The organism is Desulfuromonas svalbardensis (assembly GCF_055389415.1).
The window spans coordinates 3,111,945-3,227,287 of the sequence record NZ_AP042416.1 but is presented as its reverse complement, the minus strand read 5'-3'; the positions used below and the strand labels follow the sequence as shown (position 1 = coordinate 3,227,287).

Genomic DNA, 115,343 nt, shown 5'->3' with positions numbered 1-115,343 from the left:
GAGAGGCGGTGTATTTCATCAATAAACAGCACGTCTCCCTCTTCAAGGTTCGTTAAAATCGCAGCAAGGTCGCCCGGTTTTTCGATCACTGGACCCGATGTACTTTTGATGCTGACGCCCATTTCGTTGGCGATAATGTTCGCGAGTGTGGTTTTCCCCAGGCCAGGAGGGCCATAGAAAAGCACATGGTCAAGGGCTTCACCGCGGTTGAGGGCGGCCTGAATAAAGATACTCAGGTTTTCCTTAGCCTTCTGTTGACCAATGTATTCTGCAAGGGTGCGTGGTCGCAGGGGGTTGTCAAAGTGGCTATCGTCGTCGCTGATTTCGGGGGTGATAAGGCGTTCTGACATGGTCGTTATCTCGTCTCGGTTTAGCGAATAAGAAGTTTAAGGGCCGCTTTAAGAACGGTTTCCATTGTGTCGTCAGTGCCAATAGTAATTTTAGAAATCGCTGCGCAAGCCTGTTTCTCTTTGTAGCCGAGGTTCATCAGAGCCGAGAGGGTGTCGTCATTGATGTCGATGGGGGCGGAGTTTCTTCGGCTGTCATCAGCTTGAGCAGGATCAATCGCTGACAGTTTGCGAATTTTTTCCCGCAATTCAAGGATTAACCGTTCCGCCGTTTTTTTGCCAATGCCGGGTAACGTCGCCAAACGTTTTGCATCTTCGTTAACGAGCGCATCGCGTAGGTCGAGACACGACATGTGAGATAAAATATTGAGTGCCACCTTTGGCCCGATTCCCGAAATAGTGAGCAGCAGAATAAACATCTCCTTCTCAATTGGAGTCAGAAAACCAAATAATAGCAGCGCATCTTCACGAACATGAGTGTGGATATGTAAGGTAGCGACACCCTCGTCAGGGAGGCTATAAAAACTCGACAATGGAACCGCTACCTGATAACCAACGCCATTGACATCGACAATGATCTGTTCCGTTGTTTTGCTGGCAATCTTTCCCGTGAGCAGTGCAATCATTTTTGCATCCTTTTTTCCTGTTTCTTTTGGGCTGAGATCGCTTTTTCTAGGCGGTTGGTAAGGTGAAAACTGTTGGCGTGGCAGATGGCAACGGCCAAGGCATCTGATGCATCCTCCTGAGCAATTTCAGGGAGCTTCATCAGTGCCTTCACCATTTGTTGAACTTGGTTTTTTGCCGCCTTGCCGTAGCCAACCACGGCACTTTTAACCTGTAGCGCTGTGTATTCAGAAACATCTAGGTCGGCACTCACGCAGGCTACAATCGCTGCACCACGCGCTTGGCCCAGCTTAAGTGCCGATTGGGCATTCTTAGCCATAAAAACCTGCTCAATGGCCACCACATCAGGTTGATAACGCTCAATCACCTCAACCAGTCCAGCGTGGATAATTTTCAAGCGCTGCGGCAGCTCATCCTTGCTGTTGGTGTGTATGGCACCATTGTCAACGTGCAACAAACGGTTGCCATTCTTATCAATCAGGCCGTAACCAGTCGTTCGGCTGCCTGGGTCAATACCAAGAATTCGCATTATATGGGGTTAACCCATGAGCTCAGCCATAACCTCATCACTGAAATCGGCATTGGTGTAAACGTTTTGCACGTCGTCGTTGTCTTCGAGTTTCTCCATCAATTTAAGCATTTGATCCGCTTTTGTGATGTCAAGATCAACTTGATTTTGTGGCAGCATAGTGATTTCAGCACTGGTGAACTCTAGTTTGTTTTCAGTCAACGCATCACGCACGGCGATAAAGTCGCCTAGTTCGGTGATCACTTCGTAGCTATCGCCCTCGTCCTTCACATCTTCAGCACCATTTTCGAGAGCAATTTCAAAAATCGTATCAAAGTCCACCTCGTTACCAAAGGAGATAACCCCTTTACGGTCGAATAGGAATGCTACCGAGCCGTCAACGCCGAGGCTACCATTTTGCTTGGTGAAGCAATGGCGAACGTCAGCAACGGTACGGGTACGATTGTCAGTCAAAATTTCGACCAATACCGCAACGCCACCGGGACCGTAGCCCTCCATGGTTCCCTCTTCATAGTTCACGCCATCAAGATCGCCAGTACCTTTTTTGATCGCGCGTTCAATGGTGTCCTTAGGCATGTTGCCGGCCTTAGCCTTGTCAACTGCAGTGCGTAAACGAGGGTTCATGTCAAGGTCGCCGCCGCCAATTTTTGCGGCCACGGTGATCTCTTTAATCATTTTGGTGAAGACTTTGCCCCGTTTTGCATCCTGAGCACCTTTACGGTGTTTGATGTTCGCCCACTTACTATGTCCCGCCATCTGGTTATGCCTCCTTGGTAAAGTAAATATGAGATCAAATTGTACGAACTGTATTGTAGTGAAGTGTTCATTGCTGGGCGCAGTGTTTACTCGGTTACGACCCGCACGAAAAACCCACGAATTGTAACATGAAGGCAAAACCTGCGGCAAGGTCAATGTCTGATTGGGGGCGATGGGGTGTGTTTGGGTCGGGTGGTTTGGTGCCGAGATGGATAAACTTACTGAAAATGGATAAAAAAACGCCGCACTGAGGAGAGAGTCCTGTGCGGCGGATAAATTAGGGAGTTAATTTCTTGAAAGGGGGGTAAGAATGATTGTCTCCCGTGTCATTGTGTAGTGGTATCTCTAGTTAGCATTGTATGTGCCAACTTTGAGTGATATGGGATATTTGAGGTATCGAATACCCTATCTGTTTGAATTTACTGTCCTAATGACGGAAGAATAATTATTTCTCTGTTGCGTTGTTACTCATGTTTTCTCTTTTTCGTGTGTCAGGCTTGGCACAGTAGCACCTTGCTTGTGTCAAAAGTGGCACATCCTCGCGAGCGAATCAGTCCGTGCGGGGGGTCGGCTTAAAGTTTTCCCCTTTAAGGTTGTGCCGTTCTAGTAAGCGGTACAAGCTGCGCCGTGGTAATTGTGCGGCGCGAGCAGCTTCTGAAACATTGCCACCCGCATCGCACAGATAGCTTTTAAGTAGTCCTTTTTCAACTAAGGTGATCTGTTTCTCCAGGGTGTGGCGGAACGACGCTTTAGCGCTATTAGGTTCATCTTGATGCTTGCCAATCAGTTCGGTAAACACCACAGGTAGGTTTTCAAGGTGGATGCAGTTATCCTGTGTCAGAACTGCCGCACGTTCAATAATGTTCTGTAACTCACGAATGTTTCCAGGCCAGCGGTATTGGCGCATGGCTTGAATTGCGCGACTGTCTATCGTGTCGATATTTTTATTCACCCTTTTGCTGGTGCTGCGCAAAAACTGTTCTACCAGCTCATCTAGCGAATCGAGGCGGCTACGTAGCGGAGGCATGGTAATAGAGAACACATTGAGGCGGTAAAATAGGTCCTCGCGAAACCAGCCCTCTTGAACACCTTGCTCAAGGTTTTTATTGGTGGCTGCAATCAGGCGTACGTCAACCTGTTTGGTGCTGTTGCCACCGACAGGGCGAATCTCACCGCTGTCGAGAACTCGCAGTAGCTCTGCCTGTAGTTTTGGGGTGATGTCGCCAATTTCGTCTAAAAAGATGGTGCCGCCATTCGCAGCCTCGAACAGGCCCTTTTTGTCGGTCAGAGCGCCCGTAAATGAACCCTTGGTATGGCCGAACAGTTCACTCTCCATCAAGCTGTCAGTGAGGGTGGTGCAGTTGAGCGTTACCAGTGTTTTATCGGTGCGTTGACTCATTTTGTGAATTCCGCGGGCAGTAAGTTCCTTGCCTGTGCCACTCTCGCCACGGATTAAAACCGTCGTCGGTGTTGGGCCAACTTGGCGAATCAGGTTGAGAACCTCGATGGTGTGGACATCCTTACCAACAATAGCCAGTTCGCCAAACTCGTGAGATAAAGCATGTTTGGCCAGCTCGTATTTTTGTGACAAAATTACGCGGTCCTCTTCATGTCTTTTGAGCGCATAGGGTAAACACATTTCGGTGTCAGCAAGGCCTTGATGCACCGCAATCGCGAGTTCGCGGCAGGTGTCGTAACCGCAGGCACCACAGTCCAGCTCATTCTCTTGGGCATCTTTATTGATGTGGTGCAGAATCTTTCGAATGCTGTCACCGCTTGGCAGGTCTAAGCGCTTGTGTTTGTTGCGAAATGTGCGTTCAAAACTAATTTCAGGAAATTCATCTGTATAGCAGTCGGCGGTATTGTATTGAATGTCGTCATTCTCGTAATGTTTGTGGATCAATGTGCGCTTAGCAAACGTGGTCAGGCGATTATTACGTCCAGGGCCACCGATGCAGCCACCGTTACAAAAACGGATGTCCACCAAGCGGGCAGTGATTCGTCCCGCAGCAAGGTCACGAATAATCTCCAGAGAGTTCTCCTCCCCTTCGGCGGAAACAAAACGCGGCTGGAAAAAACTGTCTTGAATATTAAATACTTGGAATGGCCCACCTGTCACAGGGAACAAGCTTCCCTTGGTGGGCTTGAGTCCGTCAAAAGGGGTGTTTCCTAAACGGGTGAGATCAATGCGCTGCTGGTGAAACATTTGGCTCAGCTCTTTGTAGGTTAGGACGGCATCAATGACTCCGCTAACCTGTTCGGCAGCAATCTCAAACTTGCCCGCAATGCATGAACTGATATAGACCACCCTCGCCGAATCGCCATGAATTTTCTTCAAATAACGACCAATCGCCACCATTGGTGACACTGTTGGCATTAGGTTTTTTAACATCTGCGGGTAGTGGCGCTCAATCAGGTCAACAATGGTGGGGCAGTGGGTGGTGATCAGCGGTTTATCCGAAGGCTGTGAAACGAGATTGTTGTAGGCGGGGGCGATCATCTCCACCCCTATAGAGCCTTCGTGGACCTCGTTAAAGCCCAGCCGTTTGAGGCCGCTAACCAGCTGACCAGAGGTGATATCGTGGAAAAAAGCGGGAAACGAACAGCCCAGCACGGCAATGGTTTTTTGTGGCGCCGCGAGCAGTTGGCGGGTTTCCTCGCTACTGTCCTCAATCACTTTGGCTTTTTGGGTACACACCGCAATGCACTTGCCGCAACCAATGCAGCGTGTGTGGATCACCTCTGCATAGTGTTTCTTAACTTTAATCGCCTTAACGGGGCAATTTCGCACACAGGCGTAACACTTACGGCATCGTTCTTTTACGGTCTTAATTGGCCCCATCAACAGCTCTCCTTCAAATGTTTTTTTGCAGTGTGCCATTGTTGGCACAGGGTGTCAAGGGGCACTGCCTTTCGTGTTTTTATGGCAAAAATAGCCAACGCTCAAGAGGCGGAAAATCGTCTTGCAAGTCTCATGATCAAGGCTTATTTGTGCAAAGTTTATTCGCTAGAGATGTGTCTGGAAGAGTAGTTTAAAAAATGACGCAGTTTCAGACACTTAAGGAATTAATTTTAATGTATTACACCGGTGTCCAGTCGCGAAAAAAACGCCATATGACCCTATTCGGTCAGCTATATTGCGTGCTGCAATTAGGCATTCTTGGCAGCCAAAAGGTTATCTGGCGCCAATACTCATAACCAAGTTGTTGTAATGATTATGGGATAAACAGTCCCACTGTTCCGGTCAATCAAGATGGTATATCCCTTGCCATATACTCTCTGAGTCTTGAGATGTCACTATTCACAGGTAGGTGTAATTATCCCGATGACTAACATGGATGACAGCGTGGAATTACGATAGGAAAGGAGCGTATTTATTCTCAGTTCGTATCCAGCCGTCCATTTTTATGCAGAATAGACTCACTCTGCTTCCTAGCAGCATGTCGGACTTGACGGGCCGTAGCGAGGAATAGACTGTTTGAGTTCAGATTTTCGAGAATTTGAGAGCGAATAGCTGGTCTATTTGTCGAAAGTTGTCGGGAATATGGGCCAAATCAGGCTATTTCGCAGTAGGTCCATGTGAAGTCCGATAGGCTGCTAACAATGAATTTTTGGTCAATATCCTGAAACAGCATTGCTAACTGAGAAACAATGCTTTGTGGAGAAAACATGAATCGAACGATAAAGTTATGCATATCAACAGCAGTACTCATTGCCCTATGTGGTTCACCATCGTTACTGTTGGCTGGTCGCAGTCGGGTTAAGGTAAGCTTCAACCCTGATCCCGTCACCCTCGGTAGCCACGTTGACGTTACGGCAACTGGCATCGGTTTTTCAGATGAGTTGAGTTTCGCCACCATTATCATCAAAAATGCCAGCGGCGAAACTCTGGTCGACAGTGACACCATGTTTCAGCAAGGTGACACAACGTTTACCTATCGCTATGATGTTCCCAGTGATGAGATGGCGGGGCGCTGGCAGCTAAAATGTAAGCTCTACACCAGTGATAGCGATACCACGAAAAAGATTAATATGGTCGTCGAACAGAGTGACGATCCAACTTCGCCGCCAACGGAATGCCCAGATAACGACAACGATGGTTACACCGATGCTGCCTGTGGCGGTAGCGATTGCAACGACAATAATTTCTTTATCAATCCCGGCGCCTCTGATGTCTGTGGCGATGGCATAGATCAAGATTGTTCTGGTGCCGATCTCAGTTGTCCAACTGAACCACCGAACCCAACCGGAACCCATCAAGACATCAGCTCTTATGATGGCCCTGCAACCTGTGTCGCCTGCCATGCCGATGCGGCAAATTCAATGCTCAATAGCCTGCATATGAAGTGGTCTGGACCAACACCTGATCTGAGTAATACCAACGGTGAAGAATTAGGCAAGGCGGTCGCTGGCATCAATACCTTCTGTACTTACGCCATGTCTTCTGGTGGTGCCTGCTTTGGCTGTCATGTACGTGCCGATGGTAACGCTCCGCATGCCCCTGATGTTAACGATGTCGACTGTTTGATGTGCCATAGCGACACCTATCAACGTAAAACCGTTGCCGACCCGAGCAACACCGAAACCGTGGTTGATATTCTTGGTCAACAAAAGACCTATCAATTTGGTGCTCAGGATGCAGAGGGCAATTACCTCAACGAGCCTAACTTTGCCGCCATGCCCGAAGGCACGACGATGGTCGAGTTAGCTCGCAATGTTCACCTGCCAACTAAAAAATCGTGTTTGCGTTGTCACGCTAAAGCCGGTGGTGGCGATTGGACCAAACGTGGTGATATCGGTCTCAGTACTGCCAATCCTGCCTATGACGAAGACATTCATATGTCGAATCAGGGGGCGGATCTCGCCTGCGCCGACTGCCACTTCAGGGACGGCGACCATCTTGTCGGTGGCCGTGGTATCGATCTGCGTACCACTGAAGGGTCAACGCCCAATTGCCAAGATTGTCACGATGCCGCGCCGCACAGCGATGCTACCATTAATCGCCATGCGCTAGGCCAACTGAGCTGTCAGGTTTGCCATGTCCGTACCTTCGCTAAAGGCGGAGCAACAGAGATGTCGCGCGACTGGTTGGCTCCACACTGGAATCCCGCCTTCTGTAACGGTCAAGGTGGTTGGGTCGGTCACGAAGTTAAGCGTGCCAATGTTAGCCCCGACTACACATGGTTCGATGGCACCTCGTATGTCTACAATCTAGGTGAGCAGATCAGCCCTGAAGCCAATGGCTTCTATGCTATGGCTAAGGCCAAAGGTAGTGCTTTTGATGGCTTGTCGCAGATTGTGCCGATCAAGCGCCATTTTACCAATACCGCGCTGCATGAAAGTGGTCAGATTGTTGGGCCAAAAATTATGCGTATGTTTATGACGGGTGATTTTGATCAGGCGGTTCAGGCCGGGATGCAGGATCAAGGACTTGTCGGCAACTACGTGATGGTTGATGCCTATGCTGAAATGCTGATCACCCACGGCGTTGATCCGAAGGAAAACGCTCCGAGTTGTAGTGAATGCCACGACGGTAGTGGCCAGACGGCTGATGGCACCAAGATGTTGCCGTTTACAGAGCTGGGTTACCATCAGTTCCCGAGCACCAACCTCTGCTCCCTCTGTCACAGCAGTAAAAACATGAACTGGCAGTCGATGCATGGTAAGCATGTCGACGATAAGCAAATCGATTGTGCTTCGTGCCATGGCACGCCACCAACAGGGCTTACTGCCAGTCGCACGGTACTCTGTTCCAGTTGTCATGAATACGAATCGGAGTCTGACCTTCAAGTTGTGCATAAAAAGCACCTAGAGAAAAAGGTCGATTGCTCAACGTGTCACACCTACTCGTTATAGCGTGTGAGCTTTAAAAAGGCCCCGCAGAGGATCACTTCTGCGGGGCCTTTTTCTTAATCGGCAACCTGTGCATTCTGTTGAACCACCTGATCCTGTTGCTGAATGGGGGTTGAAATGCATAAATGCTCTGAAATCGTCCGATACCAATACTCTGGGTGATTTTCCAGCTCCTGATCACACCCACAGCTTTGCCTGATTATACCTATATTCTCCCTCTCAACCCTTTTCTCGCTACCATCTTAGGGTTTTCGCCAATCAAATTCAGGGAATCCCCGATATTCATAATCCTGAACCAGTGCAAAGATATCGCCGTTATTAATTTATTGTGGAGGCAATATGAGAACACGGCATGGAATGTGGTTTTGTGTAGCAGCGTTGCTACTCACTTGGATGAACGTCCCGGCACACGCACTTTCAGTATCAGGACGCTCAAGTACAGAAATTGAATGGTTTGACAACGCCGACGAGGAGACGGCGGTGCCTTTTTACCAATACTTGCTCCTCAATGTGAACAACATCGATGACAACGGTCTCACGTTTCGTGGTTATGGCCGCGCTGCCGATGATCTTGCCAGCGAAGAAGATGTCGACAGTCGCCTGTATTACGCCTTTTTAGAGAAAAAAGGGCTATGGGATGCTGTGGATGTGCGCTTAGGACGACAGTTTATATCAACTAGCGCTGGAGCCTCGATTATGGATGGCCTCCATCTGACCTATCACGGTCTCGGTCCCTTTGATGTCACCCTGTTCGGTGGTGGCGATGTGGCCTACTACGAAGGCTACAATGCTGAAGACTTGATCGATGGCATCGAGTTAAGCGGCACCTTTTTCGATGGGCTGCAACTGGGCGTCTCCTACCTGCAAAAATGGGACGAAAGCGAACTGGCCAACGAACTGATCGGTCTCGATCTTGACTATGACCTGAACCAGATGCTGCACCTGTACAGCGAAACCCAGTTCGACTACCTGTCTAACTCGGTCAGTTATTTCCTTGGTGGCATGCGCTATCACCAAAATGCCAACTGGTCGTTACGAGGCGAATATCTCTACTCGCTGCCGGTATTTTCATCGACGTCGATCTACTCGGTCTTTGCCGTCAACGAATATCAAGAGATCTTCGTCGAAGCGGATTACCGTCTTGGCCATGGCCTGCGTAGTTTTATCAACTATACCCGTGAGATCTATCAAGAAGATACTGATGCCGATGTCATTGAGGCGGGAATTGAAAAGATTCGCACCGGTCGCTATTCCGGCTATCTATCCGGTATCTGGCGTAGTGATCCCGATGGTCAGGATCTGGCAGGCTTTAAGATCTACGGCTCTGCCGTCATCTGCCGCTACTTCCAATGTGGCGCCGGTCTCAATCTCGATGTTTTAGAGCGCTACATCGATGACAATGAAGATGATACCACCAGTTCCCGGGCTTGGGTCGATGGTACTGTCACCATCAGTCGCACCATTAATGTTCAAGCGAAGCTTGAGCGTGTAGAAAGCGATCTGTGGGATGAATATTACCGTGGCCGCGTTCGCCTCAACGTCCGCTTCTAGGAGGGAATTACACTATGAATCGATTGACCCTATTATTACTTGTCGGCTTGACATTCTTTACCTTCTCCACCGTCAATGCCGAGCAGTTTAACCACGGCGAGCATCTTAGCTATCTCGATGGCGAACCGTGCCTGACCTGTCATGTCGCCGATGCCGAGAGCATCCGCCCTGACACCGCCATCTGCCTTGAATGTCATGAATCAGATCTGATTGACGATGTTACCTTTGCCGGCCTGACCAGTCACGATACCAACTGGGCACTAAGTCACCGCACTGCAGCCAAAGGCTCCGCCGTGAATTGCGCTGCCTGCCATCAGCAGAGCGACTGTCTTGAATGCCACAGCGCCGGTTTTGCCGACGAAATGGGCTCACCAAGCAACAGTCTCACCAATGTTCACCGCAGTGACTTCTCTGTCACTCACCCCATTGAGGCGCGCACCAATCCACAACGTTGTGCCAGTTGTCACGAAAACCGCTTCTGTGTTGAATGTCATGACTCGTTCAACTCAGCGGATCTTGCTCTTAAATCGCACCGGCGCACCTTTAGTGATCTTTCTGGCAACACCATTGCTCACGAAAATTTCGATGACAGCCAGTGTCAGACCTGCCATACTGATTCGGTGCTGCCGAGTCATGAATGGTCGAACAGCCATGCTCGCGAGGCGCGTAAAAATTTAGCTACTTGCCAAGCCTGTCATCCCGAAGGACAGAACTGCCTCAAGTGTCACAGTGCCATCAGTGGGCTCGGCATCAATCCCCATCCGAAAGATTGGAACGATATGGATGGTCGTTACTATCGTGCCAGCAACGGTCGCACCTGTCGCCAGTGCCATTAGTTTAACGACACTCAACACCTGATTCCCAAAGCCCACCCGTAACGGTGGGCTTTTTTTGTTAATGGGGTGATCCTTATCTGTCAGACGTCGAACACGATCAATAAACGTTTGCCTTCTCGGCAGAATAGCGCCTTGAACAGGTTTTCAATTCTGCCTAGACCTCTCATCTCACCGCTTCAAATACGGAGCTATTTGTTCCATTTAATTACTTTAGGTCACACCGAAAATCTCTTTGTTTATTAAAGGTTTATGTGCCTAATTGGCGCATATTCATTCTGGTTAAAAATAAGGTTTTACCGCAACCAATATCGGGATATCCCCGATATCTCTTTTTTTCACACGGAGTAAATTGGTTGTTCGTGACCAATTTAGGTACCAAACTATTTGCCGACCCGCAGAACGACCACCGGAGAGAATTTCCTCATCCGACACGGAGTTTCTGCTCCTCTCATACAAGAGAGACTTTGCACCATCCACGTAAGAAGGAGGTAACATGCGTAGTTCAATTGTCCGGACACTCCAGCTCGCACTGATTGTCCTGCTGACCCTGGCCCTTGTCGCCTGTGGTTCAAGTAAAGGTTCTAGTGGTACCGATTCAAGCGGTGCCATTGAACAACCGACCGATAGTGCTGAAGAAAACAAAACCTGTCTGGCCTGCCACGCCAGCCAAACCGCTCTAGATTCAAAATTAGGCGTCGACCGTGATGATCCTGTTGATCGTGACATCCTAACCTCGCTCAGAGATCTTGCCACAGCCATTGAGTGGGGCGAAGCAGAAGAAAGTGCCATGACGGCTGATGATCATGCATTGCTCGAAAGCCTCAATGCTTTGGCTGCTATTGAAAACACCGCCAACGGTCTACTCGTTGAAGCAGAAGTGATGGGCACCCACGGCAAACTCGCCTGTGTTGAATGTCACACCGACAGCGACGAAACAATCAACGATTGGCACCAAGCTATCGTGACCAACCCCACTGCTGACGGTGGTGATGTCTGCGCCAGCTGCCACGGCACTAAGATGGTTGAAAATTTTAAGGCATCCATTCACTTTACCCTCAGCGGTATTGCTAACGGGGCTTGTAAGCGTCTGAAACCACTGACTGATGTTGATCCAAAATCAGCACAGCTGGCGTTTGACGCCTATTTCACTGCGCCAGATACCGGTTGTATGGCCTGCCATGCTACCTGTGGTTCTTGCCACGTCTCTAGTCCACTGATTCAAGATAGTGATGCTGGCGGGCTGATGGAAAATCACCGCTTCGTTGCTGAGCCGTCCTCAGAAGAGACCTGTATGAAGTGTCACTGGGAAAATGGCGAAGGCTGGGAGATGAGCGATGCCCATCCTGTAAAGTTCGGCATGGAGTGTACCAATTGCCACACCGCAATTGAAGAAGTTCACGGCCGTAATACTGAGGACATGACAATCGGTCCCCTCTACTACAAGGGCCCCACCACCACCGAGAGGGGTCCAGTTGAGGCATCGTTAACGACAGTACTTCAGACTTCTTGTGAGGATTGCCATACAACGCCACATGCTGGTGTTACAGGTGGTGCTGTGCTCGACCTCAACCATATGGATTCACTTGACTGTTTTGCTTGTCACACTCAGCCATACTACAACTGCGTTGGCTGCCATGCTGTTTCAGGTGAGCCCGAAGACATGATCGAATATGTCAAGCTTGGTTTGACCGTTAAAGGCAAAACTGACAGCAAGCTTGGTCTGTTGACCCATATTGGTACCGCAACTGTGCTTGAAGGTTATGCAATCCCTGTTGATAATTCTGATCCCGACTGGAAATCAGCTTGGGCTGCTTCTTCAGCGATGCACCTCATCGCCAGAAAACCTTTGATCAACGAAACCGCTAAAGAGAGCAAATCTATGTGTGACAACTGTCACAGTGTTGAAGGTGCTGATACCTTCCTCAAGGAAGCTGACGTTGTTAATCCCGGTGTTGATAATCCTATTGACGACCTGAACTGGGTTGTTCCTGCAGATCGGTTGCCAGCAGTACATTAAGTCGCAACGTACTTGTACCAATTCCCCCCTTCCATTACTGGAAGGGGGGATTTTTTTTAAGCGGTTCACCGACAACGGTTGATAAAGATTAAGAAAACAGAGATTTACTCTCAAAATCTTATGGTAAATAATGCTCAAATACAGATAATTGCCTGAATTTCAATGAAAGAGATGACTATGGACGTTTTTCAGTGGGATAAGAGCTTCGAAACGGGCTTGAACGAAGTAGATAAGCAACACTATCACTTGTTTAGCATCATAAATGATTTTGGTGCCTTAATTGCTCAAGATAAAGTGGTTTTTGCCGATCTCGAAACAATATTCAATGAACTCGTTTCTTATACCCAATACCATTTTTCTGAAGAAGAAAACCTCATGGCAACCACGGGGGTAGATAAACGGCATATCAAATATCATGTGGCAGAACATCATGGCTTTTTACACGATGTGTTAGATCTTCATCAAGAGATGGCATCGGGTGATCAGGACGCCTCAGAACATTTGTTGAATTTTTTGATGAGCTGGCTTGTTTACCATATTCTCGGTTCCGATATGAGCTTGGCGCGGCAAAGTAATGCAGTAGCTAGCGGTAAGTCGGGCGCTGAAGCGTATGATTCTGAAGGGCAAGAGGGGAATCTGGGGACCAATTTATTACTGAAATCGTTGAATAATCTTTTTCATCAGGTGTCAGAGCGAAATAATGATCTGCGAGATTTAAATCGCCACTTGGAGGATAAAGTGGCGGCGAGAACTCAGGAATTAGTGGCGGCGAATTGTCGTTTGCAAGAACTGGCATTAACCGATGCTCTGACAGGATTAGCCAATCGGCGCCAAGCGATACACTTCTTGGGGAAATTGTGGCAGGAGTCAGAAAATAACGCAACACCACTGTCTTGCGCGATGATTGATGCCGATGGGTTTAAGCAGATCAATGATAACTATGGTCACGATGCCGGTGACTTAATGTTGCAGCTATTAGCAAAAGAATTGAGCAATACGGTGAGAACTGATGATCTGGTCTGTCGTCTCGGCGGCGATGAATTTTTGATTATCTGCCCCGCAACGGATCAACAGGGGGTGTTGTGTATTGCCAACCAGATTCATGCAAAGATCGCAGCTCTTACCGTCAAATCTGGTGATGGCGAATGGTGCGGTAGCATCAGTGTCGGCGTTGCCACAAAAAACGGTGCCATGAAACAGCCCGAAGAGTTGATTAAACTGGCTGACCGTGGTGTCTATGCCGCCAAGGAGGCGGGGCGCAACTGCGTGAAAAGGGTCGATTGATTTAAACAGTGAGCCAATATCACACGGTTGTTCTTCCCGTTTGTTCTGAGAGAGATTGTAAATGGAAAACATGATTCAGGTTGCTGGAATATCCAGCTTGGCAGAAGCGGAGATGATTATATCGTGTGGGGCAACCCATATTGGCTTTCCGTTGAGGTTGGATTACCATAAAGAAGATGTGTCAGAGTTCGAGGCGGCAAAAATAATAAATTGTGTCGCTGGGCGGTGTCAAAACGTGTTGATCACTTATTTGAATCAGGCTGACGAAATTGTTGAACTGTCACAACAATTAAATGTGGGGGTCGTTCAACTTCACGCTGCAATCGACATTGCTGAACTTAAGGCACTCAAACAAAAACTCCCCAATTTGAAAATCATTAAGAGCTTAATTGTTGGAATGGGTAGTGAAGAGCTTCTGCTGAACACTGTTACTGAGTATTCAGCTTACGTTGATTATTTTATCACCGATACTTTTGACCCTAATACTGGAGCCACTGGGGCAACGGGAAAAGTTCATGATTGGCAGGTTAGTAAGAGAATTGTTGAGTTGTCTCCGAAACCTGTAATTTTAGCGGGTGGCTTAAATGCTGACAATGTGCGCGAAGCTATTATGGTCGTCAAGCCAGCTGGGGTTGATACACATACTGGAGTTGAACTTGCTGATGGCAGTAAGGATCAAAGATTAGTGCAACGGTTTATCGACGAAGCACTGGTCGGTTTCTCAGCGCTAATCCATTAAATGGTCACGTTAAACCGTGAGCCAGTAGTTTGCCCACAGTTGATTGCCTACCTCACGGCTTGATTCAGCCGGTGTTTGACACTGGCAACCCTGCTGCTGTTCAAGGGTGCTTTGGTTCGGAATCAACGCTAAGCATTGGCACGGCCGCTCGCTAACGGTTAAGCGGCAACCGTCAACGGTAAGAAACCCACAGCCTGACATCAATGACAACGGTGCTGGGATGGGTACCCCTGACAGCCCCCACATCACCATCCCCATTTGTGGTAATTGTTTGCTTAATTGCTCAACATTTAAATGATCCCCTGAAAAAAATAGATCAAAAAAACGTTGTGGGTCAATCCAAATCCCGGGGCTACCCTGACAGCAGCGCCCGCCACACCTCTTGCACAGTAATAAGTTCAGCTCCGTACTTTGTTCATAAACCATAAATATAAAAACTCGCAATCGGCGTTCTGGGCTAAATTCGTATGTGACCCCTTTGGATACGGTCAGTATGGATAAGCTCGCCACCATGGCACACTTTGTTTAGTTTTGTTGGAATGATTACTGGTTTGAGAGGGAAATAACGGTTTTGAGTGGCACTTCGACATCGGATGTAGGGTGATGCCGAGCAAGTTTGAACGGTCAGCCTAGCTGTTATGATCTAGTGTGAGGCGGAACAATTGCACGGTGATTGAAAAGAGGGGAGGTTGTTGATGAATGCAACAACCTCCCTTCGGAGTATGGTGTGGGAAGGGGGGGGGCGGTTATTGTGCGGCGAGGTAACGGTGGATCGCCGCCGCCGATTGCTTGCCATCGCCCATAGCCAGTATCACTGTCGAACCGCCGCGGGTAATATCCCCACCCGCGTAGACGCCGGAAATACTTGTCGCGCCAACGGCATCGGCAACGATATTACCCCAGTCGTTGAGCTGTAAATCGGGGGCGGTGGCGGTTAACAACGGGTTGGCGCGGGTACCCAAGGCGTTGACAACGATGTCGGCTTCCAGCAGCTCTTCAGCGCCTTCAATGGCGATTGGACGCTGACGTCCCGAGGCATCGGCTTCACCTAGTTTCATCTTTTGGCAGCGCAATCCAGTCACCCAACCATCTTCGCTCCCTTGCACCGCTAGCGGTGAAGTCAACATCACAAACTCAACTCCTTCGTCTTTGGCGTGATGAACTTCTTCGATCCGAGCCGGCATCTGCTCCTCTTTGCGGCGATAGACAATCATCGCCCGTTCGGCACCTAGGCGACGGGCAGTACGAACACAGTCCATGGCCGTGTTGCCCGCGCCAACCACCGCAACCCGTTTGCCTTTCAGTACCGGAGTGGAGCAATGTTCGCTCTGTCCTGCACCCATTAAGTTGATACGGGTTAAATATTCGTTGGCGGCATACACCCCTTTAAGGCTTTCACCGGGGATGTTCATCATCGCTGGTAGGCCCGCGCCATTACTGATAAATACCGCATCAAATTGCTCCTTGAGCTGGGCGATGGTCAGGGTTTTGCCGATGATGACATTGCACTCGATCTCCACCCCCATCTGTTGTAGCCGTGCCACTTCGATATCGATAATCTCTTTCGGCAGACGGAACTGAGGAATACCGTAGCGCAATACGCCACCAGTATCATGTAACGCCTCGAAGATGGTCACTGCGTGACCCGCTTTAGCCAGCTCTCCCGCTGCCGTCAGACCACAGGGCCCACAACCGACCACCGCCACTTTTTTACCGCTAGCAGGGGCCAATACCACTGGATTGAGCTGGTCGGCATGGCTCATCGCCCAATCGGCAACAAAGCGTTCCAAATAGCCGATAGCTACCGACTGACCCTTGACGCCGTGAACACACTTGGCTTCGCATTGGCTCTCCTGTGGGCACACGCGACCACAGACGGCGGGCAATGCATTATCGTGCTGGAGAATCTGCGCTGAACGCACCAGATTCCCCTCGGCCAGAGCGGTAATAAACTCAGGGATCGATACCTGCACCGGGCAGCCCTGAACACAGATCCGATTCTTACAGTTGAGACATCGCTGTGCCTCTTGCATCGCCTGCTCTTCGCTCAACCCTAGGTTAACTTCAGAAAAATTACGACTGCGCTGCTCAGCATCTTGCTCTGGCATTAGCACCCGATGAATCGCCAATCGTTCTTTATTGGACATGGCTTTGGTCATCGTCCGTTCTCCTTAACACACAGCGCGTCATTGAGTTGTTCATCGAGTCGGCAAATTTTCTCTTGCTCGCGGTACATGGTCAAGCGATCCATCAGGCTGGTGAAATCCACCTGATGAGCATCAAATTCGGGGCCATCAACGCAAGCGAACTTGACCTCACCGCCTACCTGAACTCGGCAACCACCACACATGCCCGTGCCATCGATCATAATCGGATTGAGACTCACCAGAGTTTTAATGCCATACGGGCGAGTCAGCTCGCTAATAGCGCGCATCATCGGCACAGGGCCAACAGCAAACACCGCTTCGGGGCAACGCTCTGGGTTATCTAGTAAGGTTTGTAGAGCGGTAGTGACAAAGCCTTTTTGGCCAAAACTGCCATCATCAGTGGTGATTTGAACCTCAGTGGAAAACTCGGCCAATTCATCCGCCAAAATAATATACGGCTTCGAGCGGCCACCGATAATTGTGGTGACCTCGTTACCAAGGTCGGCCAACGCCTTGGCCATTGGGAACAATACCGCCGTACCAACTCCGCCGCCAATACACGCCACACGACCCCATTTTTCAATATCAGTGGCCATCCCGAGCGGGCCAGCCACATCGCGCAAAAACTCCCCCGGTTGGCGGCTGACGATTTTTTGAGTGCCCGCACCCATAGCCTGAATAAACAGGGTAATCGTTCCCGCCTCGTTATCGGCATCACCGATGGTCAACGGAATTCGTTCCTCCCCTTGTTCACTGCGGATCATCACAAATTGACCCGCCTTACGCGCTGCGGCAATACGCGGTGCACGCACCGTCATGCGGTGTAAATTAGGGGCCAGTGTCTCGTTACTTAGAACCTCAAACATCGTCACTCCTACCCGTATACGGGACAGTTAAAGTGTATACAAAACAGTTACTTATAGATTTTACCAACGGCGGGAATAAAGGTCAAACGTATACGTTGCCGAGTTGGTTGTTAGAACTATTTTTTATCTTTAACTTAAGTAGAATCATTCTGATTCTTAGGTCATGTAGGCAGGTTGGGGGCTAAAAAAGGAATTTGGTTGTCTGTCAGCGCATTTGGCGAGTTTTCAAAACCACGCTTGAATGATCAATTCTTTCGCATGAGGTGTAGTGCTTTTATGTGTACCAATCAACGACTCAAAATTATTGATATCCTCTTGGCATGAGCGTAATCTGGTGTGCTGCGGTGTCGATGACATGATGGCACCTTAAGATACGAATAGAGGGTACACACATGGTTGCCCTAGGAGGATTAAGAGGTGGAAAAAATGATTAAAACTGCACAGGAATTGGATGGTATGCGTCGCGCTGGTGGATTTAATGGTGAATTGATGGACTATCTGCGCCCCTATGTCAAGCCAGGGATCAGTACCGAAGAGCTTAACACTCTGGCCCACGATTATACCATCCAAAATGGCCACATTCCAGCCTGTCTTGGCTATCATGGTTTTCCAAAATCACTCTGTACATCGATCAATAATGTTGTTTGTCATGGTATTCCGTCGGCGACCGAAGTTCTTAAGGATGGCGATATCGTTAACGTCGACTTGACCACTATTGTCGATGGCTTTTACGGCGATTCATCGGAGACATTTCTGATCGGTTCCGTCAGCAGTCAGGCACGTAAATTGGTGGCGGTGACAGCACGGGCACTGGTGATGGCGATTGAAGGAGTGATGCCGGGAATGCTGTTGTCGACGATTGGTGATATCATCCAGCCTTTTGTCCAATCCTATGGTTATTCAGTGGTGCGAGAATATACTGGCCACGGTATTGGCAAGGGATTTCACGAACACTTTTCTGTGCTTCATCACCGTACCAGTGAGTGCGCTCAGGTGGTTCTCCGTCCGGGGATGACGTTTACGATTGAGCCGATGATCAACATGGGCAAATATGCTGTGGTGACGGACAAGAAGGACAAATGGACCGTGCGTACAAAAGATAAATCCCTTTCGGCCCAGTTTGAACATACGATTGCGGTGACTGAAACGGGGCTTGAAGTCCTGACTCTAACTCCATCGCAGAGGTTGTCTGGTCAGATTCTCAATGTGGTTGGTATGGAGAAATATTAGCGTTATATCTCGCCCCTGAACTCAATGACAACGGTGTTGAGTTTTGTATTTACTGCGCCTCAGTTGGACTCTGCTGTTTAACCGTTACTTTTTCAAATACAGCACATAAGCCGTCAACGCTTTGAGTTGTTGCTCGGTGAATATTGCAGCAAAAGAGGGCATGCCACCTGAGCGTCCGTTACGCAGTGTTGTCAAAATATCCGCTTTTCTGTGGCCGTAGGTGAACTCTGTTCGTTGTAGAGATGGCCCGCTGCGTGTGCCAAGACCATTGCCTTGACGACCATGACACGAAATACAGCGTGAGTTGAAGAGTTCACGACCTTGGCGCGTTAATTCCTGCTGTGCTAGTGCTTCGGCAGTGACTGCTTGACGTGGTGTGCCTTGATCTTGATTGCAGCTAGTGAGCAAGCACAGGGCGAGGAGGGCGGCTGAAGTGGTCAGAATGATAGTCTGAGTGCAGTTTCTTCGTTGTCGTGGTGTCGTTCGCATCACTTAGTCTCCACAATAGAGCGCCTGTATTGCAGGCGCCGTAGGTTGATAATTAAGTATGCTGTCAAGTGTAACAGAGTTAACGAATCATGTAAGAAATCAGCGGATCAATAATCAATGGTTATCCGATGAATTTTAGTAGTAAAAATGTGACAATACAAGTTTTGCCACTGTGTCGGCAGTATCCCGTTGGGTTTTCCCATAGCGGGAGCTATTCGATGTGTTCTTTAGCCGTTTGCAGTGCAAGTTGCTTGTTTCGAGTAAACAGCCGCCACTTCATTTGGTTAGAATGGATACCCGCCTTTTTATCCTGACCTCGACAGTAATACCAACGGGCAAAGCGCTCAACGGTTGAGTACTGATGGTTTTTGTCACACAATATTCCGCATGGATCAATCTCAATAAAATGAACGATTTCGTCCGGGTCTTCATCGTAGGTCATTTCCGATGATATTTCGAGCTGCGAAAAGTCTACCTTGTCGGCCTCCATGATATCTAACCACGCTGAAATATACATAGTTTCCTTTCTCTTCGGCATCTACATAATCGGGTTAGCCGATCATTGTCTAGCACAGTATTTGATACTGAACAGGGTTGATTAATAGCTACCTTGACTTTTTCGGACGTCCAGATATGATAATCAAATCTTTATTATATTCTTACTAGAATATGGCTTAAGTGTGTATTTTCGCATTGAGTAAATTGTACGATCAGGGGGGGGGATGATGTCAGCTGATTTAAGCCCACAACGTGTCATTGTTGAATGGCGAGAAGAGTACAATACTGGTATTGATGAAATTGATCGCCAACACCAGCATCTTTTTTCTCTCGTGAAATATCTGGGAATTGAAACTATTGACGAAACGTTGGATGAGTTAACAGATTTTGTGTTTACTCACATTGCGACCGAGCAAAAACTGATGGTAGAAAGCAATTATCCGGAATTAGATCACCATCGTCAGGTCCATGATCGCTTTGTTCTAACCGTAGCTGAAGGTTTATCTAGTGATCAAGCCTGGGATGATGACCGTATTAACAAGCTACGCAAATTTCTTAACGTATGGCTGAGCGAACATATTTTGGTCGACGATCAAACCTTTGCTTGCTGGTATGAAAATTATAAGAAAAGCCTCAAAGGGCAAAAAAATACAGCTCAAAGCGTTCGCCGACAAGGTTGGGTTTCGCGCATTGTTAAAAACTGTTGGTTCGTCCGTTATTTTGGTAATGACTGAAATTTGTCTGCTAGAGCGATAGTGGATTATACCTTGTCAATAGTGTCCCTTTTTTGCCCAAATTGCATTGCAAAAAATATAAAAAGGTGATTGATAAGAAAGGACGCCAGAACAACAGTCGTAGAAAATTTCTGATTCAAACTCCGCTTGTTACTCTTGGTTTGCTCGCATACGCGAATGGGTGTTCCTCCGCACTCGCGCCGCAAACAGGAGGTTTCCGTTACGTAATTGATTCTGATGTCTGTATTGTCTGTGGTTCTTGTGCCGATAGCTGCCCAATGGAAGCTATTGTCGAGAGCTGAGCGATTGGGTTGACAAAAATAGTGTACTGACGCAACAGCGTCATGACCTTTTTTGCCAGCTTTTTGCTGTGCAGAGTAATCGCTTTGCCCTGTGTCGTAGCGGTGCTTTTTTTGCGTGGGTTAAACATCCGTGGTCATCATTGACGGGGCGGCAAGCAGCGCGTAGACTAACAGATGAGTCAAATCTTATTTGTCTACAGGGGGACGGTTATGGTTGGTGTTGTGCAAAACCGCAGTGTTTATCTTGTTGTGGTCGTACTTGCTTTGGCTAGTACCTTGCTCTTTGTTGGCCATTCTGCCGCCGGCTCCCTTCCATTTATCCCCCCCGATGAAAATACGATTCCCCAAGACCAATCAGGCGATCTTATCCGTCTTGGTCGTCAATTTGTCACCCATACTCCACAACAACTTCCACAATATGCTGGTAATTCATTGCGATGCAGCAATTGTCACCTAAAAGCCGGTACTGTGGCCTTTTCTGGCCCTTGGGTTGGTGTAACGACCCGTTACCCGCGCTTTAGTCGTCGATCAAGTAGTGAGGTTGATTTAGCTCAAAGGATTCAAGGTTGTTTTATGCGCAGCCTGAATGGTAAGGCTCCAGCCACAGATAGCCCTGAAATGGTTGCGATACTCGCTTATATGGAGTGGTTGTCGGTTGGGGTAAAAGATGGCAAGCAGCTTTATGGGATTGGGATGCCACGCTTGGCACAAACCCCGCAGCCGAATCGGCAGCAGGGGGCGAAAATTTTTCAACAACGTTGTTCTGTGTGTCATGGAGAAAAAGGGCAGGGGCGCTTAACCCAGTTGCCGCAGCGCTATCCTTATGGTTTTCCTCCCTTGTGGGGCGAAGGTAGTTTTAACGTTGCCGCTGGTATGGCGCGCCTGCATAAGGCTGCCGCTTTCATTCAGCGCAATATGCCATTTTCTGCGGGGGGAACGTTGTCAATTCAGCAGGCGTACGATGTTGCGGACTTTATCATCCATCAACCTCGACCAGACTTTACTGCTAAGCAGTATGATTGGGAACAAGGAGGCAAGCCAGATGATGCACGCTACTAAATGTATATTTGCCCTAGTGACCATGTTGTTGGCCTTTAGTCTGAGCGCAAGCGCTGAACCGGTTGAACAGACCTTGATGGCAAGAGCGCAGCAAGTTTTTGATCCGATCCCTGAAAGTGTCCCGCCGCCCGAGGGTGATTTTTATTTTGAAGAGAAGGTCGAACTAGGGTTGCGATTATTCTTTGATCCTCGCTTGTCGCAAGACCGTAACGTCAGCTGCCATAGTTGTCACAATATCTCTCTTGGTGGAGCTGATGGTCTGCCTGCATCCATTGGCCATGGCGGCCGCACTGGCTTGCGTAATTCGCCGACGGTTTTCAATAGTGTCTTTCAGATCGCTCAATTTTGGGATGGCCGCGCACGGACGCTCTTTGAACAGGCTGCAGGGCCAATGACGGGCGAGCTTGAAATGGCAACGAGTGACCCTCTTGTATGTCATTTGTTATCGACAGTTCCGGGCTATGTCGAGTTGTTTGAAAATGCTTTTCCTGATCGTGACAATCCTTTGTGCTTTACTACCATACGAGAAGCCATCGCAGCATTTGAATCAACGTTAATTACTCCAAATGCCCCCTTTGATCTGTTCTTAAAGGGTAATTCTGTAAGTATCACCGCCGATCAAAAGAAAGGTCTAGGCTTGTTTTTTGACACCGGTTGTTCAAGTTGTCATATGGGACTTACTGTTGGTGGTAATGGTTATTACAAATTTGGTGTAAAGAAGGCTCCTGCTGCAAAGCATCGTCCCTCAAATGATCATGGCCGGCGGGCGATCATCAATACCGTTCAAGAAGATTATGTTTTTAAGTCGGCATCATTACGCAATGTTGTCTTGACGGCTCCTTATTTCCACTCTGGTTCGGCATGGTTACTGACCGAGGCCATTACGGTTATGGCCGATACTCAACTCGATAAAGCGCTTACGCCTGAGCAGCAGCGTCTCATCGCAGACTTTCTGCAAAGCCTGACAGGGCAACAGCCGCAGATTATTCTGCCACCGTTGCCAGTTCTTGGCCCTATCTCACCACAACTGAATGAAAAATAGCGGTATTTTACTCTTGTTTAGATGGGAGTGGTTATTGTTACTGTTAAACAAATCAACCATTTAGCAAATATGACAAAATTGGTAGTAATTTGATTGACAAATTTTACTTTACTTGTAAGATAGGGCAAGTTTTATCGTAATCGAGTGGCTAAATGTCACTTCATTACTCATGTTTACGGCACGTTTGATCAATTCCCCGTATCGGAGAATGAAGAATGGTTTCAGCTCAGTCTATATTTCGCTTTTATGTCGATGGTTTTCGTTCGATGCGTTTAGGTAAGACGCTGTGGAAAATCATCATTTTAAAGTTGATGGTATTTTTCCTTTTGCTAAATATCTTCTTCCCTAATTATCTTGAAACTCATTTTGAAACCGACCAGCAGCGTGCTGATCATGTTTTGAATAACATTGCTACTCTCCCGGCTACGGGACGATAACGCTCAAAGGAGGTTGTCTGTGCTAGAACAACTTGATCTGTCACAAGTGAACTGGGCGAGGGCACAATTTGCTCTCACTGCCATGTACCATTGGATTTTTGTCCCTCTGACTCTTGGGCTCTCTTTCCTGTTGGCATTTTTTGAAACCATCTATTACAAAACTGGTAACGAAAAATGGAAAACAATTACAAAATTTTGGATGAAACTCTTTGGTATTAACTTTGCCATCGGTGTCGCAACAGGCATCATTCTTGAGTTTCAGTTCGGCACCAACTGGTCAAACTACTCATGGATGGTTGGCGATATCTTCGGAGCACCGTTGGCCGCCGAAGGACTCTTTGCTTTTTTCCTCGAGACGACCTTTTTTGCGGTGATGTTCTTTGGCTGGAACCGTGTGTCAAAGCGTTTTCACCTTCTGTCCACGTGGTTGGTTGCTATAGGTTCAAGCTTCTCAGCGTTATGGATCTTGGTTGCCAATGGTTGGATGCAGCACCCTGTTGGTATGGCGTTTAATCCCGATAGTGCCCGTTTTGAGATGGAAAACTTCTGGGAGATTTTGTTCTCACCAGTCGGTATTAGTCATTTTGTTCATACGACGAGTTCTTCATTTTTGGTTGGCTGCTTATTTATTGTTACGATTAGTAGCTGGTATCTACTTAAAAATCGCCATGTTGATATGGCGAAAAAAAGTCTTGCTGTGGCGGCAACATTTGGCATCATTGCTTCAGCTTTTGTTGGCTTCACTGGTGATGAGTCTGCTTACACTGCGGCTCAAGTTCAACCAATGAAATTGGCGGCAATGGAAGGTCTATGGGACGGTGAAGTCAATGCCGACCTTGTTATGCTTGGCATTGTTAATCCAGCTAAAAAAGCGGGCGACGATAAAGATGCCTTCCAACTTGAGATCAAAGTTCCTTATCTGCTGTCATTATTGGCTAACCGTGAGTTGAATAGTTTCGTTCCGGGGGTCAATGATTTGGTTTACGGTAACGCAGAGCACGGTATTGTTGGTGCCGATGAAAAAATGGTGATAGGCAAGAAGGCTATACACCAGCTCGCCCTCTACAAGAAAGCAAAAGAACAAGGGGACCAAGCTGCGGCAGATATTGCTTTGGTTGAATTCAATAAGAATCAGCAATATCTAGGCTATGGTTACTTAAGTAAACCAGAAGATATTGTACCAACAGTTCCTTTGGTATTCTATAGCTTCCACATTATGGTTGTTATGGGATCGTTGTTTCCTGTGCTGTTTCTGGCCATTTTATTCTTCTTATATAAAGATAATTTACAACAACAAAAATGGTTTTTACGTCTGAGCTGTTTCGGTTTCCTATTTTCTTGGATCGCTTCTGAAGCGGGTTGGGTTGTGGCAGAAGTAGGCCGACAACCGTGGGCTATTCAAGGATTGTTGCCTGTTTCGATTGCACGAACAAACTTAACTACCACGACGGTTCAAATGACATTTTTCATGTTTTTGGCTGTCTTTACACTGTTGCTTATTGCTGAAATCCGGATCATGCTCAAACAGATCCAAATTGGGCCGGAGGGAGAATAAAAATGGGAAGCTTAGATCTTTCACAACTACAACATCTGTGGTGGTTAATTGTTTCTATTGTTGGTGCATTGTTTATCTTTTTAACCTTTGTACAAGGTGGGCAGGGGTTGTTATTTACTGTTGCCCGTACCGAGATAGAAAAGTCGCTAATTATTAATTCCCTTGGTAAAAAATGGGAAGTCACCTTTACCACACTGGTTTTATTCGGTGGTGCTTTTTTCGCGGCATTCCCATTGTTTTACTCCACAAGCTTTGGTGGCGCATACTGGGTCTGGATGTTGATCCTGTTCACTTTTATTTTGCAAGCGGTAAGTTATGAGTACCGCCGCAAGCCCGATAATTTTCTCGGTGCAAAAGTGTACGAAGTGTTTTTGTTGATTAACGGTACTGTGGGCGTACTGCTTATTGGTATTGCCGTGGGTACGTTTTTCACCGGGTCAAATTTCGTGCTGAGTGACTATAACTTTGTTACCTGGCAACACCCCGGTCGCGGTATTGAAGCAGCATTTAGTCTGTTTAACCTTTGCTTTGGCTTGTTTCTTGTCTTTTTGGCACGTTTACTTGGTGCGTTGTATCTCAATAATAATATTGAGCACCCGTCATTGGTTGAACGTACCCGTGCAGCATCATTTACCAATCTACTCTGGGCGCTGCCGTTCCTGCTTTACGTGCTCGTTAGTCTATTGGTCATGGATGGCTTCGCCGTTGATCCAGCGACAGGGATCGTCTCGATGCAAGAAGGTAAGTACCTTGAGAACTTGTTAGCAATGCCGATCAATGGTCTTGGATTTCTACTTGTTGGTTTGGTGTTGGTTGTTTGGGGCGTTGTATCTACACGCTTTATGGGTAGTCGTAAAGGGATTTGGCCTGCGGGTCTTGGTACTGTCCTCGTTGTATTATCAGTGTTCTCTATTGCCGGATACAACAACACGGCGTTTTATCCCTCTAAGTTTGATTTGCAAAGCAGTTTGACTATCTTTAACGCATCAAGTAGTCATTACACTTTGACAGCCATGAGTTATATTGCACTGTCAATCCCTGTTGTCTTGGGTTATGTCGCCTACGTTTGGCGTTTACTGGATGCAAAAAAATTGACTGAGGCGGATATTCTGGTTGAAGGTTCCGACGAAAAATATTAAGGAGAATAACATGGTATTTTTAATGATAGCAGGTTGGTTTGGCGTGATAATTAGTTCCCTCATTGCATCACAGATTGTTTTGAAAAAGCTAAATCTTTTAGATTAATTCAGCATGTTGCGGTGCAATCTATGATCAATAGGTTGCACCGTAAATTTAAATTATTTTTAATCCACAGTGCACCCCCCTCCCTAACTACCGCTTCACTTTGAGTTTCACACCTGCCAGAATTATAACCCTGTTTGTTTTTTTCCGTTTTAGTGCCATTTTTATTGATTTACGTTTGACAGTTGTTGGTGAGTGACGTATACAAAGCCACAATATTTATTTGTACGTTGGATCAAGCGTTTGTTGCAGTGTCCGAACGCTGACAGCATTCCCTTAATTACGAAAGAGACTTCTTATATGAATTTGAAACCTGAAATGATTGCTCAACTAGAGCGCGTCTTGAGTTCTGTAGAACAGTTGCTCCCCAAACCAGCTAAGGCCGTAGATTGGTCTTGTTGCTCTGCTGCCAACTGGCGTCGTCACTCTTTTTCAGGTTTTTTGGAGCCAGTAAAAGTTACTGATGATACGCGACTAGACGAGTTGCTTGGTGTCGATGAGCAAAAAGAGATTATGCTCAACAATACCCACCAGTTTCTCGCTGGTTTACCCGCAAACAACTCGTTATTGTGGGGATCTCGTGGTACGGGCAAGTCTTCAATTGTTAAAGCTCTTTTGAATGAGTTTGCACCACAGGGGTTGCGCGTTATTCAGGTCGAAAAAGAAGATTTAATTTATCTGGCTGAAATTTTTACCGCTGTTGAAAATGAGCCGTATCGGTTTATCCTTTTGTGCGACGATTTAACTTTTGAGGTAGGTGAGCTGAGTTACAAGATGCTCAAAAGTGCATTGGATGGTTCCGTTTATTCCGCGCCTGAAAATGTGCTGATCTATGTCACTTCGAATCGGCGTTATCTGTTGCCGGAGTACGAAGGGGATCACATTGGCGGTAAATATGTCAAAGGTGAATTGCAGCAGAGCGAAGCGATGGAAGAGAAGGTTTCTTTGTCTGACCGCTTTGGGTTGTGGGTTCCGTTTCATGTTTTCTCACAGGATCGTTACCTTGATGCGGTGAAATTGTGCGTTGAGCGTTTTGCTCGTGAGCGGAGCATTGAGATCCCTTGGTCAAAAGAGCTTGAGCGTGAAGCCATTGAGTGGTCACACGATAAGAGTAAGCGCTGTGGACGAACAGCCTTCCAGTTTGCTAAAAATTGGGTTGGCCGTTATCTGCTCAAAAAACAAAGGCAATAATATTGAATATTCTTGGTGAATAAAAAAAGCCAGTTGCAGATGCAACTGGCTTTTTTTATGGTTGTTTTGACACGGATTAATTGATCATGTGAACATCGCGTTGGGGATATGGAATGCTGATGTTCTCTTCATCAAAACGCACCTTGATGGTTTCTGTTAGATGAAAATACATATCCCAATAGTCTGCTGTTTTCACCCATGGCCTAACAACGAGGTTGACGCTGTTATCGCCCAGCTCAGATACCGCAATCGTTACTTGAGGTGATTTTAATACCCGTTGTTCGGCATCCATTACGTGCTGTAGAACCTGTTTGACTTTACTTAAATCGTCGCCATAACCAACACCAATAACAAGGTCAACTCGCCGAGTTCCTTTGGCTGAATAGTTAGTTATATTGCTCCCCATCATATTTGCATTTGGTACGATTACCAGTTTGTTGTCAGGGGTGAGGAGTTCGGTTGTGAAAATCTGAATTTGACCAACGACTCCTGAAACGCCACCACCTTCAATGTAGTCCCCACTTTTGAATGGGCGGAAGATAATCATCAGCACGCCTGCGGCAAAGTTCGACAAAGCGCCCTGTAGTGCTAAACCGATGGCCAAACCCGCTGCACCAATAATTGCTACAAATGAGGTGGTCTGTACCCCTAATTGGTTGAGAGCGGCAATGATGACAAAGACCAGTAGTCCCATATAGGTGATACTGCCGACAAACGAGATGAGCAACTCATCAACCTGACTCTTTTTGAGCACACGTTTGACCGTATTGCGGATGATTTTGCATGCCCAGCGACCGAGGATGAAAATGGCCAGTGCTGAAATTACTTTAGGACCATAAATGGCCATTTGATCAATGAGGTATGGGATAATCTTTTCGACCTCGAAGAGTTGAGATAAATCCATGGTTTCTCCTTTGAATTGCACCAGCGCTTGAATGTAAATAATTTTATGTTTATATCATGTTTTTCTGTTTAGCCACATTGTAAACTTTTATAATAGTGGTGGTTTTGTCAGTATGGTTACGTTGTTGTAAACTATCCATTGCTATCTATAAGGAGGGGTGATGTCAGCAGTACGCGCAGAGAGTTGGTGTGATCTTCAAGAATTATTATTTGCTGATTCGTGGGATGATCAGATTGGCCGATTTCGGTCACGTTTAACATTTCGTGGTCTTTCAGACGTTGAATATCCTTTGGCGACTACTTTGATGCGTCTAGGTGGTGACTATGCACCGCTAGAGCGCCATTTGATGCGTAATTTTAAAAAATATGCGCATCGCAGTATGGTTGAACGTGATTCGATTTGGCATTGGCTGTCGCTAGCACAACATCATGGTTTACCGACTCGGTTGCTTGACTGGACCTATTCCCCTTATATTGCATTGCATTTTGCAACAGCAAATATTGAGCACTATGACTGTGATGGGGTGATTTGGGCAGTGAATTACATGTTAGCTCATCAGCAATTACCACAGCAACTTCGCAGCAAACTTGACGATGAGGGTGCTAACGTCTTTACGATGGAGATGTTGAGCGAGAGTGTGAGCACTCTTGATCAATTAATGGCCTTAGATCCTGAAAACTTTGCCGTGTTTGTTGAGCCGCCCTCAATTGATGATCGAATTGTGAATCAATATGGCATGTTCTCTCTCATGCCTGATCCAACCTGCCTATTTGACCAATGGTTAACTCGGCACCCTAAATTGTGGCACAAAATCATTATTCCCGCTGAACTGAAATGGGAAATTAGAGATAAGCTTGATCAGGCCAATATTACCGAACGAGTGTTGTTTCCGGGGTTGGATGGTTTGAGTGGTTGGCTGAAACGCCACTATAGCCCGAAGGAGATATGACAGAGAAAAGCCACCCTAGCAAGAACTCATAGGGTGGCTTTTTTATTACCAAGGAAATGTTAGAACGACACGTGGAATCGGTGGAAATGGAACAATGATTCGTTCAACCTGTCTGTGCTGCCGTGCCGACCTGATTTGGTACGTGTTGTGCTGGCGACAATCATCACGGTAGCGATCATTGTAGTGGTGACGCTTTGAGTACTGTTGCCAATGGGGCTGGCGATGGTTTTCGTGCTGGACGACATAGTCGCGACGACGCTCTTGGCGTTGTTTTTTCGCCCAACGACGTTCTTGACGTTGTTTTTTTGCCAAACGACGGTTTGGGTGTTGTTCCTGCTGGTAAGTAGTTTTATACTGCCGTGTTGTCGCTGTAACCGTACTGGCTCGCTCGACTTGTTGCTCACCCCGTTTTTTACGATCAGCACGGTGACTGTCCGCGAGCACGGTTCCAGAGGTGAAACAAATGATTAATGCAGCCATTAGCAGAGTTGTTGTTTTCATTTTTTTCTCCATGGTTGAAGTAAATTAAGTGTCTTTCGTTGCTGGTGATAAAAGACTATCGGTTTAACGGTGGTTTTTCATTCGACATCGGCGCTAATACCACTCGATGTCGGGTCTGATTGTAATGTTTTCAGTAGGTTGTTTGTTTCCTGTGCAATGATTTAATTTGTTGAATTATTGTTGAATTGATTTATAAAGAGGACTGCTGTGATTAAAATTTCAAACAATGTCACAATTTCTGAGCATGAGGTTGTGGTGAAAGCTGTCCGTTCACAGGGGGCTGGTGGGCAAAATGTGAATAAGGTCTCCACAGCGATCATTCTTTTTTTTGATATTCAAAACTCCTCGCTGCCGCAGGTGTATAAATCCCGATTATTGCAGCTATCGGATCGGCGAATTACCAAACAGGGTGTCGTGGTGATTAAGTCGCAGCAGCATCGGAGCCAAGAGATGAATCGTGCTGAAGCGTGTTGTCGATTAAAGGAGTTGGTAGAACGGGTGATGGTGGTTGCAAAAAATCGAACATCGACCAAACCAAGTCGCTCAGCTCGTAGAAAAAGGATGGATGGTAAAACGTTACGCGGGCGGACAAAATCGTTACGTGGTAAGGTGAAAGATTTTTAGTAACACTTGAACCTTCATCTATTCGTTTTGACCCACCGATACAGGTTAAATTTAAATTGGATAAATTATGTTGCAACTGAAAAATATTGAGGTCGACTTCTCGGGACGTAAAATTTTTACCGATGTCAATTGGCATATTCGCCCCGGTTCTCGAATTGGTTTATGTGGTGAAAATGGAGCAGGGAAATCAACACTGCTGAAACTGTTGTGCGGTCTTACTGTCTCTGATAAAGGCGATGTTATTGTTGCCAAAGGGACAACCTTTGGTTATCTGCCACAGGATGGCTTGCACTATGAAGGTACGAGCTTGTTTCAGGAGGTGCGCAGTGCGTGTTCCGACCTGCTGGCTATGGCAACTGAAATTGAGAAACTTGAGGTGAAAATAAGTCAGGAAGCCGATGAAAAGGCCCTAGACCGCTACGCTCATTTGCAAGATCTCTACAGTCAACGTGGTGGATTTACTCTTGAAGCTGATATTGCGCGCGTTTTGCACGGACTTGGCTTTAGCGAGCAAGATTGGAATAAGCCTTGTGAACAATTTTCGGGTGGTTGGCAAATGCGGATTGCTTTGGCGCGCTTACTTCTGCAACGGCCAAACTTGTTACTCCTTGATGAGCCAACGAACCATCTTGATCTCCCTGCGCGAGACTGGCTTGAGAGCTATCTCAGCAACTACCCCTTTGCCGTTGTTTTGGTATCTCATGATCGTTATTTTATGGATCAGGTGGTGCAGCGTATTGTCGAGGTTTGGAACGGTGATCTAACGGAATATCCGGGGAACTATACTCTTTATCTTAAAGAGAGAGATCGTCGTGTTGCCGCCTTGCGCGCTGCTAAGCAGCGTCAAGATGAAGAGATAGAACGGGTTGAAGCGTTTATCAACCGCTTTCGCTATCAAGCAAATAAAGCCAGCCAAGTTCAAAGCCGGATTCGCCAAGTTGAAAAAATTGTCCGGATTAAAATTCCACCACAGCGGAAAAAGATCGCCTTTAAGTTCCCTCAACCCTCGCGCGGCGGCAAAGAGTTGCTAGAGTTAGTGGACGCTGGGCAACGTTATGGCGACCATCAAGTCCTGCACGGTGTCAACTTAACGGTCACGCGCGAAGAACGCCTTGCACTGGTGGGCGCCAATGGTGCGGGTAAATCAACCCTGATGAGGATGCTGGCTGGGATTGAACAACCGAATGAAGGGCAGCGTAACGAGGGCCATAACCTTGAACTGGCTTATTTTGCTCAGGATCAAGCCGCGACTCTCAAAAAAACCAATACGGTTCTCGAAGAGATCACGGCGAAATCACCTGTTGATATGGTGCCACGGTTGCGAGATGTTCTTGGTACTTTCCTGTTTAGTGGTGATGATGTTCATAAGCGGGTTTCGGTACTTTCGGGTGGTGAGCGCAACCGTTTAGCTTTGGCTATACTCTTGCTCCGTCCCGCGAATCTCATGCTTCTTGATGAGCCAACTAACCACCTTGATCTGCAATCGAAAGATGTATTGTTGCAAGCGTTACATAGCTATGCCGGCACCTTAGTGTTTGTTTCTCATGACCGCTATTTTGTTGATCAACTCGCGACGCGAGTCATTGACGTTGAGGGGGGGCATATCACTTCCCACTATGGAAATTACGCCGATTTTTTACAGACTAAACAGGCTGAAGGGGTGAATCAGCACGGCGAAAATCGCGTTGAGCATACCGCACAAACAAATTCATCTGCTGATAGTCCCGATAAAGATCAGCGTAAAAAAGATCATACAAAGCGTAAAGAAGATCAACGCCAGTGTCGCAAGTTACAAAAACAACTCAAGCAGCTTGAAGCGGACATCGAAGGGCACGAACAAAAAAATGGTGATCTTGAGACGCAACTTGCTGAGCCAGACTTATATCAAGATCATGAGCAGTTTAGTTTGAAGTCGAAGCAGCATTCTGAATTAGCGAGTGTGCTTGAAAACTTGTATCAACAATGGGAGCAATTGCAGCTTGAAATTGCTGAACTTGAGGAGTAGATCCATGCGTTTGTTACCTCGCGGTAAAACCATTAAAGAGCATCTAGACACTTCAAAGTTGAAAATGCCCGATGCGTTACAAAAAATGTGTTCAAACCATTTTAGCGGTTATCTCTCTTTTGAGGTTGCACAAGGGAGCGGTATTATTGGTTATGTAAAAGGGCAGATTGTTGCCGCCTTGTGGAAGCGCTACGTCGGCGAAGAACGACGTGAGCGATTGTGTGGTGAATTAGCATTGCAGATGATTTTTCGTGAAGTTCAGTGCGAGACATGTTTGATGGGAGTCTATCGGCTAGAGGATGATTTCCTCCCCTATGTGCGTCAGTTCTGTCAGGCAAAAGTGGAAGCGCGAGATCAGCTTGTCGAGCTGTTAGATATTCATCGCTTAATGGCTCGGCTAAAAAAAGAACAATTTAGTGGCTGCTTGCGCTTACACAGTGGTGATCGCATTGTCATGATTTTCTATTCTGAAGGAACGTCGCATGGCTTCTTTTGCGATGGCTCGATGGGACTGTCTACTGAAATTGACATTGCGACATCCATTACCCTTGATGAGCGTTGCATGGTTGATATCCTTCGCGCCAATCCCACTGGTGAGCAGGATTGTCGGGTTCGCGGTGTTAATCTCGAAAAAGTGTGGTTGCAGGTGTGGCGTGACCTAAATCCTTAGTCTGCCCTTGTTGCGACCAGTTAAGATTCTTTTGGCACGAGGATGATTTGGATGCGACGGTTTTGAGCACGGCCCTCTTCCGTTGCGTTATCAGCTATTGGCCGATAGGGGCCATAAGCGCCAATGGAGAGTTTCTCGCCGGCAATACCAACTGGGGTTTGTAAGTAGCGCACAACGCTTGCCGCACGTGCCGCTGAAAGTTCCCAGTTGCTGGGAAACTTTTGTTGTAGTGTTGGGCTAATTTTAAAATTATCGCTGTGTCCCTCAACCAGAATCGTTTTATCCGCAATATCTTTGAGCACTTCACCCACTTGAGCAATAACCGCTTGCCCTTCGCCGGACAACTCGGCTGAGCCCGATGGGAACAAGATTTTTTGCGCCAGATTGACTGTTAAACGATTTTTGAGTTTACTAATGGTCACTTCACCTCGATGAATTTCATCTTCAAGGCTGCTTACGAGGGTGTCATAGGTTTGCGAGAGTTCTGCAATTCGCGCTTCACGAGCGATGCGTTCAAGCTCAAGGTTGTTCTGCAACTCAGAGATGGTGCCTGTTTTCTCTTCGTTGATCACTTGAAGTTCCTGAAAACGCTCCTCGGTACGTTGCCGCTCTTGTTCTAACGCTTGCTGTTGCTGGTTTAGTTGATCAATCTTTTGCTGCGAAGCAACAGTACGGGCACCGTAAATACTTGACTGCCTCTCAAGTTCTGCCATCGCTTCGATGTTTTGTTGTTGCAGCGCTTCAATCTCAGTTTTTTTGTTCTCAATATGCTGAGTTAGGTTCTGCTCAGTCGCTTGAAGTTGGGCAAACTTTTGACGCTGAACTGCCATCTCATTATTTAAGGTTGCATTTTTATTGACGGCTTGTTGAAAGGCCCCTTTGCTTACGCAACCACTCATCATCACGAGGGTACACATCAGTAAAATCGCAGATCGTTTGGGTGAAAAAAAAGATGAAGTTAGGTGAAATGTCGTTTTTTTTATGAACACAATAGGCCTCCCTTAGAAGTTTTACTTATCAATCATCGATTTTTATCATATTCTGACGTAATGTCCATGGTTTTCTGTTGAGTGGTAGCGCCTCGTTTTCAGTTGTCGGCGCTGAATCTCTTATGATATCAACTTAGTATTATCAACACGTTATGGAGAGAAATTGTGTTTGAAATTGATCGTATTATTCAGACGGCACTGCAAGAAGATATTGGCTCTGGTGACATTACCACCTTGTCAACGGTACCAAAAGAGACGCCTGCACAGGCCGAACTGGTTGCTAAAGAGGATTTTTATCTCTCAGGGATAGAGGTCGCACAGCGTGTTTTTACACTTCTTGATGCCAATGTGGCTTTTGACGCCTTACGTGAAGATGGCGGCTTCGTTAAGCGCGGTGAAGTGATCGCTTGGATTAAGGGCGATGCTCACACTTTGTTGCAAGGGGAACGGGTTGCCTTAAATTTGTTGCAACGTATGAGCGGTATTGCGACTCATACTGCGGCATTCGTTGCAGCGGTTGCTGAGTCCGATGCGATTATCGTTGATACGCGTAAAACCATGCCGGGCCTGCGTGTTCTCGATAAATATTCAGTACGGATGGGGGGCGGTCAGAATCATCGCACCTCGTTGTACGATGGCGTGTTGATTAAAGAGAATCATATTACTGCTGCTGGTGGTATTACCGCTGCTGTTGCGGGAGCGAAAAAACGTGCTCCTCATACCCTTAAAATTGAAGTTGAAACAGAGAATATGGCCGATGTGCGTGAAGCATTGGAGGCTGGTGCCGATATTATCATGTTAGATAATATGGATTTGGAGACCATGCGCGAAGCGGTTGAACTGATTGATGGTCGAGCTATTGCAGAAGCGTCAGGTGGTGTTAACCTTGAGACGGTGACTGATATTGCTAACACTGGGGTCAACTTGATCTCGGTTGGCGCGTTGACCCACTCAAGTCCAGCGGTTGATATTTCTATGTTGTTTCAATAAATCTATTTAGTAAAGAAAAGATACCCTATGGCTGAAACTGGATTACGCGATCAAATTTTAAGTTTATTTCTCAGCGCAGGAGATGTGTTTCTCTCTGGTGAGAATATCAGCCAAAAATTGGGCGTGAGTCGCGCGGCGGTATGGAAGCATATTGGTCACTTGCGTGAAATGGGCTATGCGATTGAAGCGGTTCCTTCACGTGGCTACCACCTTGTTGACCAACCCGACCTATTGTTGCCGATGGCTGTGCAGTCTGGCTTGGAAACGCAGTTCGTCGCGAAGCGTGTCGAGTATTTTACTGAGACCGATTCAACCAATCAGCGCGCACAAGAGCTTGGTGAACAGGGGGCGGAACATGGCACGGTCGTTATCGCTGAGGGCCAGAGCTCTGGTCGCGGGCGGATGGGGCGCGCATGGACTTCTCCTGCTGCGGTTAATCTATACACTTCCATTTTGCTACGACCGACACTCTTACCCATTCAAGCGGCTCAGTTAACCTTTTTATCTGCTGTTGCGGTAGCACGTACGGTTGAGGCTGTCGCGGACATTCAAGTGGCGGTGAAGTGGCCGAACGATATTCTTCTCGACGGCAAAAAAATTGCAGGTTTACTCAATGAGATCAGCGCAGAGATGGAGGGCATTCATTATGTCGTTCTCGGTATTGGTGTCAATCTGAATATGACAGTAGATCAATTTCCTGATGATTTGCGCTATCCCGCGACGTCGTTGCTTCTTGCTACAGGGCAACGGATCGACCGCTTGGCGTTTGCCCAAGAGTTGTATCGTCAGCTTGATGGTCTCTATCAATTATTTTGCCAACAAGGGTTTGTCCCCATTCGCCTTGCATGGGAAGCGTTGTTTGAAATGGTTGGATGTCAGGTCAGTGTTGATTGTGGTGGAACAATTTTTGTCGGTTGCGTAGAGGGCATTGCGGCAGACGGTGCACTGTTGTTGCGTTTAGCCAGTGGGGAACAGCAAGAGATTTATGCTGGTGATGTGCGGCCCGTTTAAATGTTGTTTGGTGTCATGGTCGGTCGGGGTGGATTGCGTTCAACGTTGTCACTTGACTTTCCGCAATCCACCCCGACCGCCCATCCGATTTGTTCGTTGTACTGGTTAGATAATCGGTGGTTTGAGGGTTTATAAAAATAGGAGAACCGTTCACGATGTTATTAGTCGTTGATGTTGGAAATACCAATACTGTTTTAGGACTGTTTTGCGAGGAAACCTTGCTCCATAGTTGGCGTATTCGTACCGATCACTCTCGTACGGATGATGAATATGCCATGCTCATTAACGATTTGATGGACTTCTCCAAAGAGCGGTTTAGTGACATTGACGATGTGATCATCTCTTGCGTTGTGCCACCGATGCTTGATGCCCTAACGCGCATGTGTCGTAAGTATCTCTCCTCTGAAGCCTATGTGGTTCATGCCGATATGGAAACGGGGATGCCAATTTGTTACGATAATCCTCAAGAAGTGGGTGCTGACCGTATTGTTAACGCTGTCGCAGCATATAAACGTCACCCGCAGAGTTTAATTGTTGTTGATTTTGGAACCGCGACCACCTTTGATTATATCAGTGCTGAGGGCGAATATTGTGGTGGCGCTATTGCACCAGGTTTGGGGATCTCTGCTGATGCGCTCCATTCGCATGCCAGTAAGTTACCTCGCGTTGCGCTGACTGAGCCACCGAAAGTGGTGGCAAAAAACACGGTTCACAGTATGCAGGCTGGTCTACTCTATGGTTATGCTGGTCTGGTTGATGGTCTAGTAACGCGGATGAAACGTGAAGTGGGCGGAACACCGATGGTGATTGCAACAGGTGGTCTTGCTGAACAAATTTCCAAAGCCTCTGAAACCATCGACGAAGTTGATCCGATGTTAACTCTTGATGGGCTGCTACATCTTTATCATTTAAACTGTAGACGTTAATTACCCACTTTTGGGGTAGACTGATTACCATAGAAAAAAGGTTTATTTGCTCGATACGCTATTGTTGTTCGTAAAATGACTTTGTGATGTTCCTCTAATACTTGTAACGAAAGGGGTAACCATGGGAAAGTATGACACAGCTAATCTGCGAAACCTAGGCGTTGTTGCACATGGAGGGGCGGGTAAAACGTCTCTGATTGAAGCCATGCTGTTTAACACTGGTATGACGGATCGACTTGGTAAAGTTGATGACGGCAGTTCCAATATGGATTTTGAGCCAGAAGAGATTAAGCGCCAAATCACCATCAGTTCTAGTCTGCACCATTGTGCGTGGGAAAACCACAGCCTCCATCTTGTTGATACTCCGGGTTATTCCAACTTTTTACATGATACACGTAACTGCTTAAGAATTTTAGGTGGTGCGGTGATGATTGTTTCTGCTATTTCAGGTGTTAAGGCGCAAACACAAAAAATTTGGGCATGGAGCCAAGAGTACGAGGTTCCAATGGTTGCCTTTGTCAATAAAATGGATCGTGAACGCGCCGATTATTTACGTGCTGTTGATGATATGGAAAAAACTCTTGGTTGCCGTGGGGTTCTGGTTAATATGCCTATCGGGCAAGAGAGTGATTTTAACGGAATTATCGATCTTGTGTCGATGACAGCACGTACGTTCCAGTTTGATGAGAAAGGGACGTATGTTGAAAGTGAGATTCCAGATTCATATCGTGATGAAGCCAAGCGGTTGCGTACTGTACTGTTGGAAGCTGTTGCTGATGCTGACGATGCGCTGATGGAAAAGTATCTTGAAGAGGAAGATCTTTCACGTGAAGAGGTGTTACGTGGACTACGCGAAGGAACATTGACGGGTGTGTTTACCCCTGTTCTTTGCGGTAGTGCTACGGCAAATATTGGTGTTCGTCAATTGCTTGATTATGTGAATCACTGTTTGCCATCTCCTTTGGATAAGGGCGTTCAGATCGGTACCCGGCCAGATTCTGATGAGATTGTTGAACGGCAACCGAGCGAAAGCGAACCCTTTTCAGCCATGGTGTTTAAAACCAACAGTGATCCTTTCACGGGCAAACTGACGTTGTTTCGTGTTTATTCGGGTGAGTTGTCCTCCGATTCAACGGTATTTAATTCGAGTAAGCAGGTCACTGAGCGCGTTGGCCAGCTCTACCAACTCGAAGGTAAAAAGCAGGTTCCTATCGCCAAGGCTGTTGCGGGTGATATTGTTGCCGTAGCGAAAATGAAAGAGACTGCCACTGGCGATACGCTATCGAGTGAAACCGATGCGATTGTTTTTGAGAGTTTGCTTCAACTAAAACCGGTGATATCTTTTGCATTAAAAGCCTGTAGTAAAAACGATGAAGATAAGATTCATTCGGGATTACAGCGGTTGATTGAGGAAGATCCGACCTTGAAAATTACTCGTGATGAACAGACCCATGAGTTGATTTTGTCGGGCATGGGCCAGGTTCATATTGAAGTTGCGGTGGAAAAACTTAAGCGTAAATATGGGGTGTCGGTGGAGTTGGAGCTACCGAAGGTTCCTTATCGTGAAACCATAAAAGGCGCGACGAAGCTACAGAGTAAATACAAAAAACAATCGGGTGGTCGCGGCCAATTTGGCGATATTTGGTTAGAGATTGAGCCACTTAGTACTGGTGGTGGTTATGAATTTGTTGATAAAATTGTTGGTGGGGTTGTGCCACGCCAATATATCCCTGCGGTTAATAAGGGGGTTGAAGAAGCACTCGGCAAGGGCAGTTTAGGTGGGTACCCTGTTGTTGATGTCAAAGTGACTTTGTTCGATGGTTCGCACCATTCTGTTGATTCCTCTGAAATGGCATTTAAAATTGCTGGTTCAATGGGACTTAAAAAAGGGTTAGAGCAAGCGCGGCCCGTGCTGTTAGAACCGATCATGAAAATGGAAGTGATCGTTCCGGATGATTATATTGGTGATGTGATTGGTGACATGAACTCACGTCGTGGTAAAGTTCTTGGCGTTGAACCTCAGGCGGGGAGTCAATCCATTGTTGTTCAGGTGCCAATGGCCGAGGTGTTGCGTTATGCTCCGGAACTACGCTCCATGACCTCTGATCGCGGATTGTTCACGACCGAGTTTTCCCACTATGAAGAGGTTCCATCTCATCTGACGGCTAAAGTTTTGGCCGCTCGTAACGAAGAGGATAGTTAATCTTGCCAGCTACAACACAAAATGAAAAGCCCGTGCAGCGTCTTCAGGTTTCGCCTGAAGTCGCTGCACTGTTTGCTAAAGATGCTGATCCCGCTTATCAGATGAAGATTGCGCGTGGCCATGGAACATTGAATAGTGTTGATCAAGTTCATGCGCTGTTTCTGTTTTCACTTCATGGAAGTGATGAGCTGAAAGAAGTTGCCCAGCAGACCGTGCTGAACAGTTCCAATAGTGCCTTGCGGCCAGTACTTGAAAGCCCGACCCAGCATTCCCGTGTTTTAGATTATATTGCTCGCCTTCGAATTGAAGATTTGGGTACGTTAGTTCTTTTACGGCGTAATCCCGTCGTTGTCGATGAAACGTGGGTGCATATTTTTGCCAACTGTAGTTATGAAATTTTAAGTCATTTTTGCGACGATACCTTTGTTCAAGGGTTTCCCCCCACGGTAAGGGCGGCGGTGTTAGAGAATAAACAGGCTTCCGATGACATGAAGCGTCTCATCGAAGAGACTATGTCCATCGATGTTTTATCAAACCTTGACGGTGACGGTGTCGATGATGAGTTCTCTGATGAATATGAACAGACGCAAAATATTAATAAACAGAAGATGGTTCTTGAACTCGGGATGGCTGAAAAAGTAAAAATGGCCATGACGGGCGACAAGGAGTGGCGCAATATTTTGGTGAAAGATTCCAATAAAACCGTCAGCAGTGCTGTATTAAGAAATCCACGGATTACTGATGGTGAGATTCTGTTTTTAGTCCAAAACCGCAGTAGTAGTGAAGATGTTATTCGCGAGATTTTGCTTAATCGTGAGTGGCTTAAAAATTACGCCGTTCGCCATGCTTTGGTGATGCATCCACGCACGCCACTACCGAAGGCTATCCGGTTTTTGTCGACCATGAATGATAAAGATGTACGCATGCTAGCTAAGAGCCGTAACGTTTCATCGGCCATCGTTAATAACTGTCGGCGCATGATTGCTGCAAAACAAAATCGTAATGGCTAATTCAGGTGTCAACTTGTGTTGTTTTGGTTTGACTGGGCTATTTTTACTATGTTATTCAGAAAACTCTTTTAACTAATTGTATGCCAATCCGTGACAAATTTATCCCCTTCAAGGTGTATTTCACTTTGTTGGTTAGGGACTTTATCCAGAAGAAAGATAACTTTCATGTCTGAAACAATGCACTTCACCGTTGGTGGTATCCTTGAAGAGATGGCTCGTCGTTTTCCTACCAATGATGCTTTGGTCTATCCCGACCGCGACATCCGTTACAGTTACCAGCAGTTCGATACGCTGTGTGATCGAGTCGCTAAAGGATTGCTGGCGATGGGGATCAAAAAAGGGGACCATCTGTCCATCTGGGCTACCAATGTTCCTGAATGGGTTATTGTCCAGTTTGCTTCGGCTAAAATTGGTGCGGTGTTGGTGACTGTGAATACCAGCTATAAATCATCAGAACTTGACTATGTTCTTAAGCAGTCCGATTCGAAAATGCTATTTCTTGTTGATGGTTTTAAAGACACCAACTATATCGATACTGTTTATGACGTTGCGACTGAGTTGAGAGATAGTGATGGTTCAGAACTCAACTGTGCGGCACTGCCGCGTTTAAAGAATGTAATGTATATCGGTGATGAAACACCCACAGGAATGTCCAACTTTAACGCCATTGAGGCCTTGGGTGAGGAGATCTCTGATGAGGCGTATGACAAGGTGCGCGCTTCTCTGCATGAGGATGATGTCATCAATATGCAGTACACTTCGGGAACCACTGGTTTTCCTAAAGGGGTAATGCTGACTCATCACAATATTGTCAATAATGGCTACAATATTGGCGAATGTATGCGCTTTACAGAGCAGGATCGTCTGTGTATCCCGGTACCATTTTTCCACTGTTTTGGTTGTGTTCTTGGAGTCCTCGCTTGTGTTACCCACGGCTCAACGATGGTTCCCGTGGAAACCTTCACTGCTGAGGCGGTGTTGGCAACGGTTGAAGCTGAAAAGTGTACGGCACTTCATGGTGTACCAACGATGTTTATTGCCGAATTAGAGCATCCCAGTTTTGAGCGCTATGATTTAACCAGCTTACGTACTGGAATTATGGCTGGATCACCTTGCCCCATTGAAGTGATGAAGCGGGTCATTCGTGATATGAATATCTCCGAAGTGACCATCGCTTACGGTCAAACTGAAGCATCGCCTGTTATTACCCAAACGCGCACCGACGATCCCGTTGAGTTACGTGTCGCGACGGTTGGCCGAGCGTTGCCCAATGTTGAAGTGAAAATCGCTGATATTGAAACTGGGGAAACGTTGGCCGCAGGTAAACAAGGGGAGTTGTGCTGTCGAGGTTACCTCGTAATGAAAGGTTATTACAATCTTCCTGAAGCCTCAGCTCTTGCAGTGGATAGCGATCAATGGTTGCATACCGGCGATTTAGCGGTAATGGATGAGAACGGCTATTGTAAAATTACTGGTCGGATTAAAAACATGATCATCCGTGGTGGTGAAAATATTTATCCGCGTGAGATTGAGGAGTTTCTCTACACCCATCCCGCTGTTTCAGAAATTCAGGTGTATGGTGTTCCCGATCGTAAATTTGGTGAGCAAGCGATGGCTGCTATCAAGGTTAAGGAGGGGGCAACGTTAACCGAAGAGGATGTGAAGAAATTCTGCAAGGGACGGATTGCAAATTATAAGATTCCGTATTACATCAAATTTGTTGATGAGTACCCGATGACAGCCAGTGGCAAAATTCAAAAGTTTAAGTTACGAGAGATGGCGATTAAAGACCTTCAGCTCGAAGACGCTGAACAGGTTGAAATGGCATAGACGTTATAATTCAGGCATCCACATTGTGGATGCCTGATTGCGTTATAGGGGAATAAAAACCAAGGAGCGAGTATGACGATTACACCGAAACAAGAATTGACCCAGCGCTGTCAAGCGTTACAGCAATATCTTTGTGAGCAAGGGATTGATGTTGCCCTGTTGTTACAAAATGCCGACCTTTTCTATTTTACCGGTTCAATTCAGCAAGGCGCGCTTATTGTTCCTGCTCAGGGGGCTCCCGTGTATTGCGTGCGTAAGGATCTAGCGCGCGCTAAAAATGAGTCGCAACTCGAATATGTTATCCCCTTTAAAAGTCCTCGCAACCTTCCCGATATTATGGCCGAGCATGGGATTGCCTTACCCAAGGTGATGGCAATGGAGCTAGACGTGGTTCCTGTTACCACCTATAACCGTTTTGTTAAGCCTTTTGCTGAGGTTGACGTGCGCGACGCGACCCCTTTTATCCGTTTAGTGCGAATGATTAAATCGGAGTATGAACTCGACTTGATGCGTCAAGCAGCCAAACAGGAAGAGGCGATCTATCAACGTGCTAAAGAGATTATCCGCGAAGGGATGACCGATCTTGAGTTGTCTGCCGAGTTAGAGTTTGCTGCACGACTCAGTGGCCATCAAGGGATCACCCGAATGCGCGCCTTTAATTCAGAATTTTACTGTGGTCATGCTTTTTCAGGGGGCGCAAGTTCGACTCCCGCCTTTAGTGACACCCCACTTGGTGGCCCCGGTGTTACTCCAGCGGTTGGTCAAGGTGCAGGGAATAAAGTGATCGGCCGCAATGAGCCAATCATTGTCGATTTTCTCGGTGCTGCCGATGGGTACCTTTGTGATCAGACACGAACCTTCTGTGTCGGTGGCTTGCCTGAACAGTTAGTTACTGCCTACGCTGACATGGTTAAAATTCAGCAGCACATGGTCTCTATCGCCCGACCTGGAGTGAGTTGGGGGGCGGTGTATGATAGTTGTTACCAACTGGCCTGTGAGTTAGGCTACAAAGAGTCGTTTATGGGCGTAGCTGGCGCACAGGTGTCCTTCATTGGTCATGGAGTTGGTACAGAGTTGGATGAATTCCCATTTATAGCTCGCGGTTTTAACGAGCAGTTACTCGAAAAAAATATGACCTTTGCCTTTGAACCTAAAGCTGTATATGCCGACCTTGGTGCTGTTGGTATTGAAAATACCTATGTAGTCACCGATGATGGTGTTGAACCGTTGACTTATTCAGCTGAAGAGTTAGTGGTTTTGTAACGGGTAGTTTGACAATTGTTTTGTAAATAAAAGGCCAGCTTTCGTTAAGAAAGCTGGCCTTTTATCGTCGAACGTTATGTTTAATGCTATAGCGAATCGGTTAGAACAATACCGACGCCAATGCGATTGACTGAAGCGTTATAGTCGATGAGGCTTTCACCGTAGCCGTTGAAGTATTGAACATACCCTTTGAGGTGCTGCGTCAAGGGGAAGGTCCAATCAAGCTGAACGGCTCCTTTATTACCCGACTCACGTAGGTTGTTACGGAGCAACACTGAAAAGACGTGGTCATCAAGTTTGTAGCCGGCAGTAATCTCGCCATAGCCCATAAAACGATCAATGTCGGGATTGTCGTCGCCAGATGGATCTGTCTCAGAGCTTTTTTTATCTTCAGGTTGGCGGTACCACGGCTTGAAGGTGATGGCCAGGTTGCCACGCTCAAAGACTGAATGGAGGTAGACGCGATTCCAACTGCGCGATCGTGATCCTCCCTGACCATTCGATTGATGGACGATTCCAAAGGTATTATAGGTGTTTTGAAAGCCGAGAATCTCGCGTTTCCCTTGAACGGCTAAAAACATCTCTGGTTCATGGTTTGAGTCACGAAACGGACTGGAGTAGGTATCGTTATAGGCCTGCCAAAACGATATGTTCGTGTAGGCTCCCCAGAGGTCAGCATCGCCAATGATGTCGTTCCAGATTGGAAATTTAAAGCTGATTTGAAATTTCGCTTCAATGTTTTCCACTTCGTCACTATCGACATCAAAAGGGCGGCCATTGGTATTGTTGTTGTAAGTGACAGGCAGTAAGTAGTTACGTCGATGTGCTGTAAGAGTAAAGGGGTTGTGCTCGCCCGCCTCTTCTGTATCGAGGCGTTGCTCCAATAAGCTTACAGGTTGGTCCTTTTTGTCCGTTTCAGCGATAGTGCTTTCAATGGATATTCGTCCCGAACTCGTTGCGCAACGTTGACGCAATTCGCCAAGACTCAGCTCTTCAAAAAGACCACTCTCCATCGCTGAAATCATACAACTCTGTGAAGCATTGCCGCGATTAGATTCATTTAGTGCGTAGACCGTTGTTGATAGACAAAGGGTAACGAACAAAAAGAATAGAACAAAGGTGTGTTTACAACGTAGCATTTTTAAATTCTCCACCTGTTGAGGTTTGGATTAAAAGAATCGTCCAATTTGCATGAGTCCGGAGTTAATACCACGGTTGTCATCATCAAGTCCACCATTGGAAACATGATGTAAGCGGCAGGCGATGAACCACGGTGGCCCATCATTACAAGTGATTTCACTTCCGAACCCTATTTGGGGATTGAAGTTGAGCCGTGATCCTTGACCCTCAACTTGGTAGTCGCTGTAGATTCCACCGATCCCTGCTTCAATATAGGGTCGTAGGGTCGAGGTGGTGAGCGGATCGATGAAGTAGAGGGCGAGCATGTTAATTGACACCAGAGCGCGACCATGTGGCGTGTTTGCCATGCCAACAGCTGTCTCAATTTTAAAGCGTAGCGGGTTTGGCGCGCTGTGTGGCCAGACTTTGTCGTAATCAAATAGAGCCATTGCCGCACCTTGAACAAATTGAATCTCATTTGTGGGTGAGTAAGAGTGGCCGCCGTTAATCGCCAGAGCATAGCGTGTTGGTACCAATGGTGGCTTCCCTTCACTGTGTCCATCAACTTGTGCATAAAGCACAGTGCTGGTTAGGGTACAGAGGGTGACAATCGCCACAATTATTCTGAACTTTGTGCTGATGAAATTGGCCCTCATGGTAACAGCCTCTTTCCCGGAGAGGGTTGCTGCGTCAGTTGCTTGAGGCTATTCACTCGCTTTGACAGTCCGCTGCTGCTACGGCGTAAGTAACGGTCCGCTCTGGTTGGTGGCTGTAAATAGTGAAATGTTTGATCGAACAGAAGTGGATTATCAAAGTGATCACGGCCAATGAGAGTGATGGGCTGGTGACCTCGCTGTCGCATGCTGCCAACAGATTTTATCCCCATTGAATAAAGCATGACTGCTTCTGCGCGGGTGGTGTTAGGAACGATTCCCTGAGCGTTGAATAGACTGCTGGTGTGGCCCTCATCATCGCCAAGTTGTTCAAGTTCATTGTAGGGACGAAGCAGGTAGGGTTTCTGGACTGGAATGTTTTTATCCGCAGCTGATACGTGCAGAATCTGATGGCTGTCGGAAAGGACAACCTCTAGTCGCTGTCGTTCCTCGTGTTGTGGCAGGTGTTGTAAGATTTGAGCACGACGCTCAGTCTGTTTGAGGTTCTCAGTGTCAAACAGCGCGTCGTTGGGGATAAATCCGTGGTAGCAACCACAGTTTTTGATGAGATCAATCATCGCTAGCTCGCCCGTTCTGGTCAAGGTGTAGCGCAGAGTGAATCCATCCAGGTTGCCACGCGCCCACCATTGTATTTTTTTGCTCTGATTACTGGCATACCAAAACACATAGTTGATTTGAACGGTTGGTTGCCCTTGTAACAGAGTGTGTGAGGTGTAGTAATAAACGGTTGGCTGCTGGGTATCGACACTGATGGTGCCGTTGTCACGACGGACACGACCAATTAAGTTGTTGGTACCATTTTCAGGATCAATAAGTTGGCGAAGAGATGGCGCCCAACTGTGAGCAATCCGTTGTGTGTCTGCTGAACTGAGTAGCGAGGTGCTGATCCAGTTGTCGCGTGTTGATTTTAAAATAGCTCTCATCGCTTTATGGGATAGCGGTCTGCGCACTTGCGGACTGTAGATGATACTGCTTTGTGTTTGTTGTGTGGGATCGTACGCTTTAACTCTTTGTTGTATCTTAAGGTGAGCGCGATGTGCTGATGAACGGACTAACCACGATGCCAATGGATAGACGCCAACGGTTCGTTGCCATGAGGAATAATCATCGTCAATAGCAAGTGCTTGGGTCAACGGTTGATAAAAGTTTTCGTGGTTAAATGTTTGGCGCAAAAAAGTTGATGAACAGCGAGAGATTTTTGCTTTTAATGCCCCGAGTGAAGCAGAGCCTGCCCATCGCTGGCTAAGACGTTGCTGTTCAGAACTCGGCAAGCGGTTCAGCTCGCGATAGCGGCCCTCAAGGTCAAGTTGCTGTAACTGGTGGACAATTTGCCGTTGTTGCTCGGGGTGCTCAAATTGAGACGCAGCCGCGGCATAAAAACGATTGCTGCGTAGAAAGGGATAACCGCCAATTCGTGCACTGGCGACATCGTAAATATCGTTGTTTGAAAGGCTTTGTTCCATATCGCGCCACAGCTCGACACAACTTATGTCATTTTCGGGAATAATATTCCAGTGAGGTGAGGCTGTTGTGCAGCCGATGGGGAGCAATAAGCATAGTGTGGCAATAGTGTTAACCGCTGTACGCGGTAGCGATGACCAAATGGAACACGATGACATAGAAACTCCTCTTAAAGACCGCTGAATCCACCGGGTCAGATGAACAGATAAAGTGTAACAATGTACCGACTCTAGAATGTTAGCCTTTCGTTAGATTGTTTACAATAAAATTGACGTTGTCGCCATGCAAGGAGTGTGGTAAATTTTCTGGTCATTTTAATCGTTTTTATTCTTTTTGTTGTTCTTCGCTACAGGCTAAGATCAACATGGTCAATATGAAACTCATTACTTTAAATCGGAGAATCTTGATGATCCGTTCCATATCTAAGAAAATCTTTGGTAGCCAAAACGATCGTGAACTCAAACGACTGGGAAAAATGGTCGTCATAATCAACGAGCTAGAGGAGCAAACTAAAGCTCTTGATGATGCGGCATTGCAAGCCAAAACAGATGAGTTTAAACAGCGTTACACCGATGGTGAGAGCCTCGACGATTTATTGCCTGAAGCCTTTGCTGTGGTGCGTGAAGCCGCATGGCGGGTGTTAGGAATGCGCCATTTTGATGTGCAGTTGATTGGTGGCATGGTGTTGAATGCTGGCAAAATTGCTGAGATGAAAACGGGTGAAGGTAAAACGTTGGTGGCAACCCTTGCAACCTACTTAAACGCTCTGAGCGGCAAAGGGGTTCACGTTATTACCGTTAACGATTATCTCGCCAGTCGTGACTCGGAATGGATGGGTAAGGTTCACCGCTTTTTAGGGCTTTCCATCGGCTGCATTATCCATGGGATTACCGACGAAGAGCGCAGTGCGGCCTACCAAGCTGATATTACCTACGGTACGAACAACGAGTTTGGTTTCGATTACCTGCGCGATAACATGAAATTTGAGTTGAGTGAGTATGTTCAACGTGAATTGAACTTTGCCATCGTCGATGAGGTTGACTCGATTCTGATTGATGAAGCTCGGACTCCTTTGATTATTTCAGGGCCAAGTGAGGCATCTAGTGACCTTTACTATCGTGTCAATGCGATCATCCCACGCTTGAAAAAAGGGGAGATGATTGAGCACCGCGATGGAAAAATCGGCCAAAGCTCTCGTGAGTTTACCGGTGATTATACGGTCGATGAAAAAGCAAAGTCAGCGTCACTGACTGAAGAGGGTGTCACTTCCGTCGAAAAGATTCTTGATATTGAGAACCTTTATGATCCTCGTCATATTGAAGTGCTACACCACGTCAATCAGGCCTTAAAAGCCCACGCCTTATTTAGGAATGAGGTGGATTATGTGGTGAAAGAGGGCGAGGTGATGATTGTTGATGAATTCACTGGCCGTTTAATGCCAGGTCGTCGTTGGAGTGATGGTCTCCATCAAGCGGTAGAAGCCAAAGAGGGGGTGAAAATTGAAAGCGAGAATCAAACCCTAGCCACCATTACCTTCCAAAATTATTTCCGTATGTATGACAAGTTGTCGGGGATGACAGGTACGGCTGATACTGAAGCCGCTGAATTTGCAGAAATCTACAAGCTCGACGTGGTGGTGATTCCAACAAACCAGCCCAGCAAGCGTGAAGATCAATCTGATGTGATCTATAAAAGTGAGCAGGAGAAGTTCAACGCGGTTATTGAAGATATTCGTCATAGCCATGCTGAAGGGCAGCCTGTTCTGGTGGGTACTATCTCCATCGAAAACTCGGAACGATTGGCGCTACAACTGAAAAAAACGGGTGTGCCGCACCATGTGTTGAATGCCAAGCATCATGAGCAAGAAGCAGAGATTATCTCGCAAGCGGGTCGTAGCGGTTCTGTTACCATCGCCACCAATATGGCGGGTCGTGGAACGGATATTGTTCTCGGTGGTAACGCTGAGATGCTCGCTAAGGCAGCAGTGAATGGTGATGTTGATGATGAGCGTTATCCAGCGTTACTCGAAGAGTTCACTAACGAGTGTGCCGCAGAGAAAAAGAAGGTTATTGCTGCAGGTGGCTTGTATATTCTCGGCACGGAGCGCCATGAGTCGCGTCGTATCGATAATCAGCTGCGTGGTCGTGCGGGTCGTCAGGGTGATCCTGGTGCGAGTCGTTTTTATATGAGTCTTGAAGATGATCTGTTGCGCATCTTTGGTAGTCACCGTGTGGCTTTCATTATGGAAAAGCTCAAAATTCCTGAAAATGAGCCCATTGAGCACGGGATTATCTCACGAGCGATTGAAAATGCACAAAAGAAGGTTGAGGGACATAACTTCGATATTCGTAAGCATTTGATCGAGTACGATGATGTTATGAACCGCCAGCGTGAAGTGATCTATGAACAGCGCCGAGAGGTATTGGCGGGGGAAAATATTCGCGGCACCTATAATGCGATTATTGAAGAGATGGTGGAAGATATTGTCGCCACCTTCTGCCCTGAAAAAACAGCACCGGCCGATTGGAATATGACCAGCCTTGTTGTTGATTACGCATCACAGTTTAATTTTGAGCCAAGCCTTCCCGATGTCGTGTCCAAGGGTGACACTGAGATGCTTGATGAGCAGCTTAAGAAGCAAGCGTTTGGTCGACTTCTAGAGAAAGAGGCTGAGTTTACCCCTGAGGTGCTTGAACATCTGATGACCGTTCTGTTGTTACAAGTGATTGATAGCCAATGGAAAGATCATCTGCTGTCAATTGACCACCTTAAAGAGGGTATTGGTTTACGTGGTTACGCGCAGAAAAACCCCAAAGAAGAATATAAGCGCGAAGCCTATAGTCTGTTTATGCAGATGATGGGGCGCATCCGTCAAGAGGTTCTACAGAAGTTGTTTATGATCCAACTGGTTAAGGACGATGATGTAGAGCGGATGGAAGAGGAACAGAAAAAACGTAAAATCATTACCAATCGTAGTGATCAGGCAGATCAACCGGCGAAACCTGTAACTCGTGATGAAGACAAGGTTGGTCGTAACGACGCTTGCCCTTGTGGTAGCGGTAAAAAATATAAGAAATGCTGCGGCCAGTAAGCCAGTAGCTAGGGGAATAGATGATGACTACTCCAACAACCACACCCATACTTGACGTGAAAGGGTTCACTTTTTCCGCCGCTGAAGCTGGTATTAAATACAGTGGCCGCAATGATTGTGCTCTGATACGTTCCAACATACCAGCGGCATGCGCAGGTGTGTTTACTAAAAATAAAGTGATTGCGGCACCATTAATCGTCAGTAAGCCACGGATTGCAGCGGGACTCTGCCAAGCGGTATTGATTAATAGTGGTAATGCGAATGCCTGTACTGGTGCAGCGGGTCTTGAGCATGCCCAGCAAAGTTCAGCAGTGTTAGCGACCGAATTGCAGATTGATGAAGGACTAATTGCCTTGGCTTCAACAGGGGTGATTGGTGTTCCTTTGCCTGTTGAACGTTTGACCGCAGCTGTTCCCGCATTGTGCTCTGCTCTTTCGGCTGATCAAGCTGTAGCGGTTGCCGAAGCGATCATGACAACGGATGGTTTTTCTAAGACGTCGCAACGGACGATTGTTGTCGGTGGACAATCGTGTCAGATCCTTGGTGTTGCTAAGGGCGCTGGGATGATTCATCCTAACATGGCGACCATGCTTGGTTTCGTCATGACCGATATCTCGATCGATCCCGCATTGTTGCAACCCGCATTGACACACGCAGTGGATGACTCGTTTAACTCAATTACGGTCGACGGCGACACCTCAACCAACGATATGGTGCTGATTTTAGCCAACGGCGCAGCCGAGAACGAGATGGTTGCTGTGGGAAGCAGTGAGGCGCAACAGTTTCAAACAGCCTTAGACGAAGTGCTGCTCGATTTAGCGAAAATGATTGTCAGTGACGGTGAGGGGGCGACTAAGTTGGTGCAGATTCAACTAACGGGTGCAACCGATTCGGCGCAAGCGAAGATAGCTGCCCGCAGCGTAGCGACATCAAGTTTGGTAAAAACAGCATTCTTTGGCGAGGATGCTAATTGGGGGCGGATTATCGCAGCTGTTGGCTATGCTGATGTTGATGTTGATCCAAATAAAATTGATATTTTCTTTGACGATATTCAGGTGGTTGCAGAAGGCATAACGACTGGCGCGCAACAAGAAGAGTTGGCGACAAAGGTGTTAACGCAAGCAGAATTTTCGGTACGTATCAATTTGAACCTCGGACAAGGTTGCGCCGATTACTACACCTCCGATTTGACGTATGAGTATGTGAAAATCAACGCTGATTATCGCACGTAATTGCGTATGTTTTGCATGGGGTAAGGACTTGTATTGTTTTGAATTGCTCACCGAATAGATTGAATCATGATATTTAAACGTGTGGTGCTCATTGTGTTAGATGGTGTTGGCTGTGGAGCTTTACCCGATGCCGACGAGTACGGTGATGTAGGTTCTAACACCCTATCTCACGTGGCACAAGAAGTTGGAGGCGTAGTGCTGCCGACTCTACAACGCCTTGGCCTTGGTAATATTGTGTCGATGGATGGAGTCATGCGCAGCTCAGCACCATTAGCTGCATGGGGACGGATGGCTGAATGCTCTGTTGGCAAGGATAGCACAACAGGCCACTGGGAGATTGCGGGGGCCGAACAACGCCAACCTTTTTCAACCTACCCAAATGGCTTCCCCGCAGAGATTATCGCCGCATTTAGCCGTATCGCGGGATGTGAACCGCTAGGTAATGTTGCTATCAGTGGTACCGATGCGTTGGTGAAGTATGGAGAGGAACATCTTCAGACTGGCCGGCCTATTGTGTACACCAGTGCCGATTCGGTATTTCAAATTGCCGCGCATGAAAACATTATCCTACCTGAAAATTTGTATCAAATGTGTCGTGCAATGCGTGAAGTGTTGACATCTCATCGCGTGGCTCGTGTTATTGCTCGTCCCTTTATCGGCACTCAAGCCGATGATTTTGTTCGTACTTCTCGCCGGCATGATTTTTCCCTTCAACCGCCAATCAATATACTTGATCGCCTAGTTGACGCTAAACTTACTGTGGCTGCTGTTGGTAAAATCGATGATATTTTTTGCAGTCGCGGGATTAGCTATCATTACCTCACCGAGAATAATCGTGATGGTATGGCAAAGATTACAACCGCGCTGCATAGTGTTGAACGCGGATTGGTTTTTGCTAACCTGATCGATTATGATATGCTCTTTGGGCATCGATGCGATGTTGCTGGCTTTGCACGGGCGTTGGAAGAGTTTGATCCGTGGCTTGAGAACTTTATGCAGCAATTCAATGATGATGATCTATTGTTGATTACTGCAGATCATGGCTGTGATCCGACGATGCCGGGAACAGACCATAGCCGTGAGTATGTGCCACTACTTGCTTGGTCTCCATGTCAGGTTGCTGGTAAAACTTTGGGGACACGTCATTCATTTAGTGATATCGCTGCAACATTAGCGCAAAATTTTGATTTGCCTAATGAAGTTGGTGAGAGCTTTTTGCCGCAATTGGTTTCTTGTGCATAAATAATGAGTTCACTAGCTCAGTATCCGTGTTTAAGGTAAATATTGAAAGAGGGGGTCATGATGGCTTTAAGTAGAATTGTTCGATTGGTGCTACTCGTTAGTTTAATCTTTGTATCTTCAGTACATGCCCTTGAGGTTGAAGATGCCAGTATTACAACTCAAATTGTAAAACGAGCCCCCATTGATTCACTGAATACGGTTCCTGCCGATGTGGATAAGCTTTATTGCTTTACCCGTATAACGGGTGCCACCGAAGATACTTGGGTCACTCATGTATGGTATTGTGAAGATAAAGAGTTGACTCGCGTTCGTTTGCCCGTTAATTCCTTAAATTGGCGTACGTGGTCGTCCAAAAGGGTGCTGCCGCAATGGAAAGGGGCTTGGCGAGTTGAGGTGCTCAATAATGAAGGGCAGACGTTATTGATTATCCCGTTCTCAATCTTTTAGCGAAACGAGATCATCAGATTTTAAGGTGCAACCAGCGCTGAGGCAAGATTGCACCGTTGTTGTTTATTTTGCGTTTCTTTTATCTGCACGGGCTTTGGCGAGTTTCTCACCCAGTCCACGCTCAACGGCCATTTGCTTACGCTTTTCAGAATACGCTTTAGCCGCTAACGGTTGTGTCCGGGGGATATCAAACTGGTTGCGGTATTCAGCAGGGGTGATTTTGTGAACCAAGCGGATATGACGGCCAAGTGTAGTCATCGCTTTGCCGCAAATCATGCAGGTCACCTTATCTTTTCCAAACGCCTTTTTTAACGAAATCACAGGTTGTTGTTCTGTTTGCCCCTCTTCAGCCAGCGTATCGTTGCACTCTATCTTTTTAAGTGCGGCATGAATTTCGGTCAGTTCGCTAACGAGCTCCTCTTTGGTCATCGCCGTTGTCGAAGCATGTGCGGATACAATACCAACAGCCATCTCTAGAATTTTTGACATGTGTTTATCCTTTAAAATATGTCTTATCGAAGTTTTCTTAAGAACTAATACGATACTATTTAAAGAAAAGTAAGTAAAAAAGATTATATTGTCGAATAGAGGACTAAATAAGCCTTATTTGTTAGTATTCGAATGGTACTGAATAGTGGTATTGTCTTTAATTATTAAGATTAGAGAGGCCCTGATCCAATGTACGATATAAATATCCGATCTGTCATTGAACAAAGAGAAAAAGATACACTTTCACCCTACGCCTGTTTGAGCTCCAACAGTATGGGGCGATTGGTCGAAGAAGAGCCTTGCCTTCTCAGAACATGTTTTCAGCATGATCGAGATCGGATTTTACACAGTAAATCGTTTCGGCGATTAAAGCATAAAACTCAAGTGTTTCTCTCCCCTGAAGGCGATCATTATCGAACTCGTCTCACTCACACCCTCGAAGTTTCACAAATCGCCCGCACTGTCGCTCGAGCATTGTTGTTAAATGAGGATTTAACTGAAGCGATCACTCTTGGTCACGATTTGGGTCATACCCCTTTTGGCCATGCCGGTGAACGGATGTTGAATACCTTGTTACCAAAAGGTTTTCACCACGTCAGGCAAAGTTTGCGCGTGGTTGACCTCCTCGAAAAAGAGGGGCAAGGTTTAAATCTAACCGGTGAAGTTCGTGATGGTATTTTGCATCATTCGAAAGGTTCTGGGCCAGTTGATGTACGTGAAGGCAGTGCAAAAGCCAAAACACTTGAGGGGCAAATTGTCCGGTTTGCTGATATTATTGCCTATGTGAATCATGACCTTGATGATGCCATTCGTGCTGGTGTTGTTGCTGTTGAAAATATTCCAGCTCATTTTTTAGATCAACTTGGACACAGTCACGCCCAACGGATCAATATGATGGTCTGGGATTTAATCGTGACCTCAAGTCGAGGTGGTCGCATCGAGATCGCGTTGTCTGATCAGACCTTGGCAATGATTACGGAATTGCGTGATTGGTTGTTCAGCCACGTTTATCGTGTGCCCGGGGTCCATAATGACTTTGAAAAAGCGGGGCGAGTATTGCAAGAACTCTATGGTTATTTTATGGAACAACCTGAGCGCCTACAAGGCTATAATGCGCTGTGTCTGGAACAGGATTCTGCCGAAGTTTGGGTTGCTGATTTTCTCGCTGGAATGACGGACCGTTACGCGATGAAGCTGTATTGCGATATCTTTCTGCCAAGGCCTTGGGCAACACTGTAATGAGGGCTGGTTTACTTGACACCATAGAAGGTGTATGTTAGCTTTTTGAGCTTATAAATGAGAGCGGTACAAGGTTGGGAAGAATATCGTTTTTGTTTCCAAATTGCATCATAAACAGGTCTTGGGGTTGTTAACCAAGTTGTATTTTATTTAGCCACGGCGTCAATAGGGCTTAGGAGGCATGAATGAGTAGAAGGTTGTTGCTAGCAGACGACAGTGTAACCATTCAAAAGGTCATTGAAATTACACTTTCTGATAAGGATTATATACTCACTGTTGCAAGTAATGGTGATGAGGCCATCCAGATGGCGATCAATGAGTCTCCTGATTTGATTCTGGCCGATGTCTTTATGCCTGGGCTTAATGGTTATGAACTGTGTGAAGCCGTTCGTAATAATGAGGCGTTAAAGGATGTCCCCGTTTTACTCCTTGCTGGCACATTTGAGCCGTTTGATGAGGCGAAATCACGCGCCGTTGGTGCCAATGATTGGATTGTTAAACCCTTTAGTTCTCAGGTGTTGGTTGATAAAGTTGAAGAACTTTTGGCGCACGTCCCTGTTGCCGAAGAGTGGCAAGCCTCACCGTCGCAAAATCTTGGCGATCAAGATATTCTTCAAGCTCTTGAGGAGGTCGTCGCATCTCAAGCGGCTACCGAGCCCGCACCATCTTTCGAACCTGTAGCAGAAGTTGAAAGTGTTTCCTTTGCAACTGAAGAGTTAGCTCCGTTCAACTTTGAAGTTGACGAACCTGTTGTCGAGCCTGAAGTGGCAGTCGAAACATTCAGTGACCGTTTGGTTGATCCGTTTGCCGAAGCGGAACTTGCTCCGATCGTCGAAGCGGAACTTGCTCCGATCGTCGAAGAGACTCCTGCTCCCGATGAAGATTCTTTTTCTGTTACAGAACCTACTTTTGTTGATTTGCCACCGCTGGAAGACTTTAGCTTTACCCCTAAAGAGACGCTGTCACCTGTTGCGGAAAACGTTGCAGCTCCTGCTGAGTCGTTTTCATTTGATAATACATCACCTGAAGAACCTTCTTTTGTTGAGTCCGCTGTTGTTGAAGCTACTGTAGACGACCTTGTCATTGAGCCCACACCGATTGGTGGCTTTGAAGTCCCTGTTGTGTCAGAGGTTGAAGCGGTGACGCAAGATGGTATTATTGACCTTAAGGAATCTGATATTGCTGAAGAGGGTGCTTACGGTGCAACTTCTGAGCGTGTTGAAAAGCGGGTTGCGTTCCTGAGTGATGAGCAATTAACTGAAATTGTTGAACGTGTTGCTGGGGCCGTTATTGAACGTCTTGCCGCACCAATACTTGAGCAGGTTGTTTGGGAGGTTGTTCCCGATCTTGCGGAGAGCCTGGTCCGCGACGAGATGGCTAAAATTAAGCCCGACGCGTAACATTCGAAGACATAGTATTGACGGATAAAAAGGGGATTGCTAAAATCCCCTTTTTTCGTGTTAAAAATAGAGTTGTATTACACCCAAAACACTGAATCTAATGTGGAGATTTACGCCGCAGGCATAGCTCTCCTTGAAGGAATGACAGCATCATGGCAGACGAACTGGCAAAAGGCTACGAGCCACACGAGTTTGAAACAAAATGGTATCAAACATGGGAGGAAAAAGGCTATTTCCACGCCGATGAAACCTCTGATAAACCTGGGTATTCTATTGTCATTCCACCACCAAACGTTACTGGTGTGTTGCACATGGGCCACGCCTTAAATAATACCATGCAAGATATTATGGCGCGTTGGAAGCGGATGACGGGCCATGAAGTGTTGTGGATGCCTGGAACTGACCATGCTGGAATTGCCACACAGAACGTTGTTGAAAAGCAATTGGCCAGTGAAGGTAAAGATCGTCACGAAATCGGTCGCGATGCTTTTGTTGAGCGGGTATGGCAATGGCGTGAAGAATCGGGTGGCCAGATTATCAACCAGTTGAAACGTCTTGGTGCTTCGTGTGATTGGCAGCGTGAGCGTTTTACCATGGATGATGGCCTGAGTAGCGCAGTGCGTGAAGTGTTCGTTAAGTTGTACGAAGATGGACTAATTTACCGTGCTAACCGCCTAATCAACTGGTGTCCGCGCTGTCATACGGCTCTCTCTGATCTTGAAGTTGAGCACGATGACAAAAAAGGCAACTTATGGCATCTGCGCTACCCCGTTAAGGGCAGCGACCAAGTCCTTGTTGTTGCGACAACGCGTCCGGAAACCATGCTCGGTGATACCGCCGTTGCTGTTCATCCCGAAGATGAGCGCTATGCAGATCTGATTGGTAAGATGGTGATTCTCCCCCTTACTGGTCGTGAGATCCCCATCATTGCTGATGATTATGTCGATAAAGAGTTCGGTAGCGGTGCGGTTAAAATTACTCCAGCGCACGATTTTAACGATTTTGACATGGGTAAGCGGCACAATCTCGAAAACATCAATATTCTCGATGAATCAGGTGTTGTCAATGAAAACGGTGGCGACTATCAAGGGCTGGATCGCTACGAGGCTCGAACTAAGATTGTTGCTGATCTTGACGCGCAAGGCTTACTTGAAAAAACCGATGACCACCTCAACTCTGTTGGTGAGTGCTATCGTTGTAAAACGGTCATTGAGCCGTATATGAGCCTACAGTGGTATGTTGATGTTAAACCGCTCGCTAAAGAAGCGATCAAGGCGGTTGAGACAGGACAAACTCGCATTATTCCTCAACAGTGGGAAAAAACCTACTATGAGTGGATGAACAACATTCAAGATTGGTGTATCAGTCGTCAGATCTGGTGGGGCCATCGTATCCCTGCTTGGTTCTGTGATGATTGCGGTGAGATCACCGTTTCCCGTGAAGATGCCACCTGCTGCCATAAATGTCAGAGCACCAACCTTCATCAAGAGACCGATGTCCTTGATACGTGGTTTTCATCAGGGTTATGGCCTTTTTCAACCATGGGCTGGCCAGAAAACACAGAAGCACTAAAAAAGTTTTACCCCACATCTTGCCTGGTAACCGGATTTGATATCCTATTTTTCTGGGTCGCGCGCATGATGATGATGGGCCTCAAGTTTATGGATGAAGTGCCGTTTAAGGATGTTTATATCCACGCCCTCGTTCGTGATGCTCAAGGTCAAAAAATGAGTAAGAGTAAGGGTAATGTTATCGACCCCCTTACTGTGATTGAAGAGTACGGTACCGATGCTTTCCGTTTTACTCTCACCGCCTTTGCTGCACAAGGCCGCGATGTGAAACTTTCGACGGAGCGCATTGGAGGTTATCGTAACTTCTGTAATAAATTGTGGAATGCCAGTCGTTTTGCCATGATGAACCTCGAAGGCTTTGAGCCCGTCGAAAATCCTAAATGGGATGAGCTAAACTTATCGATGGCGGATCGTTGGATTTTAACTCGCCTTGCTGCGGTGGAAGTTGAAACTAACAAAGCCTTGGAAGAGTACCGCTACAATGAGGTGGCAAACATCCTTTACGCGTTCACTTGGCATGAGTTCTGCGATTGGTATATTGAGTTGATTAAGGGCGCTCTGTACGGTGATGATGCCGCTGCGAAACTTAGCGCGCAAACAGTTGTCTATACCGTGTTAGAGCGCTTGTTGCGTTTGCTTCATCCCGTCACGCCATTTATTACTGAAGAGATCTGGCAAACACTGCCCGGTACGCGACCTGTGGCATCCATCATGCTCAGTAGCTACCCACAGGGTGATGGCTTGCTGGCCGATACGCAAGCTACGGCTGACATGGAGCAAGTGATGGAGGTGATCCGTTCTATCCGTAATATTCGCGGTGAGATGGATGTGACCCCAGCGAAAAAAATCACTGCATTGTTTGATTGTAAAACACAGGCATGTGCCGCGGTAATTAGCCAAGGGCAAGCCTATATCAGTTCATTGGCACGCATTGAGGACTTTACTTGCGGTGTTGGTCTAGAGCAACCAGAGCAAGTGGCGAAACAAGTTTCTGGTGATGTCGAAATCTTGCTACCTTTAGCCGGTCTTATTAATGTCGAGGAGGAGGAAAAGCGCCTGGCAAAAGAGATCGCTAAAGTGGCAAAAGATGTTGCCATGTTTAGCAAGAAACTTTCGAACGAGAAGTTTGTTGCCAACGCGCCGGCGGCAGTTTTGGAAAAAGATCGTGGTAAGTTGGCTGCAGCTCAGGATAAATTGTTGGTGTTGCAGGCGAGCTTAGAAAAGATTTCAGCACTGAAATAAACATTGATTGAATATGATGATTTGGGAAAAGCAGGTATATTGTTGAATATACCTGCTTTTTTTGTTTTAATTGAAATAAGAGCAAGGCTCAAAAACTGATTAAACGAGGGAAGGGGGACGTTATGAGTACGCAATCTGATCTACTACGAAACGCCCTCGAAGCTCTCGAGAAAAATAGCTTTATCGAAGCCTTAATGTTGTTAGAACAGGCCGATGAACAGCAGTGTAGTCCAATGGTCTGTTCCTATTTAGCGTATTGCCGAGCGATGGTTAAGCGTGAATATGCGGCTGCCATTCGTTTATGCAATGAGGCGTTACGAGACGAACCTGCCAATGCCGATCACTATCTCAATTTAGGTCGTATTTATATCCTCGCTGGAAAGCGGGGCAATGCGTTGCCGATCTTTCGCCGAGGCATTAAGTTGGGTAAGAATCCTCAATTGATGGCTGAGCTGAAAAAATTTGATCCTCGTAAGCCTCCAGTCTTTTCTTCTTTACCGAGAGATCATTCACTTAACCGTATCGTTGGCAAGCTATCGAGTCGTTTTGGCATACGCTGATCGCTGTTTTAATTGTCTTCGAACAGCAATTGATTGATAATAAATAACGGGAGCCGCATTGCGGCTCCCGTTATTTGTTTCAGTTAGTATCTAACTTTGTAACTTAGTTCGCCATCGCTTCCATCGCCCGTTGTGGGTCTTGTTCAACGCTATGCAGAATGTCGATGGTTTTTTGCTCAGGTAGCCATTTAACTTTACCAGTACTAACATTATACATGGCGCCAACAACTTTCACTTTGCCCGAATTGACGAGGCCGCGAGTGGAGGGGCTGATCATGAACAGATCTTCAATCCCCTGCCAAATATTCTCTTCAATACTAAAACGGATGATGTCATGTCCTGCGGCACCAGGGTACTGAGCCATCACTCTTTTTACCGCTGGTACAATGTTGTCAACCAGAGCAGGGATATTGCGCTCAAGGGGATGTCCGTGGCCGGTGAGCCCTTGAGTTACCGCTGTGACCGCACCACACTGGGTGTGGCCGAGAACGATCAGTACCGGGGTGTTGACATGTGCAAGACCATATTCAATTGAGCCGGCTTCATCGACATCGACGACATTTCCAGCCACACGAATGACAAAAATGTCCATAATGCCAGCATCAAAAATTCTCTCGACAGGTACACGTGAATCTGAACAGGTGATCACTGTTGCATACGCATGATCGCCTTGGTTTTCTTGACCCGCTTGAATCAAGCGCGCTGAGTTTGAATGAGGATGGGTGGTTTCCCCTGTAACAAAACGCTTGTTTCCTTTTTGTAGCAGTTGGATTGTTTGATCAGGTGTTGGTTTACACGTTGGTGTGGCGAGTGTTTCGTGATGCACTGGTGTGTGGGTGGGGGCATGGTCGCTCGCCCATGCTGCTGCTGCCAAACCAGTCAATGCGATCGCCAACATAATTTTTTTAACAGTCATGCTTCGTTCTCCTTAATGTTTCATTTAATAGAGTTTCTTTCACGTGAAAGAAAAATCATTGTACTTTTACCCCTTGAATCCTTAATGTTTCCCCCAGTTGCGTTGAAGGGTGGGTGAATCGGGGGGAATCCCCCTCAATTGTGCCTTTTGGAGAGACATCAGGTCTTCAACGGGGTATCAGCAAAAAGAGTGCCTAGTGCTCGATTAACAGCAATCGTTTTTGTTTACATAAAACATTTAATTTTTTAAAAGAGGTGAAGATGAACGGAACACGACGAGAAAATATTCGCAGCGGCTTACGGGTGAATATTGTATTAAAATGCGATCAACGTTCGGGGAAACTTACTACAGGCGTTGTGAAAGATCTTTTGACAAAAGCAGCGGTCCATACCCATGGGATCAAAGTTCGCCTCGAAAGTGGTGATGTTGGCCGCGTCAAAGAGATCCTATAGGAAGTGATGCCAGCCAATTGAGTCATTGGCTGGCATCGCTCTCCCTCTACTCTTTTTCTAATAACGCATGCCGTTGACGAATCTGTTCAATCAGACCATCCAGCTCAATATAGGTATCCTTTCGTGGTACCCCTTTGCATAGCACTGTGCCGAGCACCTCAACCTTTAGGTTGGAGATCATGCCAGAAAGCTGTTCGACCACTTTTGTTGCCCAACCATAAGAGCCAATGATTGCCGCATATTTTAATTTCGGACGTAACACATTGGCTAAATGAGTGGCATAAACCACATTTGGGTGGGGGCCAAGATTGACCGTTGGTGTCGCAATGATTATGGTCGCTGCATCGACCAGTGAGATGGCTAATTTACCAATGTCGGTCGATGTCAGTTCAAAAGGTTGAACGCAAATATTGTCTTTGGCCAACTGGGCAACGAGGTAGTTCACCATGGCTTCGGTACTGCCATGCATGGAGATGTAGGGGATGACTACTGTGTTGGATACACGATCTGATGTCCACTCTTCATAGGAGCTGAGGATGCACTCAGGGTTGTTGAAAATCGGGCCGTGGCTGGGCGCAATAAAATCAATTTCAAGCTGGCGAACTTTTTGAAGATTCTTTTTAATTGTTGTCCTAAACGGCATCATGATCTCGGCATAGTAACGTTTTGCCGCCTCACAGATACGTGGGTCGTCGCCAGCAAAAAGATCTGACGTGGCCCAATGTGATCCGAAAAAATCACAGGAAAATAGGATGCGATCCTCAACCAAGTGGGTGACCATCGTTTCGGGCCAATGGACCCACGGTGTATAAACAAAGCGCAGTGTCTTGTTGCCGAGACAGAGCGTTTCACCGTCATCGACAGTGATAATTTTTTCTTCATCTATTTCAAGAAGGTCAAGAAGAAATGGTTTGGCTTTGCTTGAACACAGCACCTTGGCGTTGGGATACTTATCCAGCACAAAAGGGAGCGCACCGGAGTGATCTTGCTCGGCGTGCTGGGCGACGATGTAATCAAGGTGAGGGACGTCCTGTAGTTGTTGCTGAAGAAAATCAAACATAGCAGGATCGACGGTATCGATTAATACCGTTTTCTCCGATCCGCGAACAAGATACGCATTATAGCTAGTGCCATCAGGTAGCGGAATGAGCGCATCAAACAGTTGACGATTCCAGTCAATTGCTCCCATCCAGTAAACATCCGTACATATTTGCCGAGCTTTCATTGTCACCTCCAGTGGTTAATACGCTCTGATAAGCGTAAGTTAAGTCTGCCATTGGCGGTGCTATTGTCAAGCGATGCGAGTAACGGCGGCTTAACCTTCATCATTGAATTAACCACGGAAGGAACAAATACTCTCGCGGATATCAAAAAATCAGATGAAAGTGGTTTTTGCTATTGGGACTATCTATTGGATCTCCCTGCCTGTTTGTTTTATCTTCACAAAATTAACGACTTATCTGTTATCTGTTTTTAAGGGGAGACTATGAACGTTTTAGTGAAATATGCTGGTGTTGCTGTGGTGTTCGTTTTATTGCTGTGTAGTAGTAGCTATGCTGATGAGTTGGCAGTTTTTGATCATCTACACGGTGAGATGAGTATTGCTGGTGGGACGGCTCATTTGCCCGTGATGCAAGATGCGGCACGGCAAATTATGACTCGCAATTCACAGATTGTCATCACTGTCGCTGGTGGTGGTTCGGGTGTTGGAGTACAAAAGGTTGGGGAAGGCTTGGTTGATATTGGTAATACCGGTCGTCCCGTGAGCCAAAAAGAACTGGAAAAATACACCGATCTTGTCGCCTTTCCATTTGCAGTAGATGGCGTCGCTGTGGTTATTCATCCGAGAAACCCACTTGTAGATTTAACCAGCACTCAGATCCAAGATATCTTTTCAGGTGAAATTACCAATTGGCAGCAGCTTGGCGGGGCCAATGGCTCGATCCATATCTATAGCCGTGATGAAGCGAGTGGCACGCGAGCAGTATTTTGGAAAAATTGTCTCAATAAGGGGCTTGTTGCTGAACACGCCAATATTGTTCCCTCAAACGGAGCGATGAAAGTTGCGATCTCACGCGATGAAAACGCCATTGGCTACGTGAGCATCGGTCATATTGATGGCTCGGTAAACGCACCGTTATTCAATGGCGTTGCGGCCACGCAAGAGAATGCAATTAATGGTTCCTATGCGGTGTTACGTAAACTCTACATGAATACCAAAGGGCAACCCTTGCCGTTAGTGCAAGCCTTTATCACCTATGTTTTAGGTGCCGAGAGTGCTGCCAGTATTCAACGCCACGGTTATATTTCCCTGCATTAAATAACGTCAGGACAGAGCAGGTTGATACAAATACTGAATAAACGTTGGCACCATCTACGCGAATGGTTGAGCCACTTTGTGCCGTTTGATCGTGATTTCACTTGGGTTGAGTGGCTGTTGTTGTTCGCAGCGGTCATCTCGGCTTTAGTGGTGTGCGTGCTGTTTGGCTTTTTATTGTATTTTACTCTGCCGCTTTTTCTTGAAGGGAAAGCGGTCGAGTTGTTTTCAACACATTGGCGCCCCTTTCATGGTGAGTTTGGCATTCTGCCGATGGTGGCAGGTTCCGTTGCCTTGGCTCTGTGTGCGCTGGTGATGGCATATCCTTTAGGCCTAGGTATTTGCCTGTTTATCCATGGCCTTGGCCCTAAAAAACTTGGTCGGTTTGTGTTACTTATCATCCATTTCATGACCGGAATCCCAACAGTTATTTACGGTTTTGTTGCCGCGTTTGTGTTGGTTCCATTCTTGCGCAATGCCTTTGTGGCAGGTTCAGGGTTTTCGCTCCTAGCGGCGGTACTCACTCTCAGCGTTCTCATTGTGCCGACCATTGTATTGCTGATTCACAGCCATCTCCAACAAATCACCCCAGCGCTGCGCTTAACGGCAACGACATTGGGAATCTCCCGTGTCGATGAACTGTTTCATATCACACTACCAGCGGCATCCTATAGTCTCTTTGCTGCGGCGGTACTGGGCTTTGGCCGCGCTGTTGGCGATACCCTCATTGCTCTGATGGTAGCTGGAAATGCCGCTCAATTTCCCGATTCAGCGTTTGATTCGATTCGAACGTTAACGGCACATATTGCTTTAGTGGTGGCAACGGATAGCCAAAGCTCCCTGTATCATTCCCTGTTTGCCAGTGGTGTCATTTTATTTATCACCACTGCGGCCGTTAACATCACGCTCAACCGTCTCAGGGCACGGTTTGTTACAGGTACCGACAATGGGTAAGGGCACCCGGTTTCTCCTGCTGAGTTGGGTATGGTTGTCCGTCATCGTACTGGTTGCCGTTGTCGCTGGCTTTATCGCATTTCTTTTGTATTACGGTTTGCCAAGTGTGAATCTGCAACTGTTCTTTGGTGATACGCCGGTCTGGCCCGCAATCTTTGGTCAAATGAGAGTATGGGATGCACTCTGGCCCGCCTGTGTTGGAACCTTTTCGGTGATTGCTCTGGCAACATTGATCTGTTCCAGACAATGAGTATGATTAGTAACAGAGACATGACGGTTGAACCAAACTGTGTCGTGACAAGGGCTGGCGTAGAGATCTTCATTTCATGATGGCACGCTTCACATTGGTAGATGAGGTAAGAGCCTTCACTGAAAAAAGGGATAACCGTTGGCGCACCACCTTATCTTTTGTAGCTCCGTCGTTAGTGCTTACACCACAGCAGATCGTTTTCATGTGTTTGGGGTTAACTTTTCGCAGCAGTATTCTCCAGCGAGTCATTGGTGGGGTGGCGATCGCCGAACGGCCTTAGAGTCCTGCCGAGAAGAGTATTTCAAGGATGGTTTGAGTTAATAACTGTTGTATTGAAGGGTCGGCTATATGCTAAGAGATATTACACAGAGCCGTACCTTAACCTTTTGAGCGGCTTGATTTTATTGATGACGGCTGGCTATGAAACGGTAGAAACATTCGATCCTTTCCACTTAGGGTCATATCATTGGGTTTTGGTGTTTAGCCAAATCCAAAGCATGAAAAACATTCCAGAATTTATGCACGGACATAAAGAGGTTGAGGAGTCAGAACACATTGAAAACTGATGGTGTTGAAGTCGTTCTCAACTGTAAACAATCACCTGATTACGGCCATTATCTTTTGCTCTGTAGAGGGCGCAGTCGGCAAAATTGATCAGGTCATCACAACTTTTTACCGCATGATCTTTCACTGAGGAAAGTCCGACACTTACTGTGATTGATAGATCAATTCCAATGTTGTTGGTGGCCTCGGTGTGTAACCTAATTTTTTCCGCAGCCTGTTGAGCTCCTTTTAGATTCGTGAGTGGTAGTAAGATCAAGAACTCTTCACCACCAAAACGGAAAGCAAAATCGGCTTTGCGTAGAGATGTTTTGAGAATACTGGCAAATGCACGTAAGACATTATCGCCAAATTCATGACCATAGTTATCATTGACTTGCTTAAAGTGGTCAAGGTCAAAAAGTAAGCAGGTTAGTTCGCTATTATGCCGGGCACTACACTGAAATTCATGCTCCAACACGTTGTTTAAATAGCGACGGTTATGTAATCCAGTAAGATCATCGGTGATGGAGATCTCCTCCAGTAGTTTTTTTTGGGCAATAAGTTCTCGCTGCACCTTTTCTAGCTGTTGTTTTTGTTTACGTAAAACATTATGAGTGGTAATTCGAGCGAGAACTTCGATCTGCTGAAACGGTTTGGTGATGTAATCAACACCGCCAGCGTTAAAGCCCGTGACCTTGTCATCAATGCTGTCTAAGGCGGTCATAAATATAATAGGGATTGAGGCCGTTTCAGGAGATGATTTAATGCGACGACAGGTTTCGAATCCATCCATACCAGGCATCATTACATCAAGCAGAATGAGGTCTGGTTGGTGATTTTTTAGTGCTTGCAAGGCTCGCGCACCATTCTCGGCAATGTGCACCTTAAAATTGTTTTGCTTCAAAAAGAAAAGCAACACCTTTAAGTTTGCAGGTTGATCATCGACGATCAAGATTTTGGCCACATCTATATTCATCATTTAGTCCTTTATGTAGCAAAATAAAATTTTTTCTATTTCCTGTAGTTCTAAATCTTCCGCAAGATCTAAAATGTTCTCGGCAAATAATCGATATTTACCCGCTTCAATTGTGGAAAGGGTTGTTGCGTGCTCTATGAGAGCGTCCACATCACCATCTTGAGTGAGGGCGATGAGGGCATTTAATGTCTCTGGTGGTGGAGCCGTCCACTGGGAGTGATCATGAGGGGGCGTTGTATTTGTCTGGTGATGTACCTTAAAATTAAGTTGGTCTGCGAGAGCCTTTAACAATGCGATGGTGGTAAAGGGTTTTTCGACAAAGCCACTAAAACCCTTCTCTAAACAGTTGTGGTGGATATCTTTTGACGTAAATGCGGTAATTGCGATCACCGGAACATGGCTAAAAGCGTTATGACCTTTTTAGTTCAACTGTGGCAGCAAATCCGTCGATCTTTGGCATTTGCAGGTCCATTAAAATCGCATCGGGCCAAAATCTATGACAGGCCGCCAAAACTTCACAGCCGTCTTTTGCCTCCTCGGTGATAAACCCATGTGGTTGAAGTGTGTCGCGTAGAACCATTCGATTCGACAACTCGTCGTCAACGATAAGAATCCTTCGTCGCCCACCATCACTCACGGTATAACCCTTTACAATTTCTTTTTCTTCATCCTCTCGTGGAGAAGTTGTCTTGAAAACAGGTACTTCGATGGTAAATGAAAAACAGCTCCCTGGCCCTTCATTAGCACTATGTTGTGTCGTTAGTGGACTGTTGAGCAACAACTCACCGGCCATGAGTTTGGTTAACTTTTGACTAATTGCCAAGCCCAAACCCGAGCCTTCAGCATATTTTAAACGGTCACCGCTTTGTTGAAAGGCATTAAAAACATGTTGCCGCATCGCAGCTGAGATTCCCATACCACTATCTTCAACCGATATTATCAGTTGTACGCGCTCGTTTGTAAGCTCGTTTGACTCGACCCGTAATGTTACATGGCCAAATTGGGTGAATTTGATTGCGTTAGAGAGGAGGTTTAAGATGATTTGCCGCAACCGTAATTCGTCAGCAATAATGATTGCAGGCAATGTAACCTGTGGTTGATAGCGAAATTCTAGCCCTTTGCTTTGTGCTCGTACTTTTATGATCTTTGTAACTTCAAGTAAAAACTCAGGCAGTCGAAATGTTGTGACGACCAGTTCCATTTTGTCTGCTTCAATTTTTGATAGATCAAGAATGTCATTAATCAGCATCAGTAGGTGTTCACCTGAGCGGTGTATTGTTTTAATGCCACTATGTTGTTTCGCCGACTATGATGAGTCATTAGCAAAAAGTTGGGTGTAGCCAAGAATCGCATTCAGTGGAGTGCGTAATTCATGACTCATGTTAGACAGAAATACCGATTTACTTTGATTCGCTGCTTCAGCCTGTTGTGTCATCGATCTTGCCGATTTAATCGCGGATTCAAGTTGCTGGTTGGTGGCTTGTAACGTCTGTCGCGCTTGTTCTTGTAACTTGTTTTTACTCGATTGAAGATAGAAAGCGATCAATGCCGAAGCGAGAAGAAAGATACTTAACGAGAATACAATTCGAAAATGATAGTTTTCATTTGCAAAAAAATCAGAGTGACTACGTACGGTAAAAAATGCCCCCATCTGTTTTGTTACTGGCGTGATAATGGGTATGGTTGTAAACACCACATCGATAGAGGGTGCATAAACTGACATTGCTTGTCCAGAGTTCGCATTGGTACCGATCTTGTCTATGATGGTTTGTTCTGGTTTGAGTTCTACTGTCCGTGTTCGCGATATTTTTTTAAGTTCTGCTAAGACCCCTTTGTCATATAGATAGCCTTCGTGATGTGATTTTTCGTAGTTCCTCTGCAACTGACCCGGAAAAATTTTATCTAGTACAATGGCTTCGTTAATATAAAAATTGCTGAGAACAAAATATTGTTTCATCATTGCTGCAGTTAGGGCGTCGGGGCCAAACGAAATCTCCATGCTTCCGAGGTGTGTTTTATCTTTGGCCGTAATGGGGTATACAAACCGATAGCCGTTAAATAGTCGACCTTCTTCAAAGCCGTGTTGCGGCTTATGTTCGCGGTTAACAAAAGCAACGGTAGGGCGAATTTGTGTTAAGTTGTCGCCGAATTTCTCGGGATGATGGAGACGTAAAAACGATTCATTGTTGGCTAGGTGAAATTGAAATTGACGTACTTTTACCCCCTGTTTTAAATCTTCATAGCGGGGCCTAATGCGCTGGAGTAGTTCTTGCCGCAATTGATCTTTTTTTGCTTCATCGGCGCTAATAAGCTGTTGGTACAGCGCGGGAATGTTGTAGCGTTTGATAAGACCCAGTGCCAAAGTTTTGGATAGATCGTGGTAATGATCATAAATGGTGTTGTAGGCGCGCTGGTACTGCTCGGTGATGAGCTGTAGGTGTTGTTGCTGGTTATATGTTTTTCTTGCATTTAAAACAAAGAATAGACAGACAGATATAACGACGAAGGTCAGTAAGAGCAGTATGATCTTTTCCTTTTTGCTCTTCATTGTTAGCCTCTTTTATTCTGGTGAAGGGTTCGCGCCATCTTGTTTCAGTTCACCTCGAGTGATTGTTGCAGTAATGGCATAAGTCTGGGTAAATAAAGCCAATGTATACTCGCAGGTTGTCGGTCTATATTGTCCAATTATTCCAGTGCAACGATCTTTCGTTTATCTGTGCTGTCGATAGAAATCCACTCATCTATGTCATCACTGTTTGCTTTGTCGTAAAAATAAAGATCGAGTGTTGTCACGTAACTGTATTAATCTTTATTTATAATATGATTAGTTTGGCTCAGAGTCAAATGGTGAGTAATGTTTCCGCCCAGAAAAATAAAGATATGAGCAGGTACTTTTGTTGCTTTTGCACTGTAATATATAAGGCTGAGGGAAATATGCCGATTACATGAATCACAGTCACGCTGTCGTTAAGGACACCATGTTGGCGGTTGATCTGAAAAGGGTAGGGCTGAAAATTGTCATTGACTCGTAGAAACCTGACAGGCAAGATAGTTTACGAAAGAAAGTTCGTTCTCGGTTGTTTTACGATACTGGAGTGCATGTGAAAATTAAGTTAGCGACAAAACTAACGGTTACTCGATCTTTGATCCTGTTGGTGACGATGATCGTGTTTGCCTATCTATGTATCACCTCGGTAGAGAAGATGTACCTCAATGAGGCCATTGCCGATGCCGATATCCTGAGTGAAACCATTATCCGTTCAGTAAACTATCATATGCTCGAAGATGATCACGAACGTGCTTATCACATGATTGAGGAGATTAGTTCTCAGGAGGGGATTGAAACCATCCGTTTTTTCAATCACAGTGGCTTAATCAGTTTTTCAACAGCAAAAAACGAAGAGGGAACGTTCCTTGATTCAAACGCTGAGGGCTGCAATAGATGCCATTTCCAAAGTCCAGTCAATATGGAGAATCCGCTTGCGCTTCATACGCGTACTTTTACTAACTCCGAGGGAAATAAAGTCCTCGGTGTGACCAAAGATCTCATGAATAATTCGAGTTGCTCCACGGCGCACTGTCATGCTCATCCAGAAGAGATTGAAATCATTGGTGTTTTGGATATTCATATATCGTTAGAACAAATGGAATCCCAGGTGCGTTCAGCCCGCAATGGTGTCATAGTCTTTACTGTTGGTATGATTCTGACGCTGGCTATTTTTCTCAATCTCTTGATTGACCGACTGATTAATCGTCCGGTCGTTGAACTCCTTGCACATACGCGTGCACTCGCTCGTGGTGACTTGGGCAGCCGTGTTGAACGGGTGCGCAACGATGAATTTGGCGAATTAGCCGAAGCATTTAATGATATGACTTACAACCTGGAAGTAGCTCACGATGAATTGACAGATTGGGGAAACACCTTAGAGCTTAAAGTTGAGGAGCGCGCTAAAGAGATCAAGAAAATGCAGTCAAAATTGGTACAGTCGGCTAAACTAGCCTCATTGGGGGAGTTGGTCGCAGGCATTGCTCACGAGATCAACAATCCACTGACGGGAATTCTCACCTTTTCATCCATGGCAGCAAACGATCCCCGTTTGCATCCCGATCTAAAACAAGATCTGGAGATGATTGTCGGTGAAACAGAACGCTGTGCTCGCATTGTTCAAAATCTCCTTAAAGCATCACATGAAACGGTCCTTGAGAAGCGCTATGACTGTGTAAATCGAGTGATGGATCATACGTTAACGTTAATCAGCAAGCAACCATGCCTTGCCGCAGTGAATATCATTCGAAACTATGAGAAGGATTTGCCCGCCTGTGAGATCGATCCCGAACAGATTGAGCAAGTGTTCATGAACATTGTCCTCAATGCTGGACAAGCGATGCCAGATGGTGGCGTTTTATGGATCACAAGTTCGCGTCAGGGTGATTTCGTGGAGATCGAAGTTCTTGACACCGGTGCAGGGATCAGTGATGAGGTGATGGAGAATATTTTTGATCCGTTCTTTACGACTAAGGGGCGTAAAAAAGGGACAGGGTTAGGGCTTTCGATCTCTTATGGGATCGTGAAAAACCATGGCGGCACCATTGAAGTACACAGCAAGATTGATGAAGGGACAACATTTGCGATTCAGTTGCCCATCTCATTAGCGAAGGAATAGGGCAACTGAATGATTGGTGATATGTTGAATTGATTTAGCGATGAAGCTTACTCACTTTGTTGTTACGCAGACTTGCTGTATTGATCCAGCAATGTTTTACCCTCTTGACGCAGGTCATCCGTTAGCCGCGAGTCATTGACCACTGTTTTGAGCAGGCTCAGACCTTGTTTGTCCCAACCGCGTGCCAAATAAGTTTGAGCCACGCGCAGTTGCCAACGCGGGTTATCTGGTTCGGTGCGGCAAGCACCATTAAAAACATCAATGAGTTTGCGCAGTTCTCTCCGTTGGCGGAGTAAAAACTCAGCCAAGTAAAGGTTGATTCCGCCACCGCAACCACCGCCACTTGGTAGTTGGCTGTATAGCATCTCGGCCTCTTCTAGCTCCCCTTTTTTCTCCAGCAGCATTGCCGTCATCAATACAATACGTGGGTCATTTTGACCCGAGGCAATCGCCTTCTTACCGTGATCGAGGGCAAGGTCGTTATTCTGTTGCAAGTGATGAATTGAAGCTAACTGAGCATGACAAAATGCAGGATCTTGGTCCTTTCCCAACATCTGCTCAATGAGTTGAGTCGCCTCTTTGTGCTTACTTTGCGCCATCAACAATATTACTAATGTTTCAACGGCTAACAAGTGACTTGGGTTTTTCTGTAAAGCCGATTTCAGAGATGAACACGCCTTTGCCACCGAACCCTGCCGACCTAAAATCGAACCTACTTCAAAATCATATAGATCATCGCGTTCATCTGCGCCAATCTGCTCAAACTGTTTCAGTGCTGCAACCTCATCACCTTGATGAGCCAATAACAAAGCCTGTTGAAAGGCCACGCTTTTATTTTGATAGCGTTCGGCCAACGCTTCAGGGTAACTCACCAAAATAAGATCCAATTGCGAGGCAAAATCAGGATGATCCGCCTCATCCAACGGAGTTGGGTCGTTATCAGTCTTTGGCCCACAACTTGAGCAACTACTGCAGTCACTTGCAGCGGCAGGAGTAATAGGTTCAACGTTGTCCATTTTGCTCAGTGCCTCATCAATACGAACTTGAAGCTGAGGTGAAACGGCTTGCTGTTGGGCCAGCTGTAAATGATCCATAGCACGTTGCTGTTGATCGTCACGTAGCAAAAACAACCCTTCATCTAAATTCATTTGGGCCAGCGTATCACCTGCCTTGGTCGCAAGGGTTTGAATCTCACTGCACTCATCAGTGCTTAATTCTGTTTGGTCAATCTCGTCAATAATCAGCAGAGCATCGGCATAACGCTGTTGAGTCATCGCTTTACGCAGCGCAGTAATATCGTTCGGTTTGGAGAAAAGACGGCTAAATAGACCCATAATGAGGGGTTCCTTTATCTGTGAGTAATTGATATGAAGCGCTTACTTTAATGCTGTTGCGAGAGAAGTGCAAGGTTCTCATGGTTTTCTCAGCTAGAGCTAATTGTTGTGATATAGTGTACCCCGTTGTTGGTGATTTTACGCGACCAGGCGGTGTTTGTTCTGCTCGGCCTAAGAAAGGAGTTTGTTTTGCCCTCACTTGATTTCGAACTTGAAAAACGAAAGTTTAGGCTGTTCTACGATAAAAATCGCTCGTTGTTTGAAGAGGCCAAGAATGGTTATATCAAGGCGATTAATGATCTGTTGGTTCAGCCAAACGTCGCTGAAGTAACAAAAGTGGAAGGTCGGGTTAAAGATAAAGAGGAGTGCATAAAAAAGTTTCAGCGTAAATATCTCAGTAAACTGGAGGCTGATGATCACGCCTATGAGATTAAAAGTTACCTGTCTGATTTAATTGGGATACGCATCGTCTGTCTTTATGAAGATGAGATCTCAGCGGTGTCGGAGGTGTTGAAAAGTCACTTCAAAATCATTGATGTAACAGATAAAATTGCTGCGATTGAAAGTACGGAAGATCTCTTCGGTTATAAAGGCTTGCACATGGATATGGCCTGCAGTGACGAGATGGCCGCTTCGGTACAATATTCAGGGGTCGCTGATCAGTTTTGCGAAGTGCAGATCCGCTCATTGATTCAAGATGCGTGGAGTGTTCTTGATCACAAAATAAAATACAAAAAATCAATTCCCAACAATCTTAAACGTCGTATCAATGTCTTGTCGGCCTTGTTTGAACTTGCGGATCGCGAGTTTAAGGAGATTCGTAACGCGACCATGCAATTGATACAACAGGAGACGGTGTCCCCTGTTGGTGAGTCTCTAATGGGGGATGGCCGCGCTTTCGATACCACCTCAAGCCCTGCCACTGAAAAAGCGATCAACGTCTTTAGCTTTTTGCGTGTGGCTGGCCATTTTTTTAATGATTTTGAATTTGAAGACCACCGGGTCGATAATTTTGTTCAGGTGATACTTAAAGCTGATCCAACGTTTGAAAAATCAGATTTGCATCAGAGCTTGATTGAAAATTTAAAAATTGTGAGAGAATATCGCGACGAATTCATGCTAGAAAATCCCGAAAATACTTTCAGCCCGTACACTATGATTCGCCATTGTTTATATCTTTATCAACCCGAAACATTTGAGCGAGTTTTATCCAAATGGCCTCGCGAACGTTTTGACGGTTGGTGTAGCAAGTGATTCCTACTTTGGCAACCCACTATCTTCTTAAACACTCAATATTTCCCGAAGAAGACTGATCTTTCAGGATATTCACAAGCTGAATTGAAACTTGTTGCTATGCGGTTAAACCAAAGACCACGTAAAACGTTGGGATTCCGAACTCCTGTAGATAAGTTTTGGGAAAGTGTTGCGTTGACCAATTGAATCATCAGCGGCCTCCTTTAATATTTCACGCTACTCAGTGACACGCCGCAGGTCAGATTTTAACCTTCTAAGTTCATCTTGTTGGCTGGTTGTCTTTTGGTGGAACGATGGCTTGAATTTATAATTAGTGTTAATATTGATGTGGATAATGTTATTTAGATTGGAACTATCCTCCCGTTGCGTCGAAGGAGTTTGATGTCTAATTCTATTTCGTTCAGGGAACAGCCCTCATTTTTAGAAGAAATAGTACAAGCTCGAATACGAATAGGCTTTGTACTTGTCGTGCTTGTTGTTATGGCAATAGCGCCTTCGCTTGGACTTGCCCCTGCAACGACGTGGCAGTATGTAGCAATGGCGACATTTTTTTGTTGGTCCATTGTCTATCTGTTTTATATCAGAAACTTTCCTTGTCGGCACTGTACGGTTCGTCGTTATCTTTCAATTTTTACTGACCTCTCCATTACTGCTTTTATGTTTATCATTGCTGGTGAACTATCCGCAATTTTCCCCGCGGTATTTTTGTGGCTGATCGTTGGTTATGGCATCCGCTATGGAACGGCATATTCTAACGTTGCCATGTTAGTCACAGCAGTTTACTGGAGCCTAATCTGCAATTATTCGCCGTACTGGAGCGCTCAACCTTACCAATGTGTTGGATGGTTGGTAGCCTTTTTACTCGTGCCACTCTACTTTTTTGTTCTTGTTCGGCGACTCCATCGTAGTTTGAAAAAATTGAGCGAGACTTTGGAGAGAACTGAACAGATCGCAAATTATGATAATTTGACTCAATTGGCTAACCGCTCTTTTTTCGATCGTGAATTAATGCGATTTGTTGATACGTATAATGGTTTAGCCATCATGATTATGGATCTTGATGGATTTAAGAAGGTCAATGATACCTATGGGCATAAGAAAGGCGATGAGGTCTTGATCCGAGTTGCCGAAATTCTAAAGCATCAATGTTGTGATGATGTGATCGCTGGACGACTCGGTGGAGATGAATTTATTATTTGTGCTGGGGATAAAGATCAAGCGGAAGTTGAATTGTTCTGTAACGGGATGTTGAAAAAAATTCACGACGAATCAGATAGTAATAGCTTGATTACCGCAAGTGTCGGGATCAGTTTTTACCCCGATGAAGGTGATGATATCTCACATGTTAAAGGGCTTGCTGACGCAGCGATGTACGAAGCCAAACATCAAGGTAAGAACCGCTATGTCTTCAACTCTCCTTCGTCAAACGCTCCTTCGTCAAACGCTCCTATTGTTTAATTTTTACTTAACCTGTGCAGCGAACGCTTAGGATTTGTATCGCGACTCCTTTCTGCTTGCTATTGATGTGATATATCGACCTCGTAATAAGTGAATTCTGAGGATGTGAATTCAAAGATAACTTACGTGTCAGGAACAAACAAAGACGGTATTGTATAAAAGAAGATGGCTTTATGGAAAACATAAGATTCAACCCCGAAAGGCCTAAACAATTTGTTTGAACTGTACAAAGAGCGTGGAACATTCCCTATATTTAAAACTAGCGTCAAAGACGCAAACATTGACTTTGAAGTGATTAATTATATAAAACCTTAAGAAAACTGAATAAAACAAAGCCCTCACCGAAGTGAGGGCTTTGTTGTTAAAGGTTATTGGTTGATTAGGCGTTGGTTATGGGCGAACAGCTACTGGTGTTCCACCCAGGTCAGTAATGGAATCAAACAAGATCTGGCGAATGTAATTCGGATTGTGGATGTAACCGCCCGGATCTTTGTCGGCAACTTGCCAGTTGTAGGCACCTTGCAACAATGCCTTAGTGGTGATGTTGCTGAAGTATGGATAACCAGACAGTGGTACAACTCCACCCGCCTCAAGAATTGACAACAGCTGAGCTTTCAAGTTCTGAATCTCTGTGTTGCTGGTACTGACGCCAATACCTAGATCAACAAACGCACCACCGGCGCCAACGGTATGACAGCCAGAGCAATCGCTGACCTGTGGCATGAAGTTATGGTTATCTGGACCTTCACTGCCACCCATATGACAGCCGACACAGGTAGTGTAGCCTGCGCCACCATGGGCACCAGGGAAGACCATCTCACCATCGTAAGTTTGTCCTGTGTACTCAAAACCACCTTGTACGTCTGTACCGAAGAAGCTGGCTGCAGCGGCAAAATAGTGGATGTTGGTGAATCGGAATGTGCCATCACTGCCTGCTGTTGCAGCGTCAACGGTTAATTTTGACGAACGACCCTGGTGACATGCCATACACATGTTGCTGTCATCAGAGAGGTTAGCGATATCACCAGAGGGGAAGACAATCGCTTCGAGAGAACCTGTTCCTACTGTGGCAACCTGAGTTGCATAGCGGGTCACAGGATCGGTGAACAGCATCGCGTTGTCACCGTTGGTGTGACAGGCACCGCAGGAGATGGTGGTACCAAGTCGTGCTGCCATATCAACACTGCCGTCGTCAGCGAAGTCGATAAAGCCATCTTTTGCATGGCATTTAGCACATGAGGTTGAAATTGAACCATCTTCGTTCCAGTGGTTTAGTGCCTCACCTGTGGTGTCAGCATGACCACTGGTGGCCCATTGATTAAAGTAGGTATTCGTTGGTGTTGCCGCGAATTTAGCCTCGTAGGCATCTTGTAGTGCACCTAAGGCGACATCGTCATTGTTTGTTTCATGGCAAGCATTACAGCTATTAGGAACGCCGTCTGTTGCTGCCATTGACATTGAGGCCGTAGGTTGAATGATCTCGAATGTGTGAGCATGGATGTCATAGCGCAGTGCCGACTTTGCTGTTTTTGGCATATGGCACTTGCTACAGCGACTTGAACCATTGCTATCGTCTAGGTTTGTTGGATCATAGTAGTGCTGAGTGTGCGCGGTAACGGCCGCTTGAACAGGGTCCATTATGCTGTTAAAGGCACTGTTGGCATTGATCTGGGTGACGTCTTCAACAGTGATGTCAGCGAAGATGCCAAAACCAGCATGGCAGGCTAAACACAGCGAGTTGTCATCGTTGGCGGTTTTAACCACGGTGTTATCTTCAGTAACGGTAGTGACAATTTGGTGACGACCGACTGAACCGTTATCGTGGCTGTCGTGGCAACTGAAGCAGGTTGGGTCATAAGACATACCATTTTCAGCATGAGGACCTTGGAGCATGTCGATATATTGCTGGTGATGTGAACTTGATGCGACATAGTCCCCACCCGATGGCTCTGTTGCCCAGTATTGGCCGTCAAAATCTCCAGCACCACTGTCAAAGCTGTAGAAGTCGGCCAGATCATCAATACCTGGACGGAATTTCATCAGGTTACCATTGGCATCCAGTTTAGCTGGGAATGGTGCTCTGGCTGGAGCATCAACTGTTGCTTCAGCAAATTCAACAAAACTGTCGACAGATTTTCCACGAATGTGACATTGACCACAGACCATGTTGGCTTGGGTTGGTTCCAAATCCGCAGGGTTAACGATGTACGCTGGGTTTTGTGTTGACGCGTGCTCACTACCAGCACCGTGACAGGCTTCACAACCGATGTTGATCTCATCCATTGAGCCGTCGCCGTCAAAGTCAACCGCTCCGTTAATATCGTCAACGGCATCGGCATATTCTTCGCCGCCGCCATTTTTAGCAATGGTATAACCGGTAAAGTGACAACCGGCGCAGTTACCATCAAAGGAATCTTTTGATCCCGGCATTGCTAGCTCATCATCGCCGAGGTCGTACCAGCGTTCAGCGTGGTAGTTAACCCATTTGTAATTGAGGTCGGGCGTAGTGGGGTTGATTGGATCAACATAACCTGCCCACTTGTCGTTGTACTGCAGTGGTGAGATATGCTTGCTAGCACCGAGCATGGCGCCAGTGAGAACGTAGCGTTGTTTGTAGTTGCGCTCGCCACCGTAGGTGAACATTATCTGGTATTGGGCTGTTTCCACAGCGACGAGGTTGGTAAATTCGATGTAATAATCAGTACCGACCATGATGACCTGTGCCGCATACTTTTTCTCGAAGGTGCCACCGCCATCCGTTGCGGGTAGTGAGGCGATATCAGCCGTGTCCCCGAAACCAAGCTCATAATGAGTTTTCCATGATGTGCCATCACTGTAGTAGCCAACGAACTCACCATCAGGGGTTCCCGCATCATCCAAACCACCGTCAGCGGTGCCAAGGGATAATTGAATACCGTGGTTGATTGTGTCAGCATAGAATGTTTCAGTTCTAGCTTGGGCAGGGGAAAACGTGTTGGGTGCTCTCAGTACAGCTTTGTGGAGTGTGTGGCCCCAGTTGGACTTGTCACCATGGCATGAAAGACACTTTGTTGATCCGACAAAAGCGGCTTCGGTAATGATCTGAACAGGAGTTTTTCCTGCGGTTTGATCGCCTCCTGAGCCAGAGTTGCTTCCACAAGCGGCCAACAGCAGTATGCTGCTGATCACTGCGGAGAGTGCAAACCATTGTTTAATCTTCATTCCTACCTCCTATGATTTAGTGAGTAAGCTTATTAGTGGCACTTTCGGCAGGTGCGACCATCGCTGGCACGCAACATTCGTCCTTCAATGTCATCCCAATCTTTAGGGTGAGGATTAACGCCTAAGCCTGTACGGGCACTGTGACACTTGATACAGACATCGCCTTCAGGATGACAGGCCTGACAGGTGACCAGATTTTTACGTGCTTCGCGAGCATGACTGGTGGTCCAGCTATGACTAGGCAGTAGTGAGTCTGGATGACATGTTTGACATGAGCCCTCAGTAAATTGCTCATGAGCTGGGCCGCTGGGGCTGATGGTTAGGCTACTGAAACTACGTTGATGCGACGCTCCTGTTAGTGAGGTGCGGCGGAAATCGTTGTGACAGTCTGAACAGTAGGCATTTTCGTGACAGCTGGTACACAGTTGCGGATTGGTACGCGCCGCAATAGGATGACTGACATGAAAATCGCTGCGGTGAATATTGTTCATATTGTTGCTGAACTCGCCCATCTCATCGGCAAAACCAGCTTTGTGGCAATCGAGACAGTCACTTTGCTGATGGCAATTTGAGCAATCAATGGTCTTTCCTTTGGCGATAACGCGATGACTTAAAGCCCAGGTTACACCGTGAGTCTTTGTTCCAGCAAAGGTGACCTCTTGAAGCCATTCGCATTCGTGACACTCCAAGCAGACGTTTTGGTCAGGGATAATAGTTGCGGCATCCTCAACGTGACAGGTGAGGCAGGGCCCCCCTTCCAGGATATTTAAGTGGTCATTGTGATCGAACGGCGTCGCCCAGACTGTGGATGTCACCAGCACGACCAGAACGGTCAATAGTAGTTGTACACTGTGCTTCATATGTGACTCCTTTTCTAGAAACGAACGTTCAAGCGGACACGGCCACGGTAGTACTCGTCCCATAGATCGCTTTCAATCCGTTCAACCTTGGCTTGTAGATTGATTTTGCGATTAAAGGTGACGGTACCGTCAACCCAGATCCGAGAACTGGTGGTTTCATCTTCGTCCTCATCGAGATAACGCTCGAGAACGTCGATATGAGCACCGATTCCTGCTTGGAATTTATTGGTGATAGTGGCTGCGGCATAAACTTTGACTCCAGCCAAATCTTGACCATCTGGATCGTCTCGCCAGGTTCCGATCACGTAGCCAGAAAAACGGCCCGTACGAATTTTTTCTATCCCTGCTTCAAACACGTCAGCATCGGCATCATACTCGTACATTTCCCGAGCATAATTTACGAAGGCACGTAGGCCTGGAGCGAGTCGCTGCTCGTACTCGACAAATAGTTCTTGATATTCGTCGACGGCGAAAACTGAGTAAATGGAGGTAGACGAGAATACTGGCAACGAGTAAAGATACTCGGCACGTAATGACCAATCGTCACTGCGGTGATATTTGGTGCCAGCTAAAAAATAACTGACGGTATCGGCGAGGTAATTAAATTGAGCTTCACTGTAAATATGGAGCAAATCCTTGTAGTCGTAATCAACATCGAGGCCAAAAAGTTCATTGGCGAGTTCGCTGTTGTCCCATTTTTGTAGATAGGACAGACCAAGGTTTAGATCTTCAAAAAATGAGCGCCGAATCTCAGCGCCAACGATCAAATCTTTAGCATTGTAGCCCTCATAATATGAGACATCGCCACCACCAAAGAGGGTGATGTCAAAGCCATCGAGGCCGCCGTAGTTGAGGTAGAGGCCATCCATGATCGATGCCCCCGCTGTGGTTGAGATAAACTGACGACCCAATCGAGCATCAAGGTCCTCAAGTAACCCTTGTTTCTCTATGTAGCCATAATAGAGTCGACTATCCACATCGGCCTCATCGGCTAAGTCGTCGGCTACGCGGCCATAACCGCGAAAGTTCATGCCAGCGCCGTCAATGTCGTGAACATTGAGCAGCAGGTACTGATAAAATGGGACGGCTGTTTCACCATCGCCAGTATCGTACCATTCGATTTCAGTACTTGATCTTCCTGAGACTGTTGCTCCCAGAACGCTACTCGGTGGTAGCACCACCGTTGACAGGATAGCGATACTGAGTAACAGTCTATACCAACTCTTCATTCTGCCTCCCTTTCGTAGTTTTCGAGCACAATATATCGAGTAGAGCCGCCGTAACATCCTCCCTAAGTGTTACAGACTGTTCTCTAATGTTGGGAATGTATCTTCACTGTTTACTTCAAGTGATTTGTAGTGAAAATAAATTACACATTATGAACGGTAGCTTACCGTTTCTGTGAAGTCTAGTGTTTTAGCGTGGTTTTTTTTATTATAGGTAGGAAATAATGTACTTAATGTTTGATGGTTTGATTTTATTAATTAGATTTGCTGAAAAGGAGGTTGTCAATGTTGGTTGTTAAATAAAGTTGTTATTTCTTATATTTCAAGTGGGGGAAGGTTGCTCTTGTCTCTCAAATTGTCTGAAGTGCAGATTCAGATCTGCAATGATCGGTGAGCAAAGTTGAGATGGATTGAATTATGAAATAGTAATGGATATTCATCGCATTATCATAAAAAATAGGCCGCTTGCATTTGTTGCAAACGGCCTATGAACAGTTTAAAACACGTCAGGAACGGTTAAGCCCACTTGATGGCCTCGACGGGACAAACATCATCGCAATCGCCGCAATCCGTGCAGGATTCTTTTTCGATCGCATACATTTCTGCCGCTTCGCTGATGGCCTCCACTGGGCAAACGTCTTCACAAGCGCCGCAACTGGTGCAGTCATCCATAATGTAGTGAGTTCCCATTGTATCCTCCTCTAAGAAGTTGGTGACCTCGTTGGCCACGGGTGAAAGAATATTAAGTATAATTGAGAAAGTCTGTTGTGCAAGGTTTCGTTCTATTTATCTGATGACATGCGGATGCGTTGTAATGACGAGTATTTTACGTGTAGGTATACAGGCTGAGTAATTCACGGTTGGCATTCGAACAGTAAATGTGATCACCGAAGCCTTTTTTATCCATTGGTGAGCAGTTATATTGCTGCATTGAGGTATGGTTGTTGATTTGTCTAATAGCTGTTGCATATCCATGGTTGATTTCGGTCGGTCTAGATAGAATCCTTGCCCCTCTTCACATCATGCTTGGTGAAGAAATTGGAGTTGTTCTTCAGTTTCAATCCCTTCAGCAATGGTTTTATCGGCGGCTTGTTGGTGCTGATATTGCGGATGGTTCCAACCCGCCCACTGATCGACCATTAGAGCTCAAAATTGGATCTTTACTAAAAACAACGTCTCGACGGGAACCATCGGCATAATCAATGAGTTCCTCATATTCACGTAAGTTTTTAGTTTGAAAGACGGCTGTCTCGCGTCAACTACCTTGTCCGGTTTATGAAGGGTGGTATCTGTAAAACATTCAATACGGCCAATTTCAATTCCATCACTGTCGATTAGCGGTTCAGAATGCATATTGATTGAGAGACTTGAGCTGTTTTTGTGGAAAATAGTGTGTTTGCGCCCAGTGCTTTATGTCGTGAAACGATGGCTCACCGTACAGTCTGAATGCTCCGTACCTGTTTCCTGAATAAACCGACAGTAGGGCGTACCTACCATCTCATTGGCGGAATAACCCGTCATCTGCTCGGCGCATTCGTTCTAGCATGTGATTAACTGGTTTGAATCAATAGTGGAAATAGCACAAGGGACCACGCGTTTTATGAGGTCTATTTTAAGTTCACTGCAGTTCTGCTGTTGTTGGATGAGATCAAAACCACCAAGTAGCACATTGATCTCATGGGGCAGTTTTTCTGCCCCCTTGATGGACTTGAATATGGTTATTTTACCTTGCTGTCTTATGTGACATAGCTGTTTGGTCAACAGCTTAAAAGGATGCTGGATCATCTTTTTAAGCTGCTCTATCATAAATGTTTCTAGCTAAAATATAGCTAAAAACATTCAGCTTAAATTGGGGTGATTATAGGTTCATAGTCGGCAATGAACGTTTACGATATATTAGCGTTGATATCGCAAAACTTGCCCTTTAAATGGTTGAGATAGATAATCGATATTTCTAGGCTTATTCTGGCTGTGTTCATAGCCTAAATTGACCATTCTTTTACTGAACTGGGCGTGGTTACCTCTGCCTGGGTCAACCACAATTACTTTACATCTTGGTTTTGCATGTTGATTTATAAAGGTTGAGAGTAGGTCAATATGCTCACGTTCGTAGAGGATATCGCTACCAATAATCAGATCAAACAAGCCAAGCGTGCTTTTCTCGTCACCCCAACCTGTACGGATGAAGGGAATTGTGCGGTCGTGGTTGAGGCGGGTGTTTTCGAGAAGAAAACCCTCAACTTCAGGATGGTAGTCGGTGGCGCTGATGTCAGCCTGACGGTGATTCAGTAATAAACTCGTCAAGCCAATACCGCAGCCTACTTCAAGAATTCGTTGACCGGCGAGGTGGTAATCAAGCATAAGGTGGGCTAGCACTTCGCTTGACGGCCAAACTTGGCCAAATAAGGGCCACGTTGCTGATGAAATTCCTAGTCGTTCTGCGACGCCATGTTCATCGCTAAATTGCTGATTGTCACGCAATATTCTAAGGTGAATATCTACATTATCAAACTCAACGGTTTGATATTTAACACGTAACGTTGCCATGAAATACCTACTGTGTAATTCATACGCAACGCGTCAACTCCACGCGAATTCGCTACGCAAAAACAGCCACTATATAAGAGCAATCAATATGGCCTAGAAACTAAAGGATTTGATCTGTTGAACAATGCTTCTTGTTTGATAACTTTAGAAATTAACTGTGGTAGAAGAATATTTTAACATCTTTTAACTGTATGGTGTTTGTATTTAAAAAGATACAGGTGAATTGGTGTGTCAGCCGAGCGTACTTTTGATTGTTACATTTTTTAGTTACGATCAATTCACAGTTTGGCGTGTACATTTAGATGGAATATCGCAGGTCTCCCCTTTAGCTCAATCCTTTTCCTAACTCACACCATGCGTAGCTGATTTTTTTGAAAATTAGGATTACGCACTAGCTTTGCGGCCATAAGTTATCCCTAATTTATTCATCCGATTGCGTAGCGTGCTGGGGTTGATCCCAAGCATTAGAGCCGCACCATTTTTCCCGTGAATTTGACCCTCACTGAGGGCGAGTGCTCGTTGAATATGTTGGGCAATTAATTCATCAAGAGATAAAAAAATATTTTTATCAGCCGGAACCATTTCGGTCTCTTTCAATTCCCTAGTGAGGCAAGGAAATACACAGCCGCAGGAATCGCCAAGTGCGGATAATGGGCCATTCTTGCGGTTTGAAATGGTGAAGGTGTCTAATGTTAGTGCGCGACCTTTGTTCTGAATCAATGCTCGTTCAACAACGTTTTCAATTTCACGTACATTTCCCGGCCAAGGGTGGGAAACTAAGACCTCTAAAGCCCCTTTTGCAATAGCAGGCGGGCAGCGGAATCCAAGTTCCTTTGACTTTTTTGCCACAAAGTATTCCACCATGGAGGGGATATCTTCCTGACGGTGGCGCAACGGTGGAATAATGATAGGGAAGGCGTTCAACCGAAACCACAGGTCTTCACGAAATTTCCCTTCGGCAACCATTTTCTCTAAATTGCGATGGGTGGCGGCAATCACACGAATATCAACGGATACGCATTCCGCGCCGCCCACTCGTTCAATTTCACGACTTTGCAACACCCTTAATAGCCGAACTTGGGCTGCTGGTGGCAACTCACCAATTTCATCCAGAAAAATTGTTCCACCATGTGCTCGTTCAAATCTCCCTCGACTGCGAGCAATAGCGCCGCTAAAGGCCCCTTTCTCGTGACCAAACAGTTCACTGTCAATGAGGGTTTCTGGAATACCACCACAGTTCACTTTGATAAACGGCCCTTCGCGCCGTGGCGACAAACGGTGGATTGCACCAGCGATCACTTCTTTTCCCACACCAGTTTCACCAAATAAAAGCGCCGTACTTTGTAGTGGTGCAACTTGTTTCACCATTTCCATAACATGAGCGAGTCCGGCGTTAGAACCAATTATTTTCGTTTTTGAATGCTCAGCTAACTCCCGCTGCAGCTGTTTATTGTCATCCAGAAGATGGTCTTTGATGTTGATGAGCTGTTGATGACCTATCGCGTTGGACATAGCAATCGCTAATGGCTCGCGTACAGATGTCATCAGTTTCATATGTTCTTTGGTGTATTGATTTGTTCCCGTTGCCTGCATCACCAGATACCCGTTCACATTATTGCTGATAGGCAGTGATAACAGAATCTCCGAGCAGCCATGATTCATAACATAGGGAGCAACAGCAGCAGATAATGGGTCGAGTTGGGTGTCTGCCACTAAACGGTCCATGTTTTTGATTGCTGTAGCGAGCACCTTACCGGTCTCAGTGGGCAATTGAATGGGGCCATCGTGAGCCAATGTGCCAGCATCGTTCACTGCGGCAATATGCTTAATATTACTGTTCTCTGAGTTGTAGACACCAAAGATCATTTTATCGACAGGCATGAATTGGCGCAGATAGATCAGGCAATTATGTAAGGCGGTATCAACATTAAACTACTACACAGGGCTAAGGTTACTGCGCGGAAAAAACGTATTTGATTCAACATTCATGAGAGCACCTCGTCTGCTCAGGATGTTTGTTTGGAATGTCACGACTGCGAGATTCTGGCAGAAGTTACATATTCAGGTTTACAGAGTCATGATGCCAGCTGGGCATTGAGTCACCGCGCTGCAGCAAAAAGAAAAGTGATGGATTGCGCCAGTTGTCACCAGCAGAGCGATTGCCTTGAATGCCATAGTGCTGGCTTTGCCGATGAGATGGGTCAGTTCGGTAACGACATGAGCAATGTTCACCGCAGCATTCGTCCAAGAGGAGGCTGAAGGGTTCCACGGTGGTCTCGAATTGCTCGAAGCAGAGTTGATCTCTGATGGCTTAACCTTCACCGGTGGTTACCCTTATTTTGCTGGTGCATCATGGACTAACGAAGGTAACTTTGGCGCGGCTCATAACTACAATTATTTGCATCATGAGCCGGGCGCATACGCTCACAACCGGATTTATGCAAAACGGTTGATCTTTGATTCTATCGATTGGCTACAAAATGGCGCACTCACTGGTACCATCGACGTAAGTGCTGCAACAGTAGAAGGTGCTGCATGGTTAGGGACATCTCGTCCGTAGCATCAAGTAAATAGTCTTGTTAACAAAAACGGGCCCTGACGGGGCCCGTTTTTTTATTCATAAAAAAGAGAACTATCGTTAAGTAAAATTCGTTTTTGTGGACGAAAAATTGAAACTCAGTATAATCATTTAAGAAAGTAACTTTTATCCTCAATGATGGATGATTATGATGCTCTGGCTTTCACGCGCTATTCTTGCGATCTCTTTAGTGCTGGGTGTAGTGTTCTTCTCTCCAGCAACAAGTCAGGCTAATACCCGAGAAAGTAAGCGGGTACTGGTACTGCACTCTTATCACCAAGGCTATGCTTGGACCGATAACGTTACCCGTGCTCTGCAACAGCAATTTGAGAAATCTGACTTCAACGTTGAGCTGTTTATTGAATACATGGACACCAAACGTCTCCAGCCCGACTCGGCCTTTCCACGACTAGCCTCACTGTACGAATTTAAATATTCAGATCTGCATTTCGATGCCATTGTATGTTGCGATAACAATGCGCTCGATTTTCTTGTTCAATATCACCACATGGTGTTTGACGGTACCCCAGTCATTTTTTGCGGCATCAATAATTTCGAGCCGACGATGCTCAATGGACATGATGATTTCACCGGTATCTTTGAACAATTGGATGTTCGCTCGTCTTTAGAGCTGATCCTTGAGCTTCATCCGTCAATCCGTCAGCTAACTGTTGTCAGTGATGCGACCACTACCAGCCACCTGATCATGAAGCGGCTGGCTGAGGTTGAGGATGACTACCGTGATCGATTATCATTTGTTCACTTTGCAGCGCTGCGTCCCAATGAACTGGGCCGTGCCGTGGACCGGTTACCTAAAGACAGTGCCATACTACTGCTGACATACCTTCGGGACCGCGATGGTATCAGTTATCCCGTCACCCTTGCTCTTGAGATTATCCGCAATCACAGTCAATCTCCCGTCTACACGTTTTGGGATGATTTTATTGGTGATGGTGTTATGGGAGGGTTGGTGATAAGTGGACACCAGCAAGGAGTTTTTGTTGCCCATCTAGCGTTGCAACTGTTTAATGGCACAGAGATAGAACACCTGCCACCACCTCATGCAAGTCCCAACTCTTATATGTTTAACTATCAAGAGATGCTACGTTTAGGACTTACATTAGCGCAACTTCCCGATGGCAGCGTGGTGGTTAACGAACCTCAGACCTTTTACTACCGCTACCGTACTGGCGTATGGGGGGGGACCATCCTCTTTAGTTGGCTGGTGCTTTCGGTGCTGTTTCTGACTCGAGCGAACTTTTTACGCCGCCAAGCTGCGCGAGCCATTCAAGCTGAGAAAGAGTTTACCGAATCAGTGCTCGATGCCATCGCTGTTCCCCTATATTACCGCGATACCAGTGGTGTTTACCTTGGCGTAAACAAAGCAGCGGTTGAATTCTTTGGTTTTGCCAAAAATAAAGCGGATGTGATTGGCAAAACAAGCTACGATATCTTTTCTAAAGAGGTTGCCGAGAAGGCCAGTGTTGCCGACCAGCAACTTCTCGTCAACGGTGGCACTCAAAGCTACGAAAGCGTTATGACTAATCGGGCTGGTGAATTACGCCATGTCTTTTTCACCAAAGCGCAGTTTTTTGATAGCCAGTCGACTGTGGCTGGTATTGTTGGTACCATGCTCGATATCACCGAATTGAAGCAGGCCCAGCAACTAGCCAGCCGCTTTGGTCGCATTCTCGACTCATCTCTTGAAGAGATCTATATGGTGGATGCCAATCAGCTAAACCTGATTCGTACCACGCTCGGGTCGCGGAAGAATCTTGGTTACACTCAAGATGAACTCAATAAAATGACGATTACCGATGTACTACCAGCCTTTTCCCTTGAAGCACTGCGCCAGCAGGTGCAACCCCTTTGCAACAATCAGCAGAAAAAACTGGTTGTCACCACCGAAATGCAACGTAAAAATGGTTCCTGTTATCCCGTTGAACTCCATCTTCAACATACCGAAATTGAAGGAGATTCTGTCATAGTCGTGATGGCTCTGGACATCACTGAAAGGGTAAAGCTGGAGCGGCTTAAAAATGAGATGCTGTCGATGGTGAGTCACGAGTTGCGCACGCCATTGACTGGTATGTTAGGTTTCGCAGAATATCTACTTGAAAACGATCCTCCTGTCGAACAGCGGATCGACTGCCTGCAAACGATCTATAAGGAAACCATCAAATTACAGGAATTGATCGACAATCTGCTCAACCTGCAACGGCTCAAAGCTAGCCAAGATGCGCCAGCCACTGATCCTATTAATGTCAGTGAGTTGTTAGAGGAGGTTCTACATCTATTCAGTCATGCCTCGGAAAAGCACACATTGCAACTGGAGTGTCAAGGTCCGTTGGCGCAACTGCATGGTAATTCAAGACATTTAATGCAAGTGTTAAAAAACCTCGTTTCTAATGCCATCAAATATTCTCCGGCTGGTGGTAATATCACACTTGGAGCTAAGCAGCATGGTCAAACTATTCGTGTTTGGGTCAGCGATGAGGGGATGGGGATTAGCGAACCGGATCAACAACTTATTTTTGATCATTTCTATCGTGTTGATAATGGTGACAACCGAATGATTGGCGGAACAGGTTTGGGACTTGCTCTTGTTAAGGAGATGATCCTCTCTCAAGGGGGAACCCTCGAGTTGAAAAGTACGTTAGGCGAGGGCAGTTGCTTTATCTTTATCTTGCCGCTGCATCAAGGCGCTGAGGAATAAAGAAGTCGTTTGACGTTAGTGACACTCCTTGCCTCGACGCTATAATAATATTGTGAAATTGGATTTTATCCCACCTAACTGTGTATATATATTTTATCCACCGGTAAACGACCAACTCTCTGAGGAAATTCGCCCTCGACGAGTCCTTGGCGCCATCTCAACACGTTGAACCTCTAAGTTTTTGTATATTTATCTTATACAGCGGCAGTTTGAAACAGTCCTTCAAGAAAAATAGAATAGTCATTTAATCCCTATAAATCTAGTCTCTTACCTGTTAAGTGAATAGACGTTCTAGACTTGGCACCGTGAATGCAATGGTTACAAGTAATTGCTCACCTGTTGCTGCTATGCAGCCTTTGATTGCTCCATCCACATTATTCAGGAGTATGCCATGACGATATCTCACCAATGTCCCGATCTCTTCCATCCTGTTGGCCGCGCTTGCTGTGTTCGCGAAATCAAACGTCGCGCTAAACTTAAGGTACACCAAAACCTGCTCAATGATCCTCAGTTTCAACTCCAACACTCTGCTTCACATTGATGATGTTTGTCCTTAAACCGATTGGAATATAAAAAGGCCGACTGCATTTTGATGCAGTCGGCCTTTTGTCATTTATTACGTTAGGTAAGGGGTTAGCAGTGTTTGTCTAACAGGTCCTGACCCTCTTCGCGCAACGTCTCACTCAGACGTTGGTCGTTCATTACAGTACGTAGCACGTCTAATCCTTTTCTCTTCGAACCGCGAGCGATTTGGGCTTGTGCCACACGGAGTTGCCAACGTAGATTGTCTGGTTCTTGGAGGCTGGCTCTGTTGAAGGTGTCGAGAACCTTGTTTAGCTCGCGCTGTTGGCGCAGTAAAAATTCAGCCAAACACAGACCCATCTCTGAGCCACCGCCATCGAGAATTTGGGCGTATAATGCTTCTGCTTGTTCCAGCTGGTTGTTTTGTTCCAGCAACGTGGCAGCGAGCAGGGTAATGTTTGGATCGTCGTGACCTGCATCAATGGCTTCAAGGCCGTGCTTGAGAGCGAGTTCGTCATCGTGTTGAATATGGTACAGCGAGGCTAGTTGGGCATGGCAAAAAGCGACATCACGATCCTCTAATAACATCTGTAGAATCAGCTCAAGGGCTTGATCATTCTCTTTTAGCCCGACTAATAACATTACCAACGTTTCTGCGGCCAGTAGGTGGTCAGGGTTTTGCTTCAGGCATGATCGCATGGTGTTACATGCCTTCTGCTCATGTCCGTGGCGTGCCATCAGTATCCCTAGCTCATAGTCAAACAGATCATCTTGTTCGCCAATGGGGAGCTTGGCTAGCATATCCAGAGCTTGGCGGTCTTCCCCTTGATGAGCCCGTACTATGGCTTGCAAAAATTCAGCACTCTTTTTAGGATAACGCTCTGATAATTCTTTTGGATAGTTGGTTAGAATTGCTGCCAGTTGCGAATCGAAATCGTTGATTTGTCCGTCATCGGTTGTTGTTGCGTTTTGATCCTGTTGTGACGCACAGCATTGAGAGGAGGTTGGTTCATTTGATTTGGAAAAAAGGCGACTAAATAGACCCATGTTCGTGGTTCCTTTTATTGGTGAATAACGAATGTAAGGACGCTACTTTAGTGTGGTTGGGCTGGAAGTGCAAGAGGTGGGGGCGAAATTTCGACATGTACGTCAGAAAATCACAAGAGAAAAAATTTAACTGATCACCAAATTGTGTCGATAAGAGTTTAGATACCAATGAAACAAAGTGATCGCTGCGCAATATTTCAGGACGTTTTCCCGAAGCTGTGAGGTGACAATGACAATCAGGCCGATCTCCTTCAACCCGAAGCCGCATGTCGATCAATCCGCTGCGCAGTGTAATAAGCAACCCCAGGCGCATTTTTCCAAGGCGTTGGATCAGGCTCAACAAGCATCAACACAACGCACGGACGAAGCGCGGAAAGTGTTACACCTCTTGCAGGACTACATGTTGGGGCAGTTCACGTATCAAGAAGAGGATATGGAACTGCTCTCATCCTATGATTTTATCCGCCCCTTTACCCCTGCGGGATACGATGCGTATCGTGTCGCAGCATCAACCCTCACGCCAGTGTCTGCGTTAGCGGAACAACAGCCGTCTATCCCGGCCGTTAGTACCGCACCCGTGGTCGCCGAAACAGTTCACCCTGAAGCTCCTCTGGCAACGAATATGCGCGCGAATATTGAAAAAATGATTGATCACGTTGCAGAGCGTGTCGGGCTGCCCGCAGCATTGATCCACTCTGTTGTCAGAACAGAAAGCGCGTATAAGCCTGATGCGGTATCACCTGTGGGCGCGCAAGGGCTGATGCAGTTGATGCCAGGAACGGCGCAAGAGTTGGGCGTTGAAAACAGCTTTGATCCACAGCAAAATCTTCTCGGCGGTAGCCGTTACCTTAAAGGGTTACTGCAAAAGTATAATGGTGATCTTGATCATGCTCTAGCTGCTTATAACTGGGGGCAGGGTAATGTCGACCGTAAAGGGTTAGAACACATGCCAGAGGAAACCCGCAACTATATCGCTAGAGTCAAACAAGCATCGACACCATTGGGTTAATTGATGGTTTGACGAACCAATTATTTCACAATTTTGAGAATCTCTTTGAATTGTTTCCCCTCAGCGACCTTAAGTAGCTCAAATAGGGCGGTTTCGACACCCGTCGAACTGACACCAGATTCTGTCATCCTTTGCAAACCAATTTTCTTGTTTCTCTTGCTTCGTGACGATACAGCGTCCGCCACAACCTGAACCTCATAGCCTAACTCCACTAAATCTGCTGCTGTTTGATAAACGCAAACGTGGGCTTCAATCCCTACAACCAAAACCTGTTTGCGATTCAGTGCTTCCAGCTGCTGCATAAAGTGGTCATCACCGCAGCCACTAAAGCTCATTTTGCTGATAGGCTGAAGATCAGATAAGAGGTCTGCAATTTCAGGAACTGTCGCTCCCAGACCTTGAGGGTTCTGCTCTAACCAGAGAATAGGAATATCTAAAACCCGAATTCCCTCGATAAGCTTTTTCACGTTGGTGAACAGAAGATCTTTCTCGTGCATCAATTGCGCTAGCTTCCCTTGAATATCAACAATTACTAAGATCGTGCTTTGTGTTTTGAGCATGAGGTTTTCCTCTCTTTGATCGTGGCGTCTTCCGAATATTAATAATCATAGCTTTGGAAAAAGTATAATGGTAGCGTGGCAAAAGTTCCCAATGGATCAACCTCTTTAACACTTATCGCTTTTGGATTACTGATGCAAGAAAATCAAACCACCACTAAATTGACCATTGAACCCCCTTCCACCCACAGCGAATCTCTTGAGTCTACATACTATCAGGATAATTCCACCTTTGCCGATGTTGAGGTGTTACCGCCCGATCCTACCTTTCAGCACACAAATTCGCGCCCTCGCGGTGAAAGTGGTTTGCGAAAATTTGGCGGTATCGGTCTGTTTCTGCTGTTCATCTTTAGCAAGCTGAAATATGTCGGACTCTTGCTACAGGTTGGTAAGTTTAAGACATTTCTCAGTATGGTCATCAGCATCTGGGCCTACGCCATGTTCTGGGGTTGGTCTTTTGCCGCCGGTTTTGTTGTACTGATCTTTATCCATGAGATGGGCCATGTTATCGCCCTGCGAATGATGGGGATTCCCGCCTCGGCACCCATGTTTATCCCGTTTGTCGGTGCCCATATTGTCATGAAGAAGATGCCGAAAAACGCTTTTGTCGAAGCCGTGGCAGCTTACGGTGGGCCATTGCTCGGTACACTCGGCGCTATCGGCTGTGCTGGCATTGGTTTTTATACTCAGAACCTGTTTTGGTTTGCTCTGGCATCAAGTGGCTTTCTACTTAACTTGTTTAATCTGTTACCGATCTCGCCGCTGGATGGCGGACGAATCATTGGTGTCATCAGTCCTAAACTTTGGATTGTTGGCCTACTCGGTGCCATCGGCCTGTTCTATCTGACCTGGTCGCCAATTGTCGCCCTGATCGTGATTATCGGTAGTTTTCAAATCTATAAATCGTTCAAGGCGTCGAAAATTGAGCGTGCTGCGTATTATGATGTTTCGCTGACAAAGCGATTCGCCATGGGTACAGCCTTTCTACTGCTGCTAGCCGTGACGTCCATCGGCATGCTAGCGATGCAAGTACCGTTGCAGAACATGTAGTCAGCGCCCTGATAAATTAGGGTCACTCACCAGTATGTCTCAGTTTTTCAAGGGTTTGGGCTGAGGAATGGGTGCAGAGTGGTAGGTCTAGTAGTATAACAACAAAGGGCGGTTCCTTACGGAATCGCCCTTTGTTGTTAACGTCGACAGTAACTCTTGTTACGTCTGATCGGAATGTCTTGTCGTTGTGTCTCTGAACCAGAGACATAAAGAGCCCTATCAGCGATAAGGGTCGACATATTTTTCTTCCGTACCAAAAGCATAGCGAAAGAGAAAGTCGTTGATATCTCGTAATTGTTGTGGTGTCAACTTATCCCAAGAGCCGTCTTTAGCGCATTTCGAATACCGTTGTTCAAATACGAGGTCCCAAGACTTCTGAGTTTTTGATTCAGGGCTGAAACAACTTGCCCCCACTTCATTGTCACGATGATGACAGCTTTTGCAGCTGCTTTTGTAGAGCTTACGTCCCTCGATTAACCACAGGGATGCGGCCCCCTCGAACCTTTTCGCGCGTTCCGCTTCACTTCGCTGAGGCAACACGTTTTCAGCGGATACTTCCTGTTGTATGGGGTCTGCTTGGCCCATTAAAGGAATACTTAACAGCAAAGCAGCCAACGCGAAAATTTTCCATTTTTGTTTTATCATCACAAGACCCTCCGTCTTTTTAAAGACTCAGTTGTTTGTAAAAATATAGACGACAGCACTGAGTGAAAGTTCATTCTATATCTATATGACAATAAATTGATCGTTTTGTGGAGTCAAGAGAAACTATTTCGATAAGAGGTATACGTGATTATTTCTGTACTTATTCGAATGAAACTCTGGACACTCCTTGAATTTAATGTCAAGTCTCGATGTTGTCTATCGTGAATCATTAGGTCAGTCTTTGGGTGATGTTGTCGATTGCTACAGATTAAACAGAAAAAGGCCGTCTGCATTTCGATGCAGACGGCCTTATATCATTTATCACAAACAGAGAAGGGGATTAAACAATCGCCTTCATGCCGCTCATTGCTGCGCGCAGCTCTTCGCCGATCTCTTCGATGTAATGCTCACGAATTTCAGCGTTTACGCGAACGAGAGCACTGTTGTCAACGCTGGTGTCTGTTGAAGCCAGACCTTTACCGATAACGTCAGTATCAACATTAGTCATGAAGTCTTTGAGTAGAGGCACACATGCGTGAGCGAATAGGTAGCAACCGTACTCAGCGGTGTCAGAGATAACGCGGTTCATCTCGTACAATTTCTTACGTGCGATGGTGTTCGCGATGAGTGGAGTTTCGTGGAGAGACTCGTAGTATGCTGATTCAGGCTCGATACCTACTTCAACCATGCTCTCAAAGGCTAGCTCAACGCCGGCTTTAACCATAGCAACCATTAAGATCGCTTTGTCGAAGTACTCTTGCTCTGAAATCTCACCAGCGGCAGCGGTTTTTTCAAATGCTGTCTCACCTGTCTGCTCACGCCATGTGAGGAGGTTGATGTCATCGTTAGCCCAATCGGCCATCATGGTGCTGGAGAATACGCCAGTGATGATGTCGTCCATGTGCTTTTGGAACAATGGGCGCATGATCTCTTTCAACTCTTCCGCTAGCTCAAATGCTTCGAGTTTAGCTGGGTTAGAAAGGCGATCCATCATGTTGGTGATACCACCGTGCTTGAGTGCTTCGGTGATGGTCTCCCAACCGTACTGAATCAATTGTACCGCGTAAGGAGCTTCGATGTCGTTCTCAACCATTTTGTCGAAGCACAGTAGCGCGCCAGCTTGGAGCATACCGCAAAGGATGGTTTGCTCGCCCATGAGGTCAGACTTAACTTCGGCAACAAATGAAGACTCAAGAACACCGGCACGGTTACCACCTTGAGCGCAGCACAATGCTTTCGCCAATTCAAGGCCGTCACCTTTAGGATCGTTTTCGCCGTGTACAGCGATAAGGGTTGGCACACCAAAGCCACGCACATACTCAGCACGAACTTCAGAACCGGGGCATTTAGGAGCAACCATGATAACGGTGAGGTCTTTACGGATCTCGGTACCTTCTTCAACAATGTTGAAACCGTGAGCGTAGGAGAATACCGCGCCTTCTTGCATCAGTGGCACAACGGTATTTACTACGTCGGTGTGCTGCTTATCGGGAGCAAGGTTCATAACGATATCAGCAGTAGGGAGAAGCTCTTCGTAGCTACCGACGGTGAAACCGTTTTCAGTGGCGTTGAGGAAAGATTGACGCTTTTCAGCGATGGCTTCCTTACGCAGGGTGTAGGAAACGTCGAGGCCGCTATCACGCATGTTAAGACCTTGGTTCAGACCTTGAGCGCCACAACCAACGATAACGATCTTCTTGCCTTTAGCGTACTCGCAACCATCAGCAAATTCAGAAGTGTCCATGAAACGGCATGTACCGAGTTCTTCCAGCTTGCGACGTAGTGGTAGGGTGTTGAAGTAGTTTTGACCCATGGTGTTTCTCCTTAAAATTGTTTGTGTAATGTTCGTGAACGTAAAGCTATATCGAAAAGTAGTGTTTCTTATTTTTAAATGCTAACGCACTCTAGCCGATTTACTTCGTTGCGTAAATTGATTTGTTGTGCATATTGTATTGCGTTTGGCGCAAGGGTAACGGTTAAGTATTTCATCTAAGGGGATAAAACATGGATAGTCGCGAGTTGGAGATTTTTTTGGTGGTTGCTGAGCAGCTCCATTTTGGTCGGGCTAGTCAATTATGTCATTTGAGCCCTTCGGCATTGACACGTACTGTTCAACGCTTGGAGGAGCAGATTGGTAAGCCTCTATTCGTGAGAAATAAGCGCGAGGTTCATTTAACGCCTGCTGGTGAGCAGTTTCGGCTTTATGCCAGTGAGTCGTTGTTAAAGTGGAGCTTGTTTAAGCAGGAGTTGAGTCAGGAGCAGACGATCTCTGGTTCGTTATCGATCTATGCTTCGATTACGGCGGTCTATAGTTTATTGCCCGACCTGTTAGAAGATTATCGGCAAAAGTACCCCGCAGTGCAGCTAGAGTTGCGTACTGGTGCTGCAGAGCAAGCAGTGATACAAGTTCAACGTGGTGAGATCGATCTTGCTGTTGCCGCATGGCCAGATCATCAGCAACCACGGATCGAGTTTTTACCGATCACGCCAACGCCGTTAGTGTTTATTGCCCCGACAAGTTCTGCCTTTACGCTCCCCATGAATGATGAGGGTTCTCTCGATATGACCCGTGTGCCACTGGTGGTGCCGCAGGAAGGGTTGTCTCGCCGGCGCTTGAACCTGTGGTTGAAGGAGCATCACGTTACCCCGAACATCAGCACTGAAATTTCAGGCAATGAGGCGATTATTGCCATGGTTCGTTTAGGCTGTGGTGTCGGTATTGTGCCGGAGTTGGTACTGCAGCGCAGTCCCTTTCGTGATGATGTGGTGGTGATTGACAAGGCGCCACAATTGGAACCCTATGTGGTCGGTTTGTGTTGCACGCAACTAAATTTACAGCGGCCGAGTGTCGCGGCGTTTTGGCATTTAGCTGAGCAGCAGCGTATCGCCAATTGATGACGTTGGTGCCTCGACGTAATTGTCGAAGGTCGGTAAAAGATGTCGTGATCTTCCCTTACCTTAATCTCATAGGGTTATGAGTGTTTTACTCTGAGAGCAAAAAAATCCGTCGCTGGGATCGGTCGGCTGAAGTGGTATCCTTGATAGTGCTCACAACCCATCTCTTTTAAGCAGTTGAGTTGCGCCTCATTCTCTACCCCTTCCGCCAAAATTCTAAGGCCAAGACCTCGGCCCATTTGAATGATTGCCGTAACCATTTTACAGTCGTTGATGCCATGTGGGAGGTCATCGACAAATGACTTGTCAATCTTCAGTTGATCAATAGGGAAATATTTAAGGTACGATAACGATGAGTAGCCGGTTCCAAAATCGTCAAGAGCCAAGCGAATGTCAAGATCGTGCAGTTGATGCAAAAGTTCAATAGTCTCTTGCTCTTTGTGCATCAGTGCCGATTCGGTGACCTCTAACTCTAACCATTTAGCGGGAAAGCCCGTTTCAGTCAAAATGGTCTGTACGGTTTTGACAATGTCTGCATGGTAAAACTGTAGTGGCGAGAGGTTGACAGCTAGAGAGATAGGTGGTTGTCCCGCATCAAGCCAAGATTTGCCCTGCGTGCAAACCTGTTTAAGTACCCATTCGCCGATGGGCGCAATGCAACCAAGCTCCTCTGCGAGTGGGATAAAGCGTGCCGGAGGGATGGCGCCGAGTTCAGGGTTGTTCCAGCGCAGTAAGGCTTCTGCACCGATAATCTTGCCGCTTTTGAGCTCGACTTGTGGTTGGTAGTAAACTTCAAATTCTTGATTGTCCAAGGCATGGCGTAAGTGGGAGCTAAGTTGTAGCCGCTCTAACGCTTTGGCCGTCATCTCTTCATTGTAATAGGCAAATTGAGCACGACCACGTCGCTTGGCTTGGTACAGCGCCGCATCCACTTTTTTTAACAAATCCGTCGCATTGTCACCGTGGTCTGGAAAGAGGGTGATGCCAATGCTGGTATTCATCTGAAGCTCAATCCCTGTGTCAAGGGTAAGTGGTTGCTGGATAATATCAAGAACCTCTTGAGCGACTAATGGCACTTGATCTCGATGCTCTAAATCTTCTAATAGGATAATAAACTCATCACCGCCAAGTCTGGCAACCATATCGCTACAACGAAAACGATTTTGAAGACGTTTAGCTATTCGCCGCAGCAGGGCATCGCCGATGAGATGCCCAAAGCTATCGTTGATATCTTTGAAGTGATCAAGATCGAGGCTGAGTAACATCAGTTTGTTGTTTGATCGTCGTGCGCGCTCTACGGCAGAGGTGAGATGATTACAAAATAGGCGACGATTGGGTAAATCGGTTAGTGGATCATGGTATTCAAGGTAATCGACTTGCCGTTCTGATTCTTTTATTTGGCTGATGTCGCTAAATACGGCGATGTAGTGGGTGACCACTTTGTTACTATCTAGTACTGCACTAATCGAGAGTCGACTTGGGTAGATTTGACCATCTTGACGACGATTGAAGACTTCACCTTGCCATCTGTTGGTGCGAGTGAGGCTGTGCCACATTGTTTGATAAAAAATTCGGTCATGGCGGTTCGATTTGAGCAATCGAGGTGTTTTCCCAATCACACATTCTGCAGTGTATCCAGTAATTTCGCAGAAGGCACGATTGACCGAAATGATTTTTTCGTCCGCATCAGTGACAATAATTCCTTCGGTATTATTTTCAAATACTGTTGCTGCCAGTTCGAGTTGCTGCAAGTTGAGAGCTTGTGTGCGATCTTGCTCGGCAACATCTAAAGCAAAAACAAGGTCCTTAACAAGTTCACTTAAAAGTCTTTTCTCGTCTTTGTGCGTAAGGAGATCGCTGTCATTGGTATATAAAACTAATAGTATTGGATCGCAGTCGACAGGTTGAACGGGGTATGCACCTACAGCATCAAATGGTTGTAGTTGAAATAAATTTTGATCTGGTTGGCAGAGCTTCTGTTGGTAGCTTCCAGAATTGAGGTTGCTAATACTTTTGGTGCTGTCGATGAATGGGTAACTGGAACATTGTATAGTCTTAAGCTCATCTATGGTGATTCCTGCTGCGACAATAGGAGTGTACCCTCCATCACTACTTGGTACACCAATCCATGCCAGACTGAACGTATCATCGGCTAATAGGGTGTCGCAGACAAATTGAAACAGCTCTAGTGGCTGGGGTTTATGAACAACCTTTTGATTGATATCTGAAAGTATACGATACAGCCGAGCAAGGTGAAGAGTTTCTTGCTCCAGTTGTTTTTCTCTGGTGATGATGCGAGCAGAGCCAACCGTGCCGATTAGTTTACCATCGGTGTCATAAAATGGCGCTTTATAGACATCAAGACAAACCAACTCATCGCAGATATATCCATCTTCTTGAAATCGCATCGGTTTTTGGGTGGAGAGAGTCGTGGTATCTGATACGGCGCACATATCACTAAAGCTGTAGGAGTTTTTTAGGTTAGGATGGTTATCAATAATTCGCTGCCCAAATAGTGCATCGGTTTTGCCAATCGGTTCATCAGCACTTTGGGCCAATAATAGCGTGTGATTGATTGCTTTGTTGGTGAAAATATAACGGTGCTGGCAATCTTTTGCCCAAATTAAATCGGGAACATTGTCGCAGATGTTCTGTAATAATAGCGCTGTTTGTTCGTGTTGAGTTGACATTAGGATGAGCTCTTTTTCAGTTCTCCGGCGTATTTGTATTTCATTTTCAAGCTGGAAAGTTTGCTGATCAAGCTCGCTGAGCATAGCGTTGAAACTCGCTGAGAGTAGCTGGATTTCTAGATAGGGTTGTTTCTTTAAGCGAAATTGACGCTTCTCAGATTCGAGGCTTTCTACGTTTTGTATGTGTTCGGTGAGTTGAGCGAGAGGATTCGTTACTGATTTTAGGATGAACCACGTGATCGTCATACCAAGGATACCCAGAAGTAAGACAATGATAGATAAGGCAATCGTTGCTCGTTTTGCGGGTAAGTGAGCTTCTGTTACGGGGTAGTTTGAGGCTACAACCCACGGTACGCTGGTTAAGTGTTTGAAGCTGGAAATAGATTTTATACCTCGGGAGTTGACCGTAAAGGCAGTTCCTTCCCATCCTGTTAGTGCTTTATCAAACAGTTGATTGGCTCCAACGGGAACATCTTTTTTTAAGATACGTGAAGGGTCTGGGTGTACCAATATCGTACGATCATTACTGTATAGATAGAGATGTCCCGTTTTGCCAATTTTATGCTTGGCAATCGAGCCAATAAGGTTGTCACCGTCTAGGCGCATACCACCTGAAAGAGTACCAATCTGTTCTCCTACGTGATTCAGTATTGGTGCATTAAACTGAACTACAGGGTGATAGGGCGCCACGGGCGAGCGAAAAGGGGTGGAGATTGTCGATGCTTTTGAATTTCTACTGTATTGAAAAGTAGGAACGCTTGTCTGATCCTCTTCGGTTGTTCTCGGACCCTTGCCCCCTGTATTGGCTATGAGTGTACCTTGGTGATCCCAAAGGCAGAGGCCGTGATCGAAAATAGCGCCAATGCCGACTCGGTCTTCTAAAAAAAATTGTGCTTGGGTTGGGGTTGTCATCGCGGCAAGCGGGAGGATTTTTGCAACGGAGCTAAGTTGAGTAGATGCTGTAGTAATTTTATTATCGATCTCACGTTGGATCGAGGATAGTAGGCTGTTTTGTTGTATCTCTAAATTTTGTGTGAGGTTCCAACGAAACAGGGGAGTCATGATGCCAACGACGGCAACCAGGAAGAAAAAACCAGCAATAATCATGATTAAAACAAGTTTTTTACGAATCCCAATATTTGCAAAGCCGTTAAGCAGTTTCATGATGGTGAAAATCTCCAATTTGGTACCAAAAGTCTGTGTGGTGCGGGAATGGTAGGAATTATTTGGTTAAATATGTTAGCAGGATGAGTGCAATAATCCCAAATAGTATCAGGTGTTTGTATTGACCAAGGTTGTTTAAAAATACCACATTGGAGTTAATCTATCTATGTAATTAATCCCTCGATTTGAATTTATCTTTACTCATTAGCTGGCTGGTCCTGCTGGGGGAATTGTTAGATTCTTTTTCTATGCAAAACTTTATAAAAATATTAGAATGATGGATTAATTTAAGGTGGTCTGTTCATCGGTTGAGAAGCGTACACTTTTAAAAGATAGATAGGGTTGATTGTAAATGATGACCAGTAATGAAAATTCTGCTACCGAAAAGAGCACTGATGTTGATGGTTTGGATCCTCTTCTAGAGTGCTTGTTAGTTGTGGTCGGTTTGCGTGGGCGTATTTTAAGTCGTGAAGCTGCATTGGCTGGTTTGCCCCTTGAAGGGGGAAAGTTGTCGCCCAGTTTATTCGACCGAGCTTCAAAACGTGGTGGTCTTGTTAGTCGGGTTGTTGTTCAACCGTTGAACCGCTTAAACGCTGCTTTGTTTCCCGCTGTCTTGTTTTTAAATGATCAACAAAGTTGTGTGTTGGTTCGTATTGATACAAATCAGGACGTAGCGCATGTGATTTATCCTGAAATGGGTGAATCACAGGTTGAGATCTCTCTGGCGGACCTTGCTAACAAATATGTTGGTCGGGTGATCTACCTTCAGCCTAAGTTTAAGTTTGATGAACGAGCACCACAAACAAGAAATATGCGCCACCGACATTGGTTCTGGCGAGTGATGTATGAGAACTTTGATCTGTATCGTGATGTATTAATTGCAGCATTTTTACTTAGCCTTTTTGCCTTAGCCATGCCGTTATTTGTTCGAAATGTTTATGATCGCGTGGTGCCGAATCAGGCGCTGCACACTTTGTGGGTGTTGGCCTCAGGGGTTGGAATCATTCTCGTTGGCGATTTAGTGCTGCGCTGTATGCGAAGCTACTTTCTCGATCTGGCTAGTAAGCGGGTCGATATCAAACTGTCTTCTTACATTATGGAACGGGTGTTGGGTACACGCCTTGAACATCGCCCCTTATCGGCAGGTTCGTTTGCCTCAAATTTACGCTCCTTTGAAACCGTGCGTGATTTTATTACCTCCACCACCGTTACGGCTCTGATTGATCTCCCTTTTGCGATTGTTTTTCTTGTTGTTATCGGCATGATTGGCTGGCAGCTTACGTTGCCAATTATTGGTGGCATGTTGATTGTGGTGATCTTCTCGTTATTAGTGCAAGGAAAAATGCACGAGCTTTCTGAATCCACCTATCGCGCCTCAGCCCAGCGTAATGCAACCCTCATTGAAACCTTGGTTGGTCTTGAAACGATTAAGGCTTTAGGTGCTGAAGCCAAAATGCAAAGTAAATGGGAATCGAGTGTTAACTTTTTAAGTCAAATTTCAACTCGATTGCGGTTTCTCTCTGTCACCACTATGAACACTGCACTCTGGGTTTCGCAGGCTGTGAACGTTGTATTGATCATTGTCGGTGTGCATCTGATCATTGAAAATCAACTAACCATTGGTGGTTTGATCGCTTGCTCATTGTTATCATCACGGGCGTTAGCTCCTATCGGCCAAGTTGCTGGATTGTTGACTCAATATCATCATGCGACCACAGCCTTTTCATCATTAAATACCATTCTTGCACAACCAACAGAACGTGCGGATGATTCCAACTTTCTTACCCGTGAAATTCTCGATGGTGATATTGAATTTAAGGATTTAAGTTTCAATTATCCCAATCAAGAATTTAGCGTATTAAAGAATGTTTCTTTCAAAATCAAAGCGGGCGAGCGGGTTGCTATTTTAGGTCGAGTTGGTTCAGGCAAGACGACACTACTCAAATTAATGCTTGGCATTTACCAGCCCACCCAAGGCAGTGTTTATATTGATGGCATTGACCTGCGCCAACTTGACCCTGCTGAGGTGCGGCGCGACACAGGTTATGTTTCACAAGATGCGACCCTGTTTTATGGCACTTTGCGCGATAATATCAGCATTGGTATGAACCAAGTGGATGATTCGCAAGTCATTGCGGCGGCGCGAGCGGGGGCGCTACTGGACTATGTCAACGCGCATCCGCAAGGGTTTGATATGATCGTTGGTGAACGTGGCGAATCGCTATCGGGTGGTCAACGGCAAGGGGTGGCCATCGCGCGAGCCGTTGTCAAAGATTCGCCGATATTACTACTTGATGAGCCAACAGGATCAATGGACCATAGTAGTGAGGAGCTGGTTAAGCGGGAGTTCGAGACCTTTACTCAAGGAAAAACGACGATACTGGTGACTCATCGTACCACTTTGCTAGATATGGCAGATCGAATCATTGTCCTCGATGCCGGTAAAATTGTTGCTGATGGGAGTAAAAAACAGGTCATGGAGGCGTTACGTCAAGGCCGGATTGGGAAGGCCTCGTAATGTCTAAATTTATCGATTGGATCCTAACCAAAGTGCTGCCATTGCGGGGACAAGAAAATCATAATTGGGAAATTGATGCCGATTGGGCACAGGTTGATCAGCAGCCGTTACGTGCTCGTGCGCTATTGTACTGGGGCTGTCTAATCTTTGCCGTGTTACTTATTTGGGCTGGCTTTGCTGAAATTGATGAAGTAACACGCGGTGAAGGCAAGGTGATTCCGTCGGGACAGGTTCAAATTGTTCAAGCGGTAGATGGTGGTATTGTTTCAAATATTTATGTTCGCGAGGGGCAATTAGTTGAAGCGGGACAGTTGTTATTGCAGATCGACCCCACCCGTTTTGTTTCATCGGTTCGTGAAAATCAGGCCCAATATCTTCCCTTGCTTGCCAAAGCAGAGCGCTTGCAAGCTTTGGCCGAAAAGCGTGATTTTAATCCGCCTGAGCAGGTTATTCAGCAAATTCCTGAGATTGTTGGTTATGAACAACGACTTTATGAAACCACGAAGCGTGAAGTGAATACTCAGTTGGCGATTGCCCGGCAACAGCTTCAACAGCGTAATGATGAATACCACGAAGCCGCTGCAAACCGTGTTCAGTTGGATAATCGCTATCAACTGCTAAAGCGCGAACTCGATGTGACTCAGCCGTTGGTGGCACGAGGAGCTGTATCTGAGGTTGAATTATTACAGTTAGAGCGCGAAGTCATTCAAATCCGTGGGCAACGCGACCAGGTGACCTCTCAACTTGATAGACTCCGGTCTGCTCAAGCGGAAGGGAAGCGGAAGATTCAAGAAGTTGAGCTCACTTTTTATAATCAAATACGCCGTGAACTGTCTGAAACAAAAGCAAAGCTAGGTGGATTGTTTGAGGAAAAGACGACCCTTGCTGATCGAGTAAAGCATGCAGAAGTGCGATCACCTGTACGTGGAACGGTGAAAAGACTCTTCACTAACACCGTTGGCGGTGTGGTTCAGCAAGGCAAAGAGGTGGTTGAGGTTGTTCCCCTTGATGATGCTCTCGTTCTTGAAGTGAAGGTTAATCCAAAAGATATTGCCTTTTTACTGCCCAACTTGAGCGCTCAAGTACGCTTCACCGCCTACGATTTTTCGATCTATGGCAGTTTGGATGCCGTTGTGGAAACCATTGGTGCCGATACGGTTATCGATGAAAGAGGTAATGCTTTCTATGTCATTCGAGTTCGAACCCTAGAGGCGGAATTGGGTGATAGTTTACCTATTATTCCGGGAATGATGGCTCAGGTTGATATCATGACGGGACGAAAAACGGTGTTGTCGTATCTGTTGAAGCCCATTTTACGTGCTAAAGCAAATGCGCTAGGAGAGCGATAATTGATGGGGGAATTGTGTATCTCGATACAGCAGGGTAAATTATCTCGTTGGCAGCAGGCCTTTCCTGAAGGTGAAATAATTGATGCGGCATCTCAACTCATTGACGGTGCTGATGGCTATTGCACGATCTGGTTACACGATGATGGATTATCTCACCAGCAGGTGAGCCAATGTTTAGAGCAGTTGCGTCAAATGAATCCTACGTGTCGTCCGATTGTGATCTCTTGTGTCCCCGACGCAGCCAAGGCGATGCTGTTTTTTCAGCACGGTGCAATGGGGTATTGCCACGCGATGGCGACTCCCGAAATGTTACAACAGGTTGTCCTTGTTGTTCGCAATGGTGGTTTGTGGTTGGGCCCTGATCTTATGAATCGTTTTGCTGGTTCAATTGGTCAACGTGAGACATCCCCAGTCTCTTCCACGTTGGAGAAACTTTCTGTCCGAGAGAAACAAGTTGCCGAACTTGTGGCAACAGGCGCATCAAACAAAGAAATTGCCCAATCTTTGTCTATTACAGAACGTACGGTTAAGGCGCACATGAGCTCTATCCTCGAAAAATTAGCGATACGAGACAGGCTTCAACTTGCTTTATTGGTTACCCCGCCAAAGAACTAATTTATATCTATTTCAATTATTGACTGTCGGCTAATATTGGGCCATTTTTTTATTAAAAAACTGGTCATTAGTACCTTGGTACAATGTTTTTTCTCGACCCCCTCTGCTAGTATCCCTACGACTAAAATAGTTTATAAATCATTGATTTTATAGATCGTTCCTCAAAGGAGTAATTCCTATGGCTGTTGCGCGTCCCGTTGCTGTTATCGTGTCTGTTATTGGTAAGGCTTATGTTCGTCATGAAAATGGTGAGCTCGTTGAACTCAAAGCAGGCGATATTGTACTCGAAGGGCAGGTGGTCATCACTTCCGCCGATGGTCGTGTAGAACTCGATTTTGGTGGTGGTTCCCCATTTTCGTTGCAGCCCAATCAAACCGTGCAGATGACCGCTGAACTAACGGAGTCATTGCAGCCTAGCATTGAGGAAAGTGCCCTTCAGGAAGATAGCTTCGATCAGATCGTCCAAGCCCTCGAAAATGGTGGTGACTTAGACGCTGTTCTTGAGGCTCCAGCCGCAGGTACAACAGGTGATGGTGATGCGGGGAGCAGTTTTGTTCGACTGACGAGTGTCATTGAAGAGCTTGACCCTTCTGAAATGTTGACCAGTCAAGCTGTTGCGGAAGAGATTGTTGTCGATGATCCGTTTCAGACTGATGACCTGTTGGGTGATGATGGAGCAGGAGATGTTGTTGCTACACTAGCAGAAGATGCACCAACCGTAGCCCTAGCAGCACCAAGCGATACCGGCACCCCCGGCGATAACATTAGCAATGATCCAATCCCTGCGATTGTCGGCACCGGCACTCCAGGAGATAGCGTAAGTGGCACCATTGGTGGTACCCCTTATGGTCCAATCACCGTTCCGGCAAGTGGAGAGTGGACATTTACACCATCCGCTGACTTACCCGAAGGTCCTGTTGACATCACCGTTACAACCGAAGACCCAGCAGGAAATATTACCCCTGGCGCATCCGTGACGATCACCGTTGATACCACCGCTCCCGAAGTCGACCTCAACGATATCGCACTGACTAACGATGATACCCCTGAGCTTACCGGCACCGTAGATGATCCTGCTACCGCAGTTGTAGTCACCATTGCTGGCGTCGAATATCCAGCAGTAAATAATGGTGATGGAACGTGGACCCTTGCCGATAATGTTGTAGCAACCCTTGGTGATGGCACAACACCTGTAGCTGTCAGCGCAACCGACATCGCCGGCAATACTGGCACAGGTGATGGCACAGTAATCGTCGATGTAACTGCACCCGATGCACCAACCGTAGAACTCTCTCCATCAAGCGATACCGGAGTTCCTGTCGATAATACAACAAATGACCCAACACCCGAGATTATCGGAACAGGTACCCCTGGAGATATCATCAGCGGCACCATTGGAGGTCTCCCTTACGGTCCAATCACCGTTCCGGCAAGTGGAGAGTGGACATTTACACCATCCGCTGACTTACCCGAAGGTCCTGTTGACATCACCGTTACAACCGAAGACCCAGCAGGAAATATTACCCCTGGCGCATCCGTGACGATCACTGTTGATACCACCGCTCCCGAAGTCGACCTCAACGATATCGCACTGACTAACGATGATACCCCTGAGCTTACCGGCACCGTAGATGATCCTGCTACCGCAGTTGTAGTCACCATTGCTGGCGTCGAATATCCAGCAGTAAATAATGGTGATGGAACGTGGACCCTTGCCGATAATGTTGTAGCAACCCTTGGTGACGGCACAACAGTAGTAGATGTCAAAGCAACCAATGTCGCCGGCAATACCGGCACAGGCGATGGCACAGTAACCGTCAACCCCGCTGATACCGACGTCAACGCAGCGTTAAGCTTAACCGTGACCCCCGTAGCAGCCGAGTTCATCGCAGATGCGACCAACGCTGGCGATAAAGTTGCCGACGTTAGCGCCAACGATCCCGACGGTAGCGACCTCACATACACCTTAAGTGACAACACCAACTATGTGATCGTCACCAACCTCGATGGCAGCGTCGAAGTCCAGTTAACCGCCGCCGGAGCCTTGATCGTCAATGGTGGTGCCGATTTACCGAACTTTACCGTCAGCGCCGCATCGACCACCGGTCAGATATCAAGCGATGACGCCACCGTCAACCCCGCTGATACCGACGTCAACGCAGCGTTAAGCTTAACCGTGACCCCCGTAGCAGCCGAGTTCATCGCAGATTCGACCAACGCTGGCGATAAAGTTGCCGACGTTAGCGCCAACGATCCCGACGGTAGCGACCTCACATACACCTTAAGTGACAACACCAACTATGTGATCGTCACCAACCTCGATGGCAGCGTCGAAGTCCAGTTAACCGCCGCCGGAGCCTTGATCGTCAATGGTGGTGCCGATTTACCGAACTTTACCGTCAGCGCCGCATCGACCACCGGTCAGATATCAAGCGATGACGCCACCGTCAACCCCGCTGATACCGACGTCAACGCAGCGTTAAGCTTAACCGTGACCCCCGTAGCAGCCGAGTTCATCGCAGATTCGACCAACGCTGGCGATAAAGTTGCCGACGTTAGCGCCAACGATCCCGACGGTAGCGACCTCACATACACCTTAAGTGACAACACCAACTATGTGATCGTCACCAACCTCGATGGCAGCGTCGAAGTCCAGTTAACCGCCGCCGGAGCCTTGATCGTCAATGGTGGTGCCGATTTACCGAACTTTACCGTCAGCGCCGCATCGACCACCGGTCAGATATCAAGCGATGACGCCACCGTCAACCCCGCTGATACCGACGTCAACGCAGCGTTAAGCTTAACCGTGACCCCCGTAGCAGCCGAGTTCATCGCAGATTCGACCAACGCTGGCGATAAAGTTGCCGACGTTAGCGCCAACGATCCCGACGGTAGCGACCTCACATACACCTTAAGTGACAACACCAACTATGTGATCGTCACCAACCTCGATGGCAGCGTCGAAGTCCAGTTAACCGCCGCCGGAGCCTTGATCGTCAATGGTGGTGCCGATTTACCGAACTTTACCGTCAGCGCCGCATCGACCACCGGTCAGATATCAAGCGATGACGCCACCGTCAACCCCGCTGATACCGACGTCAACGCAGCGTTAAGCTTAACCGTGACCCCCGTAGCAGCCGAGTTCATCGCAGATTCGACCAACGCTGGCGATAAAGTTGCCGACGTTAGCGCCAACGATCCCGACGGTAGCGACCTCACATACACCTTAAGTGACAACACCAACTATGTGATCGTCACCAACCTCGATGGCAGCGTCGAAGTCCAGTTAACCGCCGCCGGAGCCTTGATCGTCAATGGTGGTGCCGATTTACCGAACTTTACCGTCAGCGCCGCATCGACCACCGGTCAGATATCAAGCGATGACGCCACCGTCAACCCCGCTGATACCGACGTCAACGCAGCGTTAAGCTTAACCGTGACCCCCGTAGCAGCCGAGTTCATCGCAGATTCGACCAACGCTGGCGATAAAGTTGCCGACGTTAGCGCCAACGATCCCGACGGTAGCGACCTCACATACACCTTAAGTGACAACACCAACTATGTGATCGTCACCAACCTCGATGGCAGCGTCGAAGTCCAGTTAACCGCCGCCGGAGCCTTGATCGTCAATGGTGGTGCCGATTTACCGAACTTTACCGTCAGCGCCGCATCGACCACCGGTCAGATATCAAGCGATGACGCCACCGTCAACCCCGCTGATACCGACGTCAACGCAGCGTTAAGCTTAACCGTGACCCCCGTAGCAGCCGAGTTCATCGCAGATTCGACCAACGCTGGCGATAAAGTTGCCGACGTTAGCGCCAACGATCCCGACGGTAGCGACCTCACATACACCTTAAGTGACAACACCAACTATGTGATCGTCACCAACCTCGATGGCAGCGTCGAAGTCCAGTTAACCGCCGCCGGAGCCTTGATCGTCAATGGTGGTGCCGATTTACCGAACTTTACCGTCAGCGCCGCATCGACCACCGGTCAGATATCAAGCGATGACGCCACCGTCAACCCCGCTGATACCGACGTCAACGCAGCGTTAAGCTTAACCGTGACCCCCGTAGCAGCCGAGTTCATCGCAGATTCGACCAACGCTGGCGATAAAGTTGCCGACGTTAGCGCCAACGATCCCGACGGTAGCGACCTCACATACACCTTAAGTGACAACACCAACTATGTGATCGTCACCAACCTCGATGGCAGCGTCGAAGTCCAGTTAACCGCCGCCGGAGCCTTGATCGTCAATGGTGGTGCCGATTTACCGAACTTTACCGTCAGCGCCGCATCGACCACCGGTCAGATATCAAGCGATGACGCCACCGTCAACCCCGCTGATACCGACGTCAACGCAGCGTTAAGCTTAACCGTGACCCCCGTAGCAGCCGAGTTCATCGCAGATTCGACCAACGCTGGCGATAAAGTTGCCGACGTTAGCGCCAACGATCCCGACGGTAGCGACCTCACATACACCTTAAGTGACAACACCAACTATGTGATCGTCACCAACCTCGATGGCAGCGTCGAAGTCCAGTTAACCGCCGCCGGAGCCTTGATCGTCAATGGTGGTGCCGATTTACCGAACTTTACCGTCAGCGCCGCATCGACCACCGGTCAGATATCAAGCGATGACGCCACCGTCAACCCCGCTGATACCGACGTCAACGCAGCGTTAAGCTTAACCGTGACCCCCGTAGCAGCCGAGTTCATCGCAGATTCGACCAACGCTGGCGATAAAGTTGCCGACGTTAGCGCCAACGATCCCGACGGTAGCGACCTCACATACACCTTAAGTGACAACACCAACTATGTGATCGTCACCAACCTCGATGGCAGCGTCGAAGTCCAGTTAACCGCCGCCGGAGCCTTGATCGTCAATGGTGGTGCCGATTTACCGAACTTTACCGTCAGCGCCGCATCGACCACCGGTCAGATATCAAGCGATGACGCCACCGTCAACCCCGCTGATACCGACGTCAACGCAGCGTTAAGCTTAACCGTGACCCCCGTAGCAGCCGAGTTCATCGCAGATTCGACCAACGCTGGCGATAAAGTTGCCGACGTTAGCGCCAACGATCCCGACGGTAGCGACCTCACATACACCTTAAGTGACAACACCAACTATGTGATCGTCACCAACCTCGATGGCAGCGTCGAAGTCCAGTTAACCGCCGCCGGAGCCTTGATCGTCAATGGTGGTGCCGATTTACCGAACTTTACCGTCAGCGCCGCATCGACCACCGGTCAGATATCAAGCGATGACGCCACCGTCAACCCCGCTGATACCGACGTCAACGCAGCGTTAAGCTTAACCGTGACCCCCGTAGCAGCCGAGTTCATCGCAGATTCGACCAACGCTGGCGATAAAGTTGCCGACGTTAGCGCCAACGATCCCGACGGTAGCGACCTCACATACACCTTAAGTGACAACACCAACTATGTGATCGTCACCAACCTCGATGGCAGCGTCGAAGTCCAGTTAACCGCCGCCGGAGCCTTGATCGTCAATGGTGGTGCCGATTTACCGAACTTTACCGTCAGCGCCGCATCGACCACCGGTCAGATATCAAGCGATGACGCCACCGTCAACCCCGCTGATACCGACGTCAACGCAGCGTTAAGCTTAACCGTGACCCCCGTAGCAGCCGAGTTCATCGCAGATTCGACCAACGCTGGCGATAAAGTTGCCGACGTTAGCGCCAACGATCCCGACGGTAGCGACCTCACATACACCTTAAGTGACAACACCAACTATGTGATCGTCACCAACCTCGATGGCAGCGTCGAAGTCCAGTTAACCGCCGCCGGAGCCTTGATCGTCAATGGTGGTGCCGATTTACCGAACTTTACCGTCAGCGCCGCATCGACCACCGGTCAGATATCAAGCGATGACGCCACCGTCAACCCCGCTGATACCGACGTCAACGCAGCGTTAAGCTTAACCGTGACCCCCGTAGCAGCCGAGTTCATCGCAGATTCGACCAACGCTGGCGATAAAGTTGCCGACGTTAGCGCCAACGATCCCGACGGTAGCGACCTCACATACACCTTAAGTGACAACACCAACTATGTGATCGTCACCAACCTCGATGGCAGCGTCGAAGTCCAGTTAACCGCCGCCGGAGCCTTGATCGTCAATGGTGGTGCCGATTTACCGAACTTTACCGTCAGCGCCGCATCGACCACCGGTCAGATATCAAGCGATGACGCCACCGTCAACCCCGCTGATACCGACGTCAACGCAGCGTTAAGCTTAACCGTGACCCCCGTAGCAGCCGAGTTCATCGCAGATTCGACCAACGCTGGCGATAAAGTTGCCGACGTTAGCGCCAACGATCCCGACGGTAGCGACCTCACATACACCTTAAGTGACAACACCAACTATGTGATCGTCACCAACCTCGATGGCAGCGTCGAAGTCCAGTTAACCGCCGCCGGAGCCTTGATCGTCAATGGTGGTGCCGATTTACCGAACTTTACCGTCAGCGCCGCATCGACCACCGGTCAGATATCAAGCGATGACGCCACCGTCAACCCCGCTGATACCGACGTCAACGCAGCGTTAAGCTTAACCGTGACCCCCGTAGCAGCCGAGTTCATCGCAGATTCGACCAACGCTGGCGATAAAGTTGCCGACGTTAGCGCCAACGATCCCGACGGTAGCGACCTCACATACACCTTAAGTGACAACACCAACTATGTGATCGTCACCAACCTCGATGGCAGCGTCGAAGTCCAGTTAACCGCCGCCGGAGCCTTGATCGTCAATGGTGGTGCCGATTTACCGAACTTTACCGTCAGCGCCGCATCGACCACCGGTCAGATATCAAGCGATGACGCCACCGTCAACCCCGCTGATACCGACGTCAACGCAGCGTTAAGCTTAACCGTGACCCCCGTAGCAGCCGAGTTCATCGCAGATTCGACCAACGCTGGCGATAAAGTTGCCGACGTTAGCGCCAACGATCCCGACGGTAGCGACCTCACATACACCTTAAGTGACAACACCAACTATGTGATCGTCACCAACCTCGATGGCAGCGTCGAAGTCCAGTTAACCGCCGCCGGAGCCTTGATCGTCAATGGTGGTGCCGATTTACCGAACTTTACCGTCAGCGCCGCATCGACCACCGGTCAGATATCAAGCGATGACGCCACCGTCAACCCCGCTGATACCGACGTCAACGCAGCGTTAAGCTTAACCGTGACCCCCGTAGCAGCCGAGTTCATCGCAGATTCGACCAACGCTGGCGATAAAGTTGCCGACGTTAGCGCCAACGATCCCGACGGTAGCGACCTCACATACACCTTAAGTGACAACACCAACTATGTGATCGTCACCAACCTCGATGGCAGCGTCGAAGTCCAGTTAACCGCCGCCGGAGCCTTGATCGTCAATGGTGGTGCCGATTTACCGAACTTTACCGTCAGCGCCGCATCGACCACCGGTCAGATATCAAGCGATGACGCCACCGTCAACCCCGCTGATACCGACGTCAACGCAGCGTTAAGCTTAACCGTGACCCCCGTAGCAGCCGAGTTCATCGCAGATTCGACCAACGCTGGCGATAAAGTTGCCGACGTTAGCGCCAACGATCCCGACGGTAGCGACCTCACATACACCTTAAGTGACAACACCAACTATGTGATCGTCACCAACCTCGATGGCAGCGTCGAAGTCCAGTTAACCGCCGCCGGAGCCTTGATCGTCAATGGTGGTGCCGATTTACCGAACTTTACCGTCAGCGCCGCATCGACCACCGGTCAGATATCAAGCGATGACGCCACCGTCAACCCCGCTGATACCGACGTCAACGCAGCGTTAAGCTTAACCGTGACCCCCGTAGCAGCCGAGTTCATCGCAGATTCGACCAACGCTGGCGATAAAGTTGCCGACGTTAGCGCCAACGATCCCGACGGTAGCGACCTCACATACACCTTAAGTGACAACACCAACTATGTGATCGTCACCAACCTCGATGGCAGCGTCGAAGTCCAGTTAACCGCCGCCGGAGCCTTGATCGTCAATGGTGGTGCCGATTTACCGAACTTTACCGTCAGCGCCGCATCGACCACCGGTCAGATATCAAGCGATGACGCCACCGTCAACCCCGCTGATACCGACGTCAACGCAGCGTTAAGCTTAACCGTGACCCCCGTAGCAGCCGAGTTCATCGCAGATTCGACCAACGCTGGCGATAAAGTTGCCGACGTTAGCGCCAACGATCCCGACGGTAGCGACCTCACATACACCTTAAGTGACAACACCAACTATGTGATCGTCACCAACCTCGATGGCAGCGTCGAAGTCCAGTTAACCGCCGCCGGAGCCTTGATCGTCAATGGTGGTGCCGATTTACCGAACTTTACCGTCAGCGCCGCATCGACCACCGGTCAGATATCAAGCGATGACGCCACCGTCAACCCCGCTGATACCGACGTCAACGCAGCGTTAAGCTTAACCGTGACCCCCGTAGCAGCCGAGTTCATCGCAGATTCGACCAACGCTGGCGATAAAGTTGCCGACGTTAGCGCCAACGATCCCGACGGTAGCGACCTCACATACACCTTAAGTGACAACACCAACTATGTGATCGTCACCAACCTCGATGGCAGCGTCGAAGTCCAGTTAACCGCCGCCGGAGCCTTGATCGTCAATGGTGGTGCCGATTTACCGAACTTTACCGTCAGCGCCGCATCGACCACCGGTCAGATATCAAGCGATGACGCCACCGTCAACCCCGCTGATACCGACGTCAACGCAGCGTTAAGCTTAACCGTGACCCCCGTAGCAGCCGAGTTCATCGCAGATTCGACCAACGCTGGCGATAAAGTTGCCGACGTTAGCGCCAACGATCCCGACGGTAGCGACCTCACATACACCTTAAGTGACAACACCAACTATGTGATCGTCACCAACCTCGATGGCAGCGTCGAAGTCCAGTTAACCGCCGCCGGAGCCTTGATCGTCAATGGTGGTGCCGATTTACCGAACTTTACCGTCAGCGCCGCATCGACCACCGGTCAGATATCAAGCGATGACGCCACCGTCAACCCCGCTGATACCGACGTCAACGCAGCGTTAAGCTTAACCGTGCCCCCCGTAGCAGCCGAGTTCATCGCAGATTCGACCAACGCTGGCGATAAAGTTGCCGACGTTAGCGCCAACGATCCCGACGGTAGCGACCTCACATACACCTTAAGTGACAACACCAACTATGTGATCGTCACCAACCTCGATGGCAGCGTCGAAGTCCAGTTAACCGCCGCCGGAGCCTTGATCGTCAATGGTGGTGCCGATTTACCGAACTTTACCGTCAGCGCCGCATCGACCACCGGTCAGATATCAAGCGATGACGCCACCGTCAACCCCGCTGATACCGACGTCAACGCAGCGTTAAGCTTAACCGTGACCCCCGTAGCAGCCGAGTTCATCGCAGATTCGACCAACGCTGGCGATAAAGTTGCCGACGTTAGCGCCAACGATCCCGACGGTAGCGACCTCACATACACCTTAAGTGACAACACCAACTATGTGATCGTCACCAACCTCGATGGCAGCGTCGAAGTCCAGTTAACCGCCGCCGGAGCCTTGATCGTCAATGGTGGTGCCGATTTACCGAACTTTACCGTCAGCGCCGCATCGACCACCGGTCAGATATCAAGCGATGACGCCACCGTCAACCCCGCTGATACCGACGTCAACGCAGCGTTAAGCTTAACCGTGACCCCCGTAGCAGCCGAGTTCATCGCAGATTCGACCAACGCTGGCGATAAAGTTGCCGACGTTAGCGCCAACGATCCCGACGGTAGCGACCTCACATACACCTTAAGTGACAACACCAACTATGTGATCGTCACCAACCTCGATGGCAGCGTCGAAGTCCAGTTAACCGCCGCCGGAGCCTTGATCGTCAATGGTGGTGCCGATTTACCGAACTTTACCGTCAGCGCCGCATCGACCACCGGTCAGATATCAAGCGATGACGCCACCGTCAACCCCGCTGATACCGACGTCAACGCAGCGTTAAGCTTAACCGTGACCCCCGTAGCAGCCGAGTTCATCGCAGATTCGACCAACGCTGGCGATAAAGTTGCCGACGTTAGCGCCAACGATCCCGACGGTAGCGACCTCACATACACCTTAAGTGACAACACCAACTATGTGATCGTCACCAACCTCGATGGCAGCGTCGAAGTCCAGTTAACCGCCGCCGGAGCCTTGATCGTCAATGGTGGTGCCGATTTACCGAACTTTACCGTCAGCGCCGCATCGACCACCGGTCAGATATCAAGCGATGACGCCACCGTCAACCCCGCTGATACCGACGTCAACGCAGCGTTAAGCTTAACCGTGACCCCCGTAGCAGCCGAGTTCATCGCAGATTCGACCAACGCTGGCGATAAAGTTGCCGACGTTAGCGCCAACGATCCCGACGGTAGCGACCTCACATACACCTTAAGTGACAACACCAACTATGTGATCGTCACCAACCTCGATGGCAGCGTCGAAGTCCAGTTAACCGCCGCCGGAGCCTTGATCGTCAATGGTGGTGCCGATTTACCGAACTTTACCGTCAGCGCCGCATCGACCACCGGTCAGATATCAAGCGATGACGCCACCGTCAACCCCGCTGATACCGACGTCAACGACGCCCCTGTTGCCGAAAATGACGGACCTTTAACGACTGCCGAAGAGACCCAGTTGAGCAACATCAACGTGCTCGGCAACGACAGCGATGCCGACAACGATACACTGAGCGTCACCGCTGCCAACGCCGCGAACGGCACAGTAATAATCAACGCCGATGGCAGCTTAAACTACACACCGAACGCCGACTTCGTTGGCGCAGACAGCATCAGCTACAGCATCAGCGATGGCAAAGGTGGCAGCGCCAGCGCGAGTGTGAGCATCAATGTTACCAACGTCAACGACGCGCCCGTCGTTGATCTCGATGCCGATAACAGTAGCGGTTCTGCTGGTGTAAACTATGAAACCACCTTCACCGAAGGCGGCGGTGGGGTAGCTATTGCCGACAGCGATATCGCAATCAGCGATATCGACGACACCCACATTGAGAGTGCCGTTATCACCATCACCAATGTTGAAGTTGACGACCTGCTTATTGTCGGTTCCCTTCCCACCGGTATTACCGCCGGGGCCTATGATGCGACTACGGGCACCATCACGTTGACCGGATCCTCCACTTTGACGGATTACCAGCAGGCGATCCGCGCCATCCAGTTTGACAACGTCGGCAACTCTATCGGCACGGATCGCACCATCGAGGTGACCGTCAACGACGGCCAGATTGACAGCAATACGGCCGTGAGCACCGTTAATATCACTACGGTTCCGACCATCAGTATTGATGATGTTTGTGTCCAGGAACCGGACAGCGGCACCACCACCATGACCTTCACGGTGTCCATCGACCAAGCACTCGATTCAGAGCTGACTTTTGATTACCAAACTGTTGATATGAGCGCCGTGGCCGGCTCCGACTACGTCGGTATCGGCACGGCTACTGGGACGATCGCAGTCGGCGAAACCACTGCGACCATTACAGTCACGATCAACAGTGATGCAAATGTTTTCGAGGGCGATGAGTCCTTCACCCTTGATCTTTCCAATTTTAACCAAACGGTCAATTTCCAGTCCGGGGCGCACCTGACGGGAGGAGGCGTCCAGGGTATCGGCAGCATCGGCGCCGATAACGGGGCTCCGGTTGCTATCAATGATACCTTCATCACCGCACCCGATACGGCGCTGGTCACCGGCAATGTGCTGGCCAATGACATTCTGGTCGACAATGCAGTTTACGATTCTCATGACGGGACATCGGCCAATGGCGGCACCGTGACTTGGAACTGTGACGGAACTTTTACCTACACCCCAGACAGTGGCTTTACTGGAACCGATACCTTCACTTACACGGTGATCGATGATGACGGCGAAACCGACACGGCTACCGTGTCCATCGAAGTTTCCGATGCCACCGTCAATCCGCCGCTTGTCTCATTGGTGCCGGATACCAGTTATACTGAAAATGA

The 115,343-nt window shown here is 47.2% G+C and carries 90 protein-coding genes and 1 pseudogene (2 of these 91 cut by a window edge); 54 read left to right on the top strand and 37 right to left on the bottom strand.

The features are described from left to right. The 5 genes from ruvB to ACZ5KY_RS14390 all read right to left on the bottom strand — a co-directional run. Positions 1-350, bottom strand: partial view of a Holliday junction branch migration DNA helicase RuvB gene (ruvB, locus tag ACZ5KY_RS14410; protein WP_464244593.1) — the beginning only. It extends 697 nt beyond the left edge of the window; 350 of the gene's 1,047 nt are visible here — the first part of the coding sequence; the start codon lies at positions 348-350; the stop codon falls past the left edge of the window. A 20-nt stretch (positions 351-370) separates the two neighbouring features. After that, positions 371-973 (bottom strand): Holliday junction branch migration protein RuvA, encoded by a 603-nt coding sequence (gene ruvA, locus ACZ5KY_RS14405; RefSeq protein ID WP_464244592.1) that lies wholly within the window; start codon positions 971-973, stop codon positions 371-373. Next, a complete protein-coding gene (ruvC, locus tag ACZ5KY_RS14400) occupies positions 970-1,500 on the bottom strand; it encodes a crossover junction endodeoxyribonuclease RuvC (protein WP_464244591.1) in 531 nt (176 codons plus the stop codon). The genes ruvA and ruvC overlap by 4 nt, the downstream gene beginning before the upstream one ends. A 9-nt stretch (positions 1,501-1,509) precedes the next feature. After that, positions 1,510-2,256, bottom strand: a complete 747-nt coding sequence (locus ACZ5KY_RS14395) for a YebC/PmpR family DNA-binding transcriptional regulator (RefSeq protein ID WP_464244590.1) — start codon at positions 2,254-2,256, stop codon at positions 1,510-1,512. Between the two features lie 550 nt (positions 2,257-2,806). Further along, complete coding sequence (locus ACZ5KY_RS14390; protein ID WP_464244589.1) at positions 2,807-5,098, bottom strand: sigma 54-interacting transcriptional regulator; 2,292 nt, start codon at positions 5,096-5,098, stop codon at positions 2,807-2,809. Between the two features lie 827 nt (positions 5,099-5,925). Between ACZ5KY_RS14390 and ACZ5KY_RS14385 the strand changes: the two genes are divergently transcribed. The 6 genes from ACZ5KY_RS14385 (at position 5,926) to ACZ5KY_RS14360 (ending at position 14,536) form a co-directional block, all read left to right on the top strand. After that, a complete protein-coding gene (locus ACZ5KY_RS14385; protein WP_464244588.1) occupies positions 5,926-8,112 on the top strand; it encodes a MopE-related protein in 2,187 nt (728 codons plus the stop codon). A gap of 336 nt (positions 8,113-8,448) precedes the next feature. After that, positions 8,449-9,660 carry a hypothetical protein gene (locus tag ACZ5KY_RS14380; RefSeq protein WP_464244587.1) on the top strand — a complete coding sequence of 404 codons (1,212 nt, stop codon included), beginning with the start codon at positions 8,449-8,451 and terminating at the stop codon, positions 9,658-9,660. A 14-nt stretch (positions 9,661-9,674) separates the two neighbouring features. Beyond that, positions 9,675-10,496 carry a cytochrome c3 family protein gene (locus ACZ5KY_RS14375; protein WP_464244586.1) on the top strand — a complete coding sequence of 274 codons (822 nt, stop codon included), beginning with the start codon at positions 9,675-9,677 and terminating at the stop codon, positions 10,494-10,496. Between the two features lie 493 nt (positions 10,497-10,989). Continuing rightward, the gene (locus ACZ5KY_RS14370; protein ID WP_464244585.1) at positions 10,990-12,513 is read left to right on the top strand and encodes a hypothetical protein; all 1,524 of its coding nucleotides are present in this window, start codon (positions 10,990-10,992) and stop codon (positions 12,511-12,513) included. Between the two features lie 177 nt (positions 12,514-12,690). Beyond that, a complete protein-coding gene (locus ACZ5KY_RS14365) occupies positions 12,691-13,797 on the top strand; it encodes a bacteriohemerythrin (RefSeq protein WP_464244584.1) in 1,107 nt (368 codons plus the stop codon). Between the two features lie 61 nt (positions 13,798-13,858). Further along, on the top strand, positions 13,859-14,536 hold the full coding sequence (locus ACZ5KY_RS14360; RefSeq protein WP_464244583.1) for a phosphoribosylanthranilate isomerase: 678 nt from the start codon (positions 13,859-13,861) through the stop codon (positions 14,534-14,536). 9 nt (positions 14,537-14,545) lie between these two features. Here the strand turns inward: ACZ5KY_RS14360 and ACZ5KY_RS14355 are convergent, their stop codons facing one another. The 3 genes from ACZ5KY_RS14355 to ACZ5KY_RS14345 all read right to left on the bottom strand — a co-directional run bounded on the left by ACZ5KY_RS14355 (position 14,546) and on the right by ACZ5KY_RS14345 (position 17,549). Then, positions 14,546-14,962, bottom strand: coding sequence for a hypothetical protein (locus ACZ5KY_RS14355; protein ID WP_464244582.1), 417 nt, complete (start codon positions 14,960-14,962; stop codon positions 14,546-14,548). Positions 14,963-15,282: 320 nt separating this feature from the next. Then, positions 15,283-16,695, bottom strand: coding sequence for an NADPH-dependent glutamate synthase (gene gltA / locus ACZ5KY_RS14350; protein ID WP_464244581.1), 1,413 nt, complete (start codon positions 16,693-16,695; stop codon positions 15,283-15,285). After that, complete coding sequence (locus ACZ5KY_RS14345) at positions 16,692-17,549, bottom strand: sulfide/dihydroorotate dehydrogenase-like FAD/NAD-binding protein (RefSeq protein WP_464244580.1); 858 nt, start codon at positions 17,547-17,549, stop codon at positions 16,692-16,694. The genes gltA and ACZ5KY_RS14345 overlap by 4 nt, the downstream gene beginning before the upstream one ends. Positions 17,550-17,975: 426 nt before the next feature. Here ACZ5KY_RS14345 and map point away from each other — a divergent pair, with 426 nt between their 5' ends. After that, complete coding sequence (gene map / locus ACZ5KY_RS14340) at positions 17,976-18,779, top strand: type I methionyl aminopeptidase (protein ID WP_464244578.1); 804 nt, start codon at positions 17,976-17,978, stop codon at positions 18,777-18,779. Positions 18,780-18,863: 84 nt separating this feature from the next. On the opposite strand, the gene ACZ5KY_RS14335 is transcribed toward map, so the two are convergent. Both ACZ5KY_RS14335 and ACZ5KY_RS14330 read right to left on the bottom strand, forming a co-directional pair. Beyond that, the gene (locus ACZ5KY_RS14335; RefSeq protein ID WP_464244577.1) at positions 18,864-19,268 is read right to left on the bottom strand and encodes a c-type cytochrome; all 405 of its coding nucleotides are present in this window, start codon (positions 19,266-19,268) and stop codon (positions 18,864-18,866) included. A 211-nt stretch (positions 19,269-19,479) separates the two neighbouring features. Continuing rightward, on the bottom strand, positions 19,480-19,785 hold the full coding sequence (locus ACZ5KY_RS14330; protein WP_464244576.1) for a hypothetical protein: 306 nt from the start codon (positions 19,783-19,785) through the stop codon (positions 19,480-19,482). Positions 19,786-19,990: 205 nt separating this feature from the next. On the opposite strand from ACZ5KY_RS14330, the gene ACZ5KY_RS14325 reads away from it, so the two are divergent. Both ACZ5KY_RS14325 and ACZ5KY_RS14320 read left to right on the top strand, forming a co-directional pair. Next, positions 19,991-20,500: a bacteriohemerythrin gene (locus tag ACZ5KY_RS14325; RefSeq protein WP_464244575.1), complete on the top strand. Its 510-nt coding sequence runs from the start codon at positions 19,991-19,993 to the stop codon at positions 20,498-20,500. 86 nt (positions 20,501-20,586) lie between these two features. After that, positions 20,587-20,802, top strand: coding sequence for a 4Fe-4S binding protein (locus tag ACZ5KY_RS14320; protein ID WP_464244574.1), 216 nt, complete (start codon positions 20,587-20,589; stop codon positions 20,800-20,802). On the opposite strand, the gene ACZ5KY_RS14315 is transcribed toward ACZ5KY_RS14320, so the two are convergent. Then, positions 20,721-20,930 carry a hypothetical protein gene (locus ACZ5KY_RS14315; RefSeq protein ID WP_464244678.1) on the bottom strand — a complete coding sequence of 70 codons (210 nt, stop codon included), beginning with the start codon at positions 20,928-20,930 and terminating at the stop codon, positions 20,721-20,723. The genes ACZ5KY_RS14320 and ACZ5KY_RS14315 overlap by 82 nt on opposite strands. An 82-nt stretch (positions 20,931-21,012) precedes the next feature. On the opposite strand from ACZ5KY_RS14315, the gene ACZ5KY_RS14310 reads away from it, so the two are divergent. The 6 genes from ACZ5KY_RS14310 (at position 21,013) to ACZ5KY_RS14285 (ending at position 27,328) form a co-directional block, all read left to right on the top strand. Next, positions 21,013-21,861, top strand: coding sequence for a c-type cytochrome (locus tag ACZ5KY_RS14310; protein ID WP_464244573.1), 849 nt, complete (start codon positions 21,013-21,015; stop codon positions 21,859-21,861). After that, the gene (locus ACZ5KY_RS14305; RefSeq protein WP_464244572.1) at positions 21,845-22,903 is read left to right on the top strand and encodes a cytochrome-c peroxidase; all 1,059 of its coding nucleotides are present in this window, start codon (positions 21,845-21,847) and stop codon (positions 22,901-22,903) included. Before ACZ5KY_RS14310 ends, ACZ5KY_RS14305 begins: the two co-directional genes overlap by 17 nt. A 215-nt stretch (positions 22,904-23,118) precedes the next feature. Further along, entirely contained in the window at positions 23,119-23,340 is a 222-nt protein-coding gene (locus ACZ5KY_RS14300; protein ID WP_464244571.1) for a DUF4492 domain-containing protein, read from the top strand. A gap of 19 nt (positions 23,341-23,359) precedes the next feature. Beyond that, positions 23,360-24,895, top strand: coding sequence for a cytochrome ubiquinol oxidase subunit I (locus ACZ5KY_RS14295; RefSeq protein ID WP_464244570.1), 1,536 nt, complete (start codon positions 23,360-23,362; stop codon positions 24,893-24,895). A 2-nt stretch (positions 24,896-24,897) separates the two neighbouring features. Next, positions 24,898-26,034, top strand: coding sequence for a cytochrome d ubiquinol oxidase subunit II (gene cydB / locus ACZ5KY_RS14290; protein ID WP_464244569.1), 1,137 nt, complete (start codon positions 24,898-24,900; stop codon positions 26,032-26,034). 403 nt (positions 26,035-26,437) lie between these two features. After that, positions 26,438-27,328 (top strand): ATP-binding protein, encoded by an 891-nt coding sequence (locus ACZ5KY_RS14285; protein WP_464244568.1) that lies wholly within the window; start codon positions 26,438-26,440, stop codon positions 27,326-27,328. 76 nt (positions 27,329-27,404) lie between these two features. Here ACZ5KY_RS14285 and ACZ5KY_RS14280 read toward each other — a convergent pair whose 3' ends face one another. Continuing rightward, on the bottom strand, positions 27,405-28,232 hold the full coding sequence (locus tag ACZ5KY_RS14280; protein WP_464244567.1) for a mechanosensitive ion channel family protein: 828 nt from the start codon (positions 28,230-28,232) through the stop codon (positions 27,405-27,407). A gap of 160 nt (positions 28,233-28,392) precedes the next feature. Here ACZ5KY_RS14280 and ACZ5KY_RS14275 point away from each other — a divergent pair, with 160 nt between their 5' ends. Beyond that, positions 28,393-29,181: an FRG domain-containing protein gene (locus ACZ5KY_RS14275; RefSeq protein ID WP_464244566.1), complete on the top strand. Its 789-nt coding sequence runs from the start codon at positions 28,393-28,395 to the stop codon at positions 29,179-29,181. 45 nt (positions 29,182-29,226) lie between these two features. On the opposite strand, the gene ACZ5KY_RS14270 is transcribed toward ACZ5KY_RS14275, so the two are convergent. Next, positions 29,227-29,682 carry a hypothetical protein gene (locus ACZ5KY_RS14270; RefSeq protein WP_464244565.1) on the bottom strand — a complete coding sequence of 152 codons (456 nt, stop codon included), beginning with the start codon at positions 29,680-29,682 and terminating at the stop codon, positions 29,227-29,229. 207 nt (positions 29,683-29,889) lie between these two features. Between ACZ5KY_RS14270 and arfB the strand changes: the two genes are divergently transcribed. From arfB to ACZ5KY_RS14255, 3 genes are all read left to right on the top strand, one after another. Then, positions 29,890-30,306, top strand: coding sequence for an alternative ribosome rescue aminoacyl-tRNA hydrolase ArfB (arfB, locus tag ACZ5KY_RS14265; protein ID WP_464244564.1), 417 nt, complete (start codon positions 29,890-29,892; stop codon positions 30,304-30,306). Between the two features lie 67 nt (positions 30,307-30,373). Beyond that, positions 30,374-32,311 carry an ABC-F family ATP-binding cassette domain-containing protein gene (locus ACZ5KY_RS14260; protein ID WP_464244563.1) on the top strand — a complete coding sequence of 646 codons (1,938 nt, stop codon included), beginning with the start codon at positions 30,374-30,376 and terminating at the stop codon, positions 32,309-32,311. Between the two features lie 4 nt (positions 32,312-32,315). Further along, positions 32,316-32,981 (top strand): hypothetical protein, encoded by a 666-nt coding sequence (locus ACZ5KY_RS14255; RefSeq protein ID WP_464244562.1) that lies wholly within the window; start codon positions 32,316-32,318, stop codon positions 32,979-32,981. A 20-nt stretch (positions 32,982-33,001) separates the two neighbouring features. Here the strand turns inward: ACZ5KY_RS14255 and ACZ5KY_RS14250 are convergent, their stop codons facing one another. Continuing rightward, positions 33,002-33,970: an OmpA/MotB family protein gene (locus ACZ5KY_RS14250; RefSeq protein ID WP_464244561.1), complete on the bottom strand. Its 969-nt coding sequence runs from the start codon at positions 33,968-33,970 to the stop codon at positions 33,002-33,004. A gap of 165 nt (positions 33,971-34,135) precedes the next feature. On the opposite strand from ACZ5KY_RS14250, the gene nadC reads away from it, so the two are divergent. The 7 genes from nadC to ACZ5KY_RS14215 all read left to right on the top strand — a co-directional run bounded on the left by nadC (position 34,136) and on the right by ACZ5KY_RS14215 (position 43,203). Continuing rightward, the gene (nadC, locus tag ACZ5KY_RS14245; RefSeq protein WP_464244560.1) at positions 34,136-34,960 is read left to right on the top strand and encodes a carboxylating nicotinate-nucleotide diphosphorylase; all 825 of its coding nucleotides are present in this window, start codon (positions 34,136-34,138) and stop codon (positions 34,958-34,960) included. 27 nt (positions 34,961-34,987) lie between these two features. Then, the gene (locus ACZ5KY_RS14240) at positions 34,988-35,971 is read left to right on the top strand and encodes a biotin--[acetyl-CoA-carboxylase] ligase (RefSeq protein WP_464244559.1); all 984 of its coding nucleotides are present in this window, start codon (positions 34,988-34,990) and stop codon (positions 35,969-35,971) included. 155 nt (positions 35,972-36,126) lie between these two features. Next, the gene (locus ACZ5KY_RS14235; RefSeq protein WP_464244558.1) at positions 36,127-36,897 is read left to right on the top strand and encodes a type III pantothenate kinase; all 771 of its coding nucleotides are present in this window, start codon (positions 36,127-36,129) and stop codon (positions 36,895-36,897) included. A gap of 121 nt (positions 36,898-37,018) precedes the next feature. Beyond that, positions 37,019-39,100: an elongation factor G gene (gene fusA / locus ACZ5KY_RS14230; protein WP_464244557.1), complete on the top strand. Its 2,082-nt coding sequence runs from the start codon at positions 37,019-37,021 to the stop codon at positions 39,098-39,100. A gap of 2 nt (positions 39,101-39,102) precedes the next feature. Continuing rightward, positions 39,103-40,110: a hypothetical protein gene (locus ACZ5KY_RS14225; protein ID WP_464244556.1), complete on the top strand. Its 1,008-nt coding sequence runs from the start codon at positions 39,103-39,105 to the stop codon at positions 40,108-40,110. A 165-nt stretch (positions 40,111-40,275) separates the two neighbouring features. Further along, positions 40,276-41,940 carry an AMP-binding protein gene (locus ACZ5KY_RS14220; RefSeq protein WP_464244555.1) on the top strand — a complete coding sequence of 555 codons (1,665 nt, stop codon included), beginning with the start codon at positions 40,276-40,278 and terminating at the stop codon, positions 41,938-41,940. A gap of 72 nt (positions 41,941-42,012) precedes the next feature. Then, entirely contained in the window at positions 42,013-43,203 is a 1,191-nt protein-coding gene (locus ACZ5KY_RS14215) for a M24 family metallopeptidase (protein ID WP_464244554.1), read from the top strand. A gap of 86 nt (positions 43,204-43,289) precedes the next feature. Here ACZ5KY_RS14215 and ACZ5KY_RS14210 read toward each other — a convergent pair whose 3' ends face one another. Genes ACZ5KY_RS14210 through ACZ5KY_RS14200 form a run of 3 tightly spaced genes read right to left on the bottom strand, consistent with a single transcriptional unit; the run spans position 43,290 to position 46,615 of the window. Beyond that, positions 43,290-44,342 (bottom strand): phospholipase A, encoded by a 1,053-nt coding sequence (locus ACZ5KY_RS14210; protein WP_464244553.1) that lies wholly within the window; start codon positions 44,340-44,342, stop codon positions 43,290-43,292. A gap of 30 nt (positions 44,343-44,372) precedes the next feature. After that, complete coding sequence (locus ACZ5KY_RS14205) at positions 44,373-44,978, bottom strand: acyloxyacyl hydrolase (protein WP_464244552.1); 606 nt, start codon at positions 44,976-44,978, stop codon at positions 44,373-44,375. Next, positions 44,975-46,615, bottom strand: coding sequence for a hypothetical protein (locus ACZ5KY_RS14200; protein WP_464244551.1), 1,641 nt, complete (start codon positions 46,613-46,615; stop codon positions 44,975-44,977). Before ACZ5KY_RS14200 ends, ACZ5KY_RS14205 begins: the two co-directional genes overlap by 4 nt. Before the next feature lie 248 nt (positions 46,616-46,863). Here ACZ5KY_RS14200 and secA point away from each other — a divergent pair, with 248 nt between their 5' ends. The 4 genes from secA (at position 46,864) to ACZ5KY_RS14180 (ending at position 52,469) form a co-directional block, all read left to right on the top strand. Continuing rightward, on the top strand, positions 46,864-49,548 hold the full coding sequence (secA, locus tag ACZ5KY_RS14195; RefSeq protein WP_464244550.1) for a preprotein translocase subunit SecA: 2,685 nt from the start codon (positions 46,864-46,866) through the stop codon (positions 49,546-49,548). A 23-nt stretch (positions 49,549-49,571) separates the two neighbouring features. Continuing rightward, positions 49,572-50,780, top strand: a complete 1,209-nt coding sequence (gene argJ / locus ACZ5KY_RS14190; RefSeq protein WP_464244675.1) for a bifunctional glutamate N-acetyltransferase/amino-acid acetyltransferase ArgJ — start codon at positions 49,572-49,574, stop codon at positions 50,778-50,780. 66 nt (positions 50,781-50,846) lie between these two features. Then, on the top strand, positions 50,847-52,022 hold the full coding sequence (locus ACZ5KY_RS14185; protein WP_464244549.1) for a phosphopentomutase: 1,176 nt from the start codon (positions 50,847-50,849) through the stop codon (positions 52,020-52,022). A gap of 57 nt (positions 52,023-52,079) precedes the next feature. After that, a complete protein-coding gene (locus tag ACZ5KY_RS14180; RefSeq protein ID WP_464244548.1) occupies positions 52,080-52,469 on the top strand; it encodes a DUF2914 domain-containing protein in 390 nt (129 codons plus the stop codon). A 63-nt stretch (positions 52,470-52,532) separates the two neighbouring features. Here the strand turns inward: ACZ5KY_RS14180 and ACZ5KY_RS14175 are convergent, their stop codons facing one another. Continuing rightward, positions 52,533-52,958, bottom strand: coding sequence for a Ros/MucR family transcriptional regulator (locus tag ACZ5KY_RS14175; RefSeq protein WP_464244547.1), 426 nt, complete (start codon positions 52,956-52,958; stop codon positions 52,533-52,535). A 189-nt stretch (positions 52,959-53,147) separates the two neighbouring features. On the opposite strand from ACZ5KY_RS14175, the gene ACZ5KY_RS14170 reads away from it, so the two are divergent. From ACZ5KY_RS14170 to ACZ5KY_RS14155, 4 genes are all read left to right on the top strand, one after another. After that, positions 53,148-54,197 (top strand): deoxyguanosinetriphosphate triphosphohydrolase, encoded by a 1,050-nt coding sequence (locus tag ACZ5KY_RS14170; RefSeq protein ID WP_464244546.1) that lies wholly within the window; start codon positions 53,148-53,150, stop codon positions 54,195-54,197. A 185-nt stretch (positions 54,198-54,382) separates the two neighbouring features. Further along, positions 54,383-55,597 carry a response regulator gene (locus tag ACZ5KY_RS14165; RefSeq protein ID WP_464244545.1) on the top strand — a complete coding sequence of 405 codons (1,215 nt, stop codon included), beginning with the start codon at positions 54,383-54,385 and terminating at the stop codon, positions 55,595-55,597. 152 nt (positions 55,598-55,749) lie between these two features. Beyond that, entirely contained in the window at positions 55,750-58,410 is a 2,661-nt protein-coding gene (locus tag ACZ5KY_RS14160) for a valine--tRNA ligase (RefSeq protein ID WP_464244544.1), read from the top strand. Between the two features lie 122 nt (positions 58,411-58,532). Beyond that, a complete protein-coding gene (locus tag ACZ5KY_RS14155; protein ID WP_464244543.1) occupies positions 58,533-58,970 on the top strand; it encodes a tetratricopeptide repeat protein in 438 nt (145 codons plus the stop codon). 103 nt (positions 58,971-59,073) lie between these two features. Here ACZ5KY_RS14155 and ACZ5KY_RS14150 read toward each other — a convergent pair whose 3' ends face one another. Continuing rightward, on the bottom strand, positions 59,074-59,886 hold the full coding sequence (locus ACZ5KY_RS14150; RefSeq protein WP_464244542.1) for a carbonic anhydrase: 813 nt from the start codon (positions 59,884-59,886) through the stop codon (positions 59,074-59,076). A 260-nt stretch (positions 59,887-60,146) separates the two neighbouring features. On the opposite strand from ACZ5KY_RS14150, the gene ACZ5KY_RS14145 reads away from it, so the two are divergent. After that, the gene (locus tag ACZ5KY_RS14145) at positions 60,147-60,338 is read left to right on the top strand and encodes a YwbE family protein (protein WP_464244541.1); all 192 of its coding nucleotides are present in this window, start codon (positions 60,147-60,149) and stop codon (positions 60,336-60,338) included. A gap of 46 nt (positions 60,339-60,384) precedes the next feature. On the opposite strand, the gene ACZ5KY_RS14140 is transcribed toward ACZ5KY_RS14145, so the two are convergent. Continuing rightward, positions 60,385-61,563: an FprA family A-type flavoprotein gene (locus ACZ5KY_RS14140; RefSeq protein WP_464244540.1), complete on the bottom strand. Its 1,179-nt coding sequence runs from the start codon at positions 61,561-61,563 to the stop codon at positions 60,385-60,387. Between the two features lie 261 nt (positions 61,564-61,824). Between ACZ5KY_RS14140 and ACZ5KY_RS14135 the strand changes: the two genes are divergently transcribed. The 4 genes from ACZ5KY_RS14135 to ACZ5KY_RS14120 all read left to right on the top strand — a co-directional run bounded on the left by ACZ5KY_RS14135 (position 61,825) and on the right by ACZ5KY_RS14120 (position 64,139). Continuing rightward, complete coding sequence (locus ACZ5KY_RS14135; RefSeq protein ID WP_464244539.1) at positions 61,825-62,658, top strand: phosphate ABC transporter substrate-binding protein; 834 nt, start codon at positions 61,825-61,827, stop codon at positions 62,656-62,658. A 21-nt stretch (positions 62,659-62,679) separates the two neighbouring features. Next, positions 62,680-63,609: a PstC family ABC transporter permease gene (locus tag ACZ5KY_RS14130; protein WP_464244537.1), complete on the top strand. Its 930-nt coding sequence runs from the start codon at positions 62,680-62,682 to the stop codon at positions 63,607-63,609. After that, on the top strand, positions 63,602-63,859 hold the full coding sequence (locus ACZ5KY_RS14125) for a hypothetical protein (RefSeq protein ID WP_464244536.1): 258 nt from the start codon (positions 63,602-63,604) through the stop codon (positions 63,857-63,859). The genes ACZ5KY_RS14130 and ACZ5KY_RS14125 overlap by 8 nt, the downstream gene beginning before the upstream one ends. Positions 63,860-63,935: 76 nt before the next feature. Beyond that, entirely contained in the window at positions 63,936-64,139 is a 204-nt protein-coding gene (locus tag ACZ5KY_RS14120; RefSeq protein WP_464244535.1) for a hypothetical protein, read from the top strand. A gap of 303 nt (positions 64,140-64,442) precedes the next feature. On the opposite strand, the gene ACZ5KY_RS14115 is transcribed toward ACZ5KY_RS14120, so the two are convergent. Genes ACZ5KY_RS14115 through ACZ5KY_RS14100 form a run of 4 tightly spaced genes read right to left on the bottom strand, consistent with a single transcriptional unit; the run spans position 64,443 to position 67,926 of the window. Continuing rightward, positions 64,443-65,381 (bottom strand): diguanylate cyclase, encoded by a 939-nt coding sequence (locus ACZ5KY_RS14115; protein WP_464244534.1) that lies wholly within the window; start codon positions 65,379-65,381, stop codon positions 64,443-64,445. Beyond that, positions 65,382-65,768 carry a hypothetical protein gene (locus tag ACZ5KY_RS14110; RefSeq protein WP_464244533.1) on the bottom strand — a complete coding sequence of 129 codons (387 nt, stop codon included), beginning with the start codon at positions 65,766-65,768 and terminating at the stop codon, positions 65,382-65,384. Positions 65,769-65,787: 19 nt separating this feature from the next. After that, a complete protein-coding gene (locus ACZ5KY_RS14105; RefSeq protein ID WP_464244532.1) occupies positions 65,788-66,627 on the bottom strand; it encodes an ATP-binding protein in 840 nt (279 codons plus the stop codon). Between the two features lie 57 nt (positions 66,628-66,684). Further along, positions 66,685-67,926, bottom strand: coding sequence for a cache domain-containing protein (locus tag ACZ5KY_RS14100; protein WP_464244531.1), 1,242 nt, complete (start codon positions 67,924-67,926; stop codon positions 66,685-66,687). A gap of 553 nt (positions 67,927-68,479) precedes the next feature. On the opposite strand from ACZ5KY_RS14100, the gene ACZ5KY_RS14095 reads away from it, so the two are divergent. Next, positions 68,480-70,042, top strand: coding sequence for a sensor histidine kinase (locus tag ACZ5KY_RS14095; protein WP_464244530.1), 1,563 nt, complete (start codon positions 68,480-68,482; stop codon positions 70,040-70,042). A gap of 62 nt (positions 70,043-70,104) precedes the next feature. Here ACZ5KY_RS14095 and ACZ5KY_RS14090 read toward each other — a convergent pair whose 3' ends face one another. Further along, a complete protein-coding gene (locus ACZ5KY_RS14090; RefSeq protein WP_464244529.1) occupies positions 70,105-71,376 on the bottom strand; it encodes a tetratricopeptide repeat protein in 1,272 nt (423 codons plus the stop codon). A 189-nt stretch (positions 71,377-71,565) separates the two neighbouring features. On the opposite strand from ACZ5KY_RS14090, the gene ACZ5KY_RS14085 reads away from it, so the two are divergent. The 3 genes and pseudogenes from ACZ5KY_RS14085 (at position 71,566) to ACZ5KY_RS14075 (ending at position 74,088) form a co-directional block, all read left to right on the top strand. Continuing rightward, entirely contained in the window at positions 71,566-72,630 is a 1,065-nt protein-coding gene (locus tag ACZ5KY_RS14085; RefSeq protein ID WP_464244528.1) for a GTP pyrophosphokinase, read from the top strand. 36 nt (positions 72,631-72,666) lie between these two features. Next, positions 72,667-72,816 (top strand): annotated as a pseudogene (locus tag ACZ5KY_RS14080) (IS30 family transposase); the annotation flags it as partial. Between the two features lie 195 nt (positions 72,817-73,011). After that, entirely contained in the window at positions 73,012-74,088 is a 1,077-nt protein-coding gene (locus ACZ5KY_RS14075) for a GGDEF domain-containing protein (protein ID WP_464244527.1), read from the top strand. A gap of 390 nt (positions 74,089-74,478) precedes the next feature. On the opposite strand, the gene ACZ5KY_RS14070 is transcribed toward ACZ5KY_RS14075, so the two are convergent. From ACZ5KY_RS14070 to ACZ5KY_RS14040, 7 genes are all read right to left on the bottom strand, one after another. Continuing rightward, complete coding sequence (locus ACZ5KY_RS14070; protein ID WP_464244526.1) at positions 74,479-77,289, bottom strand: hypothetical protein; 2,811 nt, start codon at positions 77,287-77,289, stop codon at positions 74,479-74,481. A 32-nt stretch (positions 77,290-77,321) separates the two neighbouring features. After that, on the bottom strand, positions 77,322-78,149 hold the full coding sequence (locus ACZ5KY_RS14065; protein ID WP_464244525.1) for a cytochrome c3 family protein: 828 nt from the start codon (positions 78,147-78,149) through the stop codon (positions 77,322-77,324). Between the two features lie 14 nt (positions 78,150-78,163). After that, a complete protein-coding gene (locus ACZ5KY_RS14060; RefSeq protein WP_464244524.1) occupies positions 78,164-79,378 on the bottom strand; it encodes a hypothetical protein in 1,215 nt (404 codons plus the stop codon). A gap of 513 nt (positions 79,379-79,891) precedes the next feature. Beyond that, entirely contained in the window at positions 79,892-80,065 is a 174-nt protein-coding gene (locus tag ACZ5KY_RS14055) for a DUF362 domain-containing protein (protein WP_464244523.1), read from the bottom strand. 849 nt (positions 80,066-80,914) lie between these two features. Continuing rightward, positions 80,915-81,181 (bottom strand): hypothetical protein, encoded by a 267-nt coding sequence (locus ACZ5KY_RS14050; RefSeq protein WP_464244522.1) that lies wholly within the window; start codon positions 81,179-81,181, stop codon positions 80,915-80,917. A 90-nt stretch (positions 81,182-81,271) separates the two neighbouring features. Continuing rightward, positions 81,272-81,922, bottom strand: coding sequence for a class I SAM-dependent methyltransferase (locus ACZ5KY_RS14045; RefSeq protein WP_464244521.1), 651 nt, complete (start codon positions 81,920-81,922; stop codon positions 81,272-81,274). Between the two features lie 384 nt (positions 81,923-82,306). After that, complete coding sequence (locus tag ACZ5KY_RS14040) at positions 82,307-83,803, bottom strand: sigma-54 interaction domain-containing protein (protein ID WP_464244520.1); 1,497 nt, start codon at positions 83,801-83,803, stop codon at positions 82,307-82,309. 138 nt (positions 83,804-83,941) lie between these two features. On the opposite strand from ACZ5KY_RS14040, the gene ACZ5KY_RS14035 reads away from it, so the two are divergent. The 4 genes from ACZ5KY_RS14035 (at position 83,942) to ACZ5KY_RS14020 (ending at position 87,757) form a co-directional block, all read left to right on the top strand. Further along, positions 83,942-84,181 carry a hypothetical protein gene (locus ACZ5KY_RS14035; RefSeq protein WP_464244519.1) on the top strand — a complete coding sequence of 80 codons (240 nt, stop codon included), beginning with the start codon at positions 83,942-83,944 and terminating at the stop codon, positions 84,179-84,181. Then, the gene (locus ACZ5KY_RS14030; protein ID WP_464244518.1) at positions 84,147-84,482 is read left to right on the top strand and encodes a hypothetical protein; all 336 of its coding nucleotides are present in this window, start codon (positions 84,147-84,149) and stop codon (positions 84,480-84,482) included. Before ACZ5KY_RS14035 ends, ACZ5KY_RS14030 begins: the two co-directional genes overlap by 35 nt. A 166-nt stretch (positions 84,483-84,648) precedes the next feature. Then, complete coding sequence (locus tag ACZ5KY_RS14025; RefSeq protein WP_464244517.1) at positions 84,649-87,216, top strand: ABC transporter substrate binding protein; 2,568 nt, start codon at positions 84,649-84,651, stop codon at positions 87,214-87,216. A 391-nt stretch (positions 87,217-87,607) separates the two neighbouring features. After that, the gene (locus tag ACZ5KY_RS14020; RefSeq protein WP_464244516.1) at positions 87,608-87,757 is read left to right on the top strand and encodes a hypothetical protein; all 150 of its coding nucleotides are present in this window, start codon (positions 87,608-87,610) and stop codon (positions 87,755-87,757) included. Between the two features lie 92 nt (positions 87,758-87,849). Here ACZ5KY_RS14020 and ACZ5KY_RS14015 read toward each other — a convergent pair whose 3' ends face one another. Continuing rightward, positions 87,850-88,785 (bottom strand): tetratricopeptide repeat protein, encoded by a 936-nt coding sequence (locus ACZ5KY_RS14015; RefSeq protein ID WP_464244515.1) that lies wholly within the window; start codon positions 88,783-88,785, stop codon positions 87,850-87,852. 229 nt (positions 88,786-89,014) lie between these two features. On the opposite strand from ACZ5KY_RS14015, the gene ACZ5KY_RS14010 reads away from it, so the two are divergent. Further along, a complete protein-coding gene (locus tag ACZ5KY_RS14010) occupies positions 89,015-89,794 on the top strand; it encodes a lytic transglycosylase domain-containing protein (protein WP_464244514.1) in 780 nt (259 codons plus the stop codon). Between the two features lie 20 nt (positions 89,795-89,814). Here ACZ5KY_RS14010 and ACZ5KY_RS14005 read toward each other — a convergent pair whose 3' ends face one another. After that, positions 89,815-90,354, bottom strand: a complete 540-nt coding sequence (locus ACZ5KY_RS14005) for a hydrolase (protein WP_464244513.1) — start codon at positions 90,352-90,354, stop codon at positions 89,815-89,817. A gap of 132 nt (positions 90,355-90,486) precedes the next feature. Between ACZ5KY_RS14005 and ACZ5KY_RS14000 the strand changes: the two genes are divergently transcribed. Continuing rightward, positions 90,487-91,401: a site-2 protease family protein gene (locus ACZ5KY_RS14000; protein ID WP_464244512.1), complete on the top strand. Its 915-nt coding sequence runs from the start codon at positions 90,487-90,489 to the stop codon at positions 91,399-91,401. Positions 91,402-91,620: 219 nt separating this feature from the next. Here ACZ5KY_RS14000 and ACZ5KY_RS13995 read toward each other — a convergent pair whose 3' ends face one another. Both ACZ5KY_RS13995 and ilvC read right to left on the bottom strand, forming a co-directional pair. After that, positions 91,621-92,046, bottom strand: coding sequence for a hypothetical protein (locus tag ACZ5KY_RS13995; RefSeq protein WP_464244511.1), 426 nt, complete (start codon positions 92,044-92,046; stop codon positions 91,621-91,623). Positions 92,047-92,386: 340 nt separating this feature from the next. After that, complete coding sequence (gene ilvC, locus ACZ5KY_RS13990) at positions 92,387-93,859, bottom strand: ketol-acid reductoisomerase (RefSeq protein ID WP_464244510.1); 1,473 nt, start codon at positions 93,857-93,859, stop codon at positions 92,387-92,389. A gap of 191 nt (positions 93,860-94,050) precedes the next feature. Here ilvC and ilvY point away from each other — a divergent pair, with 191 nt between their 5' ends. Further along, positions 94,051-94,941, top strand: coding sequence for an HTH-type transcriptional activator IlvY (ilvY, locus tag ACZ5KY_RS13985; RefSeq protein ID WP_464244509.1), 891 nt, complete (start codon positions 94,051-94,053; stop codon positions 94,939-94,941). A 77-nt stretch (positions 94,942-95,018) separates the two neighbouring features. On the opposite strand, the gene ACZ5KY_RS13980 is transcribed toward ilvY, so the two are convergent. Next, complete coding sequence (locus ACZ5KY_RS13980; RefSeq protein WP_464244508.1) at positions 95,019-98,795, bottom strand: bifunctional diguanylate cyclase/phosphodiesterase; 3,777 nt, start codon at positions 98,793-98,795, stop codon at positions 95,019-95,021. 352 nt (positions 98,796-99,147) lie between these two features. Here ACZ5KY_RS13980 and ACZ5KY_RS13975 point away from each other — a divergent pair, with 352 nt between their 5' ends. The 4 genes from ACZ5KY_RS13975 to ACZ5KY_RS13960 form a co-directional block, all read left to right on the top strand. Continuing rightward, positions 99,148-101,313, top strand: a complete 2,166-nt coding sequence (locus ACZ5KY_RS13975; protein WP_464244507.1) for a type I secretion system permease/ATPase — start codon at positions 99,148-99,150, stop codon at positions 101,311-101,313. Continuing rightward, a complete protein-coding gene (locus ACZ5KY_RS13970; protein WP_464244506.1) occupies positions 101,313-102,662 on the top strand; it encodes an HlyD family type I secretion periplasmic adaptor subunit in 1,350 nt (449 codons plus the stop codon). Before ACZ5KY_RS13975 ends, ACZ5KY_RS13970 begins: the two co-directional genes overlap by 1 nt. A gap of 3 nt (positions 102,663-102,665) precedes the next feature. Then, entirely contained in the window at positions 102,666-103,277 is a 612-nt protein-coding gene (locus ACZ5KY_RS13965) for a LuxR C-terminal-related transcriptional regulator (protein ID WP_464244505.1), read from the top strand. Positions 103,278-103,455: 178 nt separating this feature from the next. After that, positions 103,456-115,343 carry the 5' portion of a retention module-containing protein gene (locus ACZ5KY_RS13960; protein WP_464244504.1) on the top strand. 4,333 nt of this gene lie beyond the right edge of the window, so only the first 11,888 of its 16,221 coding nucleotides appear in the window; its start codon is at positions 103,456-103,458; its stop codon lies beyond the right edge, outside the window.

Excerpts from the sequence above, each read along its gene's own strand:
- ruvA (WP_464244592.1), bottom strand. The coding sequence starts at position 973 with ATGATTGCACTGCTCACGGGAAAGATTGCCAGCAAAACAACGGAACAG.
- ruvC (WP_464244591.1), bottom strand. The coding sequence starts at position 1,500 with ATGCGAATTCTTGGTATTGACCCAGGCAGCCGAACGACTGGTTACGGC.
- ACZ5KY_RS14395 (WP_464244590.1), bottom strand. The coding sequence starts at position 2,256 with ATGGCGGGACATAGTAAGTGGGCGAACATCAAACACCGTAAAGGTGCT.
- ACZ5KY_RS14390 (WP_464244589.1), bottom strand. The coding sequence starts at position 5,098 with ATGGGGCCAATTAAGACCGTAAAAGAACGATGCCGTAAGTGTTACGCC.
- ACZ5KY_RS14385 (WP_464244588.1), top strand. The coding sequence starts at position 5,926 with ATGAATCGAACGATAAAGTTATGCATATCAACAGCAGTACTCATTGCC.
- ACZ5KY_RS14380 (WP_464244587.1), top strand. The coding sequence starts at position 8,449 with ATGAGAACACGGCATGGAATGTGGTTTTGTGTAGCAGCGTTGCTACTC.
- ACZ5KY_RS14375 (WP_464244586.1), top strand. The coding sequence starts at position 9,675 with ATGAATCGATTGACCCTATTATTACTTGTCGGCTTGACATTCTTTACC.
- ACZ5KY_RS14370 (WP_464244585.1), top strand. The coding sequence starts at position 10,990 with ATGCGTAGTTCAATTGTCCGGACACTCCAGCTCGCACTGATTGTCCTG.
- ACZ5KY_RS14365 (WP_464244584.1), top strand. The coding sequence starts at position 12,691 with ATGGACGTTTTTCAGTGGGATAAGAGCTTCGAAACGGGCTTGAACGAA.
- ACZ5KY_RS14360 (WP_464244583.1), top strand. The coding sequence starts at position 13,859 with ATGGAAAACATGATTCAGGTTGCTGGAATATCCAGCTTGGCAGAAGCG.
- ACZ5KY_RS14355 (WP_464244582.1), bottom strand. The coding sequence starts at position 14,962 with ATGGTTTATGAACAAAGTACGGAGCTGAACTTATTACTGTGCAAGAGG.
- gltA (WP_464244581.1), bottom strand. The coding sequence starts at position 16,695 with ATGACCAAAGCCATGTCCAATAAAGAACGATTGGCGATTCATCGGGTG.
- ACZ5KY_RS14345 (WP_464244580.1), bottom strand. The coding sequence starts at position 17,549 with ATGTTTGAGGTTCTAAGTAACGAGACACTGGCCCCTAATTTACACCGC.
- map (WP_464244578.1), top strand. The coding sequence starts at position 17,976 with ATGATTAAAACTGCACAGGAATTGGATGGTATGCGTCGCGCTGGTGGA.
- ACZ5KY_RS14335 (WP_464244577.1), bottom strand. The coding sequence starts at position 19,268 with ATGCGAACGACACCACGACAACGAAGAAACTGCACTCAGACTATCATT.
- ACZ5KY_RS14330 (WP_464244576.1), bottom strand. The coding sequence starts at position 19,785 with ATGTATATTTCAGCGTGGTTAGATATCATGGAGGCCGACAAGGTAGAC.
- ACZ5KY_RS14325 (WP_464244575.1), top strand. The coding sequence starts at position 19,991 with ATGATGTCAGCTGATTTAAGCCCACAACGTGTCATTGTTGAATGGCGA.
- ACZ5KY_RS14315 (WP_464244678.1), bottom strand. The coding sequence starts at position 20,930 with ATGTTTAACCCACGCAAAAAAAGCACCGCTACGACACAGGGCAAAGCG.
- ACZ5KY_RS14310 (WP_464244573.1), top strand. The coding sequence starts at position 21,013 with ATGGTTGGTGTTGTGCAAAACCGCAGTGTTTATCTTGTTGTGGTCGTA.
- ACZ5KY_RS14305 (WP_464244572.1), top strand. The coding sequence starts at position 21,845 with ATGATGCACGCTACTAAATGTATATTTGCCCTAGTGACCATGTTGTTG.
- ACZ5KY_RS14300 (WP_464244571.1), top strand. The coding sequence starts at position 23,119 with ATGGTTTCAGCTCAGTCTATATTTCGCTTTTATGTCGATGGTTTTCGT.
- cydB (WP_464244569.1), top strand. The coding sequence starts at position 24,898 with ATGGGAAGCTTAGATCTTTCACAACTACAACATCTGTGGTGGTTAATT.
- ACZ5KY_RS14285 (WP_464244568.1), top strand. The coding sequence starts at position 26,438 with ATGAATTTGAAACCTGAAATGATTGCTCAACTAGAGCGCGTCTTGAGT.
- ACZ5KY_RS14280 (WP_464244567.1), bottom strand. The coding sequence starts at position 28,232 with ATGGATTTATCTCAACTCTTCGAGGTCGAAAAGATTATCCCATACCTC.
- ACZ5KY_RS14275 (WP_464244566.1), top strand. The coding sequence starts at position 28,393 with ATGTCAGCAGTACGCGCAGAGAGTTGGTGTGATCTTCAAGAATTATTA.
- ACZ5KY_RS14270 (WP_464244565.1), bottom strand. The coding sequence starts at position 29,682 with ATGAAAACAACAACTCTGCTAATGGCTGCATTAATCATTTGTTTCACC.
- ACZ5KY_RS14260 (WP_464244563.1), top strand. The coding sequence starts at position 30,374 with ATGTTGCAACTGAAAAATATTGAGGTCGACTTCTCGGGACGTAAAATT.
- ACZ5KY_RS14255 (WP_464244562.1), top strand. The coding sequence starts at position 32,316 with ATGCGTTTGTTACCTCGCGGTAAAACCATTAAAGAGCATCTAGACACT.
- ACZ5KY_RS14240 (WP_464244559.1), top strand. The coding sequence starts at position 34,988 with ATGGCTGAAACTGGATTACGCGATCAAATTTTAAGTTTATTTCTCAGC.
- ACZ5KY_RS14235 (WP_464244558.1), top strand. The coding sequence starts at position 36,127 with ATGTTATTAGTCGTTGATGTTGGAAATACCAATACTGTTTTAGGACTG.
- fusA (WP_464244557.1), top strand. The coding sequence starts at position 37,019 with ATGGGAAAGTATGACACAGCTAATCTGCGAAACCTAGGCGTTGTTGCA.
- ACZ5KY_RS14220 (WP_464244555.1), top strand. The coding sequence starts at position 40,276 with ATGTCTGAAACAATGCACTTCACCGTTGGTGGTATCCTTGAAGAGATG.
- ACZ5KY_RS14215 (WP_464244554.1), top strand. The coding sequence starts at position 42,013 with ATGACGATTACACCGAAACAAGAATTGACCCAGCGCTGTCAAGCGTTA.
- ACZ5KY_RS14210 (WP_464244553.1), bottom strand. The coding sequence starts at position 44,342 with ATGCTACGTTGTAAACACACCTTTGTTCTATTCTTTTTGTTCGTTACC.
- ACZ5KY_RS14205 (WP_464244552.1), bottom strand. The coding sequence starts at position 44,978 with ATGAGGGCCAATTTCATCAGCACAAAGTTCAGAATAATTGTGGCGATT.
- ACZ5KY_RS14200 (WP_464244551.1), bottom strand. The coding sequence starts at position 46,615 with ATGTCATCGTGTTCCATTTGGTCATCGCTACCGCGTACAGCGGTTAAC.
- secA (WP_464244550.1), top strand. The coding sequence starts at position 46,864 with ATGATCCGTTCCATATCTAAGAAAATCTTTGGTAGCCAAAACGATCGT.
- argJ (WP_464244675.1), top strand. The coding sequence starts at position 49,572 with ATGACTACTCCAACAACCACACCCATACTTGACGTGAAAGGGTTCACT.
- ACZ5KY_RS14185 (WP_464244549.1), top strand. The coding sequence starts at position 50,847 with ATGATATTTAAACGTGTGGTGCTCATTGTGTTAGATGGTGTTGGCTGT.
- ACZ5KY_RS14180 (WP_464244548.1), top strand. The coding sequence starts at position 52,080 with ATGATGGCTTTAAGTAGAATTGTTCGATTGGTGCTACTCGTTAGTTTA.
- ACZ5KY_RS14175 (WP_464244547.1), bottom strand. The coding sequence starts at position 52,958 with ATGTCAAAAATTCTAGAGATGGCTGTTGGTATTGTATCCGCACATGCT.
- ACZ5KY_RS14170 (WP_464244546.1), top strand. The coding sequence starts at position 53,148 with ATGTACGATATAAATATCCGATCTGTCATTGAACAAAGAGAAAAAGAT.
- ACZ5KY_RS14165 (WP_464244545.1), top strand. The coding sequence starts at position 54,383 with ATGAGTAGAAGGTTGTTGCTAGCAGACGACAGTGTAACCATTCAAAAG.
- ACZ5KY_RS14160 (WP_464244544.1), top strand. The coding sequence starts at position 55,750 with ATGGCAGACGAACTGGCAAAAGGCTACGAGCCACACGAGTTTGAAACA.
- ACZ5KY_RS14155 (WP_464244543.1), top strand. The coding sequence starts at position 58,533 with ATGAGTACGCAATCTGATCTACTACGAAACGCCCTCGAAGCTCTCGAG.
- ACZ5KY_RS14150 (WP_464244542.1), bottom strand. The coding sequence starts at position 59,886 with ATGACTGTTAAAAAAATTATGTTGGCGATCGCATTGACTGGTTTGGCA.
- ACZ5KY_RS14145 (WP_464244541.1), top strand. The coding sequence starts at position 60,147 with ATGAACGGAACACGACGAGAAAATATTCGCAGCGGCTTACGGGTGAAT.
- ACZ5KY_RS14140 (WP_464244540.1), bottom strand. The coding sequence starts at position 61,563 with ATGAAAGCTCGGCAAATATGTACGGATGTTTACTGGATGGGAGCAATT.
- ACZ5KY_RS14135 (WP_464244539.1), top strand. The coding sequence starts at position 61,825 with ATGAACGTTTTAGTGAAATATGCTGGTGTTGCTGTGGTGTTCGTTTTA.
- ACZ5KY_RS14125 (WP_464244536.1), top strand. The coding sequence starts at position 63,602 with ATGGGTAAGGGCACCCGGTTTCTCCTGCTGAGTTGGGTATGGTTGTCC.
- ACZ5KY_RS14120 (WP_464244535.1), top strand. The coding sequence starts at position 63,936 with ATGATGGCACGCTTCACATTGGTAGATGAGGTAAGAGCCTTCACTGAA.
- ACZ5KY_RS14115 (WP_464244534.1), bottom strand. The coding sequence starts at position 65,381 with ATGATGAATATAGATGTGGCCAAAATCTTGATCGTCGATGATCAACCT.
- ACZ5KY_RS14105 (WP_464244532.1), bottom strand. The coding sequence starts at position 66,627 with ATGCTGATTAATGACATTCTTGATCTATCAAAAATTGAAGCAGACAAA.
- ACZ5KY_RS14100 (WP_464244531.1), bottom strand. The coding sequence starts at position 67,926 with ATGAAGAGCAAAAAGGAAAAGATCATACTGCTCTTACTGACCTTCGTC.
- ACZ5KY_RS14090 (WP_464244529.1), bottom strand. The coding sequence starts at position 71,376 with ATGGGTCTATTTAGCCGTCTTTTCTCCAAACCGAACGATATTACTGCG.
- ACZ5KY_RS14075 (WP_464244527.1), top strand. The coding sequence starts at position 73,012 with ATGTCTAATTCTATTTCGTTCAGGGAACAGCCCTCATTTTTAGAAGAA.
- ACZ5KY_RS14070 (WP_464244526.1), bottom strand. The coding sequence starts at position 77,289 with ATGAAGATTAAACAATGGTTTGCACTCTCCGCAGTGATCAGCAGCATA.
- ACZ5KY_RS14065 (WP_464244525.1), bottom strand. The coding sequence starts at position 78,149 with ATGAAGCACAGTGTACAACTACTATTGACCGTTCTGGTCGTGCTGGTG.
- ACZ5KY_RS14060 (WP_464244524.1), bottom strand. The coding sequence starts at position 79,378 with ATGAAGAGTTGGTATAGACTGTTACTCAGTATCGCTATCCTGTCAACG.
- ACZ5KY_RS14055 (WP_464244523.1), bottom strand. The coding sequence starts at position 80,065 with ATGGGAACTCACTACATTATGGATGACTGCACCAGTTGCGGCGCTTGT.
- ACZ5KY_RS14050 (WP_464244522.1), bottom strand. The coding sequence starts at position 81,181 with ATGATAGAGCAGCTTAAAAAGATGATCCAGCATCCTTTTAAGCTGTTG.
- ACZ5KY_RS14045 (WP_464244521.1), bottom strand. The coding sequence starts at position 81,922 with ATGGCAACGTTACGTGTTAAATATCAAACCGTTGAGTTTGATAATGTA.
- ACZ5KY_RS14040 (WP_464244520.1), bottom strand. The coding sequence starts at position 83,803 with ATGCCTGTCGATAAAATGATCTTTGGTGTCTACAACTCAGAGAACAGT.
- ACZ5KY_RS14030 (WP_464244518.1), top strand. The coding sequence starts at position 84,147 with ATGTTCACCGCAGCATTCGTCCAAGAGGAGGCTGAAGGGTTCCACGGT.
- ACZ5KY_RS14025 (WP_464244517.1), top strand. The coding sequence starts at position 84,649 with ATGATGCTCTGGCTTTCACGCGCTATTCTTGCGATCTCTTTAGTGCTG.
- ACZ5KY_RS14020 (WP_464244516.1), top strand. The coding sequence starts at position 87,608 with ATGACGATATCTCACCAATGTCCCGATCTCTTCCATCCTGTTGGCCGC.
- ACZ5KY_RS14015 (WP_464244515.1), bottom strand. The coding sequence starts at position 88,785 with ATGGGTCTATTTAGTCGCCTTTTTTCCAAATCAAATGAACCAACCTCC.
- ACZ5KY_RS14010 (WP_464244514.1), top strand. The coding sequence starts at position 89,015 with ATGACAATCAGGCCGATCTCCTTCAACCCGAAGCCGCATGTCGATCAA.
- ACZ5KY_RS14005 (WP_464244513.1), bottom strand. The coding sequence starts at position 90,354 with ATGCTCAAAACACAAAGCACGATCTTAGTAATTGTTGATATTCAAGGG.
- ACZ5KY_RS14000 (WP_464244512.1), top strand. The coding sequence starts at position 90,487 with ATGCAAGAAAATCAAACCACCACTAAATTGACCATTGAACCCCCTTCC.
- ACZ5KY_RS13995 (WP_464244511.1), bottom strand. The coding sequence starts at position 92,046 with ATGATAAAACAAAAATGGAAAATTTTCGCGTTGGCTGCTTTGCTGTTA.
- ilvC (WP_464244510.1), bottom strand. The coding sequence starts at position 93,859 with ATGGGTCAAAACTACTTCAACACCCTACCACTACGTCGCAAGCTGGAA.
- ilvY (WP_464244509.1), top strand. The coding sequence starts at position 94,051 with ATGGATAGTCGCGAGTTGGAGATTTTTTTGGTGGTTGCTGAGCAGCTC.
- ACZ5KY_RS13980 (WP_464244508.1), bottom strand. The coding sequence starts at position 98,795 with ATGAAACTGCTTAACGGCTTTGCAAATATTGGGATTCGTAAAAAACTT.
- ACZ5KY_RS13975 (WP_464244507.1), top strand. The coding sequence starts at position 99,148 with ATGATGACCAGTAATGAAAATTCTGCTACCGAAAAGAGCACTGATGTT.
- ACZ5KY_RS13970 (WP_464244506.1), top strand. The coding sequence starts at position 101,313 with ATGTCTAAATTTATCGATTGGATCCTAACCAAAGTGCTGCCATTGCGG.
- ACZ5KY_RS13965 (WP_464244505.1), top strand. The coding sequence starts at position 102,666 with ATGGGGGAATTGTGTATCTCGATACAGCAGGGTAAATTATCTCGTTGG.